This is a genomic window from Synechococcus sp. UW106 (genome assembly GCF_900474015.1).
In the GTDB taxonomy this organism is placed as follows: Bacteria; Cyanobacteriota; Cyanobacteriia; order PCC-6307; family Cyanobiaceae; genus Parasynechococcus.
Genome location: NZ_UCNV01000009.1, coordinates 1 through 111,140, shown reverse-complemented (window position 1 = coordinate 111,140; position 111,140 = coordinate 1). Strand labels below are relative to the sequence as shown.

The 111,140-nt window shown below is 58.0% G+C and carries 114 protein-coding genes, 4 tRNA genes and 1 pseudogene (1 of these 119 running past the window's edge); 57 read left to right on the top strand and 62 right to left on the bottom strand.

Going from position 1 to position 111,140, the window contains the following annotated elements:
• On the bottom strand, positions 1-816 hold the 5' portion of the coding sequence (locus DXY30_RS08335) for a hypothetical protein (protein WP_115094441.1). Its footprint begins 600 nt before the window's first position; the window shows 816 of its 1,416 coding nt (coding positions 1-816); it begins with the start codon at positions 814-816; its stop codon lies off the left edge, out of view.
• A gap of 89 nt (positions 817-905) precedes the next feature.
• On the opposite strand from DXY30_RS08335, the gene folK reads away from it, so the two are divergent.
• From folK to DXY30_RS08300, 7 genes and pseudogenes are all read left to right on the top strand, one after another.
• Positions 906-1,403 carry a 2-amino-4-hydroxy-6-hydroxymethyldihydropteridine diphosphokinase gene (folK, locus tag DXY30_RS08330; RefSeq protein WP_115094440.1) on the top strand — a complete coding sequence of 166 codons (498 nt, stop codon included), beginning with the start codon at positions 906-908 and terminating at the stop codon, positions 1,401-1,403.
• 18 nt (positions 1,404-1,421) lie between these two features.
• A complete protein-coding gene (locus tag DXY30_RS08325; RefSeq protein WP_115094439.1) occupies positions 1,422-1,982 on the top strand; it encodes an NUDIX hydrolase in 561 nt (186 codons plus the stop codon).
• Positions 1,982-3,424, top strand: a complete 1,443-nt coding sequence (locus DXY30_RS08320; RefSeq protein WP_115094438.1) for an FAD-binding domain-containing protein — start codon at positions 1,982-1,984, stop codon at positions 3,422-3,424. The genes DXY30_RS08325 and DXY30_RS08320 overlap by 1 nt, the downstream gene beginning before the upstream one ends.
• A 794-nt stretch (positions 3,425-4,218) precedes the next feature.
• Positions 4,219-4,665 (top strand): hypothetical protein, encoded by a 447-nt coding sequence (locus tag DXY30_RS13630; protein WP_137006823.1) that lies wholly within the window; start codon positions 4,219-4,221, stop codon positions 4,663-4,665.
• Positions 4,655-5,878, top strand: a complete 1,224-nt coding sequence (locus DXY30_RS08315; RefSeq protein ID WP_115094437.1) for a cytochrome P450 — start codon at positions 4,655-4,657, stop codon at positions 5,876-5,878. The genes DXY30_RS13630 and DXY30_RS08315 overlap by 11 nt, the downstream gene beginning before the upstream one ends.
• 493 nt (positions 5,879-6,371) lie before the next feature.
• Positions 6,372-8,258, top strand: a complete 1,887-nt coding sequence (locus DXY30_RS13625; RefSeq protein ID WP_137006822.1) for a hypothetical protein — start codon at positions 6,372-6,374, stop codon at positions 8,256-8,258.
• A gap of 232 nt (positions 8,259-8,490) precedes the next feature.
• Positions 8,491-8,838: pseudogene (locus DXY30_RS08300) on the top strand (FAD-binding domain-containing protein); the annotation flags it as partial.
• A gap of 11 nt (positions 8,839-8,849) precedes the next feature.
• Here the strand turns inward: DXY30_RS08300 and DXY30_RS08295 are convergent.
• The gene (locus DXY30_RS08295; RefSeq protein ID WP_115094434.1) at positions 8,850-10,091 is read right to left on the bottom strand and encodes a DegT/DnrJ/EryC1/StrS aminotransferase family protein; all 1,242 of its coding nucleotides are present in this window, start codon (positions 10,089-10,091) and stop codon (positions 8,850-8,852) included.
• Between the two features lie 10 nt (positions 10,092-10,101).
• The gene (locus DXY30_RS08290; protein WP_115094433.1) at positions 10,102-10,695 is read right to left on the bottom strand and encodes a thioredoxin family protein; all 594 of its coding nucleotides are present in this window, start codon (positions 10,693-10,695) and stop codon (positions 10,102-10,104) included.
• 57 nt (positions 10,696-10,752) lie between these two features.
• Between DXY30_RS08290 and DXY30_RS08285 the strand changes: the two genes are divergently transcribed.
• Positions 10,753-11,271 (top strand): hypothetical protein, encoded by a 519-nt coding sequence (locus DXY30_RS08285; protein ID WP_115094432.1) that lies wholly within the window; start codon positions 10,753-10,755, stop codon positions 11,269-11,271.
• Here the strand turns inward: DXY30_RS08285 and DXY30_RS08280 are convergent.
• Together DXY30_RS08280 and DXY30_RS08275 are read right to left on the bottom strand one after the other, a co-directional pair.
• Positions 11,253-11,693, bottom strand: a complete 441-nt coding sequence (locus tag DXY30_RS08280; RefSeq protein ID WP_115094431.1) for a hypothetical protein — start codon at positions 11,691-11,693, stop codon at positions 11,253-11,255. The two genes, DXY30_RS08285 and DXY30_RS08280, sit on opposite strands and share 19 nt — an antisense overlap.
• Positions 11,694-11,707: 14 nt before the next feature.
• Entirely contained in the window at positions 11,708-12,619 is a 912-nt protein-coding gene (locus tag DXY30_RS08275; protein ID WP_115094430.1) for an FAD-binding domain-containing protein, read from the bottom strand.
• Positions 12,620-12,702: 83 nt separating this feature from the next.
• Here DXY30_RS08275 and fabI point away from each other — a divergent pair, with 83 nt between their 5' ends.
• The 5 genes from fabI (at position 12,703) to DXY30_RS13620 (ending at position 17,489) form a co-directional block, all read left to right on the top strand.
• Positions 12,703-13,485 (top strand): enoyl-ACP reductase FabI, encoded by a 783-nt coding sequence (fabI, locus tag DXY30_RS08270; protein ID WP_115024910.1) that lies wholly within the window; start codon positions 12,703-12,705, stop codon positions 13,483-13,485.
• Positions 13,486-13,514: 29 nt separating this feature from the next.
• A complete protein-coding gene (gene hisB / locus DXY30_RS08265; RefSeq protein ID WP_115094429.1) occupies positions 13,515-14,123 on the top strand; it encodes an imidazoleglycerol-phosphate dehydratase HisB in 609 nt (202 codons plus the stop codon).
• Positions 14,124-14,183: 60 nt separating this feature from the next.
• Positions 14,184-15,653 (top strand): carotenoid oxygenase family protein, encoded by a 1,470-nt coding sequence (locus tag DXY30_RS08260; RefSeq protein ID WP_115094428.1) that lies wholly within the window; start codon positions 14,184-14,186, stop codon positions 15,651-15,653.
• A gap of 42 nt (positions 15,654-15,695) precedes the next feature.
• Positions 15,696-16,391, top strand: a complete 696-nt coding sequence (locus DXY30_RS08255) for an SIMPL domain-containing protein (protein WP_115094427.1) — start codon at positions 15,696-15,698, stop codon at positions 16,389-16,391.
• A 486-nt stretch (positions 16,392-16,877) separates the two neighbouring features.
• Positions 16,878-17,489, top strand: coding sequence for a hypothetical protein (locus tag DXY30_RS13620; RefSeq protein WP_137006821.1), 612 nt, complete (start codon positions 16,878-16,880; stop codon positions 17,487-17,489).
• A gap of 12 nt (positions 17,490-17,501) precedes the next feature.
• Here DXY30_RS13620 and DXY30_RS08245 read toward each other — a convergent pair whose 3' ends face one another.
• The 6 genes from DXY30_RS08245 to DXY30_RS08220 all read right to left on the bottom strand — a co-directional run bounded on the left by DXY30_RS08245 (position 17,502) and on the right by DXY30_RS08220 (position 24,458).
• Entirely contained in the window at positions 17,502-19,049 is a 1,548-nt protein-coding gene (locus DXY30_RS08245) for a BCCT family transporter (protein WP_115094425.1), read from the bottom strand.
• Between the two features lie 18 nt (positions 19,050-19,067).
• The gene (locus DXY30_RS08240; RefSeq protein WP_115094424.1) at positions 19,068-20,258 is read right to left on the bottom strand and encodes an FAD-dependent oxidoreductase; all 1,191 of its coding nucleotides are present in this window, start codon (positions 20,256-20,258) and stop codon (positions 19,068-19,070) included.
• Entirely contained in the window at positions 20,255-21,310 is a 1,056-nt protein-coding gene (locus DXY30_RS08235; RefSeq protein ID WP_115094423.1) for a Glu/Leu/Phe/Val dehydrogenase dimerization domain-containing protein, read from the bottom strand. Before DXY30_RS08235 ends, DXY30_RS08240 begins: the two co-directional genes overlap by 4 nt.
• Complete coding sequence (locus tag DXY30_RS08230; RefSeq protein ID WP_115094422.1) at positions 21,307-22,347, bottom strand: SAM-dependent methyltransferase; 1,041 nt, start codon at positions 22,345-22,347, stop codon at positions 21,307-21,309. The genes DXY30_RS08235 and DXY30_RS08230 overlap by 4 nt, the downstream gene beginning before the upstream one ends.
• Positions 22,348-22,416: 69 nt before the next feature.
• Positions 22,417-22,998, bottom strand: a complete 582-nt coding sequence (rdgB, locus tag DXY30_RS08225) for an RdgB/HAM1 family non-canonical purine NTP pyrophosphatase (RefSeq protein WP_115094421.1) — start codon at positions 22,996-22,998, stop codon at positions 22,417-22,419.
• A complete protein-coding gene (locus tag DXY30_RS08220) occupies positions 22,995-24,458 on the bottom strand; it encodes a phosphoglucomutase/phosphomannomutase family protein (protein WP_115094420.1) in 1,464 nt (487 codons plus the stop codon). Before DXY30_RS08220 ends, rdgB begins: the two co-directional genes overlap by 4 nt.
• 53 nt (positions 24,459-24,511) lie before the next feature.
• Between DXY30_RS08220 and DXY30_RS08215 the strand changes: the two genes are divergently transcribed.
• Entirely contained in the window at positions 24,512-25,987 is a 1,476-nt protein-coding gene (locus DXY30_RS08215; RefSeq protein ID WP_115094419.1) for a TM0106 family RecB-like putative nuclease, read from the top strand.
• On the opposite strand, the gene DXY30_RS08210 is transcribed toward DXY30_RS08215, so the two are convergent.
• Together DXY30_RS08210 and pyrE are read right to left on the bottom strand one after the other, a co-directional pair.
• Complete coding sequence (locus DXY30_RS08210) at positions 25,969-26,763, bottom strand: folate-binding protein YgfZ (RefSeq protein ID WP_115094418.1); 795 nt, start codon at positions 26,761-26,763, stop codon at positions 25,969-25,971. The two genes, DXY30_RS08215 and DXY30_RS08210, sit on opposite strands and share 19 nt — an antisense overlap.
• A complete protein-coding gene (gene pyrE / locus DXY30_RS08205; RefSeq protein WP_115094417.1) occupies positions 26,760-27,332 on the bottom strand; it encodes an orotate phosphoribosyltransferase in 573 nt (190 codons plus the stop codon). Before pyrE ends, DXY30_RS08210 begins: the two co-directional genes overlap by 4 nt.
• Positions 27,333-27,394: 62 nt before the next feature.
• On the opposite strand from pyrE, the gene DXY30_RS08200 reads away from it, so the two are divergent.
• From DXY30_RS08200 to DXY30_RS08190, 4 genes are all read left to right on the top strand, one after another.
• Complete coding sequence (locus DXY30_RS08200; RefSeq protein ID WP_371638802.1) at positions 27,395-27,889, top strand: hypothetical protein; 495 nt, start codon at positions 27,395-27,397, stop codon at positions 27,887-27,889.
• A 12-nt stretch (positions 27,890-27,901) separates the two neighbouring features.
• A tRNA-Ile gene (locus DXY30_RS14175) sits at positions 27,902-27,974 on the top strand.
• Positions 27,975-27,987: 13 nt separating this feature from the next.
• Entirely contained in the window at positions 27,988-29,271 is a 1,284-nt protein-coding gene (locus DXY30_RS08195) for a hemolysin family protein (RefSeq protein WP_115094413.1), read from the top strand.
• A 37-nt stretch (positions 29,272-29,308) separates the two neighbouring features.
• Positions 29,309-30,316: a Gfo/Idh/MocA family protein gene (locus tag DXY30_RS08190; protein ID WP_115024926.1), complete on the top strand. Its 1,008-nt coding sequence runs from the start codon at positions 29,309-29,311 to the stop codon at positions 30,314-30,316.
• A 15-nt stretch (positions 30,317-30,331) separates the two neighbouring features.
• On the opposite strand, the gene DXY30_RS08185 is transcribed toward DXY30_RS08190, so the two are convergent.
• Positions 30,332-33,508, bottom strand: coding sequence for a glycoside hydrolase family 15 protein (locus tag DXY30_RS08185; protein WP_244281340.1), 3,177 nt, complete (start codon positions 33,506-33,508; stop codon positions 30,332-30,334).
• Positions 33,509-33,556: 48 nt separating this feature from the next.
• Between DXY30_RS08185 and DXY30_RS08180 the strand changes: the two genes are divergently transcribed.
• Entirely contained in the window at positions 33,557-34,291 is a 735-nt protein-coding gene (locus DXY30_RS08180) for a WecB/TagA/CpsF family glycosyltransferase (protein WP_115094411.1), read from the top strand.
• 4 nt (positions 34,292-34,295) lie between these two features.
• On the opposite strand, the gene DXY30_RS08175 is transcribed toward DXY30_RS08180, so the two are convergent.
• The gene (locus tag DXY30_RS08175) at positions 34,296-34,439 is read right to left on the bottom strand and encodes a photosystem II reaction center protein K (protein ID WP_025362038.1); all 144 of its coding nucleotides are present in this window, start codon (positions 34,437-34,439) and stop codon (positions 34,296-34,298) included.
• A gap of 30 nt (positions 34,440-34,469) precedes the next feature.
• Entirely contained in the window at positions 34,470-35,588 is a 1,119-nt protein-coding gene (tgt, locus tag DXY30_RS08170) for a tRNA guanosine(34) transglycosylase Tgt (RefSeq protein ID WP_115094409.1), read from the bottom strand.
• 29 nt (positions 35,589-35,617) lie between these two features.
• Here tgt and cobS point away from each other — a divergent pair, with 29 nt between their 5' ends.
• Entirely contained in the window at positions 35,618-36,388 is a 771-nt protein-coding gene (gene cobS, locus DXY30_RS08165) for an adenosylcobinamide-GDP ribazoletransferase (protein ID WP_115094407.1), read from the top strand.
• Here cobS and DXY30_RS08160 read toward each other — a convergent pair.
• The gene (locus tag DXY30_RS08160) at positions 36,348-37,469 is read right to left on the bottom strand and encodes a sensor histidine kinase KdpD (RefSeq protein ID WP_115094949.1); all 1,122 of its coding nucleotides are present in this window, start codon (positions 37,467-37,469) and stop codon (positions 36,348-36,350) included. The genes cobS and DXY30_RS08160 overlap by 41 nt on opposite strands.
• A 382-nt stretch (positions 37,470-37,851) precedes the next feature.
• Between DXY30_RS08160 and DXY30_RS08155 the strand changes: the two genes are divergently transcribed.
• A complete protein-coding gene (locus tag DXY30_RS08155) occupies positions 37,852-38,220 on the top strand; it encodes a DUF3155 domain-containing protein (RefSeq protein WP_115024930.1) in 369 nt (122 codons plus the stop codon).
• Here the strand turns inward: DXY30_RS08155 and DXY30_RS08150 are convergent, their stop codons facing one another.
• Positions 38,221-38,793 (bottom strand): alpha/beta hydrolase, encoded by a 573-nt coding sequence (locus DXY30_RS08150; RefSeq protein ID WP_115094405.1) that lies wholly within the window; start codon positions 38,791-38,793, stop codon positions 38,221-38,223.
• Positions 38,794-38,849: 56 nt separating this feature from the next.
• Between DXY30_RS08150 and purH the strand changes: the two genes are divergently transcribed.
• Positions 38,850-40,412, top strand: coding sequence for a bifunctional phosphoribosylaminoimidazolecarboxamide formyltransferase/IMP cyclohydrolase (gene purH / locus DXY30_RS08145; protein ID WP_115094403.1), 1,563 nt, complete (start codon positions 38,850-38,852; stop codon positions 40,410-40,412).
• 54 nt (positions 40,413-40,466) lie between these two features.
• On the top strand, positions 40,467-40,925 hold the full coding sequence (locus tag DXY30_RS08140) for a DUF4079 domain-containing protein (protein WP_115094401.1): 459 nt from the start codon (positions 40,467-40,469) through the stop codon (positions 40,923-40,925).
• An 840-nt stretch (positions 40,926-41,765) separates the two neighbouring features.
• Here DXY30_RS08140 and DXY30_RS13615 read toward each other — a convergent pair.
• On the bottom strand, positions 41,766-41,993 hold the full coding sequence (locus tag DXY30_RS13615; RefSeq protein ID WP_137006820.1) for a hypothetical protein: 228 nt from the start codon (positions 41,991-41,993) through the stop codon (positions 41,766-41,768).
• Between the two features lie 316 nt (positions 41,994-42,309).
• Between DXY30_RS13615 and DXY30_RS08135 the strand changes: the two genes are divergently transcribed.
• Positions 42,310-42,537 carry a hypothetical protein gene (locus DXY30_RS08135; RefSeq protein WP_137006819.1) on the top strand — a complete coding sequence of 76 codons (228 nt, stop codon included), beginning with the start codon at positions 42,310-42,312 and terminating at the stop codon, positions 42,535-42,537.
• Positions 42,538-42,626: 89 nt separating this feature from the next.
• Here the strand turns inward: DXY30_RS08135 and fldA are convergent, their stop codons facing one another.
• From fldA to DXY30_RS08120, 3 genes are all read right to left on the bottom strand, one after another.
• Entirely contained in the window at positions 42,627-43,145 is a 519-nt protein-coding gene (gene fldA / locus DXY30_RS08130; protein ID WP_115094948.1) for a flavodoxin FldA, read from the bottom strand.
• Between the two features lie 174 nt (positions 43,146-43,319).
• On the bottom strand, positions 43,320-43,721 hold the full coding sequence (locus tag DXY30_RS08125; RefSeq protein ID WP_115094396.1) for a hypothetical protein: 402 nt from the start codon (positions 43,719-43,721) through the stop codon (positions 43,320-43,322).
• Positions 43,722-44,315: 594 nt separating this feature from the next.
• A complete protein-coding gene (locus tag DXY30_RS08120) occupies positions 44,316-44,639 on the bottom strand; it encodes a hypothetical protein (protein WP_115094394.1) in 324 nt (107 codons plus the stop codon).
• Positions 44,640-44,786: 147 nt separating this feature from the next.
• Here DXY30_RS08120 and DXY30_RS14170 point away from each other — a divergent pair, with 147 nt between their 5' ends.
• The 3 genes from DXY30_RS14170 to DXY30_RS08110 are packed head-to-tail and all read left to right on the top strand — an operon-like array spanning position 44,787 to position 45,474.
• Complete coding sequence (locus DXY30_RS14170; protein ID WP_170951209.1) at positions 44,787-44,963, top strand: hypothetical protein; 177 nt, start codon at positions 44,787-44,789, stop codon at positions 44,961-44,963.
• 29 nt (positions 44,964-44,992) lie between these two features.
• A complete protein-coding gene (locus DXY30_RS14690) occupies positions 44,993-45,262 on the top strand; it encodes a bifunctional hydroxymethylpyrimidine kinase/phosphomethylpyrimidine kinase (RefSeq protein WP_115094391.1) in 270 nt (89 codons plus the stop codon).
• Positions 45,263-45,264: 2 nt separating this feature from the next.
• On the top strand, positions 45,265-45,474 hold the full coding sequence (locus tag DXY30_RS08110; protein ID WP_115094390.1) for a bifunctional hydroxymethylpyrimidine kinase/phosphomethylpyrimidine kinase: 210 nt from the start codon (positions 45,265-45,267) through the stop codon (positions 45,472-45,474).
• 22 nt (positions 45,475-45,496) lie between these two features.
• Here the strand turns inward: DXY30_RS08110 and DXY30_RS08105 are convergent, their stop codons facing one another.
• From DXY30_RS08105 to sfsA, 4 genes are all read right to left on the bottom strand, one after another.
• Positions 45,497-46,105 carry a DUF1997 domain-containing protein gene (locus DXY30_RS08105; RefSeq protein ID WP_115094388.1) on the bottom strand — a complete coding sequence of 203 codons (609 nt, stop codon included), beginning with the start codon at positions 46,103-46,105 and terminating at the stop codon, positions 45,497-45,499.
• Between the two features lie 61 nt (positions 46,106-46,166).
• Positions 46,167-47,366 carry a 4-hydroxy-3-methylbut-2-enyl diphosphate reductase gene (locus tag DXY30_RS08100; RefSeq protein WP_115094386.1) on the bottom strand — a complete coding sequence of 400 codons (1,200 nt, stop codon included), beginning with the start codon at positions 47,364-47,366 and terminating at the stop codon, positions 46,167-46,169.
• A 110-nt stretch (positions 47,367-47,476) separates the two neighbouring features.
• The gene (locus DXY30_RS08095) at positions 47,477-48,949 is read right to left on the bottom strand and encodes an ammonium transporter (protein ID WP_115094384.1); all 1,473 of its coding nucleotides are present in this window, start codon (positions 48,947-48,949) and stop codon (positions 47,477-47,479) included.
• Positions 48,950-49,053: 104 nt separating this feature from the next.
• On the bottom strand, positions 49,054-49,818 hold the full coding sequence (gene sfsA, locus DXY30_RS08090; RefSeq protein ID WP_115094382.1) for a DNA/RNA nuclease SfsA: 765 nt from the start codon (positions 49,816-49,818) through the stop codon (positions 49,054-49,056).
• Positions 49,819-49,886: 68 nt separating this feature from the next.
• On the opposite strand from sfsA, the gene murJ reads away from it, so the two are divergent.
• Positions 49,887-51,494 carry a murein biosynthesis integral membrane protein MurJ gene (gene murJ, locus DXY30_RS08085; protein WP_115094380.1) on the top strand — a complete coding sequence of 536 codons (1,608 nt, stop codon included), beginning with the start codon at positions 49,887-49,889 and terminating at the stop codon, positions 51,492-51,494.
• On the opposite strand, the gene DXY30_RS08080 is transcribed toward murJ, so the two are convergent.
• From DXY30_RS08080 to DXY30_RS08070, 3 genes are read right to left on the bottom strand one after another with little or no spacing between them, the layout of a single operon-like run.
• The gene (locus DXY30_RS08080) at positions 51,481-51,744 is read right to left on the bottom strand and encodes a cytochrome-c oxidase (RefSeq protein WP_115094378.1); all 264 of its coding nucleotides are present in this window, start codon (positions 51,742-51,744) and stop codon (positions 51,481-51,483) included. The two genes, murJ and DXY30_RS08080, sit on opposite strands and share 14 nt — an antisense overlap.
• Before the next feature lie 27 nt (positions 51,745-51,771).
• The gene (locus DXY30_RS08075; protein WP_115024944.1) at positions 51,772-52,062 is read right to left on the bottom strand and encodes a DUF3181 family protein; all 291 of its coding nucleotides are present in this window, start codon (positions 52,060-52,062) and stop codon (positions 51,772-51,774) included.
• Between the two features lie 39 nt (positions 52,063-52,101).
• Positions 52,102-52,347 carry a hypothetical protein gene (locus tag DXY30_RS08070; RefSeq protein WP_115094377.1) on the bottom strand — a complete coding sequence of 82 codons (246 nt, stop codon included), beginning with the start codon at positions 52,345-52,347 and terminating at the stop codon, positions 52,102-52,104.
• An 88-nt stretch (positions 52,348-52,435) separates the two neighbouring features.
• Between DXY30_RS08070 and DXY30_RS08065 the strand changes: the two genes are divergently transcribed.
• The 7 genes from DXY30_RS08065 (at position 52,436) to DXY30_RS08035 (ending at position 58,949) form a co-directional block, all read left to right on the top strand.
• Positions 52,436-52,509 (top strand) — tRNA-Arg (locus DXY30_RS08065).
• A 95-nt stretch (positions 52,510-52,604) separates the two neighbouring features.
• A complete protein-coding gene (gene glyA / locus DXY30_RS08060) occupies positions 52,605-53,894 on the top strand; it encodes a serine hydroxymethyltransferase (protein ID WP_115094375.1) in 1,290 nt (429 codons plus the stop codon).
• A 115-nt stretch (positions 53,895-54,009) separates the two neighbouring features.
• A complete protein-coding gene (locus tag DXY30_RS08055; RefSeq protein WP_115094373.1) occupies positions 54,010-55,152 on the top strand; it encodes a glycosyltransferase family 4 protein in 1,143 nt (380 codons plus the stop codon).
• Positions 55,145-56,404, top strand: coding sequence for a competence/damage-inducible protein A (locus tag DXY30_RS08050; protein WP_115094371.1), 1,260 nt, complete (start codon positions 55,145-55,147; stop codon positions 56,402-56,404). Before DXY30_RS08055 ends, DXY30_RS08050 begins: the two co-directional genes overlap by 8 nt.
• Before the next feature lie 26 nt (positions 56,405-56,430).
• Entirely contained in the window at positions 56,431-57,849 is a 1,419-nt protein-coding gene (gene leuC / locus DXY30_RS08045) for a 3-isopropylmalate dehydratase large subunit (RefSeq protein ID WP_115094369.1), read from the top strand.
• Positions 57,849-58,463, top strand: a complete 615-nt coding sequence (locus DXY30_RS08040; protein ID WP_115094367.1) for a 3-isopropylmalate dehydratase small subunit 2 — start codon at positions 57,849-57,851, stop codon at positions 58,461-58,463. Before leuC ends, DXY30_RS08040 begins: the two co-directional genes overlap by 1 nt.
• A gap of 51 nt (positions 58,464-58,514) precedes the next feature.
• Positions 58,515-58,949 (top strand): pentapeptide repeat-containing protein, encoded by a 435-nt coding sequence (locus tag DXY30_RS08035; protein ID WP_115094947.1) that lies wholly within the window; start codon positions 58,515-58,517, stop codon positions 58,947-58,949.
• On the opposite strand, the gene DXY30_RS08030 is transcribed toward DXY30_RS08035, so the two are convergent.
• Positions 58,950-61,739 (bottom strand): DUF3769 domain-containing protein, encoded by a 2,790-nt coding sequence (locus tag DXY30_RS08030; protein WP_244281337.1) that lies wholly within the window; start codon positions 61,737-61,739, stop codon positions 58,950-58,952.
• A 197-nt stretch (positions 61,740-61,936) separates the two neighbouring features.
• Positions 61,937-62,056, bottom strand: a complete 120-nt coding sequence (locus DXY30_RS08025) for a photosystem II reaction center protein I (protein ID WP_006172424.1) — start codon at positions 62,054-62,056, stop codon at positions 61,937-61,939.
• A gap of 64 nt (positions 62,057-62,120) precedes the next feature.
• On the opposite strand from DXY30_RS08025, the gene DXY30_RS08020 reads away from it, so the two are divergent.
• A complete protein-coding gene (locus tag DXY30_RS08020) occupies positions 62,121-65,060 on the top strand; it encodes a glycoside hydrolase family 38 C-terminal domain-containing protein (protein ID WP_115094365.1) in 2,940 nt (979 codons plus the stop codon).
• On the opposite strand, the gene psbN is transcribed toward DXY30_RS08020, so the two are convergent.
• Positions 65,048-65,188 (bottom strand): photosystem II reaction center protein PsbN, encoded by a 141-nt coding sequence (gene psbN / locus DXY30_RS08015; protein ID WP_011363291.1) that lies wholly within the window; start codon positions 65,186-65,188, stop codon positions 65,048-65,050. The two genes, DXY30_RS08020 and psbN, sit on opposite strands and share 13 nt — an antisense overlap.
• An 84-nt stretch (positions 65,189-65,272) precedes the next feature.
• Here psbN and psbH point away from each other — a divergent pair, with 84 nt between their 5' ends.
• The 4 genes from psbH to DXY30_RS07995 are packed head-to-tail and all read left to right on the top strand — an operon-like array spanning position 65,273 to position 66,617.
• Complete coding sequence (gene psbH / locus DXY30_RS08010) at positions 65,273-65,473, top strand: photosystem II reaction center phosphoprotein PsbH (protein WP_006849996.1); 201 nt, start codon at positions 65,273-65,275, stop codon at positions 65,471-65,473.
• A gap of 10 nt (positions 65,474-65,483) precedes the next feature.
• Positions 65,484-65,714 (top strand): TatA/E family twin arginine-targeting protein translocase, encoded by a 231-nt coding sequence (locus DXY30_RS08005; protein ID WP_115094363.1) that lies wholly within the window; start codon positions 65,484-65,486, stop codon positions 65,712-65,714.
• Positions 65,715-65,742: 28 nt separating this feature from the next.
• Entirely contained in the window at positions 65,743-66,360 is a 618-nt protein-coding gene (gene pth / locus DXY30_RS08000; protein WP_115094361.1) for an aminoacyl-tRNA hydrolase, read from the top strand.
• Positions 66,360-66,617 carry a DUF3146 family protein gene (locus DXY30_RS07995; protein WP_115094359.1) on the top strand — a complete coding sequence of 86 codons (258 nt, stop codon included), beginning with the start codon at positions 66,360-66,362 and terminating at the stop codon, positions 66,615-66,617. Before pth ends, DXY30_RS07995 begins: the two co-directional genes overlap by 1 nt.
• Here the strand turns inward: DXY30_RS07995 and DXY30_RS07990 are convergent.
• From DXY30_RS07990 to rph, 4 genes are read right to left on the bottom strand one after another with little or no spacing between them, the layout of a single operon-like run.
• Complete coding sequence (locus DXY30_RS07990; protein WP_115094357.1) at positions 66,601-67,041, bottom strand: resolvase; 441 nt, start codon at positions 67,039-67,041, stop codon at positions 66,601-66,603. The genes DXY30_RS07995 and DXY30_RS07990 overlap by 17 nt on opposite strands.
• Positions 67,038-68,189 carry a DUF3084 domain-containing protein gene (locus DXY30_RS07985; protein ID WP_115094355.1) on the bottom strand — a complete coding sequence of 384 codons (1,152 nt, stop codon included), beginning with the start codon at positions 68,187-68,189 and terminating at the stop codon, positions 67,038-67,040. The genes DXY30_RS07990 and DXY30_RS07985 overlap by 4 nt, the downstream gene beginning before the upstream one ends.
• A gap of 27 nt (positions 68,190-68,216) precedes the next feature.
• Positions 68,217-68,933, bottom strand: a complete 717-nt coding sequence (gene ntcA, locus DXY30_RS07980) for a global nitrogen regulator NtcA (protein WP_115024957.1) — start codon at positions 68,931-68,933, stop codon at positions 68,217-68,219.
• A gap of 58 nt (positions 68,934-68,991) precedes the next feature.
• A complete protein-coding gene (gene rph / locus DXY30_RS07975) occupies positions 68,992-69,735 on the bottom strand; it encodes a ribonuclease PH (RefSeq protein WP_115094353.1) in 744 nt (247 codons plus the stop codon).
• 144 nt (positions 69,736-69,879) lie between these two features.
• Here rph and DXY30_RS07970 point away from each other — a divergent pair, with 144 nt between their 5' ends.
• Together DXY30_RS07970 and dcd are read left to right on the top strand one after the other, a co-directional pair.
• Positions 69,880-70,479 (top strand): cob(I)yrinic acid a,c-diamide adenosyltransferase, encoded by a 600-nt coding sequence (locus DXY30_RS07970; protein ID WP_115094945.1) that lies wholly within the window; start codon positions 69,880-69,882, stop codon positions 70,477-70,479.
• On the top strand, positions 70,479-71,072 hold the full coding sequence (gene dcd / locus DXY30_RS07965; protein WP_115024959.1) for a dCTP deaminase: 594 nt from the start codon (positions 70,479-70,481) through the stop codon (positions 71,070-71,072). The genes DXY30_RS07970 and dcd overlap by 1 nt, the downstream gene beginning before the upstream one ends.
• An 11-nt stretch (positions 71,073-71,083) precedes the next feature.
• On the opposite strand, the gene thyX is transcribed toward dcd, so the two are convergent.
• Both thyX and DXY30_RS07955 read right to left on the bottom strand, forming a co-directional pair.
• Positions 71,084-71,806: an FAD-dependent thymidylate synthase gene (gene thyX / locus DXY30_RS07960; protein ID WP_115094351.1), complete on the bottom strand. Its 723-nt coding sequence runs from the start codon at positions 71,804-71,806 to the stop codon at positions 71,084-71,086.
• A 44-nt stretch (positions 71,807-71,850) separates the two neighbouring features.
• Positions 71,851-72,426 (bottom strand): thioredoxin domain-containing protein, encoded by a 576-nt coding sequence (locus DXY30_RS07955; protein ID WP_115094349.1) that lies wholly within the window; start codon positions 72,424-72,426, stop codon positions 71,851-71,853.
• A gap of 63 nt (positions 72,427-72,489) precedes the next feature.
• Here DXY30_RS07955 and DXY30_RS07950 point away from each other — a divergent pair, with 63 nt between their 5' ends.
• Complete coding sequence (locus DXY30_RS07950) at positions 72,490-72,993, top strand: hypothetical protein (RefSeq protein WP_115024962.1); 504 nt, start codon at positions 72,490-72,492, stop codon at positions 72,991-72,993.
• Here the strand turns inward: DXY30_RS07950 and DXY30_RS07945 are convergent.
• Positions 72,892-74,955: a lytic transglycosylase domain-containing protein gene (locus tag DXY30_RS07945; RefSeq protein WP_115094944.1), complete on the bottom strand. Its 2,064-nt coding sequence runs from the start codon at positions 74,953-74,955 to the stop codon at positions 72,892-72,894. The two genes, DXY30_RS07950 and DXY30_RS07945, sit on opposite strands and share 102 nt — an antisense overlap.
• A 153-nt stretch (positions 74,956-75,108) precedes the next feature.
• Here DXY30_RS07945 and glmM point away from each other — a divergent pair, with 153 nt between their 5' ends.
• Positions 75,109-76,500 (top strand): phosphoglucosamine mutase, encoded by a 1,392-nt coding sequence (glmM, locus tag DXY30_RS07940; protein WP_115094347.1) that lies wholly within the window; start codon positions 75,109-75,111, stop codon positions 76,498-76,500.
• Here the strand turns inward: glmM and DXY30_RS07935 are convergent.
• From DXY30_RS07935 to DXY30_RS07920, 4 genes are read right to left on the bottom strand one after another with little or no spacing between them, the layout of a single operon-like run.
• On the bottom strand, positions 76,487-77,440 hold the full coding sequence (locus DXY30_RS07935) for a BadF/BadG/BcrA/BcrD ATPase family protein (protein ID WP_115094345.1): 954 nt from the start codon (positions 77,438-77,440) through the stop codon (positions 76,487-76,489). The two genes, glmM and DXY30_RS07935, sit on opposite strands and share 14 nt — an antisense overlap.
• The gene (locus tag DXY30_RS07930) at positions 77,437-78,750 is read right to left on the bottom strand and encodes an IctB family putative bicarbonate transporter (RefSeq protein WP_115094343.1); all 1,314 of its coding nucleotides are present in this window, start codon (positions 78,748-78,750) and stop codon (positions 77,437-77,439) included. The genes DXY30_RS07935 and DXY30_RS07930 overlap by 4 nt, the downstream gene beginning before the upstream one ends.
• Before the next feature lie 8 nt (positions 78,751-78,758).
• Positions 78,759-79,463, bottom strand: a complete 705-nt coding sequence (gene trmB / locus DXY30_RS07925) for a tRNA (guanosine(46)-N7)-methyltransferase TrmB (protein ID WP_115094341.1) — start codon at positions 79,461-79,463, stop codon at positions 78,759-78,761.
• 24 nt (positions 79,464-79,487) lie between these two features.
• On the bottom strand, positions 79,488-80,783 hold the full coding sequence (locus DXY30_RS07920; RefSeq protein ID WP_115094339.1) for an FIST N-terminal domain-containing protein: 1,296 nt from the start codon (positions 80,781-80,783) through the stop codon (positions 79,488-79,490).
• A 69-nt stretch (positions 80,784-80,852) separates the two neighbouring features.
• Between DXY30_RS07920 and DXY30_RS07915 the strand changes: the two genes are divergently transcribed.
• Complete coding sequence (locus tag DXY30_RS07915) at positions 80,853-81,464, top strand: DUF3177 family protein (RefSeq protein ID WP_115094337.1); 612 nt, start codon at positions 80,853-80,855, stop codon at positions 81,462-81,464.
• On the top strand, positions 81,464-81,757 hold the full coding sequence (locus tag DXY30_RS07910; protein ID WP_115024969.1) for a hypothetical protein: 294 nt from the start codon (positions 81,464-81,466) through the stop codon (positions 81,755-81,757). The genes DXY30_RS07915 and DXY30_RS07910 overlap by 1 nt, the downstream gene beginning before the upstream one ends.
• Here the strand turns inward: DXY30_RS07910 and ileS are convergent.
• Both ileS and DXY30_RS07900 read right to left on the bottom strand, forming a co-directional pair.
• Positions 81,742-84,666 (bottom strand): isoleucine--tRNA ligase, encoded by a 2,925-nt coding sequence (gene ileS, locus DXY30_RS07905; protein ID WP_115094335.1) that lies wholly within the window; start codon positions 84,664-84,666, stop codon positions 81,742-81,744. The genes DXY30_RS07910 and ileS overlap by 16 nt on opposite strands.
• 27 nt (positions 84,667-84,693) lie before the next feature.
• Positions 84,694-85,212, bottom strand: a complete 519-nt coding sequence (locus DXY30_RS07900) for a Ycf66 family protein (protein WP_115094333.1) — start codon at positions 85,210-85,212, stop codon at positions 84,694-84,696.
• A 54-nt stretch (positions 85,213-85,266) separates the two neighbouring features.
• On the opposite strand from DXY30_RS07900, the gene DXY30_RS07895 reads away from it, so the two are divergent.
• Together DXY30_RS07895 and crtR are read left to right on the top strand one after the other, a co-directional pair.
• Positions 85,267-85,348 (top strand) — tRNA-Leu (locus tag DXY30_RS07895).
• A 54-nt stretch (positions 85,349-85,402) separates the two neighbouring features.
• On the top strand, positions 85,403-86,434 hold the full coding sequence (gene crtR / locus DXY30_RS07890) for a beta-carotene hydroxylase (RefSeq protein WP_115094331.1): 1,032 nt from the start codon (positions 85,403-85,405) through the stop codon (positions 86,432-86,434).
• A gap of 7 nt (positions 86,435-86,441) precedes the next feature.
• On the opposite strand, the gene gatC is transcribed toward crtR, so the two are convergent.
• The 8 genes from gatC to DXY30_RS07855 form a co-directional block, all read right to left on the bottom strand.
• Positions 86,442-86,735: an Asp-tRNA(Asn)/Glu-tRNA(Gln) amidotransferase subunit GatC gene (gatC, locus tag DXY30_RS07885; RefSeq protein ID WP_115094329.1), complete on the bottom strand. Its 294-nt coding sequence runs from the start codon at positions 86,733-86,735 to the stop codon at positions 86,442-86,444.
• On the bottom strand, positions 86,732-87,520 hold the full coding sequence (locus DXY30_RS07880) for a creatininase family protein (RefSeq protein ID WP_115094327.1): 789 nt from the start codon (positions 87,518-87,520) through the stop codon (positions 86,732-86,734). Before DXY30_RS07880 ends, gatC begins: the two co-directional genes overlap by 4 nt.
• 43 nt (positions 87,521-87,563) lie before the next feature.
• On the bottom strand, positions 87,564-87,707 hold the full coding sequence (locus DXY30_RS14165) for a hypothetical protein (protein ID WP_170951206.1): 144 nt from the start codon (positions 87,705-87,707) through the stop codon (positions 87,564-87,566).
• Between the two features lie 20 nt (positions 87,708-87,727).
• On the bottom strand, positions 87,728-88,975 hold the full coding sequence (locus tag DXY30_RS07875; RefSeq protein ID WP_115094326.1) for a glycosyltransferase family 2 protein: 1,248 nt from the start codon (positions 88,973-88,975) through the stop codon (positions 87,728-87,730).
• Between the two features lie 33 nt (positions 88,976-89,008).
• Positions 89,009-89,674 carry a queuosine precursor transporter gene (locus DXY30_RS07870; protein ID WP_170951228.1) on the bottom strand — a complete coding sequence of 222 codons (666 nt, stop codon included), beginning with the start codon at positions 89,672-89,674 and terminating at the stop codon, positions 89,009-89,011.
• A 168-nt stretch (positions 89,675-89,842) separates the two neighbouring features.
• A complete protein-coding gene (locus tag DXY30_RS07865) occupies positions 89,843-90,229 on the bottom strand; it encodes a DUF6165 family protein (RefSeq protein WP_115094324.1) in 387 nt (128 codons plus the stop codon).
• A 39-nt stretch (positions 90,230-90,268) separates the two neighbouring features.
• Positions 90,269-93,919 carry a tetratricopeptide repeat protein gene (locus tag DXY30_RS07860; RefSeq protein WP_170951205.1) on the bottom strand — a complete coding sequence of 1,217 codons (3,651 nt, stop codon included), beginning with the start codon at positions 93,917-93,919 and terminating at the stop codon, positions 90,269-90,271.
• A gap of 1,310 nt (positions 93,920-95,229) precedes the next feature.
• Positions 95,230-96,012, bottom strand: a complete 783-nt coding sequence (locus tag DXY30_RS07855) for a glycosyltransferase family 25 protein (RefSeq protein WP_115094320.1) — start codon at positions 96,010-96,012, stop codon at positions 95,230-95,232.
• 116 nt (positions 96,013-96,128) lie between these two features.
• Here DXY30_RS07855 and DXY30_RS07850 point away from each other — a divergent pair, with 116 nt between their 5' ends.
• Positions 96,129-96,752, top strand: coding sequence for a DNA-3-methyladenine glycosylase (locus DXY30_RS07850; RefSeq protein ID WP_115094318.1), 624 nt, complete (start codon positions 96,129-96,131; stop codon positions 96,750-96,752).
• On the top strand, positions 96,749-97,798 hold the full coding sequence (locus tag DXY30_RS07845) for an aspartate carbamoyltransferase catalytic subunit (RefSeq protein WP_115094316.1): 1,050 nt from the start codon (positions 96,749-96,751) through the stop codon (positions 97,796-97,798). The genes DXY30_RS07850 and DXY30_RS07845 overlap by 4 nt, the downstream gene beginning before the upstream one ends.
• Here the strand turns inward: DXY30_RS07845 and DXY30_RS07840 are convergent.
• The 4 genes from DXY30_RS07840 to DXY30_RS07825 all read right to left on the bottom strand — a co-directional run bounded on the left by DXY30_RS07840 (position 97,738) and on the right by DXY30_RS07825 (position 100,341).
• Positions 97,738-99,252 carry an NAD(P)/FAD-dependent oxidoreductase gene (locus DXY30_RS07840; protein WP_115094314.1) on the bottom strand — a complete coding sequence of 505 codons (1,515 nt, stop codon included), beginning with the start codon at positions 99,250-99,252 and terminating at the stop codon, positions 97,738-97,740. The genes DXY30_RS07845 and DXY30_RS07840 overlap by 61 nt on opposite strands.
• A gap of 70 nt (positions 99,253-99,322) precedes the next feature.
• Entirely contained in the window at positions 99,323-99,754 is a 432-nt protein-coding gene (locus DXY30_RS07835) for a DUF565 domain-containing protein (RefSeq protein WP_371638757.1), read from the bottom strand.
• A 124-nt stretch (positions 99,755-99,878) separates the two neighbouring features.
• On the bottom strand, positions 99,879-100,079 hold the full coding sequence (locus DXY30_RS07830; protein ID WP_115024980.1) for a hypothetical protein: 201 nt from the start codon (positions 100,077-100,079) through the stop codon (positions 99,879-99,881).
• Between the two features lie 189 nt (positions 100,080-100,268).
• Positions 100,269-100,341: transfer RNA gene (locus DXY30_RS07825), tRNA-Ala, on the bottom strand.
• Between the two features lie 66 nt (positions 100,342-100,407).
• On the opposite strand from DXY30_RS07825, the gene DXY30_RS07820 reads away from it, so the two are divergent.
• Both DXY30_RS07820 and coaBC read left to right on the top strand, forming a co-directional pair.
• Positions 100,408-100,608: a DUF2555 domain-containing protein gene (locus tag DXY30_RS07820; protein WP_115024981.1), complete on the top strand. Its 201-nt coding sequence runs from the start codon at positions 100,408-100,410 to the stop codon at positions 100,606-100,608.
• Entirely contained in the window at positions 100,598-101,884 is a 1,287-nt protein-coding gene (gene coaBC / locus DXY30_RS07815) for a bifunctional phosphopantothenoylcysteine decarboxylase/phosphopantothenate--cysteine ligase CoaBC (protein ID WP_115094310.1), read from the top strand. The genes DXY30_RS07820 and coaBC overlap by 11 nt, the downstream gene beginning before the upstream one ends.
• Here the strand turns inward: coaBC and DXY30_RS07810 are convergent.
• Positions 101,857-102,126, bottom strand: coding sequence for a hypothetical protein (locus DXY30_RS07810; protein WP_244281335.1), 270 nt, complete (start codon positions 102,124-102,126; stop codon positions 101,857-101,859). The two genes, coaBC and DXY30_RS07810, sit on opposite strands and share 28 nt — an antisense overlap.
• A gap of 156 nt (positions 102,127-102,282) precedes the next feature.
• Between DXY30_RS07810 and DXY30_RS07805 the strand changes: the two genes are divergently transcribed.
• The 5 genes from DXY30_RS07805 (at position 102,283) to DXY30_RS07785 (ending at position 107,488) form a co-directional block, all read left to right on the top strand.
• Positions 102,283-103,113: a photosystem II manganese-stabilizing polypeptide gene (locus tag DXY30_RS07805; RefSeq protein WP_115094306.1), complete on the top strand. Its 831-nt coding sequence runs from the start codon at positions 102,283-102,285 to the stop codon at positions 103,111-103,113.
• A gap of 107 nt (positions 103,114-103,220) precedes the next feature.
• A complete protein-coding gene (sat, locus tag DXY30_RS07800) occupies positions 103,221-104,393 on the top strand; it encodes a sulfate adenylyltransferase (RefSeq protein WP_115024985.1) in 1,173 nt (390 codons plus the stop codon).
• 44 nt (positions 104,394-104,437) lie between these two features.
• Positions 104,438-106,285 carry an ATP-dependent zinc metalloprotease FtsH gene (ftsH, locus tag DXY30_RS07795; protein ID WP_115094304.1) on the top strand — a complete coding sequence of 616 codons (1,848 nt, stop codon included), beginning with the start codon at positions 104,438-104,440 and terminating at the stop codon, positions 106,283-106,285.
• Positions 106,257-106,958, top strand: a complete 702-nt coding sequence (locus DXY30_RS07790) for a bifunctional 4-hydroxy-2-oxoglutarate aldolase/2-dehydro-3-deoxy-phosphogluconate aldolase (protein ID WP_115094302.1) — start codon at positions 106,257-106,259, stop codon at positions 106,956-106,958. Before ftsH ends, DXY30_RS07790 begins: the two co-directional genes overlap by 29 nt.
• 62 nt (positions 106,959-107,020) lie before the next feature.
• Positions 107,021-107,488, top strand: a complete 468-nt coding sequence (locus tag DXY30_RS07785) for a hypothetical protein (RefSeq protein WP_115094301.1) — start codon at positions 107,021-107,023, stop codon at positions 107,486-107,488.
• Positions 107,489-107,513: 25 nt separating this feature from the next.
• Here DXY30_RS07785 and aroC read toward each other — a convergent pair whose 3' ends face one another.
• From aroC to DXY30_RS07765, 4 genes are all read right to left on the bottom strand, one after another.
• Entirely contained in the window at positions 107,514-108,608 is a 1,095-nt protein-coding gene (gene aroC / locus DXY30_RS07780; protein ID WP_115025062.1) for a chorismate synthase, read from the bottom strand.
• 39 nt (positions 108,609-108,647) lie between these two features.
• Positions 108,648-109,106: a cupin domain-containing protein gene (locus DXY30_RS07775; RefSeq protein WP_115094299.1), complete on the bottom strand. Its 459-nt coding sequence runs from the start codon at positions 109,104-109,106 to the stop codon at positions 108,648-108,650.
• Complete coding sequence (locus DXY30_RS07770; RefSeq protein WP_115094297.1) at positions 109,103-109,861, bottom strand: aspartyl/asparaginyl beta-hydroxylase domain-containing protein; 759 nt, start codon at positions 109,859-109,861, stop codon at positions 109,103-109,105. Before DXY30_RS07770 ends, DXY30_RS07775 begins: the two co-directional genes overlap by 4 nt.
• A gap of 120 nt (positions 109,862-109,981) precedes the next feature.
• Entirely contained in the window at positions 109,982-111,034 is a 1,053-nt protein-coding gene (locus DXY30_RS07765) for an FUSC family protein (protein WP_137006818.1), read from the bottom strand.
• Positions 111,035-111,140: the final 106 nt, after the last annotated feature.

Sequence of the window (111,140 nt, the reverse complement as noted above, 5' to 3'; positions counted from 1 at the left end):
TTCAAGTCCGTTGTGTTTGGCGGCTGATCGTGCTTGCTTGGCGAGATAGGTTGTTGCTTTGGATTCGTAGTGTTTGGCATTCTTTGTTATCTCTTCAATGCTCTTTGATATTGAGTCTTTTATTTCTTGATTCTTGATTTCTTGGTTTAAATTTTTAAGTAATTCAAGCGCTACCTCTTGTTGCCCCATCATGCTGATACATAGAGCCTTGTCGTGAACGAGCATTGGCGATTCTATGCCGGAAAGTAGTGTCTCATTGATAAGTGCCAGAGATAGCTTTGGGAGCTCATCAGCGCGCGCAATTTCAGCTTCTTTGCGAATTAGTTGGATTAAGTTTGCGTCAGGTGAGCAGTTTTCAGATTTTTGAAGGTGCCTCAGTTTTCTTTGGTACTGCTTCGCTTCGGCGTGAAGATTGTCAATCAGGAGCTTCGTGGCTTTGATTGATTCGTGTTGAATTTTTTTTGATGTTTCGAGTGATTGCTTTGCTAAGTCTGCAAGTCTTGGTTCGTTCTCGATTTTGCTAAGCATGACCCAAATTTTATGGGCTGCTTCATATTCTTTGTTTTGTGAAAGCAGAAAAGCTTTCTTGAGCATGAGTTGATTGGTGGAAATGCCACTCTCAATGGTTGCATTGACGATATTTAAGGCTTGCCTATGTTTTTTTTCGGCAATCAGTCTGTTGGCTTCTTCAAGGGTTAGGCGTTCTGATTCGTCTTTGCTAGGTCTTAATAGTGGCACTATTCTGCTGTTATTTTTTTGGTGTATTTTGTTGCCAGTAAAAAAAGAGATTCGTTCGAGGAATTTATCGAAAAACATATTTTAAATCCGTGCAAAATGTCTAAATCATAGCAATCATCGCATGGGAGGCTTCTTAGTGTCCATCCCTGTTCTTCGTCAAGGTGTATTTGGCATCTTTTCCCCTGGAATCAGCGCTTGCCGTTGGGTTTGGAGCCAACCTGAGCAGCTCTCACGGACCTCCTGAATCCACCCTGCGTTGGATCGCACCGCGTCTGACAAACCTCCTGGTGGAGTGGGGCAATGCGGATCTTCAAGATGTGCGCTGCTCTGCGTTTCTCAAGACCCAGCCCCTGGGCGGCCCTCCAGGTCAAGACGACTATTGCAATGCCGTTCTTCTGATCTCCCGCGTCGAGCGTCCTCCGTCTGAGGCAGCGGCGCTCGAGCTGCTGGAGGCATTGCAGTGTTTGGAGCAGAGCTGCGGTCGTGATCGCGCGCGGGAGCAGCGCTGGGGACCTCGAAGCCTGGATCTGGATCTGTTGTTTTGGGGTGAATTGAGGCTCGAACATCCCCGTTTGGTGTTGCCCCACCCGCGGATGCACTTGCGCAGTTTTGTTCTAGAGCCCCTGCTCCAGGCGATGCAAGGCGCTCACCCGCCATGCTGGTGAGCCGTCACGTCTGCTCCTATGGCGCCGCTGCCGGCCCCGGAACCCTTTGAGTTGCTCGACACCGTTGAAGCAGTCGATGCTCGCAAGATTCGTTTTGAACGCAATCGGATCAAGCTGCCGATGGGGGTGGAGGCCACCTTCGGGATGATCCGCCATCCCGGTGCGTCCCTGGCGGTGCCGTTCACCGATGACGGTCAGGTGGTGCTGTTGCGGCAGTACCGCTTCGCGGTGCAGGCGCGTTTGCTCGAGTTCCCTGCCGGCACCTTGGAGGATGGGGAAGACCCTTTGGAGTCGATGCAACGGGAGCTGGGTGAAGAAGCCGGCTACAGCGCGACCCGCTGGGATGCCCTGGGGCCGATGCTCCCGTGCCCGGGATACTCCGATGAGGTGATCCACTGCTTCCTGGCCCGGGAGCTCACCCCATTGGAAAACCCGCCAGCCGGCGACGAAGACGAAGACCTGGAGGTGTTGCTGATGAGCCCAGCGCAGCTCGATGCGGCGCTTGCTTCGGGCGATGAATGGCTTGATGGAAAGAGCGTCACCGCCTGGTTCCGTGCCAAGCAGCTTCTCGGCCTCTGATGACGACTCCTCGCGTTTTGTTCTGGCACCGCCGCGATCTGCGCCTGGCAGACAATCTGGGTTTGGCCGTCGCTGGGGAGATCAGCCCGGCGGTGACCGGCGTGTATGTGCTTGACCCCAAGATCATCGATCCTCCGGAGCATCTGCCGGCCATGGCGCAGGCTCGTCTGTGGTTTCTGATCGAGAGCCTGGTGGAATTGCAGCAGCGCTGGCGGGAGGCCGGTAGCCGTCTGGTCATTCTCGAGGGGGATCCTCCGGTTGTGCTGCCACAGCTGGCAGAGCAAATCGGCGCCGAGGCCGTGGTGTGGAACCGTGATGTGGAGCCCTACGCCCGTGAGCGTGACCGCCAGGTGGCGAAGCGGCTCCAGGCCGATGGTCGGAAGGTGTTGGTGGACTGGGATCAGCTGCTGATCGCTCCAGAGCTGGTCAAGACCGGTGGTGGTGATCCTTACCGGGTCTACGGCCCCTTTCTGCGCAACTGGCGCGGCCAAGTGCTGGCCAAGCAGCCCAGCACCGTTGCCGCGCCCACCGGGTTGGTGGATCTGGATCCCGTCCTCGTGCCGGCGGGAGATCCCTTGCCACACCTGCGCGAAAACCATGGTTTTAAGGGCACCGAGATCTGCCCCTGTCGGCCCGGGGAGATAGCGGCCTTGGAGCAACTCATGAGGTTCTGTGATGGACCGCTGCTCGGTTACGAGCCTGAGCGCAATTTTCCCGGTACCGAAGGCACCTCGACCCTCAGTGCTGCCCTCAGTGTGGGCACCCTTAGCCCCCGGCAGGCTTGGTGTGCCGCCCAGGACTCCCGCGCGCTGGCCCGCTCCGAGGAGCAGCTCCATGCCATCGCCGTGTGGGAGCAAGAGTTGTGCTGGCGAGAGTTTTACCAGCAGGCGCTGTTTCATTTCCCCGAACTGGCCGATGGCCCCTATCGCGAGCAGTGGCGCCGTTTCCCTTGGGAGAACAACGAGGACTGGTTCGACTTCTGGAAGGAGGGCCAGACCGGCATGCCGATCATCGATGCCGCCATGCGTCAACTGAATCAGACCGGCTGGATGCACAACCGCTGCCGCATGATCGTGGCTTCTTATCTGGTCAAAGATCTGATCTGCGACTGGCGTTGGGGCGAGCGCGCCTTTATGGAGCTGGAGGTGGATGGCGACCTAGCCGCCAACAACGGTGGTTGGCAGTGGAGTGCCAGCAGCGGCATGGATCCCAAGCCGCTGCGCATCTTTAACCCCGCTACCCAGGCCTCCAAGTTCGATTCAGCCGGTGATTACATCCGCCAGTGGGTGCCGGAGCTGCGCCATGTGAACACCAAAGATCTACTCAGTGGTGAGATCGGAGCCCTGGAAAGGGGCGACTATCCTCAGCAGCTGGTGGATCACAAGAAGCAGCAGGCTAAATTCAAGAAACTATATTCAACAATGCGTAATCAATCTGACTAGCAGATGCCTCGGCTTGTTATCATTTCAAGTGTAGAATGATAGATATTTGCTCTGTTGCATGAGTATCATTGGGCATGGAATTTATAGTTAAAAAATGAGTCTTTAGATATTGTGTTGTTGGCTTTCTGTATTTTAAGGTTTAGCTTCTTTTCCCCAATGCTTCCTGGTAAATGCATGCATATTAGCGATAGACAGATTCTTGCATGCAGGAGATACTTTGATAAAGCATTTGCTATCTAACGTCGTAACTTTTCTTTTCTTTTAAGTGGCTCCGAGAAATTGAATTTGTCCAAACTTTATCGCTTTATACATTTCGTGAATCCAACTGATGGAACCCGAGTCAAGCAGAAAAGTTTCAACATTAAATAAAGCGAAGCTATGGGAAATAATTTCAGGTGAGAAAATCAGCCTATGATTGATTAAATGATTTGGATTAGTGAGGTGTAAGCACTTGCTCGCTTCCAGTCTTTCAATAGGCCATGCTTTGATTATTAATAATAAATACCTTGAGCATGCCTGGTAAATATATTGATCTCTACCGACTTGCGTAGCATCGAACACTTTAGTGGCTCTCTACACTTCTTGCTTATGATTTCGTTTCTAAATAAATTCTTCTGCGCTGAATAATTTTTACAAAAACAATTATTTTATAAGTCAAGGTTATTTCTAATTACCTTTCAGCCTTGACCATGAGATCTTCTGGGAAGATTTGTGCTTGACAAAGCTCGCAATTCTAGCTAATGTGCTAGATTATATAGTTATCAGCTTTCAAGCTATTATTCTGTCATCAAATAATGAAAGATATTGCCAATTTTCAATCCGAGTATCTTCATGTCGGCAGAAAAAATGAGAATTGGCATTTTCGCGACATCAAAATTTCTGAATCTGGCTTAACATCCTTGGTTGATATCTCATCGCCATACATATCAAAGCATGACAAGAAGGGTTTTCATTTATCTATTTTTACTGCTCAGGAAGCTTGTGCTGAATTGTTGATTTATTGGGTTTGCCTCAAAGCCGGCCTTGAACGTAAGCCAGGTGAAGCGTGGGTGAAAGAGTTTTCTTCCAAATTCTTTAAGCCAATCAGAGATTTTGAAGGAGTTAGGATTCATCTTAATGTCAAAAAAAGTCGATTGGGAGTCAATTTACTTGTTGCAGTTGGATCTTTTGAAGTTGTTGGGCCAAATGGTGGATTATTTACAGTTGAATTAAAGGGAATGATTGAAAACTATGTCGATTGATATTCCTTGTATAACAATTAGGGAGTTCTCTGATTGTTTTTCTGGAGATTTGTATGATGGCTACGCTGAAATATTCTCTACGTCTCCTTTGAGGGTATGTAAATTAGAGGGTAAGCAATCGGAATCTGCAATCGTTTTTTCAAGGTTTGACCAGGTCAAGTTGATTCTCGAGCAACATCAACTTACATCAAAAGAATCAGATAACAGATCAAATCTGCTGGATGTGAGCAATGCATTTTCAGGCAGTTTGTTGTTTAAAGATGATTCTGAGCATCAGGCTCTAAAAAAGATTTTTGCTCAATATTTTAGACGAGTTCCTGTGAGTCGCTATCACGAGTTAACAACATCTATGGCGAGAAAATATTTCGATGATGCCAGTCTCAAAGGGAGGCTAGATGATTTTGAAATCATGAGTGGATTTTGTCAAAAGCTTCCTATGACAATCGTGATGCAACTTTTGGGTTTTCCGATGGATGCAAGACAGCAAATATCTCTATTATCTATAAAGATAAGTCATGGTATAGACAACATCAACGCATCTAAGGGTGACAAGGATGTTAAAGATAGTGCATTTTCTACGCTTTTAGAAATTATTGAAGAGGGAATTCTTGGCAAATGGGAGTTTTCTTCCCAATCCTTGATGTCCAATATTCGAAGCTTGATTCACTCAAAGCAAATTTCTATGAGCTGTGCATCGTCAAATATTGCTTTACTTCTTTTTGCTGGGCAAGAAACGACGGCAGCTCTTATTGGAAGTATGATTTATTGCTTAGCCTCTTTCCCTCAACAATTATCGATTTTGAGGCGCAATAGGGAATTAGTCGATTCTGCAATTGAAGAGGTTCTGCGATTTGAATCACCGCTGCAACGCGCTACATTTAGATCCATACGTAAAAGTTTTAATTTGCATGGTTTAAACTTTTCGGAAGGTGAAGAGATTATTTTGTTGATAGGTGCTGCTAATCGAGACGAAAAAATATTTGTTAAACCTAACGAATTTATCATTTCACGAACTCCAAATCCACATCTTTCGTTTGGAAAAGGCTCCTATCATTGCCTAGGAAGGCAATTAGCCATTGTTGAAGCTCGAGCTGTTTGTAATTTTTTATTAAGTCGCTTTTCCGGTTCCTGGCATCTTAATAAAGCTGAATGGGGTTCTTCAACTTTACTGCGTTGTCTAAAGCGATTACATGTCAATTTTAATGCAGGTTGATTTTTTCGTTTTTACATGCTGAATACTTTTGAGTCCAGTTGAATTTATTCTTTTGCCTCATGTGTCTAAATTTTGGAGTCTCGCTCATCGTTTGAGTTTTTTGGCTGCTAATATAGGAATTAAATATTCAATTATAAGTCTGTAATTTCAGTATTTTTATATTTTCTTTGATGTATAAAGTTGTGATTTTAAGAGCTTCTGGCTTCGTTTTTTTGTGCATAATGTAGTTGATTTTAATTGTTATAGTATTCAATTTGCCTGATGATTTGACGAACTGCATGCTTGCACTTTCTGCTAAAGATAGGAATGCGCTGATATATTTACGCTTTGTATTTTACTCCTCCATTGAGCTTCGTCATTTGCATCCTATTTGAATATACGTGGTTTTACTCCTGTCTTTTTTGAGTCTATGGTTGTTCATATATAGGTATTGCTTCCATATTGTTTTGTTTTCATTCTTAGGCTCTCGTTTCTACCGGCTGATGCTTATCTTATGGCTAGCGATGTCGAGGTCTTATCAGCAATGGAGCAATGGATTCCTCCCGAACTCTCTGAGCAAACAGGGCCTAGCGTCCTGGTGAGTGAGCAATGTTGGCTGTTCACATGGCGTGTTAGTGCTCAGCAACAGTTGGAATTAAAGGATTATGTTAAAAATCCTCTCTTTGAGAGGCTTCTGGTTCAAGCTGCTATTAAGAGGGGTAAGGTACAAACTACCGAAAAACTTATTCACGATAAGTTCTACGAGGCTTTCGGATCCGTTGATTTGAGTTCTAGCGAGAATACGTCGTTAAATTTATTTAGATCCATTGCCATGGCGTGCAAGGGCACGTTAGATCTTGAGGAAGTTTCTTTTAGAACATGCCATCAATTTGATGGCGATGCGATCGCATTTTCTAGCTCACGCCATATTGTTTGCGGAGTATTTCTTGGATGGATTAAAGAACTAATTTGGACATTAGTATGCAAGTCTGCAAACCTCGGTTTGTCCCACACTACTCCTAAGCAAGTTCAGGTTCGCTGTAATAAATGGAAGGATTTGAATAATCGAATAGATTCGGATTGGCTTCTTTCTTCTGTACTTGTTAGTGCAAAGAGGCGTGGGGTTCATGCCATGCCTGTCGATTGGGTAAGTGGAATTTGGCAAATTGGCATGTGCACTAATAGCAGATTAGTTAGGCATAGCTGCAATGATATGGATTCGCATTTGGGCGTCATGATTGCACAAAATAAGCGATCATCTTCAAGTCTTTTGAAAAGAATTGGTTGCAATGTGCCTCGTGAAATATTACTTCCTCTTAATGGTCTTTCACGCGAAAGCCTAAGCCGTCTTGTCGCAGAAGTCGGTTTCCCGTGCGTCGTGAAGCCTGTAAATGCTGACGGTGGTGTAGCTGTTACTGCAAATATTAATAATCATGTCGAATTAGCCGAGGCAATTGCAATGGTAAGAAATGCGAAAAGGCAGCAAGCTTTATTGCAGGAACATGTAAGTGGAGATGATTATCGTCTTTTTATTATTAATTGCCGCCTTACTTGTGTTATCAAGAGAATCATTCCTCATTTGGTTGGTGATGGTGTTAGTACTTTGAAGGAGCTCTTGCTGAACGAAAATAAAAGGCGCGAGGATCTGCAAAAAAGTAATTTTTATGCTTATCTGCTCGATGATCAAGACGTCGCAATGCAGGCCGCTCTAAGACGATCTGGTTATGAATGGAGTGATGTTCTTGGAGAGAATGTAAGAATTAATCTCAGATCTAATGCGAATGTTAAGACTGGGGGCTTGCGTATTATTGTGCCTCTTGAGAAGGTGCATCTCTCGCTCAAAACTAAATGTGAGGCTATAGCGCATACTTTTCGTCTAAATGCATGCGGAGTGGATTACATCTCTGAAGATTTGCAGCGAGACTTGTTTTCTTCTCCTTCTTCTGGTGCATTTATCGAGGTGAATGCGATTCCTGACTGTCCATCAGATCGATCTGAGATTATCCTTGATGGGCTTGAGTCGCATGGCACACTAAATCTAGGCGTGCATGTGTGTGTTGCCGACTGGAGTGGCGCAGTGCCACGAGATGTCGAGGAACGAATTGAGTTTTTAGTGAAAAACAATGAAAATGCTGTTATTGCTATTAAAAATTCTTATTTGCCCGCTGTTTTGAATTTCCTCTCTCCAGATGTAGCACGTTATCTTCAGGGCTATGAACATGTTCATGACCCGATTTTGAATCACTGTGCAGATGTGCTGATTTATTGCATTGCCCCGGATGAGCTTATTCAGCATGGTTTCCCTGTCAGGAATGTTAAAACTTTAGATGTCTTCTGCCCTGATCAGTCCTTGTCAATTTCGCGCGACTTGGAGCGATTGAAGGCATTCATCGATGAGTGAGTTTAGTGGTCCCATCGCGATGCCTCTTAATAGGATGGTTTTTACGTCTTGATGAGCTGCCTAAAGATTTTGAAAACTTTTAGATATTAGTTTCGCTTTTTTGGAAAAATTACTTCTTCGAATGCAGGGCGCTTTTGTTGTGGAATTCTCCGGCTGAGAGGTTGTAATTGTGCCTCCTGTTTTGATCAAAATTGTGATTCTTGGCCTTCAGGTGAAGTGCTTTTCCTTCCGGGTGCACAACCGCTGCCGCATGATCGTGGCTTCTTATCTGGTTAAAAATTTGATCTGCGACTGGCGTTGGGGTGAGTGCGCCTTTGTGGAGCTGGTGGTGGATGGCGGCCTAGCCGCCAACAACGGTGGTTGGCAGTGGAGCGCCAGCAGCGGCATGGATCCCAAGCCGCTGCACATCTTTAACCCCGCTACCCAAGCCTCCAAGTTCGATTCAGCCGGTGATTACATCCGCCAAGGGTGCCTGAGCTGCGCTATGTAAATCCAAGTATTTGTTCAGCGGAGAGATCGGTGCCCTCGATCGAGGGATTACCCCGAACCACTGGTGGATCACAAGAGGCAGCAGGCCTAGTTCAAGGCGCTTTACGCCACCATCCGGTCCTGATCGCGCCCTTCGCCGCGGCGGAACTGGGCCGGAGCATTGGACACCAGCAGTTGGCGCAGGGTGTCGATCACCGTTTGTTGCTGGTCTTCCTTTAACTCAGGAAAGATCGGCAGGCTGAGGACTTCACTGCAGAGCTGTTCTGTCACCGGCAGGGAACCCTGTTTCAGGCCCAAGTGGACGTAGGCCGGTTGCCGGTGAATCGGAATTGGGTAATAGATGATCGTGCTCACACCGCGCTCCTGAAGGGTCTGTTTGAGCCAGTCGCGGCAGCAGCTCTCCGGGATCCCGTGGCGTGCACTGGTGGTGGAGGGACTACAGCTGGCGTTGCAGAGCGGTTGGCCGGTGGGGCAGCTGCCGATGCGCACGACGAACTGGTTCCAGCTGTGGCCTTCGTTGGAGGACGGCAGGGTGAGTCCTTGGAGATCCCCGAGGGCATCTCGGTAACGGGAGGCAATGGCTTTGCGGTTGCTGATCCAGCTCTCCAGCTTCGGCAGTTTCACGTTCAGCACTGCTGCCTGAATGGCATCAATTCGGCTGTTGTACCCAAGGCTCGTGTGCAGGTAGCGCTCGGGCATGCCATGCACGGCCAGCTCGCGCATGGCCTGGGCCAGATCGGCATCGCTGGTGGTGACGGCACCAGCGTCACCGGCCGCACCGAGGTTTTTGGTGGGAAAAAAACTGAAGCAGCCCGCATCACCAAAGCTGCCTACGGGTTGGCCGTTCCAGCGGGCTCCCGTGGCCTGGGCGCAGTCTTCGATCACCTTCAGTTGATGGCGCTCCGCAATCGCCATCAACTGGTTCATGTCCACCGCACGGCCAAATAGATGCACCGGCATCAGGGCCTTGGTGGCCGGGGTGATCGCGGTTTCGATTTGGTCGAAATCGATCAGGTAGGTGCTGGGGTCGACATCCACGAACACCGGTGTGGCGCCGACGGAGCTGATGGCTTCAGCGGTGGCGAAAAAACTGAACGAGCAGGTGATCACCTCATCGCCTGCACCAATGCCGAGGGCACGCAAGGCCAGGATCAGTGCATCGGTGCCGCTGTTGCAGCCCACGGCGTGGTCGCAGCCGACGCTGACGGCAAAGGCCTCCTCGAATTGTTTGATCTGCGGTCCGCCGATGTACTGACCGCTGCGCAACACCGCAAGAACCGCCTCTTCGAGGTCCACACCCAGATCGTTGATCTGCTGGCCGAGGCTGAAGGGAGGTACCTGCATGAAGGAAAGCTTAAGTGGCTCCGCCGAACCACTCCGGTTCGTGTCCGGGGTTCCACTTCACATTGCAGCCCACTGACGCTGTCTGCTCCGGGTTCACCGGTGCTCCCGTCAGCACGGAAATGAGGGCGGCCCGCAGGTCTCGGCCGTCGAGGGGCTGATCATTGCCGGGTCGGCTGCCGTCCAACTGGCCCCGATAACGGAGGGTCTGTAGGCCTTTGCTATCGGGTGAAAACAGGTAGAACTCCGGAGTGCATGCAGCCTGAAGCGCTTTGGCCAGGTTCTGCTGCTCATCCAGCAGATATGGAAAGCTCCAGCCGTGGCGCCGGGCTTGATCCGCCAGTTGTTCCGGCCCGTCCTGGGGGTGGGTGATCAGGCTGTTGCTGCTCACGCCGACCAGTTGCACCTGGTCGCCTAAGTCGTGCTCCAGCCGGGTGAGCTCTGGCTCCACATGTTTCACAAACGGGCAATGGGCACAAAGCACCATCAGCAGCAGGGGCCGATGGTCCAGCGATTGGCTGTTCAGCTGGCCGCCCGTGACCTGGGGCAGATCAAAACCGGGCAGCGGCGTGCTCAGCGCCAGCATCGTGGATGGTGTCAGGGCCATGACGCGCAGGCAGATGCGGCGAATCTGCTTCAGGATGGCCCCCTCCGGTGGTGATGGATGCCGCGCCTGCGTCTGATTTGGGGAGTTTCGTTACTGCTGGCGGCCTGCGGTGCCCCTAAGGAACCGCCCAGCTGGCGCTTGTTCCCTTTGCAGCGGTACGTGCCCCATGACGGCGTGGCCGTGGTGAGTCAGCCGGATGGGTATGGGATTCATATCTATTTGGAAACAGACACCAGCTTCGCGGGGGTCTGTCGTCCCCGATGGCTGCCAGATCCAGCCCGCCTGTTCAACGGCAACGGATCCACCCCATTCAGTTCTGGTCTGGCGACCCGCAAGGAGTTTTTCGATGCAGTGTCCCGGCGTGATGTGCGGGCTTTGCTGGAGAAGGAGCTGGAGGCACTATGCGAGGCCCGCGCACCAGATGAGCGCTGGCAGTGGACTGAGCCGCCCCTCAGCGAAGACCAAGTGCTCCCCGTTCAGCTGCCATCTCTGGAGGAAGAGGACCTGCTGACCAATCCTGTGGAGGAACTGAAGCGGGTCCGGCAATTGCTTAGGGATCAGCAGGATGGGGAGTAGCCCTCCCAAACCACTGCTTCGGCTTCGCGCCAATAGCGGCTGAATCGCCCCAGCCGGGGTGGCCGCGGAAGCTCCACGAACGGTTCGGCATCCAGCAGTTCAAGCGGCAGTTCTGCATCGATGGCTTCGCCGATCCGCTCCAGGCGAGGATCCACCGTGCTGCTGCTGATCACACCATCGGCCTGGTGGCGGCGCGCAAAGGCCAGCACCTCAGCGGCCACATCCCCCTTGCGCAAGGTGAGGGGCAGGTCGAGAGCGTTTTCGTAGAGGAAACCAAGCCGTTTGCGGCTGATTCGTGCGTTTTGGATCCAGCGGGTATCAAATACAAACACCGCTGGGGCCTCGGGCCAGGCCTGCAGCGCCGGGTTGCTGGCGCCGAGAGCCTCCTCGTGAATCCAGAGGATGGGGCGTTGAAAAGACATGAGGACTCTCCTGCTTATCGCTTGGGACGGGCCAGAGCGGCACTGGCGCCCCCGCTGTTCCGGCGTTGGCGGTTACGTTGCTGGTTGCGGTCGTTGCCGCTGTTCCGAATCGCCGGCATCGGGGAGAACAACTGGTTCTCCAGTTGCTCGTAGCTGCCGTCGAACGGGCAGTTGTTGGCACTGGAGCAGTTGTCGCAGTAGTGCCCGTCGCTATACCGCTCCAGGTTGCCGCGATTGAAAAAGTAGGGCTTATGGCTGAAGGTGCTGGCCACCCACTGCCAGCTCAGATGGTTGCTGGCTGGGTCGCCATCCAGCAGGTGCTCCAGGAACCAGTCGGCCCCGGCCTTCCAGTGCACCCGTCGCCAATGCACGAGCCAGGAGGCCATCCACATGCGGGCGTGGTTGTGCAGCCAGCCGGTGCTCACCAGTTGATCGCGGAAGCCATCCATGCAGGCCAGCCCCGTGCTCCCGTCGCGCACATCGGCCGGCAGCTCCCGGGAATAGGCCCTAGCGTCATGGCCCGTCTTGAACGGTTCCTGATCGTTGTGGATGTCGTCGCCTAGATCGAGCCACATCCGTTGCCAGAAGTCGCGCCAACCGAGTTCGTTGATCAACTTTCCGCCTTCATCGCGGTTGCGGATCCGTGCAAACACGGAATCGCGCACCTCCGCGAGGCTCAGCACGCCGTGGCGGATGTAGGGGGAGAGACCTGTAACGGCACCCTTGAGATGGTTGCGGGTTTTGGTGTAGCGCCTCGGGTCGATGCGCCGCAGCTTTTCGTCGGCCCTCGCGCGCCCACCTTGGATCGGGCTGAGAGTCCCTTCCGCCTCTGGAAACTCCTGCGCCAACAGGGCATTCAGGGCATCGCGTGAGGCGAATTGCCGCGGCAGGTCGCCGTTGATCGGAGGTGACGCAGCGCTGGGCACCGGCCTTCGTCAGCAAAGGAGCGGTGATCTTGGCGGGGGATGGGGGAGAATCGCGCGAATTCAACCCGTTCCGGTCTGTCCTGATGCTGCTTGATCTCACCGGCAAGAAGATTCTCGTTACCGGCATCGCCAATAACCGTTCCATCGCCTGGGGCATTGCTCAGCAGTTGAAGGCGGCTGGCGCTGAGCTGGGCATCACTTATCTGCCGGATGAAAAGGGTCGCTTTGAGACCAAGGTGCGCGAACTCACCGCACCCCTCGAGCCCAGCCTCTTTTTGCCCCTGAATGTGCAGGACGCCGACCAGATGGCCGAGGTCTTCGGGGAGATCAAGGAAAAATGGGGGGTTCTCGACGGCCTGGTGCACTGCCTGGCTTTTGCAGGCAAGGAAGAGCTGATCGGCGACTACAGCGCCACCACCGCTGAAGGCTTTGCTCGTTCCCTCGATATCAGCGCCTATTCCCTGGCTCCTCTCTGTGCTCATGCCAAGCCACTGTTCAGCGAGAAGGCCGGCGTGATCACCCTGTCGTATCTCGGCGCTGAGCGGGCTATCCCGAACTACAACGTCATGGGTGTGGCGAAGGCCGCGCTGGAAGCGTCTGTTCGCTATCTCGCCGCTGAGCTGGGTCCCGAGAAGCAGGTGCGCGTGAATGCCATCAGTGCTGGCCCGATCCGCACCCTGGCCAGCTCCGCCATTGGCGGCATCCTCGAGATGATCCACAACGTGGAGGAGAAGGCTCCCTTGCGTCGCACGGTCACCCAGATGGAGGTGGGTGGCACCGCAGCCTTCCTGCTCAGCGATCTGGCCAGCGGCATTTCCGGTCAGACCATTTATGTGGATGCGGGCTACTGCGTCACGGGGATGTAAGGCACGATGTGAACAGAGGAGGTGGAGTGATGGCACGCCAGGGAGACATTCATCGGGTCACCGGTGAAACCGATGTGAAGGTGCGTCTGGATCTGGATGGCTCCGGCCAGTGCCAGGCCAATACCGGAGTGGCATTCCTCGATCACATGCTTCACCAGATCAGCAGCCACGGACTGATCGACCTGGAGATCAATGCGGTGGGAGACACCCATATCGACGATCACCACACCAATGAGGACGTGGGGATTGCCGTGGGGCAAGCTTTGGCTCAGGCCCTGGGAGACCGCCGTGGCATCCATCGCTTCGGGCACTTCGTGGCACCGCTGGATGAGGCCCTGGTGCAGGTGGCGCTGGATTGTTCCGGTCGCCCCCACCTCAGCTACAGCCTGATGATTCCCAGCCAGAAGATCGGCACGTACGACACCGAGCTGGTGAAGGAGTTCTTCGTGGCGGTGGTCAACAACAGTGGCCTCACCCTGCACATCCGTCAGCTGGATGGCGTCAATTCACACCACATCGTGGAAGCCTGTTTCAAGGCCTTTGCCCGGGCACTGCGCATGGCCACCGAGGTGGATCCACGCCGGGCCGGTGCCATCCCCAGCAGCAAAGGGGTTCTGGAGCAGGCCGGCGCCAACTGATAGCGGCGCCGCGCTTCACAGTCCGTTACGAGAGGATGGGAGAACGTTGATCGTTCGCCCGTGACCGTCGCCCCCGCCCGCAGCTACGACCGCAGCGACTGGTCCAGCGCCTTCGTCAATGTGGAGGAGGAGCTCACCGATGTGGCCTTAACGCCGGTGCGTGGAAGGGTTCCGGCGGAGCTTCAGGGCACCTTCTACCGCAATGGCCCCGGGCGTCTGGAGCGCGATGGACACCGCGTCCATCACCCGTTCGATGGCGACGGCATGATTGCGGCGATGCGGTTTGAGAACGGCAGCGTCCAGCTCAGCAACCGTTATGTCCGCACCGAGGGCTGGCTGGCGGAGGAGAAGGCTGGCAAGGTGCTTTACCGGGGGGTCTTCGGTAGCCAGAAGCCCGGTGGTCGTTTGGCCAATGCCTTTGATCTGCGCCTGAAGAACATCGCCAACACCAACGTGGTGCGCCTCGGCGATCAGCTGCTCGCTCTATGGGAGGCTGCCGAGCCCCATGCGCTGGATCCCCGCAGCCTGGAGACTCGCGGTCTTTCGCGGCTCGATGGTGTGCTGAAAAAGGGTGAAGCCTTCAGTGCCCACCCCCGCTTCGATCCCGGCCATAACGGCCGTCCTTGCATGGTCACTTTTGGGGTGAAGACCGGCCCTCGCAGCACCATCCGCTTGATGGAGTTCGCCACCGATGGCCCCCAGGCCGGGGCGTTGCTGTATGACCGCTCCGACAGCTTTCCCGGTTTCGCCTTCCTCCACGATTTCGCCATCACCCCCAACTGGGCGGTGTTCCTGCAGAACGCCATCGCCTTCAATCCCCTTCCTTTCGTAACCGGCGAAAAGGGTGCGGCTCAGTGCCTGGCGTCCCAACCCGGTGGGAAAGGGCGTTTCTGGCTGATACCGCGAGACTCCGGTCGTTTTGCCGGTCAGAAGCCGCGCATCCTCGAAGCCCCCGACGGCTTCGTCTTCCATCATCTGAATGCTTTTGAAGACGGTGATCATCTCGTGGTGGAGAGCATCGTCTACGACGATTTCCCGTCCATCGGTCCCGATGATGACTTCGCTCAGGTGGATTTCGACACGGTGCCGGAAGGAATCCTGCACCGTTGTCGCCTGGATCTCAGCAGGGAATCCGTGCAGACCGAGCGGATCAGTGCGCGCACCTGCGAGTTCGCCATGGTCAATCCCGAGCGTCAGGGTCTCAGCGCTCGCTATGCCTGGATGGCTGTTGCGGAGCGGGAGACGGGCAATGATCCGCTGCAGGCGATTCAGAAGCTTGACCTCGATTCCGGTGTCACCCACACCTGGAGTGCGGCACCCCGTGGCTTCGTGAGTGAGCCGCTGATGGTGCGTCGCCCTGGCGCTGAATCGGAGGACGACGGCTGGGTTCTGGATTTGGTCTGGAACGGAGCTCGTGCCGCATCTGATCTGGTCATCCTCAATGCCCGCGATCTCGCGGAAGTTGCGGTGCTGGAGCTGCCGTTGGCGGTGCCCCATGGCTTGCACGGCAGCTGGGCCCCGGCAAGCTGACAGCTAGTAGTTGCTTCGGTTGTGCGGACCCCGCGTCAAACATTGAGCGTCGGTTGGGGCGCCTTGTCTGTTGCCACTACGGGCCTGCTTCTGCTGTCTTCGCGGGTGCCTGTAATGGCTCATGCTCCGTCCTGTGCGGGGACGTTGTTGCAGTTGTCAGTTGTTGAAGAGGGCAAGATCGCGGTAGCCAGTTTTCGCTTCTCATTGGCTGTGTCCGGTGAAGGATCCACGGGGCAGGCTGCGTTGACTCAGCTGAATCAACGCTTGGCCCGGTTGCGTCACTTGCTGAAACCGTTCATTCAGGGACGCCTGATCGTTCCATCTCCGTCCACCTATCCACGTTCTGGAAGCAATGGGGCCAAACAATCCTTTGTTGCTAACACCGGTGTCTCCGGTGAGGTGAATTGGCAGATGTACAACCAGCTCATCCAGACAGTGGGCGGACAGCCCGGCGTGCGGATGCAGGGGATGAAGTCCATCGCCAATGACAAGGCCGAGACAGCGCTTCAGCAACGGTTGACGGCTGCGGCACTGCGGCGCGGTATGGCCGAAGCCGATCACACCGCGGCGGCGATCGGAGCCACCCGGGCGCGACTGCTCAGGATCAATCGCAGTAATGCGATGCATGGGCCCCGGCGGGTTCAGCTGTCAGAGGCCAGGCGCGCTGGTTTCGATCCGGGTGAAGCCCCGGAACCAACGGCAACGGTGCGGATGGAGCTTCTCTACTGCCTCACATAGCCAGCTGATACCTTGAGCTCTCAGGCTGGGAATCTGGTGTCGATTGAATTCACGCGTCCGCAAATCAATCGTGATGAGCGGATGCTGTGGATCCATGCCGGTCCCCATAAGGCAGCCAGTAGTTACGTCACCGAGCGACTTCGGCAAAACCGGGACCATCTCGCAGCTCAAGGTGTGTTGATGGACGGTGATGACAATCGTCTTGCCAACGCCATCGCACAAAAGAACTATGCGCCTGTTGAGGAAGCGCTGGCCACCCTGCCTTCTTCGTGTCACAGGGTTTTGCTCAGTAGTTCCTCTTTGGATGATCGGATCCTTAGTCGAACTGCTTTGGGCAGATTGCAGGCTCTGGTTGAGCTCCAGGGGTTCAAATTAGGGGTCAGTTACTACGTTAGAGATCAGCAGTCTTGGTTGAATTCGGTCTACGCGCACCGAGTTCGACGGTTTCGTGAGACGCCTGATTTTGAGCAATATTGTGATTACATTATGCATGATTCTGATTCGTGGGATATTTCTTATCCATCCAAATTTCGTGTGCTGAGTCGCTTCCCTTCGATTGCGACGTTGTTTCTTCCTTTGTCCAAGCAGGTGGCGATCGCCGATCCGTTTCTGGCGCTGGTTGACGCTCTGGGTCTGGATGCTCCATCGGGTGAGCAGGGCTGGTTGGTGGGCCGTTCCTCGAAGCAGAACATCCAGCCTGGCGCCCGAGGTATCTGGATGTCGGCCCTCTGTCGCCACCTGATGGTGGAGACGGGTTTCGATCCGGAAGTGCTTAAGCGGAAGGGCAAGGTCATCCGTGATCTCGCCATTGAACTTGGCTGGGATCGGGAGAAGTTTGACGGTTTCGATCAACCGCTTCATGACCGGGTGTCGGCTTTTTATGCCAGCTCTAACGAGGCTTTTGCACAGGAACACTGGGGTGTCAGTTGGGACAGCCTCTTCCCAGTGCGGTCTGCCGTCCAGCAGGTGTACGCGGGGCCTGAGGCCGAGGCGGAGCGGAAGGAGATGCGAGGTCTGATGGTTCGCGTGCTGAGGGAGTTGCGTTTCCCATGGCGCTTGCGGCGTCGTTTCTTCTCTCTGTACGACGCCGCTGTGTGATGGCGGCTTTGATCAGCTAAGGCCTTCGCGCTTGGCCTCTTTCCAAGCCAGCCGTGGCGCGCTCCAGAGGGTTGCCAGTACCAACGGGGTGACAGGCACCGCGGTGATCACGATGAAGGCTTGAAGGGCGTCGATGGAGGTGCTGTCCCCCAGGCCCGTGCCGATGCGCAGCAGCACCAGGGTGAGGCTGCCGATCATCAAGGCCCAGAACAAGCGCAGCAGAGCAGGGGGCTCGTTGCGGCCGCTCACCACCATTGCCGCGGCGTAACTCATTGAGTCGGCGCTGGTGCACATGAACAGCACCACCAGCACCAGGCCGATTGGAATCAGCAGGCCGGCTAGGGGCAGTTGGCTGAGGATGGTCAGCAGTGCAGCGGCGGCTCCGTTTTGGGCGAGGGCTTCGCTGATGCCGCCTCCGGCCAATTCCAGATGCAATCCGGTGCCCCCCAGCAGGGTGAACCAAAGGTTGGTCACGATTGGGCAGAGGATCGCCACCGCTAGCACCAGCTCACGGATGCTGCGGCCGCGGCTGACGCCGGCGGTGAAGAGCCCCATTAGCGGCGCATAGCCAAGGAACCAACCCCAGTAGAAGACAGTCCAGCCGTTCACCCAGTTCGCAGGTACTGCGTTGGGTGTAAGAGCCATCTGCGGTAGATACACCAGGTAAGTGAAAAAGCCGCTGAAGAAGTGCTGGATAAGCCAGAGGCCAGGGCCAAGGAGTAGGAGGCCTGCCGCCATGGCCAGGGTGAGCCATACGTTGAGCTCCGACAGCCACTTGATGCCCTTCTGAATCCCGCTGACGGTGGAGCTGGCAAACACGGCAGTCAGCAGCACCACAACCAGGGATTGCAAGCCGGCACTGTCGGTGAGCCAGGGCAGTTGCCCTGCGGCATTACTGAGCTGCAGCGAGAGGAAGCCCAAGGGCCCAACAGTGCCCGCGATCGCGGCCACCACGGACAAGCCGTCCGCAAGGTGACCGATTGGGCCATCCACCCAGCTGCGCGGCACGATATTCACCAGCAGGGTGCGGGGACGCAGGGGTTCACCGCGACGTTCCAGGATCGAGAAGGTGATCGTGGTGGTAGTGGCTACAAGAGCCCAGGCCAGGAACCCCCAGTGCAGAAAACTCACCGCCAGGGCAGGATCGACTGCTGCGGCTGTGCTGGGCTGGATCCCTTCAAACACTGGTGATGGTGTTTGGAAGTGATACAGCGGTTCGGCAGCGGACCAGAACACACCACCTCCCGCCAGCAGGGTGCAGATCAGAACCGCGCACCAATCGAAGAATTTGAAGCTCGGCTTGGCGTCCGCTCCGCCAAGCCGGAGTTTGCCGATAGGGCTGATGGCAAGGATCAGCGCGATCAGAAACAGCAGCACCACCATCCATTGCCAGACCGCACCCAGGGCATCACTGATCACGGCTTTGCCGGTTTCAGTGAAATGCTTGGCCAGAGCCAGGTCGATGGCCGAGACCAACAGAAAAATCAGCAGGGGGATGGCGCCGACCCAGAGAGGGGGCTGTTGCCACCAGGAGCGCTGGTTAGCGGGGTTGTCAGACATCGGATGAAGGGTGAAAGGTCAGGCTCGGACGGCGTCGCGTTGGTGGCTCCAGCAGGAGACATCCACTGCAGGTTGTTCACCACTGGCGAGGCGTGCCAGAGAATCACCGATCAAGGGAGCGAACTTGAAGGCCTGGCCGGAGCCCCCTGCAAACAGACTCAGCTTCGGGGTGAGCCGATCCAGCACGAAGTTCACATCGCTGGCCATGGAGTACGGACTGATCACTGTCTCTACTCGTTCCTGAACTCCCTCCAATTCGTTGAACAGGAAGGTGTCGAGCAGCTCCACCAGTCGGGCTGGTGGCTCGGTGGCCATGGCGTTGGGTGCGGCGACCCGCAGTTCTCGTGGGGCCCAGTCGATTCCGGCCTTGATCCGGGGCCGGCCATCCGCCGTTTGGCTCAACACTGGGAAGCCGTAGTACAGGCCACCATCGTCGCCTCGTTCTTGCTGGAAGCAGAACCACTGGGGGTAGCGATCAGCAAGTGCTGGGTTGACGGTGTAGTGGGCCCAAAGCATCGGCCACACCTCCAATTTCGGTGCCAAACCGAGGGGGGCGAGCAACAGTTGGCTCCAGATCCCGCAGGCCACCACCAGTTGGCTTGCGGCGATGTGCTCGCCGCTCTGCAGGGTGACGCCTCCACCATCGGGATCGAGTCCGGCCACGGGGCAGTGCTCGATCAGCTGATGGCCGGCGTTACGGGCGGTATTGATCCAGTGGGTGACAACTTTGTCGCTGCGCACGGCACCGGCGGTGGGTTCGAACAGGCCAGTGAAACCCGTCTTCGGCTTCAGCGGGAAACGGGCAGCGATCTGTTCGGCATTGAGGGCCTCATAGGGGATTCCCTGATCGTCCATGACCCGGCGGGCCCCTGGGATCGATCCCTCGATCGTTTCCTCATCCCAGCTTTCGCCGTAGAAGAGCAGGCCGTGGGTCTCTCGCAGCTGCTCGCCGGCGTGAGTTTCCTCTTCCCGCCAAAGGCGATTGGCCTCCTGGGCTAGACGGCAGAGCACCGGGTCCGAATACATCTCCCGGAACATCCGGGTTTCGCCGTAGCTGCTGGCCTTGGCGTGGGCCAGGGTCTTGGCTTCCAGCAGCACCACATCGCGCAGGCCGCGGCGGGCAAGGGATGCAGCGCAGCTCAGGCCCGCCATGCCGCCGCCGACGATCACGATTGCTGCGCGGCTGGGTAGTGAGGAGGGCGTGCTCATTCGCTATCTCTAAAGCTGAGGCCGATGGGATCGGTGGAGGGTGTCGCCGCCACTTCCTCGAGGGCGGCACCAACCGACAAACCCTGTTCGCGCTGATTGAGATAGTCGCTTGCCCGCCGGCGCACCTCATCGCGTACGAAGGCATACACGTCCGTGGCGCCTGCGTCCTTCCAGGCATCGGGGGAGAACCGCTCGATCGAATCGGCGATCACGGCGCCAGCATTCACAAGAGGGTCCGGCAGCACCCGCACACCGCGGCGACGCAGGTCGTCTGCTAAATGCGGTTGCTGGAAGGGGGCATTGGCTGCAGGAACCACGGCGGGGGTCTTCAAGGCCGTTGCCATTTCGGCGTTGATCAACCCGGAGATGGAACAGGGCAGCACTAGGTCGAGCTCCAGTTCCCACCAGGCACAGCTGTCCGGCAGAGGCGTCGCGCCTGGAAAACTGGCTCTCTCGCGATCCAGATCCACGGTGAACACCGTCCAGCCGTGATCGACGAGATGACGGGCCACCGTCCCGCCGACGGCACCGCAGCCGTGCACGAGGGCCCGGCCGGGAATGGCGTCTTTGAGGTCCATCTCCAGCACTGCCTCCACGGCGCCGAGGGTGCCATGGGCTGTGGCGGCACTGGCGTCTACTGGGCTGCCGACCGCCGCCAGCACATGCGGTGTGAGCGCCGTCAGACGCTCCATGTCCTGCAGGCTGGTGTTGAGATCGCAGCCAGTGATCATGGCGCCATCGAGGGACTCCAGCAGCTCGGCGGTGACGCTGATCAACTCATCCTTGACCGCTTCGGGTTCAGCGGCCCGGGCAACGATCTTGCCGCCGGCAAAACCGGTGCCGTAAAGATCGTGTTTGTGGGTCATCAACCCCGCCAGCCGCTGTCCATCAGCGATGCAGGCCTCGTCGCTCGGGTAATTGAGCAAGCGCAGGCCCCCGTTGGCGGGGCGCTTGGCGTCGGTGTCTTCCGCTACGACAAACACCGAGAGGTGGTCGGAGACGTGTTCCGCCAGTACTGACACGGTCGGCGCTGTTTTCTTGGCGCTGCTCATTCGCCCACTTTCTCCATCATCTGGTGGTGTTCGACGTAGTCGAGACTCCATTCGCTGGGGGTTTCGGCGATGCGCTGTTGCAGACGCTCGTACACCGTGTCTGCAGCGGCGTCCCCGGCAGCAGTGGCGAAGCTGTGGCGACTCCAGCTGCGGATCGTCGCCATTAAGCCGGAGGCGAAAGCGGTCGTGTCGCCGTTGTCGTTCCAGCGGCGTCTGTAGGGGCACTTCACATAGACCGTCCGCTCGTCCACGAGGCGCAGTCCGTTGCGGTATGCAGCGCTGCTCTCGTCCTTCAGCGGAGCCATGAACTCCTCGGGGGACTTGTAGAAATTCAGAACGGTGCCTTTTTTGTATTGCTCTGCGCTGATCAGACCTTCCTCGGCCATGCCGCGCCAGATCTGGTGCAATTGGTCGTGCACATTGCGGGTTTCGCCGCCGTTATGACCGAGATAGCTTCCTTCGTTATCGCGTGAGAGGTTCACGGTCAGTAGTCGCCCGCCTACCTTTAGCTCGCGACTACGCAGTTCGAGGATGTAGTTCCAGTCCTTCATCGCCTGGGCGGTGAAACGTTGAAGGGCATCGGCATCTCCGGAGGCCAGCACATGGGTGTGGCTATCGAGTGGTCCGGGCGAAGCGCTCAGCCAGTGCATGGCGGTTGCGGAGAAGCCGAAGCTCACGCTGTCCGGGGCCACGGAGGGCTCGTAGAAGCTGCGGGCACTCACCAGCACTGTTGGCTTCGGATCCCGGGGAATCTGCAGGGCCAGGTTTTCTGCCAGAGCGAGGTTGTCGTTGCTCGGTAAGTCGTTACCGATCAGCGTCAGATGAGCATTCGGCTGGTTGGCATGAATGCGATCCAGTACCTGATTCCAGAGCCCTACAGCAGTGCCGCCATCGGCAGCTCCGTAATCGATCAGGACATGGCTGTCTGCGACAGCCAGTTGATTCACACAAGTCAAGGCCCAGTCCGAGGCGGCTTCAATGCACAGAAGAGCGCCTTCGGTCTGCGCGCTGTAACCCGTGGTCATGGCGATGGCCATGGACCTCGTCAGCGGCAGGCCTCACCGTACAGACCATGGCTGAATCGACTACGAATTAACGCGTCTGCTTCACGTTGCTTGGAGCAAATGACGCAGTTTGGGTTCCAGGAGGCTGAAGGCTCTGCCGCGATGGCCATGCTGTTTTTTCTCAGCCAAGGGCATCTCGGCAAAGGTGCGGCCCGTTCCAGCGACTTCGAAGATCGGGTCGTAGCCAAAGCCTTGCTCCCCCCGAGGTGACGCCGTGATCAAACCGTCGCAACGGCCTTCCACCTCAAGCAGAACGGAGCCATCGGGGGCAGCGATGCAGAGCGCAGCGCAGAAATGGGCTTGGCGTTGCTCTGAGCCGTTCAGCGCCTTCAACAGCCGTGCGATGCGTTCCGGATCGGTGGGGGCGTAGCGGGCGGAGTGAACACCCGGGGCGCCATCCAGGGCGTCCACGCTTAGGCCTGAATCGTCGGCCAACGCCCATTCCCCTGTAGTAGCTGCAACCGCTTGAGCTTTGAGACGGGCATTGGCGGCAAACGTGCTGCCTGTCTCCTCCACCTCCAAACCCTCAGGCTGGGGCCGCACTGTGACGGGGAGGTCCTGCAGCAGACCCTGGAATTCACGAATCTTTCCGGCGTTGCCGCTGGCGATGACCAGTGCCTTCATGCGGCCTCCGCGAACTGCCTGCCCCAGGCCAGCACAGCATCCACCCGATCGGCATCGGGCCCTTCGCAGTAGAGCCGAAGTAGAGGTTCGGTTCCGGAAAAGCGCAGCATCAGCCAGTGGCTGGGCCCCATTCTCAGTTTGATGCCGTCTGTGGTGATCACCTCCAGCACCTTTGCCCCTGCGATGGTCGAAGGTGTGCTCTGGGCAAGCAGCGTCTCGAGCCGTCGGCGTGCCTCCATGTCAGCCAGTCGCAGGTCGAAGCGGTCGTAGTGGCTACTGCCTCCGTGCTGCGCCTGGAGAGCATCCAGTCGAGCTCCCAGGGGTTGCTTCCCTTCAACAAGGGCTTCAAGCACCAGCATTGCTGCGAACAGTGCATCCCGCTCGGGCAGGTGCATGCCGAAGCCAACTCCACCAGACTCCTCGCCGCCGATCAGCACGTCCCCCGCCAGCATCTCCGCGGCGATGTACTTGAAGCCCACAGCGAGCTCAAGAACATCGCGTCCCTGCGCTTCCGCAACCAGCCGCATCAGATCAGATCCGCTCACGGTCTTGACCACTGCTCCTGGCAGCTGCCGGGCGCGGGCCAGGTGATCGATCAGCAGGGGCATCAGCAGCTGGGTGCTGCAGAACCGACCTGTTTCATCCACAGCGGCAATGCGGTCCCCATCGCCGTCGAAGACCAATCCCACGGCAGGGCTCCCGGCGTCGGTTGAGGTCTTTACCGCTGTGATCAGCTCTTCGAGATAGGCCGCAAGGGGTTCCGGCGGATGACCACCAAATAAAGGATTGCGATCGCTGCGGATTTCCTCTACCACCCCATGGGCCTCAGGCCCGAGCAGCTCCGTCACACACCCGGCGGCTGAGCCGTGCATCGGATCCACGATCACCTTCAGGTTGATGGTCTTGAGGCCCCGCAGCAGTGCGTTGAGGTCGAGCTTGCGGCGGAGACCTTCGAGATGCTCGCCCCGACCATCAAAGCGGGGGACCTCCGCTTTGATCGGTGCTGTGATGCCGCCGGCGGTCAGTCGTCGTTCGACTGCGGCGGTGAAGTCGCCCTCGACTGACCCGCCGAAGGGGCCTTTGATCTTCAGCCCCAGCCATTCCGGCGGGTTGTGACTGGCGGTGATGACCAGCGCTCCAAGGGCTTTGCGCTCCACCACGGCCCAGCTGCAGGCCGGTGTGGGGACAGCGGTGTCTGTTAGTAGGGGCTCGAGTTCACAACCCCGCACGGCTGCGGCGATGGCTTCCGCTAGTTCGGGAGCCAGGAAGCGCCGGTCGTAACCGATGACCACCGTTCGGCTTCTGTGGCCTTCTGGGGCGCGATGCGCGAGCTCCTGGGCCGCGGCCGCGGCAACGGGCAATAAGCGCTCCACCGTGATGTCGACACCGATGATTCCGCGCCAGCCATCGGTGCCGAACTTGATTGGAGCTGGGCTTAGGGGGAGGGGAGCCGATGCCATGGCACAGCCTGCACTTCAGTGGATCTAGCAGCTGGCAGCCGTAGGGTCGGCGGATGGGTGACACCCCGCCTGCCGACAACGCCCTCACCGACCGGTTGCTGCGCAGTTGGCTGCGTTGTCGTCGCAAGGCCTGGCTCGATCGCCACGGAAATCCTGCTGAGCGACGTTGGACCGCCCATCGCAATCTGCTGCTGGATGACCAGCAGCGATGTTTTGTGGGATTGATGCCCCGCAAACCAGGCCATGGCTTGGCCGCCTGTGTTGCCGGTGCCGACGCCGTGGTGGGTCTGCGCCTGAAGGGTCTGGGCCCTTCCGGGGAACCGTTGGAGGCGCATCCTCCCCTGCTCAGGCGGGTCAAGGGCAAGAGCCGCTGGGGCGACTTCGCCTATCAACCGGTGCTGGCACGTCAGGGCCGTCGTACCACTCGGGAACATCAGCTGCCTCTGGCGCTGATGGCTCTGCTGCTCGAGCAGGTGCAACAGGGCGATGTCCCATCCATGCTGGTTCTCGGCGGCGGCGGCCGGCGGCTGGAACAGGAGCGGGTCCATCTATCGACCGGCATGCGGCGACAGCTTTCGGAAGGGTTGCGCAAACTGCGTGATGACCTTGAGCGGTCGGTCCCTCCTCCTCTGGCAGCCGATCGACGCAAGTGCTCACTCTGCAGCTGGCGGGGTGTTTGTAACGCCGTGGCGGCGGAGCAAGGGCACCTAAGTGAGGTCAGCGGTATCGGAGCCAAGCGCCGCGAGATGTTGCTGGAGCTTGGGATTCGCGGCCTATCTGATCTGGCCGCTGCTGATCCGATGCAGCTCGCTGAGCAGCTTCAACGCTTCGGTGATCAGCATGGTGAGGTGGCTGCAGCCTTGGTGGCCCAGGCCAGTGCGCAGCGCGATGGTCGGGTGGAACGTTTGGACGCTGCACCGGCACTTCCGGAACTTCGTGACTGCCCTGGTGTGCTCCTTTACGACATCGAATCCGACCCCGACGCCCGTCACGACTTTCTCCACGGTTTTCTGGTCTTGCACAAAACCGAACGTGGGGACTGGGACCTTGCTTCAGTGGCCTATCACCCGATCCTGGCCCTGGCCGAGCACGGTGAACCCCGTTGCTGGCTTCGGTTGCAACGCCTGCTGGCTCACTACCGGGGGTGGCCAATTCTTCACTACGGGGAAACAGAAAGCCTGGCCTTGCGACGCTTGGCCGAGCGGCAAGGTGTCGATGAGGCTGAACTGAAGCAGCTTCGTCACCGTCTCGTGGATGTTCATGCCCGGGTGCGGCGTCACTGGCGCTTGCCATTGGCCAGTTACGGCCTCAAGGCCGTGGCCGGTTGGCAGGGGTTCCGTTGGAGTCAGGCCGGTGCTGACGGGGCCAGGGCCTTGTTGTGGTGGCGGCAGTGGCAGGGCGATGGCCCTGATCGACGCGGTAACAGGCATGGGCTGCGCTGGATCTTCGATTACAACCGCGATGACTGCCTAGCCACCTGGGCCGTTGCCGCCTGGTTGCTGCAACAGGATCAGACGTCGGGATCCTGAAACGCCTCAGGTCGGCTGATCTGGAGCAGTTCCCCATTGGGTCCCTCCAGCGTTTCACTGGCAAGACATTGGCGGCGCACCAGGGCCAGTCCAATCCACGAGTTGTCGTGTTCGATAGCACTGGTGATCACCCCGGCCCGCTCTCCCTTCAGCGTGAGTTTTGCGGCGCTCGACAGCGGACTGCGGCAGCTCCAACAGCGCAGCGCTTGTTTCACCCCCGCTTTTCCGATGAGTTTGGCCATGGTCTCCTGGCCCAGGTAGCAGCCCTTGACTGTGCTGATCCGAGCCACGAGTCCCAGTTCCAGAGGGTTGGTTTCGCCATTGAGCTCACCTGGCCCTGGCGGGAAGCCGCTCTGGAGCCGCCGATGCTCCAATGCCGCGGCGGTGGCTGGCTTCCCTGATGCCCATGGCTCCGGCAATGCCACATCCGGCTCAGGCCAGATCACTGCAGCGTCAGGCTCCAGCCATTGCAGCCGGCGCCGCTCGGCCAGGGGTTGCAGTCGCACACGATCGGCTGGAAAGATCACCTGATCGAATCCGGCGTGAACCGCAGCAGCATCTCCCGCCAGAACGATCACATCGGCTCCATCCGTATCCAGACGGACTTCCAGCAGCGCCCGTAAGCGTCCCGTTGCGGTCAGCCAGCAGGTCTGCAGGAGATCACCGGGTTGGAGTGCGTTGAGGTCAGCACTGGTCTGACCCTGAAGAAACTGGCATGCTCCGCTTCCGCTCAGGCGCAGCCGGGGGAATGTGCCGTCCCAAAACAGCCTGTTCATGCTTTGGTGACGGCGGCGATCTCAGACAATTTGTACAAGCTGATCAGCTCGAGATCGTCAGCAGCCATGGCGGCATCGCCCCCTTCTTCCCGGTCGACGATGGTGACGACCCTCTTGACGCAGTAGCCGGCGTCGCGCAGCTGCCGGACCGCTTTGAGGGAGGACCCCCCTGTGGTTACAACGTCTTCCAGCACGGTGATCAGTGCCCCGGGCGCTGGTAGTGGTCCCTCCAGCCAGGCTCCAGTGCCATGGCCTTTGGCCTCCTTACGGACGATTAATGCATCGAGATCACGGCCCTGATCGGCGGCGGCCACGGCGACACCGCTTACAAGTGGGTCTGCTCCGAGGGTGAGGCCGGCCACGGCGACTGCATCAGTTTCCACGTGGGTCAGCATGGCTCGACTAATCAAGGCCAGGCCGGAGCCGCTCAGGCTTACTGGTTTGCAGTTCACGTAGTGCTCGCTCCTGCGGCCTGACGCAAGGGTGAAGTCTCCGTGCCGGTAGGCCAAGGTGGCCAGGCGGCTCAGCAGTTGCTCCCGCTCAGTCGGGACACTCGACGATTCAGTCATGGGACTGGCCGCGCTTCGCAGATGTCCTTAGTTTGCGCTTAGAGCTGTTTCATCAGGTGCTGCTGCGCTCGTTCTTTCGCTCGGTTTTGCTGGTGCTCGCCGGCCAGTCGGTTCTGGCAGGCCCACTGGTCTGCACGACCAGTATTGAGGCTCCTCCACCGGGTAGTGGTTCATACCCCGTGGAAGTGACGGTGTGCCATCCCACGGAGACCACCAGTGAGCTGATCAACCGTCGCTTCTACACCTGGACGTCACCCATGGCCAGGGGTGTGGATCCTCTGCATCAATTGACCGATTTTTTGGGGATTGCTGTTGGAGGAATCGAGGGGAATCGGGTGATGGGCCTTGGCTTTCCTGACCAGACTCTGATCTGGGACGGGTCCGCCCTGCAAAACACGACCGGAGCTCTGCTGGAGGAGCAGAGCCCGCCTCTGCCGTTGCGAACCCTCGATATCCCGAGCGGATTTGAGGGCAGCCTGGCCGCCTCAGATGCAAACGAAGCAGTATTGGTGTCGCCCGTGATCGATGATTTCCCCGACGTCACTCCCTTGTGGTAACACAAGGTTCGAGGGGGTCTAGCAATCTGGTGAATGCAGCGAACTCATAATTCGCCTAAGGCGAGTTCGATCCTCGCGACCCCCATTCCCCCCTGTTGATGCGGCTTTTACTGCTGGCTGTCCTGCTGGTTTTACCGGCCTTCTTCGCGGCCGCAGAGGTGGCCCTGTTGCGGCTTCGCCCCAGCCGTGTCGAAGTGCTTGTGGAGGAAAAGCAGACCGGGGCCCGCTCCATTCAGCGTCTGCAGCGACGCCTGCGGCGGGCCTTGTTGGTTTCTCAGCTGGGTGCCACCCTCGCGCTAGTGGCTTTGGGCTGGGCCGGTCGCGGTTTGGGGGGTCGGCTCTGGTCGGATGGCTCCCTAGGTGTGGCCTGGCGGGATACGGCGCTGTTTCTCGGCATCGTGTTGCTCGCCACGTTGGTCGCCGGTTTACTGCCCAAGGCCTGGGTGCTGAACCGTCCGGAATCCTCCGCGCTCCGACTGGTGCCGTTGCTGGAGGTGGTGATGCGCTGCTTGGCTCCGCTGCTCAACCTGCTTGAGGCACTTGCAGGCCTGCTGATGCGCCTGCTCGGCCTGGCTCCCCAGTGGGATGTATTGGTGCCAGCACTCTCTGCCGGTGAGCTGGAAACCCTCGTGGAATCCGGGCGGGTCACGGGATTGTTTCCCGATGAAAAGAACATTCTTGAAGGAGTCTTTGCCCTGCGGGACACCCAGGTGCGGGAGGTGATGGTGCCTCGCTCCGGGATGGTCACGCTGCCGGCCACGGTCCGTTTCGCGGAGATGATGGAAGCCGTGCATCACACCCGTCACGCGCGGTTCCCGGTAATTGGCCAGTCGCTGGACGACGTGCGTGGCGTGCTGGATCTCCGTCAGATGGCTGAACCGATCGCACGGGGAGAGCTCCAGGCCGATTCGCTGCTTGAGCCCTATCTCCAGCCTGCGGTGCCCGTGCTGGAGACCTGCACCTTGGCGGAGCTGCTGCCGATGATTCGCAGTGGCCAGCCGCTTCTGTTGGTGGTGGATGAGCACGGCGGCACTGAGGGGCTCGTGACAGCAGCAGATCTCACCGGAGAAATCGTTGGTGATGAGGACCCCGGTGAGACCGATGAGCCAGATCTGCTCGAGGACAAGGACTGCCCTGGTGTTTGGCTGGTGGCGGGAGATCTGGAGATCTTTGAGCTGAACCGTCAGCTGAACCTCGATCTGCCCGAGGCGGATGACCATCACACCCTTGCGGGTTTCCTGCTGGAGCGGCTTCAGCACATTCCATCCGCTGGGGAAGCGCTGCATTTCAACGGCCTGCAGTTCGAAATCACGGCCATGGCAGGGCCGCGGATTGACCGCGTCCGACTCGTTCTTCCTAGTCCAGAGGATGATTCCGACTGAAGGCCGATAGTCTTCCCCCAACCGATTGCCCGTTCTGATGTCTCCCGACCCCATGGTCCCAGTGAAGGTCGGGGTGATCGGAATCGGCAACATGGGTTGGCACCACGCTCGTGTGCTCAGCCTTCTGCGGGATGCCGACTTGGTGGGAGTTGCGGATCCCGATGCCGAACGCGGACAGCTCGCTACGGAGCAATTCGGCTGCCGCTGGTTTGGGGATTACCACGCCATGCTTTCTGAGGTGGAGGCGGTCTGCATCGCTGTTCCGACCCTTCTGCATCATCCCGTCGGCCTGGCCTGTCTTCGAGCGGGTGTGCATGTTCTGATCGAAAAGCCGATCGCGGCGAGTCAAGACGAGGCCACCGCGCTGATCGAGGCGGCTACAGCAGCCGGTCGTCTGCTGCAGGTTGGTCACATTGAGCGGTTCAATCCCGCTTTTCGTGAACTCACCAAGGTTGTGGCCAACGAAGAAGTCGTGGTCCTCGAGGGGCGTCGCCACAGCCCCCATTCCGATCGGGCTAATGACGTCTCCGTGGTGCTGGATCTGATGATTCATGACATTGATCTTGTGCTGGAGCTGGCCAAGGCACCCGTTGTGAGGCTTGCCGCTGCCGGTGGTCGCAGTGCCGAGGGACCGATTGATTACGTCAATGCCACGCTGGGTTTTGAGAATGGTGTTGTGGCCAGCCTCACGGCCAGCAAGATGAGCCACCGCAAGATCCGCAGCCTTAGTGCGCACTGCCGGTCAAGCCTGGTGGAAACCGACTTCCTCAACCACACCCTGCACATCCATCGCCGTGCCCATGAGTGGTATTCCGCAGATCACGGTGAGCTGCTGTACCGCAATGACGGCTTCATCGAGGAGGTGAGCACCACGTCCATCGAACCGCTCTACGCCGAGCTTGAGCACTTTCTCCAGTGCGTGCGAGGCCGGGAAACCCCTGCTGTGGACGGTCTTCAGGCGTCGCGTGCACTCAAGCTGGCGGATCTGATCGAGCAGGCGGTCGAACACCCGGATACCGGGGCACCCTTGCCTGCACCCATCTGACGGGCCTGACTCGGATCAGACCAGCCCTTCTTGTTCGGCCAGCTCCCGCAACGCCGTCACCTGCCAGCGCCGACAGTCACCGGGAGAGGATCGATAGAACTGCCCCCAGGCCTGGGCTTTCTGCTGCGGGTAGTTCTCAGGACTGAGGGATGGATGACTCTGTTGCCAGCCCACCCGGACGGCATGACCAATCACCACGTCGAGGGCTAGGTCATCCTCGAAGCGCACCTCCGGATTGGCTTCGACAAAGGCCATCAGTGAGAGCAGGCATTCGCTGCAGAGTTGCCGGTATTCCGGTGCTTTGATCCGACTGAGCAGATGGTCGACTTGGGCGGCGAAATTGCGTTCGCCGGGTGTTTTCTCGAGGACGAGACGGCTGTTAAGTCGATTACGCCGTTCCAGCTTGTCGCCGATCACCAGGCCGCGGCAGTGTTGCAGCAGGGACCAGATACCGGCATAGAAATCGCGGGGAACTTTCTGGAATGAGCCCAGGCGGATGCGGTGCTGAAGCCAGTCACCGCCCCCGGGTGTTTCTTCCAATGGATCGGGAACGGACCATTGCACCCTGCCGCTCACGTGCAGCTGCTCGCCGCGTTGCAGGGCGGCCCTCGCATGGTCCACATCCCCGAGCACGGCGCGCAACCGTTTGCGGATGGCGTGGGGTGCTTCGCTGCAGAGGGCTTCAAAGGCCTCGTCCTGGCTGAGACTTTTGTCCAGGGCCAGTTCCGATGTCAGCAGCAGCATCAGCTGCCCCAGCTGCAGGGTGAGGCTGCCCTTGAGCAGGGCTGGCTCCCGCCGCGCCACGCTGTCGAGGGCCAGCAGGAGTTCCTGCTCGAGCATGCGTTCACGACCGTCGATCCCGCTAGTCGTCTCAATCCGTTCGGCGATGGCAGCGCTGTCCATCGGTTGACGGAGCCTTGAGTCGCCGGTGTAGTTGCGTCCCACCACCACTTGTTTCTGGCGGACGAGAAGATCGGTTAGGGCATCTTCCAGCTGGGGATGCACCATGCCCATGGCGCCGGCACAGCGCCGCACCACATTCCAGTCTTCACAACGCAAGCCCCGGTGATAAACCTCTTCGAGCAGGTTGCGCAGGGCCACCGGATGCCCATCGGGGCTGCGTTGTATCCCCTGAGGGCCGAGACGCCGTTGCAGCAATTCCAGTACTTCGGCCTGTTCATGCAGCAGCGCACTGCTCCAGAGGCGCTGGCTCAACTGTTCGATTGGGGTGTCATCCAGCTCCTGCTCCTCAGCGGCCGTCAGATCCCGTAGATCGGTGGCGTCGCGCAAAACGTGCTGGGGTTGATCGGATGTTGGGACGGGCTTCTGCTGAAGCGGTGGGAGCTGGACCTCTTGTCCCTGATCCACCAGCTGACTCAAGCGGCCCAACCGGACGGGGATGGTTTCAATCACGCCGCTGCCGAGTTGATCGGCAAGTTTGAGGACGATGTCACGGTGCTGATCGAGGGCTGTTTCACGAATGGGAATTACCAGAAGGGGCAGTCCCACACCCCGCCAGTGCCGTTGCAGCAGATGCAGCTCGTCCACAACGCTCTCCAGCAGCTCCTCAGGGTCATCGGCCAGATAGCTGCTGCGGTCCTCCAGAACCGACGGGGTGAATACGCTGATAGAACCGTCTTGGCGGTAGACGCGAGCGGTGTCCTCAGTTTCCACGCGGTGCCCAGGGCGTCCGCTGAGTTCCAGCCGCGGATTGGTGCCGGCCGCTTTCAGCAGTTGTTTCAGCTCGTCGGATGACAGCACGGGAATCACCCTGGTTGGGTCGATCGGCACTTCTGCAGCCAGCAGCGCGTGGCGCACGGCATCCGTCTCGGGAGCCATCGCCACAAGAACTGCCTCGGCGCCCAGTTGCTTCGGATCCCTGCGTCCACAGGGGTCGATGTCTTCGGGGCGGATCAGATCGTTGAGCAGCATTTCCCCCAGCCAGACAAGGCTTTGGGTCCAGATCAGCGGCAGATTGGTGTTGGCTTCCCTGGCCTGGCTGCCTGGATTCAGCCGTTCCTCGTTGACGGCACTGGCAGGGACTTGATACAGCTCCGGGTAGAGATGTTCGCCGTCCTGTTCGACCGCCAGTGCCTTGAGCTGGCTGTGCAAGCGCTGGGCCTCGTCCGAGCGGCCTTCGCAGCATGCGGTGACCAATTCGAAGGCCAGAAACAACGGCCACTCCGACTCGATCCCCTCGAAGGCGGCGAGCTCCTCAGGTTCGTAGTGCAGGCGGCTGACGTCTTCCACCACCGTCTGGTGACCATCCCGAAGGAAGCGTTTGTAGCCGTAGCCCCCGCCCAGTTCCCGTCGAATGCGACGGCCCGTGCGCTCCACCAGGGCAGCATCTTCCACTGCCCAGGCGGGATAACCAATCACGGAGAGACAGGCACTGTCGGCTTCCTTGCTAGCGGATTCCCGTGGCAGGAGCCCTTGCAGGGCGCGACGCAGGCGCACGATGGCCCCCTGAGGAATCAGCAGGACGCAGCTGCCGTCGCCATGGGGGCCGTAGAGGTCAAGCCCATCAAGCGATTCCAGGGCGGCCTTGGCCATGCCGATTGAGCTCGCATTGCGCTCCGGCAGTCCATGGTTTCCCTTGTCACCGCGTTCCCAGATCCCGTAATCGGGGGTGCGGTACGCCCTGGCGATGTAGTGCACGAGGTTTTGGAGGAAATCCACCTCGTCACGGCTCTGCACTACTGCGCAACCGCCCTTGGTCAGCTGCGCCAGCTGCAGCAAGAACAGAGAGGTGGCATCCAGTTGAAGATGGCCCCAGGCGTCATCGGCCACCACCGATTCACCGGTGCAGCTGTCGTATTTGGCGTGGAGCGCGTCGAGGGGATGCAGGCTCTCCTTAAAGCGCTCCACTTTCACGGCTTGGCGCATCATCGAGCGCATCAGGCCGCGCATGAGGGCTACCACCCGCTGCTCCAGTTCCCAGGAACGTCGGCTGGTTTGCCCCTGTTGACGGCGGTGGGCCAGGGCCAGTCCCCAAACACACTGCACCGAATAGACGCAGTCCCGCACCCAGGCATCTCCATAGTTGCCATGGATGGTGTGGGCGGTGCTGGCGGGGAGCAGGCCGCTGATCGGGTCCTGCCGATCAAGAACGACCCGTTGGATCGATTGATCCAGACGCTGAAGGTTTGTGGCGTGGTTCTGCGGTTGGGTTTCCGTCGTCGTCACAACCATGCCCTCATCCATCACCACCCCTAAATTCTCCAACGCAGCCCCTCGGCCATGGATCCTGTTAGCACCACTCCCGATGACCGTCGCCGCTGCGAGGTGCTCGGCGTGCCTGTGGATGCCTGCCGCGACGTCTGTGCAGCAGCTCTCGGCCTGCACGCTCGGGGAGGGGGTCGCATCGTCACCCTCAATGCCGAGATGACGATGTCTGCTCGGGCGGATGCCTCTCTGGGGCAAGCGATCGAGACCGCTGATTTGGTGATTCCTGATGGGGCTGGAGTGGTCTGGGCTCTTGCGCGTCAGCGGATCCGTGTCGTCAAAACAGCAGGGATCGAGCTTGCCTGGACCTTGCTGAATTACGCAGCAGCCCATCAATGGCGAGTTGCTTTGGTGGGTGCTTCACCTGAGGTGATGGAGACGCTGCGGGCGGACTTGCCCCAGCGCATCAGCGGGCTCAATCTTGTCCTCACTGTGGATGGCTATCAATCACCGCAGGCCTGGCCCGGCATTGAGGCTCAGCTCAAGACATTGAAGCCGGATCTCGTTTTGGTGGCCCTGGGCGTGCCGCGTCAGGAAACCTGGTCTGAGCGGGTTGCGTCTGGTCAGCCAGGGCTTTGGATGGGTGTTGGCGGCAGTTTTGATGTCTGGGCCGGCATCAAAAAACGTGCCCCCGGATGGATGTGCCGGATGCAGCTGGAGTGGTTGTATCGACTCATCCAGGAACCCTCCCGTTGGCGACGCATGCTTTCGCTGCCGGCCTTCGTTGTGGATGCGATCCGGATGGGTTGAGGGTTCAGCGGAAGCCCACAGAGGCTTGCCAGACAAAGGCAAGCAGCAGGAAGAAGACCGGGATCAACGGGAGGATGTCGATCAGCGGAGAGAAGGCCTGATAGGCCTCGGGCAGCTGTGCCAGCAGGTCGAGGGTAAAGGCGGCCATCCCTTGCATCAAAAAGGCGTTGGCTGGACGCTACCACGTGTGATGAGCTGGTGAGTCTGGCTCCCAGGGAGCGAAATCCTCTGAAAAACAGCCGTCGCGAATGGCTTGTGCCATGGCGGACGTGAAACGCACCAACTGAGTGATGTTGTGAATGCTCAGCAAGGTGAGGCCCAGAAGTTCCTCGCTGCGAATCAGATGATGCAGATAGGCCCGGGTGTGTCCAGTGCAGGCCACGCAGGAACAGCTCGGATCCAGGGGTGTGTGATCGTGGCGGAAGCGGGCATTGCGCAGATTCCAGCGTTCGCCGCCCACCAGTGCTGTTCCATGGCGACCCAGTCGTGTGGGCAAGACACAGTCGAAGAGGTCGATCCCGTTGGCCACGGCAATGGCCATCTCGCGCAGGGTGCCGATGCCCATCAGATATCGCGGTTTGTTCGTGGGGAGTAAGGGCGTGACATCTCGCACTATTCGGTGCATCTCCTCCGCGGGCTCACCGACGCTGACGCCACCGACGGCAATTCCCGGTAAATCAAAGGAGGCGACAGCACGGGCACTCTCCCGCCGTAGATGCGGGAAACAGCCGCCCTGAACGATGCCGAATAGGGCCTGGTCCAAGCGTTTGTGGGCTGTGACGCAGCGCTCGAGCCAGGCATGGGTGCGGCGACAGGCATCGATGACGTCGTTCTCCGTCGCCGGATAGGGCGGGCACTGGTCGAAGGCCATGGCCACATCCGCGCCGAGGGCCATCTGAATGCGGGTGGCATGTTCCGGTGTCATGTCGATGGTGCGTCCATCGCGGGGGTTCCGGAACACCACGCCGCGGTCATCGATTTTGTTGAGGTCCCCCAGGCTGAACACCTGAAAGCCCCCGGAGTCGGTGAGCATCGGCCCGTCCCAGCCCATGAAACGGTGCAGGCCACCTGCAGCCGCCACGATTTCTTCGCCGGGCTGCAAATGCAGGTGGTAGGTGTTCGAGAGCACCATCTGGGCACCCGTGTGGCTCAGTTGCTCGGTGCTGATGCCCTTAACGGTCGCCAGGGTGCCCACCGGCATGAAGCGTGGTGTTTGAACCGGCCCATGAGGGGTCGTAAACGTGCCGCACCGGGCCGCTGTGTTGGCGCAATGCGCGTTGATCTCAAAGCCGAACAAGGCCGATCTGCCCCTGCAATGAACCTACGGTGAGGGCTGATTGCACCCGTCACGCCATTCCTCGGAGCGCTCCGTCCTGGCTGTCTGATCTAGCGGGAGCCTGGATCTTCTACACGGTGCTGCCCGCATGGCCCTGGCCGCAGCCCTCGTTTCAGCGCATTGCTCGCTTTGCTCCCTGGATGGGGCTGCTGATCGGAGCGCTGCAGGGTCTTCTCTGGAGTTGTCTTTCGGGGTTGGGTTGGCCTCCTGCAGCCTGTGCCCCCTGCGTGGTGGCTCTCGGAATCCAACTCAGTGGTGGGTTGCACCACGACGGCTTGATCGACACGGCGGATGGCCTCGGGGCGCCTGTGGAACGGAGGCTGGAGGCTATGGAGGACAGCCGGGTGGGTGCCAGTGGCGTGCTGGCTCTCGTGATGGTGCTGCTGCTGCAAGTCGCGGCGCTGATCCAACTGGGGCCCCAGTCCCCAATGGTGATTTGTCTGGCAGCGTTCTGGGCACGGGTGTCACCGCTATGGGCCATGGTGCGGTTCGACTATCTGCGGGTCGATGGAACCGCTGCTTTTCATCGCGACAACGCCAGGCCGCTCTGGGATGCACTGCCCACGTTGCTGGCTGTGGCGCTGCTAGCTGCGCTTGTGGCGCCCCTCCCTCTTCTCTTGGGGGGTGTTGTGGCAATCCTTGTCGCCCAGGGCCTCGGGCGACGTCTGGGGGGGCATACCGGCGACAGCTATGGAGCGGTTCTCGTTCTGACCGAGATGATCACGCTGCTCGGCCTGGCGTTGTTTCTGCCGGCCAATTGAGGATGAACGCATTGCCCTCAGCGGGCAGATCCGGAGCGATCGTGGTTGGCTCCACGCAGAGGCTGAGGTTGCGGCCCTGCCGTTCCGCTAAGGACCGTGCGAGGGCGAGCCCAAGGCCGGTGCCGGCACGGTCTTGGCCGGTTGATCCCCGCGCTCCCCTCTCGAAAATCATCTCCCTCTCCTCGATGGGGATTGGCGGTCCGTCGTCCCAGACGCAGAGCCCGTCGGGCAACAGGCACAGACCCACGCTGCAACCCGCTGGGCTGTAGCGGAACGCATTTTCCAGGAGGTTGGCGACGATTTCTGCGATGGTGCCGTCTTGGGACGGCTGATCAATCCATTGGGGCCACTCTTGCGGCCCCTCCCAGGGGCGGCCCTGCAGGCTTGCTGTCGCTTCCGCTCGCTCCAGCAGAGGCATCAGCAGGCTTCGCATCGTTGCCTCGCCTTCAGCGGGCCCGGGGGGTAAGAGGGTCGGGCCCAGGCTCTCCTGCTGTGGCAGGCGCTGTTGTCCCAGGTCATCCAGAACGTCGATGTACTGGCCCAGTTGCCTTTGCTCCGAAAGCATGCCCTCCACGAGTGGACGGTGGGAGCTGTCCGCTTCGAGGCGCCTCATTAGCAGCTGGGCGTAGGTGCGCAGGGCCGCCAATGGATTGCGCAATTGGTGAACGAGGGTGCGCAGTTGATCGTTTTGTTGGCTCAGTTCCTGGCGGAGTTGCAGGCATTCCAGGTCTCGTCCAAGAGCGTGGCTGATGGCAGCAGCACTGCGCCGCATTCGCTGGTCCAAGCTCAGATTCCAGCTCTGTTGAGGATCCAGATCGGCTCGCAGTGCTCCCAGGATCAATCCGGCATCCTGTAGGGGGTACCAACGCCGACTCTGATGCGGCAGGCGCAGGTACGGGTCGGCGTCGGCGGCGGGAAGGGACCGTTCATTGGCGGACCACTGCCGGATGAGCAGCAAGGGCGGGCCTTGTTGATTGGGTGGTGCACTGACGTAAAGCCCTAGATGCTGAATGCCTTCTTTGGCGGTTAGATCAGCCAGCTGTTGGTCTGTGAATTCGAAGAATCGATCGGTGAGTTGCATCAGATCCGGTCGATCCATTCACGTGCTTGAGCAAGCCTGCGGGAGGGGGACTTGAAAAATCTGGGAAAAGTCTTAAGATCCTCTTATCGACCGAGGCGCTGTTCTTTGTGAACAGACGCCCACCATCTCTCACAACGGTTGCATTTGTTCTGCGACCAAAGCTACAGCAGAGGTTGAAGTGTCCTCAGCTGATTCCCGCTTGGGTGTTGGTGTTCTGCCGGCAATTGTGGTGCGCCCGCATTTGCCTCGACGCGGTCCCTTGCGTCTGGCGTTTTTGCGCCGACGGCTATTGACGATTCCGTGGTGATGGTCATTTCGCCGAAACGGATTTCGTCTGTTCTGACGATTCACCCCGTTCTTCCTTTCGTACCGGAGCCCTTCCATGTCCAAGAAGCGCAAGCGCATCAGTCGTCGTCGTCTGGCAGGTCAGCGGGTCTTGGCGCATGTGCCAACCCATCACCTTGAAACCGGCGAGTACAAGCCCGTCACTGCCGCGCGTCGGTACATCGCTGAGGCTGGTTTGGTATCTCCAGCGCTGCTGAACGTGCGCCGGAATGAGCACACCACCGACCGCTTCTTCTGGGGTGAGAAGGGCTTATTTAGTGCGCAATACGCCGAAGAGAATCATTTCCTCTTCCCGTCGTTGCGCACCATCGTTGATTCCATTGGCGAAGACAAGCTCTTTGAAGGCCTTGAGCTTGGCGCTGATGATTGGGAGGAAATGGAGGAGTACGAGTACGCCTTCGTTTGATCAGGTGCTGTTCAGAACACGCTCGATAAACAGCACGATTGGCTGCACCATCTCATCAGGGATGGTGTGGCCGCTTTTGAATGCCAGGGTCTGGCATCGATCTGATTGCAATTGCGAGCTGATGGTTTGCATGGCCTGGAAAGGCACCACGGGATCTTCAGAACCATGCATCAGTAAAACGGGGGGATGCTGCTCGGGTGGAGCCCAGCTGGGATGCGGGTAGCCGCTGCAGCTGATGACCCCTGCCACAGGCAGGGAGCAGCTGCAGTCCAGAGCCATGGCGCCTCCCTGGGAAAAGCCGAACACCACCGTTTTTTCCAGGCCCAGGCCTGACCTGCTCAGGTCTTGCAATTGAGCCTTCAGAAGGTCAACAGCCTGGGGCACGGCGCTCCACTGTGCGGGGAACAAGCCGTACCACTGACGTCCCCCCGGTTGGTCTGGGTGGAGTTCAGGGGCCTCCAGGCACACCACATCAAGCTCTTTGGAGGTTTCATAGGCCAGGCGATCGCCCAGAGGTTTCAGATCATCTCCATTGGCTCCCCAGCCGTGGAGGAGCACCAGCCGGCCATCCATCGGGCATCAACATCACTGCTGCGTAGGTTGGCTCACGACCCAGTCACGACCCTTCGATGGCTCCTGTCGCTCTGTTGAGTGTTTCCGAAAAGTCCGGGCTGGTGCCTCTGGCGGAGGCCCTGCATCGGACCCATGGCTATCAGTTGCTCTCCAGTGGAGGCACAGCCAAGGTGCTGGAGCAGGCGGGCCTTCCGGTCACCCGTGTGGCGGATCACACCGGAGCTCCTGAAATTCTTGGCGGTCGCGTGAAAACACTGCACCCAAGGGTGCACGGCGGAATACTGGCCAAGCGGGGTGATGCAGCCCATACGGCTGATCTTGAACAGCAGAACATCGCCCCCATCGATGTGGTGGTGGTCAACCTTTACCCCTTCCGAGAAACGGTCGCCCGGCCGGATGTCAGTTGGAACCAGGCCATCGAGAACATCGATATCGGTGGCCCCGCCATGGTGCGGGCGGCTGCCAAGAACCATGCTGATGTGGCCGTCCTCACAAGCCCTGATCAATACGATCGTTTGTTGACCGCCATGGCGGAGTCCGGCGGGAGTGTGCCTTCGGATCTGCGTCGCCAATTGGCCCTTGAAGCGTTCCAGCACACCGCGTCTTACGACACTGCAATCAGCCGCTGGATGGTCGAGCAAAGCTCAGTGGAAGGCAGCCCCTGGCTGGAAGCTGCCCCTCTGCGCCAGACCCTGCGGTATGGGGAAAATCCCCACCAAAAAGCGCGCTGGTTCAGTCACCCCAAGCAGGGTTGGGGCGGTGCGATTCAGCTGCAGGGCAAGGAGTTGAGCACAAATAACCTTCTGGATCTGGAGGCTGCTCTCGCCACTGTGCGTGAGTTTGGCTATGGAGCTGATGGTGACGCACCGGCTTTGCAACCGGCGGCCGTCGTCGTCAAGCACACCAATCCTTGTGGTGTGGCGATCGGGTCAACGCTGCCTGCAGCATTGACCCGGGCTCTGGATGCTGACCGGGTTAGTGCTTTCGGCGGCATCATTGCCATGAATGGTGTTGTGGAAGCCACGGCGGCCCGTGAACTCACCAGTCTTTTCCTGGAATGTGTTGTGGCACCAGGATTTACGGCCGAAGCGCGAGAGGTGCTTGCGGCCAAGGCGAATCTGCGGCTTTTGGAGCTGTCTCCTCAGGCCATCGACGCAGCTGGTCCCGATCATGTGAGAAGCATTCTTGGCGGGCTCCTGGTTCAGGATTTGGATGACCAGGCGATCACACCGGCAGACTGGACTGTGCCCAGCCAGCGTCCGCCTACACCCCAAGAAAAGCTGGATTTGGAATTTGCGTGGCGCTTGGTGCGTCACGTTCGCTCCAACGCCATCGTGGTAGCTCGGGATGGCCAGAGTCTCGGAGTGGGTGCTGGCCAGATGAATCGGGTGGGATCGGCCCGGATTGCCCTGGAGGCTGCGGGTGATCAGGCCCAGGGGGCGGTGCTGGCCAGTGATGGTTTCTTCCCCTTTGACGACACGGTTCGTCTGGCCGCCAGCCATGGCATCACCGCTGTTATCCATCCCGGCGGAAGCATGCGCGATGGCGATTCGATCAAGGCTTGTGATGAGCTCGGTCTGGCGATGCAGCTCACGGGCCGCCGTCATTTCCTTCATTAACCCTGGTGGGGGGGCGTCGGCCCCCTAGCCTCGCGAGACTGACGCTCCGCGCCGATGCTCGCCACCCTTCCCTTCAGCCTCAATTTCGCTCACCCACTGATGGAGTGGAGCTTGCTTGCCATGGGTGGTTGGGCCCTTTATCTGGGGATCAAGGCCAAAAAAACGCGTACTGGTACGCCAGAGCAGCGTAAAAATCTCGCGCCGAAAAAGTTTGCCCAGCGCCATTACCTGTGGGGGAGCATCCTGCTGGCCGCGATGACCCTCAGCACGCTGGGTGGGATGACCGTGACGTATCTGAACAACGGCAAGTTGTTCGTCGGGCCGCATCTGCTGGTTGGGCTGGCCATGACCGGCATGATTGCCGTTGCTGCATCGCTTTCTCCCTTGATGCAACGTGGCAATTTGATTGCCCGCAAGGCCCATGTGGGCTTGAACATGGGCATGCTGACGCTGTTCCTCTGGCAAGCATTTAGCGGAATGGAGATCGTCAACAAGATCTGGACCAACCGCTGAAGCCAGCTCACAAGGCTGCTCGCTTACGTGGTGGGCAGCTCATCCGTGGGTGGCATGGAAATCCACCTGAAGGAATCAGGCTGGAGTGCACTGGATACTTTGACTATGTATCTGGGATCAAGGCTAAAAAGAGGCATGTTGGTACGCCAGAGCAGCGTAAAAATCTCGCGCCCAAACAGTTTGCCCAGCGCTATATCCTGTCGGACAGCATCCTGCTGGTCGAGATGGCCCTGACAGGGAGGCTAGCCATTGTTGTATCGCTCCCACAGCCCATGAAGTGGGGCAATGTGATTGCACATAAGGTATATGTTTGCCTAAATATACTGCTGCTGTTTCTTTGATAAGTGGCATCCGGCATAATCTTAAATGAAGTTATTGAAGGTAATTGTGCTGCGATCTTTCGATTAACGATAAAAATCTTCTCTTTTAAGTGGTGTTTTGCGGTCGTTATTTTTGATGTAAAAGAACGCAGTTGCCGCAACGACTACCAGTGGAATTGCTGTAAAAAGAAGCAGCGCGATTGCGGTGTAATCTTGATGCATATGTAAAAAATTTTTTACACCTTACTTCCCTATTCCGAGGGTGATGTGCCGAACTTGACCTTCGAATTGTTCAAAAAGATCTTTCACGCCGTCTCTAATTGATTATGAGTTAATTTGCTAAGCTATTGCCGATAATGTTGCTTGATAAGGCGTATGCAGTTATTTAATTAGCTTTATGCAGATCACTTATGTAAGATTTTGGATGAATTTTTGATCAGCAGTAATTTCGTGGTGCTGGTTGACGATTGTTCTAGTCGTGACATGAACCACAAATTATGACATTAATTTTCGATCTTTTTTAAATTCTTTTATTTGTTCGATTGATTCTAAATCCTTGCTGAAAAGCTTCTAAATCTTGTCGTGCTTGAAACCAAATGATGAGGCGCTCACTGCTTTGGTATTCCAACCAATTAGCTTCTGAGGCAACAACCTTCGCGTGAAGAGCGCGTTCAGTTTTTGTTTCAAAGCGGATAACACCTTGGCTCAGAGGAGCATGAACAAAATAATCCCAATTAGGCTCAACCATCATTAATAATATGCTGTTATTAGCCTAGCTTTTGTTCCGATTGGGCCCATTCATAATTGACCATACGTTGCACACTAATTCATTGGATTACGTTAAATTTGGGCACTGTAAATGATTGTGTTGTCCGAAACAAAATCCTTGCTTCAATGCTTTCTCGTCTCATTTGATTGGATCATGTGGCACCTTAAGATGTAAAAAGTAAATCATAGATCTTGGCTTTTGGATTAAAATTAAAAATGCTCCACATTCAGTATCCTTCTCAGCTTTTTTGGCATAGGTACAATAATCAAGGGGCTAATTTAGGAAAATTTAAACGATGCCTATCATTGCAAGTGAAAAAATGGATTCGATGAAAGCTTCGCTAAGGCTAGCTTTTTTCTTAGCTATGTATGTTTTAATGTGTTTTGGAGTTTTGGTTTTGGCTGTTAACGAGTCAACCGCTCAGCCGATCGGATTGCTGGTCGTTGCCATGGTAATGATGCCAATAATTGTTTCAATCTGCGGTGGATTGCCCGTTGATTTTATCAAATCAAAAGCTAAATAGAGTATAGGAAATCTGGATTCATAAGTGCGCAAATAAATCATAATTTGCCCTTGGCTGAAGATGCTAATGCGTCCAACTTTTTCTCAAAGTTATTGTGAGTTCGTCTCTTGAATAATCGTTCTTGACCAGGCTTGCAGGCGATCATCGGTTTTTTCTGATTCATTGTCTTCGTCGATGGGAAGTCCACAGAACATCCCGTCGATAACGCTCTTTGACTCATCAAAAATATATTGCTCAATCGATACGTGACCAATCATTCGACCTCCTGCTGATTCAAAGGATCTGTATAGTTCTTCCATGGCATCGCAGAAGTATTTGCTGAAAGCTGCTGAATCGCCTAACCCTACAATGCCAATGGGTTTATTTTTAAGTTTTAAGTGAGGAATATTGTCGATGTGGTCATCCCATGTTGTGCCAGATCTTTTGACATCAGAACCAGTATTCCAGGTTGGTGTGCAGCAAATTAATGCCTCAGACTCTTCCAATTCTTTTATGAAATCAATTCTATCAAGATCTTTTAATTCTGAACCCGGTAGTAATATATTCAACCTTTCTGCTATGTCTTCTGTGTGGCCAGTTGCTGATGCGTAAACGATAGTAAAGCGCATGAGCCATTGCTTGTAATTTATTACCATAAGTGCTTTTAGGTCCAGTCAAAGTACTTTTTTGACGCGATAATGTTGTGCAATCTACGAATGAATCTGCTTTTCAGTCGATGTCCTGCTCAAGAAGCCAATAAGTGTTCGTTACTGGGATATTAGTGATCTTTTTAAAACAACTGGTCAGGTGCTGCCAAGTCCGTTGAACAGCTCTTTATGAACAACAAATGTATGGTAGAGAGCTGTACCTGATTCGGGTTCGAGTCGTTCCCCATCGGCGTTGAAGCCGATGCTGCACACCAGATTGCCTCTCCAGCTGATCTGATCCGGGCTCTGACTGGCAGACCAGTCCATCATTTCCTGAGCCTGTTTCGGTAGTTGGGCAGAAATTTTTTCACAGGCTTTGTTCAGCTTGTAAAGAGCTGGAGGCTTGGAAGGCAGTGCAAGGGATTTCCTCAATGAAAGCTCATCGAAGATGCCGATGTAGCGGATGTGTTCAATGATCTCAAGCTCGCATGGATCCAGGCCAGCATCGTTGAGTGCAAGCTCGAAAAACTCAACATCCAGGAGGGGACGCTTGATCATGCAGGTTTGATGCCCAAGGTTGAAACCGCCTCGGAAGTGACGAGTTCAATAATGTACAAATGCTATAGCTCCCTCCGCCCAGTAGCCGCAGAACGGAAAAAATAGAGAAATAAAGGGTCGTCGCTTCATCTTGATCATTGTGGGCTTCAACAGTGTCAAATGCAGGTCCCTCGAGGCCCGTGTCCATGCTGTGAAACGGTAGAGCCAATACCAAGGTGGAGCTAGGTTGATCACGGATGTTCGGTTTGCTGGTTTCATTGGAAGCAATATTGACCCGATGATCTGGGTGGAAGCAGGGGCAATCATCGCCCAGATGCTTTGGTCAAACGGCAGAAAGGGAAATATTGGTCAACTACATATGTGCTGACACCTTCAACACCAGAAAGTTTCTAAAGGTCGTGGAGATCTATCAGCGCTGATGCGAACAAATGCAATGCCAGTAGTGTGATGCTGGTTTCTTTGAAACGATTGCTTTCTATGTTCATGTCTCAAAAAATTAATCTTATTATGCTGGATTTGTATCCATGTTGTCTGTGTAATTCCCTTTTGGATGCATCTTTCTGTCGGTGTCTTGGGGGTTGCTCGGGTGCTGCATCAGTTGCTGATTTTATCTAAAAAGTCTGGCTTGCGCCTGATTTTAGCCTGGATATCGTCAAGCATTGAGCTGTAATTTGTGTGCACAATAACCTCCATGCTCTTAACAACATTGTGGATTTTCCAGAGGCCGATTTGTATCTCAGAGCGTGCATAGGTCACCTGCCATGAGTCTGGATTGGGGCGACCGACTTGCTTCACCGTGATCTGGGTCCAGAAGGAGCCGCGGCGATTGGCGGCTTCGTAGCAGTGGCTCACGCTGCCATCGGCCTTCTTTGTCTTCTCGAAGCCGACGCTCTGCAGTTGCTCGCTCCAGTTGGACATTCTCAGGGCATGAATTGACGAACTTAAGCCGTTGCGGGAGGCTGGCAGATTCTCTTGCTTCTCTACTCTGGATTGATCAATTGGGCCTGATTAAATCAATCCTGACCTTAAAAATTTGTTGCCAAGATGAGTAGTGATTTGTGCCGTATGGCCGATCAAATCGAACGGATGCATTGGTTAAGGATTGCCACGGGCATCGATCTTCCGTTGCAATGGAGAGTTGTGCTTACAAGTTCGCAAGAGCGAGAACGGGTGGAGATCCATGATTCCATGGTCAAATTGAAGAATCATTTGATGCTTGATTCGTCGCTGGTCGATCATTGATGGAAAGCTCGGGGAGCTGCTGATCGGCGCTGACGATTGGAGGCAGCGACTCGGCCGGAAGTGCCGCTATCCAGGTGGACCTCAAAACCTTTCAGCGCTTCGATCTCCATGCTGCGTCTGTGATCACGTGTGTCACGGCTCAAAACAGTCTTGTTGTCACGCATGTTGAACCCTTCAGTTGTTATTCGGTTGGTCAGCAGAATGAGGCCGTTTTTTCGGATCTCGTTATCCCCGCCTTGAAATTTGGGATGTTGTATCCATCGGAGATTGTGGATGCTGGTGAGAGTCCTGGCGTCTAGCGATCGCAGCTCGCAATGACGCCACCCACCCCCGTGAGGGGACGGGATGCACTCTCGGTACTGCAGTCATGGCTGCTCTCCTTCTCGGCCTACCACTCGCAGATGCCGTGATCCAGGCCAAGGTCTATGTCAGGCAAGCATTGCTCCAAGCGGATGCCTTTGGGCAGGAACTTGGATGTAAGGGTTGCAGGAGCGAACTTGTGAGCAAGTGAGCTAGGCCCAAGTCCTGCTGCTTTAGAAGGCTGCCCGTTGACGGGGTGGGCAGCTCAGACCATGGCTGGCATGGAAATCTTCTTGGACCTTCCATGTCAGCCGACGCGAAATCTGTCGAACGATCTGTTTCAGCAGATGGTCACCGCTGCTCTGGACCAACTGATCCGGCAACATCGAAATCACTTTGGGTAGCCGGATCCAGACCTTGAGATCAAGGTCCCACTGCACTGAGGTCTGCTCCTCTTCAGGGATCAGTCGCATCCCAGCGCGGAAGTCGACGTCATAGTGATTTTGCAGTGCGAGGGTCTGCGGCACCGTGCGCACGGTTTCGATCCGGTACATCCCTTCCTGTTGTGGCAGCAGTCTCAGAGCGATCGTTGGCTCCACTTCGAAGCCGAAGTTCCCGAACCTCCCCAGGGTCAGGCTGTAGGACTGCAGGTCGATGGCCTCGACCTGCATTGGACTGGCGCAACGCTCAAACCAGCTTTGGTGGTCATCCAGGTAGCGCGCCACGACTGCTTGGGGAGCCAGCATCTGCATCGAATCCTCGAAGTGGCTGCTGTAGCAGCGCACCTGGGGGTCGGCACCGTGAAGCTGATTGTCGGTTTCAGTGGGCGACAAGACAGTCACGGATAAGGAGCTGCCGGCGATGGGCGGATTAAAGATGAACCAATGTAAAGCTCCTTGCGATTCAGTTTTCGCTCAATTGCATCAGTTTTTCGATCACCTCTTCCACAGCCCGGTCTGGGGTTGAGGCACCGGAGGTGATTCCCACCTTGACTGGTCCTTCAGGAAGGAAATCGCCTTCACGACAGAGCTCCGCGGAAAGGGGTTTGTGCTCAATCGAATTGCTGCCGACGTCAATGCGCTCGGGCGTGTCGATGTGGAAGGAGCGGATGCCGCGGCTGATGGCGATTTCCTGCAGGTGGGTGGTGTTCGAGGAGTTGAAGCCACCGATTACCACCATCAGGTCCAAGGGTTCATCCACCAGGGAGAACATGGCGTCCTGACGCTCCTGGGTGGCATCGCAGATGGTGTTGAAGGCCAGGAAGTGATCGTTGAGCTGGGTTGGGCCGTATTTGCTCAACATCGTGCGCTCGAACAGACGTCCGATTTCCTCCGTTTCGCTCTTGAGCATCGTGGTCTGGTTGGCCACACCCAGGCGTTCGAGGTCTCTGTCGGGATCGAAGCCAGGGGAGCACGCTTTGGCAAACCGTTCGATGAAGGCATCACGGTTTCCGTTGCCGAGGATGTAATCGGCGACGTATTGGGCTTCGTCCAGATCCAGCACCACCAGATAGGTACCGGCAAATGAGCTCGTGGCGAGTGTCTCCTCGTGCTTCACCTTCCCGTGAATGATCGAGGTGAAGGTGTGCTTTTTGTGTTTCTCCACGGTGTTCCACACCTTGGAGACCCAGGGACAGGTGGTGTCAACGATGTGACAGCCCCGCTCATTCAGCAGCTGCATTTCCTGAACGGTGGCGCCAAAGGCCGGAAGGATCACCACATCACCCGAGGTGACACCGGAGAAATCCTTCACCCCTTTTTCAACGGGAATGAATTGGACATTCATCTCTCTCAGATGATCGTTCACAGAGGGGTTGTGAATGATCTCGTTCGTGATCCAGAGACGCTCGCTTGGGTAGTGCCTGCGGGTCTCGTAGGCCATTGCCACGGCACGTTCAACGCCCCAGCAGAAACCGAATGCTTCGGCCAGTCGAACGTCGAGCCGACCGTGTTCTAGCCGGTAGCCGTTGTCCCGAATCGTGCCGATCAGACCGCTCTGGTAGGCCTGTTCGAGGCTCTCCGCCACTTCCTCGGCACGCCCGAAGCCTCGCCGGTTGTAACGCTCGGAATGATGGAGGGAGCGCTTGAAGGCGTGGGTGTCCATGGGGTGCGCCGGTGTGGGGTAACTCTATGTGGCCTGAAGCAGCGATCCAGGCAACAAAAAAGCCCGGCCGAACGGCCGGGCTTGAGATCAATAACTGTGCCTGAAAGGAATCAGTTGTTGATGGTGGAGAAACCGGCGTAGGCCTCCATGCCGTGTTCACCGATGTCCAGGCCTTCGGTCTCCTCCTGTTCGGTGACGCGGATACCACCGAAGAGGGCACCGATGATCTGCCAAGCGATGTAGCAAGTGACCACAGTCCAGATGGCGTATGCAGCGGTACCCAGGGCCTGGATGCCGAGCTGCTCAACACCACCGCCAACAAGCAGGCCGAGAGGTGAGCCGTCGCCCTGGACGTCATAGCCCCAGAGGCCAATCACGAGCGTGCCCCACACACCGCACACACCGTGCACGGAGAAGGCTCCCACGGGATCGTCAATGCCTGCGGCATCGAGTGCAGCGACGGAGAAGACGACGATGATGCCGCCCACCAGACCTGCCACCCATGAGCCTGTGAGGGTCAAGTTGCCGCAACCGGCGGTCACGCTCACCAGGCCGGCCAAGATGCCGTTGATGATCATGGTCAGGTCAGGCTTTTTAGAGGTGATCGTGGAGATCACCGTGGCACCGATTGCACCGCCGGCAGCGCCGAGAGTGGTCGTGACAGCCACGTAGGGAACCCACTGGTCCATGGCCAGCTGGGAACCGGGGTTGAAGCCGTACCAGCCGATCCAGAGGATCAGAGCGCCGAGGGTGGCGATGGACATGTTGTGGCCAGGGATGGCCTGCACCTTTCCATCGACGTATTTGCCGATGCGGGGTCCAAGCAGCATGGCGCCGACCAGGCCGGCCCAGGCACCCACGGAGTGCACAATCGAGGAGCCAGCGAAGTCAATGAATTCGACATTGCCCACGCTGTTGAGCCAGCCACCGTTCCACTCCCAGCTGCCAGCAACCGGATAAATGAAGGCAGTGAGGACCAGCGCGAAGATCACGAACTCACCAAACTTGATGCGCTCCGCCACAAGGCCGGAAACGATCGTTGCAGCTGTTCCGGCGAAGGCTGCCTGGAACAGGAAATCAACGGTGGGGACCAGGCCGGCATCGCTGATGGTTTCAGCGGTGACGGTTGGATCGAAGAAGAATCCTGCGAAGTACAGCCAGCCGTCGATCGCGGCATCGCCGTACATGAAGGAGTAGCCCACGAACCAGTAGGCGGTCACCGCAAGGGCGAACACAAACAGGTTCTTGGCGAGGATATTGACAGCATTCTTTTGCCGGCACATGCCTGCTTCGACCATGGCGAAGCCGGCGTTCATAAAGATCACCAGGATGGTGGCGACCAGAAGCCAGAGGTTGTTGGCCAGAAAAGCTGCGGAGAGTTCAGGTAGCTCTTCGGCTTTGGCAGACAGCGTGAAGATGCCCAGGCCCATAAGCGCCAAGGGCGCACAGGCGAGCCAGGTCATGGCGCGGTTGGAGCTGAAGCCACGGATGCTCTTGAGAAGAAGCATCGGGCCTTCCAGGAGGCTTGCCTCTTGGAGTGTTTTGCGCCGCCGTACTGGCGGCGCGTGGAATGCAGTTGTCATGAACGAGGGTGCAGAGCTGCGAGACACGTCTGGAATGTTCCCAGACGAACCAAACCAAGCTGCCTGGGGGAAGCCCCCTTCCATGTTCGATCTGCTACCAAAAATCAAACTGGTCTAACCGGGCGCACTCCCTGCCAATGCACCGCGTCGGCGGCAAAGCTGAAACAGCACGGCAGAACTTCCACGCCGCTGCCGGTGGATTGGCGAAACAGTTCTCCGTAGCGCGGATCGGCACTGTCGCCGGGGGCAAAGTCGTTCACATCTGGGCGGCTGAGGCAGGGCACGAGCACCGCCCGAGCTTCCGGGAGCACACCCATGAGCTCGATCAGATGCTTTTGGCCCCGCTCGGTCACCGTGTCAGGGAATAGTGCGGTTCTGCCGTCGGTCCAGGTTGTGTTCTTTACCTCGAGGTAGATCAGTCGTTGATCGGGGTTCTGTTCTGCCGGGGTCAGCAGGAGGTCAATCCGGCTGCGCTTGTTTGTTCCGTAGGCCACCTCTCCGCGGATTCCCGCAATCGCACCGAGTTGAGTCTCCAGACACCCCGCTTCGATCGTGGCCCGAATCAAGCGGTTGGGGAGGGCGGTGTTAATGCCGACCCAGCATGATTTTCCCTCTGCACCTGGAACTTCGGCTTGTTCCCAGGTCCAGGCAAGCTTGCGTTTCGGAGAGGGGGCGTGGCGGAGTCGCACCCGTTGGCCAGGGATCAAGACCCCCGTCATTGGACCGGTGTTGGCGCAATGGGCCGTGACGGTCTCACCACTGCTCAGTTCCACATCGGCGAGAAAGCGTTTGTAGCGCTTCAGCAGCACGCCCTCCGTCAGGGGTTCAAAACGCAGCAGGGCATCGCCCGGAGAGGGAAGGCCAGTCATGGCAGCAGCCGAGATCTGCCCATGGTCTCGTGCGGTGCATTCACAATGCGCCCAGTGCTGGGGGCGGAATGGCGCGTTCACTCAAGGGGATCGCACTGGTGGTGACCCTTGGCACCCTGCTGAGCAAGGTGGGTGGCCTCATCCGGCAGCTGGTGATCGCAGCGGCTTTTGGGGTTGGTGCTGCCTATGACGCATACAACTACGCCTATGTGCTGCCTGGATTTCTTCTGATCCTCCTCGGGGGGATCAACGGTCCTTTCCACAGCGCCATGGTGAGTGTTCTCAGCCGGCGCCCCCGGGCTGAAGGGGCTCACATCCTTGCTGCGCTCAACACCAGCGTCAGCGCTCTGCTTTTGCTGGTCACGATCGTTCTGGTGCTGGCGGCGGATCCCCTGATCACCCTGGTGGGGCCGGGCCTGGCCCCCGATCTTCACGCCATCGCCAGGGTTCAGCTGCAGGTCATGGCACCGATGGCGCTGTTGGCCGGACTGATTGGGCTCGGCTTCGGTTCCCTCAACGCCGCAGATGAATTCTGGATTCCGGCGATTTCACCGCTGATGTCCAGCGGGGCCTTGATCCTGGGTGTGGGACTTCTGTGGTGGCAGCTCGGTGCTGACATCGCCTTGCCTTCCGCCGCCATGACCGGGGGTGTGGTGTTGGCATTCGCCACGTTGGTGGGGGCTTTATTGCAGTGGTTGATCCAGCTGCCGGCTTTGATCCGGCAGGGGTTGGCTCGGTTCCAATTGGTTTGGGACTGGCGGCATCCCGGTGTGCGGGAGGTCTGGCGTGTGATGGGGCCCGCCACGCTGTCGTCCGGAATGCTTCAGATCAATGTGTTCACGGATCTGTTTTTCGCCTCTGGAATTGTCGGTGCGGCTGCGGGTCTGGGGTACGCCAATTTGCTGGTGCAAACGCCGTTGGGCCTGATCTCGAATGCACTCCTGGTGCCCTTGCTGCCCACCTTCGCCAGGCTCACGGCGCCGGCAGATCGACCGCAGCTGATCGAACGGATCCGCCAGGGGCTCATGCTTTCCGCCGCATCGATGATTCCTCTCGGCGGTTTGTTCATCGCCTTGGGTGGTCCCATCGTCGCCCTGGTCTACGAGCGTGGAGCCTTCGATGCGACAGCGGCTCAGCTGGTGACGGGTTTGCTGATGGCCTACGGCCTTGGCATGCCGGCCTACCTCGGTCGGGATGTGCTGGTGCGTGTCTTTTATGCCCTCGGCGATGGGACGACGCCCTTTCGGCTCTCGCTGGCGGGGATCGGTCTGAACGTGGTTTTTGATTGGCTGTTGGTGGGTGGCCCGACCCCTTGGGGGAATCAGTCGCCGTTCAATTTCGGAGCGCCCGGGTTAGTGCTCGCCACGGTCGCCATCAACCTGCTCACCTGTCTTGCCTTGTTGGTTGCTTTGCAGCAACGGCTCTCAGGCCTCCCATTGCGGCGCTGGGGGCTTGATCTTTTGCGGCTGGCCATCGCTGGTGTGCTGGCCGCAGGCGGTGCCGGGATTCTGTTGGCCGTGGTGAGCTGGCCTTCAGGACTCGTGGGCCTGCTTCTGAAGGTGTCTGCACCTGGCCTGCTGGGTCTGCTGCTGTTTGCCTTGATCGGTGCTCAATTCAAGGTGGCGGAGGTGCGTCAGATCACGCAGCTTTTGGAGGGTCGATTCAGGTCTCGCTGAGACGAATATCACGCTCTTCACGTACCTGGATGGGAAGTTCCAACTGTTCGCGACCTACGAGCTGTGGTCCTTGAACGGAAACGATCCGTGCTTCGATCCCGAACTCCCTGAAGGCGGTTTCCAGTTCCTGAATCAGGGCCTTTTCGACCTGGGCCTCTGCATCGACCACCCGTCCAATCAGCCGTTCACCCAGTCGGCCGATGCGCTGGCGAACGACGTCTCTCGAGTTGGTGACTTCAATGATCAGCACACCAACCGCGGCGGATGGACTGCAACCTTATCCGCAGTAGGGCTCAAGGATTTCTTCGAGATCACGGAGCTGGCTGGGGGGAATGAGTTTGGCGAGGGGGAGCTGACTAGCGCCTCCTGCCAGCGGAACCTTCACGGCGTCGAGAGCCTGCCGAGCAGCTACTTCAGCTCCTTGATTGACGCGAGCACTGCATTCGATTGCGAGGGCGGAGGCCAGCTCGGCATCGCCGAGGTAAAGATGCCAGCCGCTGATTTGAACGTAAAGGCGATCAGCTAAAGCGCTTTGAAGGTCCTGCAGATCGCTGGCGGAAAGGGACATCAGCCCAGGAGGAGCGAGGGGGATGCCTCCATGCTGGCTTTATTCCTCTGGCTTGGGTCGCTGAAGAATTACCCATATCAACTGGCCCAGCCACAAGGTTGTCCAGAGTCCGGTGACCCAGGTCAAGCTTCCCGGAGGAAAGGGATGGCGCATCTCCTGCAGAAACCAACTGCCGCTGTTCACCGCGGCGAAGATGCCGCCGTGAAGGCACAGGTTCACGATGCGCTCGAAATGCCGGTAAGTCGGATCCTCAGGGTTAGCGGGGCCATACCAGCGGATCGGCATTGCTCGGGCACAGAAACACCTGAATCCTGGCGCGGCCGGGGCCCGGTTGACGAGCGGACCCTCGATGGGGTCTGATGGGTCCACGCCAGCGCTTGTAGCTCAGCGGATTAGAGCATCTGACTACGGATCAGAGGGTCGGGAGTTCGAATCTCTCCAGGCGCGTTTCAACTGCCCCCCATGGGCAGTTTTTTTTTGGTTGATCGCTCGGCCTGATCGCTGTGGTTTCTTACGATTGGTCAAAGCTTTACTGACATTTCATGGGCCAGGCTTCTGGACGCGCCATCGACGCTGATCTGGCTCAATCGGATCGGGATATTGCTGCGTTCATCAACCAGGAACAGCAGCGTCAGGAAACCCACCTTGAGCTGATCGCCTCGGAGAACTTCGCGTCCCGCGCGGTGATGCAGGCTCAGGGTTCCGTTCTGACCAACAAGTACGCCGAGGGTCTACCTAGCAAGCGGTATTACGGCGGTTGTGAGCACGTTGATGCCATTGAGGAGTTGGCAATCGAGCGGGCCCAGCAGTTGTTCGGGGCTGCATGGGCCAATGTGCAGCCCCACAGCGGTGCCCAAGCCAACTTCGCCGTTTTTCTGGCCCTGCTACAGCCCGGGGACACGATCATGGGGCTCGACCTGTCCCATGGCGGTCATCTGACCCATGGCTCTCCGGTCAACGTCAGTGGCAAGTGGTTCAACGTCGTTCAATACGGCGTCGATAAGGAGACCCAACGCCTGGATATGGAGGCGATTCGGCAGCTTGCTCTGGAGCACAAGCCCAAGCTGATTGTTTGTGGCTATTCCGCTTATCCGCGAACGATTGACTTCGCTGCGTTCCGTGCCATCGCGGATGAAGTGGGTGCCTATCTGCTGGCCGATATGGCCCACATCGCCGGCCTCGTGGCTGCTGGCGTGCATCCCAGTCCCGTGCCTCACTGCGATGTGGTGACCACCACCACCCACAAAACCCTTCGCGGCCCTCGTGGTGGTTTGATTTTGTGCCGCGATGCTGATTTCGCCAAAAAATTCGATAAGGCCGTTTTCCCGGGCAGTCAGGGCGGCCCTTTAGAGCACGTGATCGCGGCCAAGGCTGTGGCTTTTGGTGAAGCGTTGCAGCCTTCGTTTAAGGCTTACAGCCAGCAGGTGGTCGCCAATGCGGCAGCCCTCGCCGAACAGCTGATTGCCCGCGGCGTCGATGTCGTCAGTGGTGGCACCGATAATCATGTGGTGCTGCTTGATCTGCGGTGCATTTCGATGACAGGAAAAGTGGCTGATCTGCTGGTGAGTGATGTGCACATCACGGCCAACAAGAACACGGTTCCCTTCGACCCCGAATCACCCTTCGTCACCAGTGGCCTGCGTCTGGGAACTGCTGCACTGACCACGCGCGGTTTTGATGTCCAAGCCTTCCGCGAGGTCGCTGATGTGATTGCCGACCGTCTTCTGAATCCGGAGGATGACGCGATTCGGCAGCGTTGCCTGGACCGTGTGGCTGCTCTTTGTGAGCGCTTCCCGCTCTACGCCGACAGCAAGCAGCCTGTTCTGGCGTGAGGTTCGGCCCTTCCGCTCGAAGCAGCTTGGGTGGGTTCTGGTGTGCGGGTTGCAAGCTCTTTAGGATTGGGATTACTCCTTCTGACCGGGGGACCGTTTCTTTCCCGGAGCTTTCTTGAATCTCTTGGCCAGCCCTATTGCGGTTGCCTCGGTCAGTTTTCTTCTGGCCGCGGTGATCACCACGGTGCTGGTGCCCCGGGTGCGACGGCTGGGTCTTCGCTTCGGGTGGACCGATCAGCCCGATGAGCGCAAGCAGCACATCACCCCAATGGTGAGACTTGGAGGGGTTGCCATGGTGCTGGGTTTTTGTCTGGCCTTGGCAGCGGTCTGGTCGATGGGGGGCTTCGGACTGCTGGCTCCGGCAAGGGACCAACTGATTTGGAGCACCCTGGCCGGTTCGCTCTGCTTTTTTCTGATCGGCTTGGCGGATGACCTCTTCGCCCTTTCCCCGTGGCCGCGGCTGGCTGGGCAGGTTGCCGTGGCTTGTGCGGTTTGGAGCCAGGGCGTTCGGATTGGAGCCATCGATCTTCCCTGGTTCACTGCTTCCGCAGGTCCGATTGCCTTGCCGGACGGCCTCAGCCTTCTGGCGACCGTTGTTTGGCTGGTAGGGATTACCAATGCCATCAATTGGTTGGATGGCCTTGATGGCCTCGCCGCTGGGGTTGCTGGCATTGCCGCTGTCGGACTGGTGTCCGTCAGCTTTTCGCTCCATCAGGTGGCCGCTGGATTCCTGGCCGCTGCACTGGCTGGCTGCTGCCTTGGTTTCTTGCGACATAACTTCAACCCAGCCCGGATTTTCATGGGCGATGGGGGTTCTTACTTCCTCGGGTTCACCCTCGCTGCCGTCAGCATCGTGGGACCCGCCAAGGGGCTCACAACCGTCAGCTTGCTGTTGCCGCTCCTGATTCTCTCGCTGCCACTGGCCGACATGTCGGCCGTGATCATGGGCCGGCTGCGGGAAGGTCGCTCTCCCTTCTATCCCGACCGCCGTCACCTCCATCACCGTTTGCTTCGCGCCGGGTTCAGTCATCGGCGCACGGTTCTGTTGATCTACGTCTTCACCCAGTGGCTCGCAGCCCTCGCCCTGGTAGTTGCCAACGCTGAGATGCGCTTCCTCTGGCTGGCTCTCGCCACAGCCATCCTGGTGGCCACGGTCGTGATTAGTCGGCGTCAGCTGCAACACGAGCGGGCCCTGATGCGCACCACGCCGCGTGCCACACCCGTAGACCCTGCTGCCCTTGGGAAGCCGCGTGGCTGAATCGGGCGTTGAAGTTCTGTGTGTGGGCACGGAGTTGCTGTTGGGCGACATCCTCAATGGCAATGCCCGATGGATCGCTGAACAGTTGGCTGGTTTGGGGTTGCCGCATTACCGCCAGACTGTTGTCGGCGACAACAAAGACCGTTTGGTCTCCGCCGTGCGTGAGGCGTCGCAGCGTTGCAGGGTTCTGGTGACGACAGGCGGTTTGGGCCCCACGCCGGATGACCTCACCACAGATGCCCTGGCTGCTGCCTTCGAGACTCCTCTGGAGGAACGTCCCGAGCTCTGGCTGGAGATCCAGCGGAAGTTATCAGCGGGAGGCCGGCCGGTGGCTCCCAGCAATCGCAGCCAGGCTTTTCTCCCCCGCGGGGCTGAGGTTCTTCCCAATCCAAAGGGCTCGGCTCCCGGCATGATCTGGTCGCCGCGACCGGATTTCACCATCCTCACCTTTCCGGGGGTGCCCTCGGAGATGCAGGCAATGTGGACGGAGACTGCCGTCCCGTGGCTCCAAGCGCATGGTGGTGCCACCGGGATATTTGTTAGCCGTCAACTTCGCTTCAGCGGACTTGGTGAATCCGATCTGGCCGAGCATGTTGCGGATCTGTTGGCCTCCACCAACCCAACGGTGGCTCCCTACGCCTCCCTCGGAGACGTGAAATTACGGCTCACAGCCTGTGCACCGAGTGCCGATGCTGCCGCTCAGATGCTGGTGCCGCTTGAAGCGGAGCTGCGCCGTCGCACAGGGGACCACTGCTACGGCGTGGATGAGGACAGCCTGGCGTCGGTGGTGATCAGCCTGCTCAAGCAACAGGATCAGTCTCTGGCGGTGGCTGAATCCTGCACCGGAGGCGCACTGGCGGCGGCTCTCACGGCTGTTGCAGGCTCCTCATCAGTTTTTCAGGGTGGCGTCATCGCCTATAGCAACGCGGTGAAACAGGGCCTGCTTGGGGTGTCGACGGATCTGCTCATGACCCATGGTGCTGTCTCGCAGCCAGTGGTCGAAGCGATGGCCCTGGGAGCCAGGGAGCGCCTGAATTGTGACTGGGCGATTGCGGTGAGTGGAATTGCCGGGCCTGGAGGTGGAAGCGCTGAGAAGCCTGTGGGCTTGGTGCACTTTGCCTTGGCCGGCCCCCATGGTTGTGAGGCTTGGGTGCACCGCTTCGGTGAGCGGCGTGGCCGGGCGGCTATTCAGAAGTTGAGCGTGATCCGCGGCTTAGACCGTCTTCGTCTGCGCTTGCTCGCTCAGGTTTAGGGTCGACGGTTCCTGCGGCTGAACAGTTGAGTTCCGGCACCCTCTACGACAAGGTGTGGGATCTGCATCGGGTGGCGGAGCTTCCCGGCGGATCCACCCAATTGTTTGTCGGGCTTCATCTCATCCATGAGGTCACCAGTCCCCAGGCGTTCTCGGCTTTGAAGGACAAGGGCCTGAAGGTGTGTTGTCCCGAGCGCACTGTGGCCACGGTGGATCACATTGTGCCGACCACCTCCCAGCAACGTCCGTTCGCCGACCCGTTGGCGGAGGAGATGCTCAGCACCTTGGAGCGAAACTGTCAGGAGTACGGCATTCCTCTCAACAACATCGGCAGCGGAAGGCAGGGCATCGTTCATGTGATTGCCCCGGAGCTCGGTCTGACCCAGCCGGGGATGACGGTGGCTTGCGGTGACTCCCACACCTCCACCCATGGCGCCTTCGGGGCGATCGCCTTCGGAATCGGGACCAGTCAGGTCCGCGATGTGCTTGCCAGCCAGAGCCTGGCCATGAACAAGCTCAAGGTGCGCCGAATTCAGGTGAATGGTCTCCTGTCGGAGGGGGTGTCTGCGAAGGATCTGATCCTTCATGTGATTCGCCGCCTTGGCGTGAAAGGCGGCGTTGGTTACGCCTATGAGTTCGCAGGGCCTGCGATCGAGGCGCTGTCCATGGAAGAGCGGATGACCCTCTGCAACATGGCGATCGAGGGTGGAGCCCGTTGCGGTTACGTCAATCCTGATCAGATCACCTTTGACTATCTGAAAGGTCGTCCCCATGCCCCCGAGGGTGATGCCTGGACCCGCGCTGTCTCCTGGTGGAGCTCCCTGTCCACCGACCCCGATGCAACGGTCGACGATGAGGTGGTCTTCGATGCGGCTGCGATTCCACCCACGGTGACCTGGGGCATCACTCCCGGCCAGGGTCTGGGGATCGATGAAACGGTTCCCAGCCTCGATCAGCTGGATTCAGGGGAGCGTCCGATCGCGGAGGAGGCTTACCGCTATATGGATCTCCAGCCAGGAACGGCCATTGCTGGAGTCCCTGTGGATGTCTGTTTCATCGGCAGCTGCACCAATGGTCGTCTCAGCGATCTCCGTGCCGCTGCCGATGTGGCCCGTGGGCGCCAGGTGGCTGAGGGCATCAAGGCGTTTGTGGTTCCCGGCTCGGAGCAGGTGGCAAAAGCCGCTGAAGCGGAAGGGCTGGATGCGGTGTTCCGTGCCGCAGGCTTCGAGTGGCGGGAGCCCGGTTGTTCGATGTGTCTGGCCATGAATCCGGACCGGTTGGAGGGACGACAGATCAGCGCCAGCTCCAGCAATCGAAATTTCAAGGGTCGTCAGGGATCGGCCAGTGGGCGGACTTTGTTGATGAGTCCAGCGATGGTGGCCGCTGCTGCCGTGAATGGTCGTGTGACTGATGTCCGTACTTTGATTTCTCCGTCAGCATCGTGATGGCTCTCTTCCCGACTGGTCCTGTTCAGCATGTGAGTGGAACGGCCATTGCCGTTCCAGGCGAAGACATCGATACGGATCGGATTATTCCGGCACGGTTTCTTAAATGCGTCAGTTTCGAGGCGCTGGGCGACCAGGTGTTTGCTGATGACCGTCTGGAACTCTCCGGTGAGCATCCCTTTGATCAGGTCCGTTATCAGGGTGCCTCGATCCTGATGGTGAATGGCAATTTCGGCTGCGGTTCCAGCCGTGAGCATGCACCCCAGGCGTTGATGCGCTGGGGAATCCGTGCGGTGGTCGGTGTCAGTTTTGCGGAGATTTTCTATGGCAACTGCCTCGCTCTGGGCATTCCCTGTGCAACGGCTGCGCCGGATGAGATCAAGGCGATTCAGGCGCAGGTGTCTCGTGAACCAGGTGGCTCGTGGCAGCTGGACCTTGCTGGTTTGCAATTGACGTCTGCGGAGTCCAGCTGGCCTGTGTCGATCGATGCCGGCCCTTTGGACATGTTGCGCAGCGGTCGCTGGGATGCCACGTCCCAGCTTCTGGATAATGGCCCTCAGGTCGCAGCGTTGATGCAATCACTGCCTTACATCAACCAATTCGCCGCCAATTGACGGTCAAGTACGACTCCTGTGTCTATGAAAGAGACAGGAGGTTGCGTGTTGATGGCTCATTCGTTGTCGCGGTTGTTGTTGCCGTTGTTGGTTCTTGTCGGTGTCGGTCCCGCAGGTGCCATGCCGCTTCAGGTCCAGCCCCACGATCCCTTGGATCGCAGCTGTCCTGGTTGTGACCTGCGCCATGCGGATTTTCGTCAAGCTCATCTCATCGGCGCTGATTTTCGGGGAAGCGATTTGCGCGGAGCCGATCTCAGGGAGGCGAATCTTGAAGGTGCTGATCTGACGGGGGCCCTGCTGCAGGGAGCTGACCTTCGGGGAGCCAACCTCACCAATGCGGAGCTGTCTGGTGTGGATCTGCGCAATGCCGATCTGCGGGACGCTCAGGTGATCAATGCCTATGCGCCGAACGTTCGGACCACTGGCATGCGTTATGCCGGTGCCTCACTGCTCGGAAGTGATCTGATCATCGGTGGCGGTGACTGATCAGAAGGGTCGATCCGAGTTGCTGATGTCCATCCAGTTCGTCGGGGTGTAAGGCACAAACGGCACTCCCGTGCCTTTAAAGCCAAAGTCGTTGAGACGGAAGCGGACGCCACCAATACCTTCGTACGGATTGAAGTAGATCCCGACGTCATAACTGCGACGTTGCCAGCGCAGTTCGACGTTCGAGTTGACCGTTTTGCCGTAGTACTCCGAACCGGGGTCGACGTTGTAACTGACGCCTGTACTCAGCACGACTGGCCCCACGATCTGCTGGGTGAGCCCGATTCCAAGGGTGGCGAGATCGACGTTCCGATCAAAGGCGAAGGGGCTGTTGCCGTTTTTCAGGGAGCCGCTGCCCACGATCGAGATCTGTGTGAAATCGAGGAAAGGCTTGCTGAAGGTGCCCAGGGTGATGGTGGGCCCTCCGCTGAGGCTCAGGGTCTCTTGGTGACGGCCATCGCCATAGGCAGCCACCGAAGTGTTGACGTTGGTGTGCAGACTCAACCCGGGAACAATTGGGACGGGGGAATAGCGATAGGCCGCCGTTGGAATCAGCTCTGCTGTGTTCCCTTTCAACAGGGGAATCTGGCTGGTGATTGAGGCATACAAGCTGCCACGCCCAGTACGTACGGGGCGGTTGCTGTTGAAGCGATCGGCGTCGTAGTCACCGATGGCACCTCGAATCAGATAGTTGTGATCTATGTCCCCTGTCGACCAGCTGCCCCGGGTCTGAGTGTAGATGCCATAGGCCGCATTGATGTCGGTCTCGCCCAGGGAGCCATTCCAAGTGCGGTAGCGGTAAGCCCCGAACAGCTTCGTTTCCAGCACGCCCAAACTGCCCAGGTCGATATCTCTGCCGAAGCTTCCCCAGAAGCGACTTGCGCTGAGGATGTCATCGGCATCAAAGCTGCTCATGTCGGCGTCGGCGCTCAGCCTGTAATCCCCGTACCGGCCACGAAGTTTGGCGTCCAAGCCAAACAAATCACCGGCACTGTTGAAATCGCCGTCCATGGCGCGCTGGAGCATGAACTGCGGCTGAAGGGATAGCTCCGTGCTGGTACCGATGGTTAGAGGCTTGAGGTTGCGTCCTACAAAAAGGCCACCGCGGTCTTTGTTGTCGATGCCAACAACCAGACGGTTCTCAACTTCCTCCTCCTTCTGGATGAGCTGTCGACGTGTCACAGGGATGGGCAGTCGCTCTTCGACGATCAGGCGGTTGCGACGCGCCGAGATCAGCACATCACCATTGGCTTGTTCCCTGGCAATCACATCCTCTGCATCGATCCTGGTTTGAGCAGGGGTGAACGGATCGTTGCTGAATCCCATGCGGTCGGCTTGCCAGCCATCAGCCGTGATCAAGACCTTCGAAGCCTGGATTCTCCAGCGGCTGATCGTGCCATTCAGGAGATTTGTGCTTCCCAGACTCTTTAGTTGAGGAACTTTGACCACACCGAAGCGGTTTTCATCCCTGATTGAGGAATTCAGGCGTTGAACGGGGATGCCGCTGCGTCGTTCGATGCTGAAACTGCCCTGGAAGTCGATGTCCGAGACGCGCTGGTCGATCTTGGCAATAGCCTCCGTCCGCATGGCTTGCTGCTGGGCCGGGGGAATCGGTTCCTGTTCGGTTTTGCCATCACTGGAGACATGGCGCTGGGGGTCACCGCCGTCACCGAGGGCAATGGAGTCGAGGCGGTCAGAAAGGGAGGAAGGCTTGACGCGATGGTCGCGATCCGGATCTGCGCACTCCGGCAGGGGAGGCATCATGGCGCTCTCCGGCTGGGGTGTGTCCCGTCCCCAGCGATAGCGCAGACCGAGCAAGTAGGCATTGCTGCCTTCGCTGACCCCTCCATAGGTACCGAACGCACCGGAGCGGTGGTGAATGCGGCCGACGAGTGACAGGTCGGAGGAGACAGCGGCCTCGACCTCGAAGCCGAGATAGTTCAGCAGTTGGGTGTAGTTCTCGCGGAATGTTTTCTCGTAAAGGCTGACGTCAGAGTTGTAACTGATGCCTTCCACGAAGCTGAGGCTCAGCCACGGCTGAACCCAGACGCGCGCTCCGATCCCCAGGACTCCTTCGCCGAAGGCTTGTGGGGGTAGATCGGCATAGGGGTTGCTCTGGTTGAATTCGCCCCCCTGTTGCTGCTTGGCCATGTGGCTGAACAGGTCAGCCTCAAGTTCGATGGCCAGTGGTCCAGCGCGCATGATTCGCCTTTGCACGCCCAAGCCCAGCACGGCTTCCGGTCGCATCCGACCGTTGAACATGAAGGTGTCGCCGAAGGCGGCATCAATCATCTGGCCTCCCCAGGCCGTGACCGCCCAGGGTTGTGGATGCCAGTCGGGTACCGGAGGGAGGAGAGGAGGACAGGCCACCGGAGGCATGTCCTCGTTGCTGTCTGGGGTGACTTCTGTGGAGGAAATCTTTGACGGCGACTCAGATGGCGTCTCAGGCCGTTTCTCAGTCGCTGGGGATGTCGTGCGAGAGGTTGTAAACGGATTGGTGAGGGGCTCTTCTAGGTCGATGACCCCATAGACATCATTGAGCTGACCTTCGTTTTGGACGAGGTTGTAGCGGAAGCTTGACGCTTGAAAATATTGCTTGCCGCGTCTTAAACGCACGGCACCGCGGGCATAGAGCGTGCGGAAGCCAGCATCGAATTCAATCCGATCGGCGCGCAGTTCAGCGTTTCCGAGCTGAATGCTGACGTTGCCTTCGGCAATTGTGGCTTTGGTGTTGCGATCGCTGTACTGACGATCTGCCTGGATTTTCAGATGTGCGGGTGCTGGTGCCACAGCGGATATCTGTTCAGCCGATGAGGCTGAAACTGGCAATGCCGAGACCGGTCCCGTAATCAGGGTTCCAGTCAGTGCGAAGAGAAGGCGATGAGCCCCCAAGGCAATCCTGCTGCGGGCCACGATCCTGCCAGCTGAGCCCAAGGATCAAGCCTTGATCAGACCAGTGCGTTGCGCGGTCTGTTCGAGAGGGTCACTCAATCTTCGAGGTCTTTGCGGCTGGGAGTGCGGCTTGGATCGCTCGCAAGGAACCCGAACACGAAAATGCCGATGAAAAAGAAGACGACCGAATAGACGGAGATCTTGAGGGCGAGCATGGAGACCGACCGGCGTCTGTGACAAGGGCATCATCTTATGGGGCATAACAGCGTTAGCTGGGGAATGAACCCTGAACAGGTCGCTCGATCGGAGTGGATTGAAACGTTTCGCAGTCGGTCGCGTCGTGATCTGCGTGCGAATTGGTGCCGGTCAGGTTCTGCCAAGGCCGGTGTTTTTCTTGATGAAACTTGGGGATCGACCCATCGCCCGGACTGGGCCAAACGTGGTCTGCTGATTTGGCCAAGGGGGCGTCAATGGCTGCGTCTTGAACAGCGGTTGTTCTGGCCAGATGGCTGGTGCAATAGGGAGTCTTGCCGTGCACGACTGGTGCTGAGCTGGTGGGCTGAGCACATGCGGCTATGGGTTGACGACGTGCTGGTGCATGAGGGGGATCTGTTTGATACCGCCTGTCGTTGGCCTCTTCCCGAGCGATGCCGCCAGGGGTCTGCGCTGAATCTTCTGCTGGAGCTTCGCAGCCCACTGCATGACGATGGAGCTCTGATCAGCAGCCATCTGGACCTGGAGCCGCAATCAGCGGGCACGGATCCAGATGGCACGCTGCTCCCCTCGGCCTTGGAACTGCATCTGGCAGCGGATGGTGATCTGCCGCCGCATTGGGCGGATCTGGACCCCAGCGGCGCTGAGGCTCAGGTCGCTGTCGCGACGCACCTTCACCAGGCGGCAAGCCCTGGAGGTTCAATGCATTGGCTCGGTCATGCTCATTTGGATCTGGCCTGGCTCTGGCCGGTTGCCGATACCTGGCAGGCCGCTGAACGCACCTTTCGATCGGCATTAGCTCTGATGCGGCGTTGGCCTGAGCTGCGCTTTGCCCATTCCACGCCGGCGCTTTACGCCTGGATGGAGCAGCATCGCCCTGCTCTGTTTGCTGAGATCCAGGAGGCCAGCCGCGACGGCCGCTGGGAGCCGATTAATGGTCCCTGGGTGGAGACGGACTGCGTTCTGGTCAGCACGGCGTCGTTGTGGAATCAATTCGCTCTTGGTCAGGACGACAGCCGTCGCCGCTTCCCGGAATGGGTCCATGAATTGGCCTGGCTGCCAGACAGCTTTGGCTTCGCGGCAGGATTGCCTGCGGTGGCTGCCGCCACCGGTGTGCGCTGGTTCTGTACGCACAAGTTGGCCTGGAATGCTGAGAACCCATTCCCGCACCGTGTGTTCCGTTGGCGTGGACGGGGACGATCCGAACTTCGGAGCCTGATGCTGCCGCCGATCGGGCGTCGTGCTGACCCCGTGGAGATGTTGGTGGAGCAGCGTGCATGGCATCAGGCCACGGGGCTAGAAACGGCGCTCTGGATCCCTGGTGTTGGAGATCACGGTGGTGGTCCCACCGACGAGTTGCTGGAGCAGATCGAGCTCTGGGAGGGGCAAACGAATGCGTTGCCTACCCAAGCCGGCACGGTGCGTGAGTTCCTGACGGAGCTGGAGCGGGGCGATCAGGCCTGGCCGGTGTGGCGTGATGAGCTGTTTCTGGAGTTGCACCGCGGCTGCGCCACCAGCCGGCCAGATCAGAAGCGTCACAACCGCACGCTGGAGAGGCTTTTGCGGGAAGCCGACGCTGCTTCGGCCCTGTTGGCACTCGCTGGTCAGGACAGCGGCAGCAGTGATTGGCGTCCGCTGTTGTTTCAGCAGTTTCACGACATCCTTCCGGGAACTTCGATCCCGGAGGTGTTTGAGCAGGCGGAACCGGTCTGGTGCTTGGCTCGGCGCCAGGCCCGCCAGGAACGCGACCGGAGGCTGGCAAGGCTGCCTTGTGCGAATGACTCCGCGGTGGACTGGAGTTGGTGGGGTCTGCAACCTTTGGCCTCATGGTCACCAATGGTTCGCCTTCCAGCTGGATCGTGGTCGGTCGATGCCGTTTCACTGCCCCAGCAGGCTGCTGCGGTTGGTGGGACTTGGGTGCAGTTGCCATGTCAGCAAGGCAGTTGCTCTGTGCCCCTCAGGCGTGAACCAGGGTTGAAGCACTGTGCTTCTGAACCCCGTCACCCCGTGGTCATCGCATCGCTGGGGTCAGGAGCCTGGCGTCTGGGTAATGATTTGATTGAACTTGATGTCTCCGCAGCCGGACTCCTTGCTTTCAAGGGGAGTGATGGAAGAGAGCAGTTATCGGCGCCGCTGCAGCTCGAGCGCTACCGAGACCGTGGAGAATTTTGGGATGCCTGGGATCTGGCTGCTGGTTACCGCTCCAATCCCCTGGGTGTTGGCTCCACGGGATCGTTGCAATGGCTCGAGAAGGGCTCCCTGGTCGCCCATTTGGTGCTGAGGCGAAAAATTGGCGCCAGTTCCATGCGCCTGGACCTGCGGCTGAAGGCCGATACGCCTTGGCTGGAGCTGATCTGCAGCATCGACTGGTGCCAGACCCACGAGTTGTTGCGCCTGGAGCTGCCGCTGGCGACTCCCGCCGTTCGGATCGGTGCCGACACCAGTGGAGGGGTGATTGAACGCCCCGCTGAGCCGATGACACCTCGGGAAAAAGCCCGTTGGGAAGTCCCTGTGATCTCTTGGTTCGCCTCGCAGTCGGCGGCTCCTGGAGGTGGGTTGGCTGTGTTGCTGGATGGTCCTCAGGGGGTTGATTGGTCTCCATCACGACTTGGCATTTCGCTGCTGCGCGGTCCAACCTGGCCTGATCCCAGTGCTGATAAGGGCTGGCATCGCCAGCGTCTTGCTCTCATGCCGTTGTCAGGCTCCTGGAGTGATGCCGGTGTACCGCAGGCTGCGATTGCATTTCGCGAGCCTGGTTGTTGTGCACCTCTGCCCGCTGAGCTGCGTCAGTGGTTCCCATCGCTCCCGAATCAGCTCACGCCGGTTGCTCTGCAGCGCAATGGCGGTGACTGTTTGCTGAAGCTGATGAACGCGGGATCTGCGCGCTGTAGATGGGCCCCTGGTTCAGGCTGGCGCGTTCGCTTTCAAGCCGACTCAACTGCAACAGATCAAGTGGTGATCGCTCCCGGAGACCTCGTGTCTCTCGTGCTGTTTCAGTCCTCGTGATCGTCAAACGGGTCATCGAGAGCTTTTGATGGCGGACCAAAGGCCTGGTACACACCAAAACCGGTGAGTCCGAACAAAACGGCGAGCACACCGATGGCAACGGACAGGGCTGGGGACGACGTTTCCATCACATCTCTCGACAGGATCGACCCCGAACCGGAGTCGGCCCCTACAGTATCGGGACTTCAAACCACCCGAGACCCAGCGTAGTCATGGCCCAACGCACCCGTCTGGGAGACCTTCTCCGCCCACTGAACTCCGAGTACGGCAAGGTGGTTCCCGGATGGGGCACCACACCCGTGATGGGCATCTTCATGGTGCTTTTCTTGGTGTTCCTGCTGGTGATCCTTCAGCTCTACAACAAGTCGCTCATCCTTGAGGGCATCAACGTGAACTGGAACGGCCTCGGCTGAATCTGAACCCATGAATATCTTCGGCGTCGGTCTCCCCGAAATGGCGGTTATCGGCGCCGTTGCGTTATTGGTTTTCGGTCCGAAGCGCTTGCCAGAGCTAGGTCGCACGTTGGGAAAGACCCTGAAGGGATTCCAATCTGCGTCCAAGGAATTTGAGCGCGAAATCAACAAAGCCATGGCAGATCCGGAGGTGCCAGCGGACGCTGCCAAACCGGTCGAAGAATTTCCCCCCGGCGACTGAGTCGCCACAACTGAGTCGCCACAGTGGTATGACCACCGATCTCAAGCTTGTCGTGGGACTGGGGAACCCCGGCACGAAATACACGGGCACGCGCCATAACATCGGTTTCATGGCTTTGGAGCTTTTTTCGGAGCGTTCCGGATTCAGCTTTCGGCAGCAAGCCAAATTGCATGGCTTGGCGGCCGACACAGGAGTGGGTGATCAGCGTTTGCGCCTTCTCATGCCGCAGACCTACATGAACGACAGCGGTCGTGCCATTCGTGCTGGGCTCGATTGGTTTGGCCTCGAGCCCCATCAACTGCTGGTGCTGGTGGATGACATGGATCTCCCCCTTGGCCGTTTGAGGTTGCGTGCTCAGGGCAGTGCTGGTGGTCACAACGGACTGCGTAGCACCATTCAGCATCTCGGCACCCAGGCGTTCCCCAGGCTGCGGATCGGGATTGGTGCTCCGGCTGAGAACCCTGCCGAGCGTCGTGCCCGAACGGTGTCTCACGTGCTTGGTCCCTTCAGCAAGCTGGAGCAACCCTGTGTGGGCGCTGTCCTGGACGCTGTCCTGGAAGGGATTCATCGTCTTCAACGTCAGAGCTTTGAGCGCGCCGGGACCTGGATCAACGGGTTTCGCTACGACCTGGAGTCCGAAGACTGATGCCGGCTCTTCCGGCGACAACAGCCCATCTACGGGTGCTTCGCCAATGTTTTCAGGCGAAATGTGTGGAGGGTGAGGTCTCTGCCGGAGGCTTTGAGTGGCAGTTTTCCTGGGCGTTTGACCGCGGCGAGCTGATGGTGGAGCCGTCCTTAGGACGTGCCCTGATCGAGGATGCTTTGCGGCGATTCCTGGTGCGTTCTGATTACAAGCTCGAACCAGGAGGTGACTACACCTTCATGGTCAGGGCCAGGTTTTGAGCAAGAACATGGGTGCAGGCTCTGGCCATTGCAGGCGGCACCCCAGGTGCTCTTCAAGCATGACCAAGGCGGCAACAGCATCCAGGTCCACCGGTGGAATGCGCAGCCCTTTCGGTAGAACTCGGCGCCAACCCCGAGCCGGCCACAGCGTCCAGTAACGCTGTCTTGCCCGCAGGGTGGTTCCCTGCTCCGGAATCACGGTGAGCCTGCCCAGGCCTTCCAGCCGCTTGATCCACGCTTGGCTTCCTGTTCCGTCGCCAATCAGGATGCGATCTAGAGCTTCGTCTTGATTCCACTGCTCGAGCCAGGGTTCCACGGCCTCTGGGGTCAGCACATGGCCCTCGCAGACAAGACCATGCTGAAGATCGGCCAGCACAAGGCCACATTTGCAGCGGCCTGGGTCGAGCACGGCCACCCGCTTCATGGGGATGCCTCAACCGTGACGACCACAGCATCGGAGCTGTAGCTGATCCCTGCGGCAATCACCTTCAAGACCACGCGTTTGCTGGGTCCCTCTATCAATGTCTGGGCCAGTTGGGAGAGTGCTGATCCATCGAATTGCAGTCCTTCCGTCAGGGATCCTCGCCGTTGCACCTCGGCATAGGCCGAGGCCAAGAGAAGGTTCAGCCGCGTTCGAATGCCATCCGGTGTGCGTTCATCCGTTCGCAGTGTGGTGGTCGCTAGCACGTCACCGCTTTGCGCCACCGGGCGGTTGGGACGCACTTCGGGGAAGGCGTACACCGCCGTTTCACCACGCAGCACATTGGTGGCGGAGCGCAGCGAGATCACCCAGGTGTCCGGCTTGCGGATGATGTTCTGCAAGCGTTCCACGTCGCTGCGGGGAACGCGGATCAACTGTCGTTCGGGTGCTTCACCCGGCCTCACCTTGCCGTAGGCGTTGGCATTGGCCTCTTGAAGCAGCCTGTCGACAGCTTGTTTCGCTTGATCAGGAGCATCGAGACGAACCGTTGCTCTCGCCAAGGTCTGTCCGCTACTGATCACCACCGATCCACGCCTCAGGGCGACCAGGTTGAATTCGAGTTCCTTGAGTTCCTTCTCGCCAGCTCGGATTCGGCTCCGCACGCTGTTCAATTCGGCCTCCGTGCGCTGGATGTCGGCATCGCGGGAGGCGATGTCCCGGCTCAGACGCTCACGTTCTGCTTCGAGTTGGGCGCGTTCGTTCTGCAGAGGAGCCAGTTCACGGCGCATGGTGTCAGCCCGTTGCTGTGACTGCTTGAGTTCAGCGGCGATCCGGTTGGCTTCTGTTCGGGTCTCTTCTCGTTCCCGTTCGGCTGCATCGAGCTGCCGCCGGCTGTCCTGGAGCCGGTCTTGCAGAGCATCCAGTTCAAACAGGCCCACCCGCAGCTGGCGGCTCACCAGCAGCAGCAGGCCGAGCGACAGTGCGCTGATCAGGCTGCCGGTCAGCACCGTGATCAGAACGGCGGTCCGTCGCGGGCGCATCTTGAACAGACTCAGGCGGGCCTTGCCGACACGACTTCCCAGCCGGTCACCCAGGGTCGACAGAACGCCCCCGAGCACCAGCAGAACCAGGATCAGTGCCCAGCCACTCATGGCCGCACCTGTGGGTAGACGTGCTGCCTAGCTGAATCGTTTGGCCAGAGCGATTGGATCCAGAACGGTGATTTTTTTGCGGTCAATCTGAACCAGACCGGATTGACGCAAGTCTCCCAGCAGACGCGTGATTGTCACGCGCGTTGAGCCAATCGCTTCGGCGATGGCCTGATGGGACAGGCGCAGGTCGATGGTGATTCCCAGTTCATCTGCTACGCCGAAATCCCTGCACAGCACCAACAGAAAGCTCACCAGTCGGGATGACATGTCCCTGTGGGTCAGCGTTTCGATCATCGTTTCGGTCTGAAGAATCCGACTGGAAAGGCCCTGCAGTAAGCGCAGGCCAACGCTGGTATCCGCTTCAATCGCCGCCTTCACGGATGTCGCAGGCGCCGTCACCATCTCGACTCTGGTGAAGGCTACGGCGTGGTAGAAGCGATCAGACCGTTGTCCGGTCAGCAACGACAGCACCCCAAAGAGGCTGTTCTCGCGGAGCAAGGCCACTGTGATCTCTTCCCCTGACTCGTAGACGCGGGAGAGACGGACCGCTCCGCGGCGGATCAGATAGACCCGTTCAGCAGGATCTCCAGGGAAAAAGATGGTCTTGTTGCGGTCCACCAGTTCACTGCTGGCGCCGTCCAGATCCCGGATGATTTCCAGGAGGGAGCGGTTGGCCGGTTCTGTGCTGGGGGTTGGAGCCACCATCTGCGGGGCGTATCGGCTGAAACCTCGGCTACTGGTCATGACAACCCCCTTGTGAGGCGAAGCTACGGAGCCAACGGTGGCTGCCGTGTAGCGGTTATTACGTAACTCTGCTGTGCTCGTTCATCGCTTGGCGTTGCGCCTGCATCAGGGATGTCAATCCAGGCTCAGCCAGATCCAGTAATTCATTGAGCTGGCTGCGGCTGAAGGGCGCTCCCTCCGCAGTTCCCTGGATCTCCAACAGGCGACCATCGCCAGCCTGCACAACATTCAGGTCCACCTCAGCTCTGCTGTCTTCGCTGTAGTCCAGATCCAGCAAGGCCTGGCCATCCACCAGGCCGACGGACACGGCCGCTACCTGGTCGATCAGTGGCGATTGCTCCAGAATCCCCTTTTCCACGAGTGAAAGGCAGGCTTGATCAAGGCCGAGCCAAGCTCCCGTGATGGATGCAGTCCGTGTTCCGGCGTCGGCCTGGATCACATCGCAGTCGATCAGCAAGGTGCGCTCGCCCAGACGCTTCATGTCGATCACAGAGCGAAGGCTTCGGCCGATCAACCGTTGAATCTCCTGCGTGCGGCCCGACAATTTCATGAGCTCCCGTGATTGCCTCTGCGGCGTGGATCCCGGCAGCAGCCGGTATTCGGCGCTGACCCAGCCCAATCCTTCCCCCTTGCGCCAGCGGGGAACGTTGTCCTCCAGGCAGACGCTGCACAGAACAGCGGTTCGGCCGGTGTGAACCACAAGGGAGCTCAAGGCAAAACCCATCGGATTCCAGGTCACCGAGAACGGCCGTAATTGCTCAGGCCGACGGCCATCGGTGCGGCTTCCAGCGGTTTGGCTCATCGGTGGTGTGCAGTTCTGCAAGCCTCGCAGGCGGTTGGTTCTCGCCCGTCCAAACACTATGGGTGGTGTCAATGCACTTGTGGAATGTCATCTCGCCGCTACATTCAAGGTCTTGCCGGGATTGCCCGGACGGATGTTGCCGTGATGACCACAAGCCTTGCCGACCCCCAAGCGTTCCAGAACTCTCTGGATCGGGATCAGCAGGCTTTGCAGCGGGCAGGACTCAGGCCCCTGCCACCTGTTGCAGATCCTCCACCGCTGTATCTGGTGGCTCCCGAAGGGCAGCTCCAGGTGCACACGGCGCCCTATCGCGGCAGTTTCGCCAATGTTCTCAGTCAGGCGATGCGTTCCGCTGGTCTGGGCAGTCGTGTTCTGATCAGTCAGTTCCTCAAAGGGGGCGTGCAGCAGGGGCCCGCAGGTCGCGTCCAACTTTGTGGAGGCCTGGTCTGGCTGCGTCCTGAGGTGCCTCTCTGCCTCTCCTCTCCGAATCACCCCGGCGGTGCGGAGGCGGTTGCTGCCGTTTGGTCCATCTGCCGTCAGCATTTGATTCAGGGGGATCTCGACCAATTGGTCCTGGATGAAATCGGCCTGGCTGTGGCCTTCGGTTACCTCAATGAATCGGACGTGATTGCAGCTCTCGAGCAGCGGCCCGCCTCGATGGATGTGATCATCACAGGACCTGCGATCCCCGCCGGCGTGGTGGAGATGGCAGATCAAGTCACGGAGTTGCGCCGAGGTTTCTGATGCTCAAGTGCGATCGCTGGATCACTGAACAGGCTGGGCAGGGAATGATCGAGCCATTCCAGAGCGGCCTCGTCCGTCATCTGGATCCGGAGCAGAAGCTGCGTCCGGTGCTGAGCTTTGGTTGCTCCTCCTACGGCTACGACCTACGCCTGTCTCCTCAGGAATTTTTGATCTTCCGGCACGTTCCCGGCACGGTGATGAATCCCAAGCGGTTCAATCCGGCAAATCTCGAGCCCACTCCTCTCCATGAAGATGAGGACGGTCGATATTTCATTCTTCCGGCCCACTCCTATGGCCTTGGCGTGGCGCTTGAAAAGCTTCGAGTTCCTCCCAACATCACTGTGATCTGTTTGGGTAAGAGCACCTATGCCCGCCTTGGAATCATTGTGAACACCACCCCAGCGGAAGCAAGCTGGGAGGGGCACCTCACCCTTGAATTCAGCAATAGCTCTGGTGCTGACTGCCGGATCTATGCCGATGAAGGCATCTGTCAGCTGTTGTTTTTTGAGGGTGATCCCTGTGCGACCACCTACAGCGATCGACAGGGCAAATACCAGCACCAGCCAGAACGTGTGACGCTCGCCAAGGTTTAGACCTCCCCGCTTTAAGGGGCCAGTCGTGCTCGATGCAGCCTGCTTTTTTCGTACCAGGCGGCGAACTCAGGAGCCCAATCCAACATGTGGGGCCACATCAGATCGCAGAGCTGGCGGATCTCCAGCTGAGCATCGAGTTTGGCTCGCAGATCCATGAAGTGGAGAAACGCGCGCAAACTGAAGCTCACCACAAAGTGCTGGCGGTAGTCGAACGGAAGGATGCCGCGGGCGTGCTCCTCGGAGAAGCCGGCTTTGAGAAGATCCCTGTATCGCTCGGCCGCGCTTCGGCACAGATCAAGATCTTGGTTGCGCAGCTCTTCCGTGTAGGCATATTTCTTGCCCTGCCTGTCGCTGTAGTCGCCGACGGGCCGCAAATAAAACACCTCTTCAAGCTCTAGGGCCCCATCCGCTGCTCTGCAGATGCGATCGCCCGTGTAGCGCATCGATTGCACATCGAAGCTCACGCCGACCCGATGGGTGCGGGCCTGCTGCATCACCGAATGAGGAAACCAGCCCACATTCAGCACGATCTGTGCATGTTCCATGGGGCCGTAATGGCCGCGCTCTCCGGATAGCAAACGTTTGACGCAGATCTCCCCAGCCCGTTGTTCATCAGGCCAACTGGCACGATCTCCGGCCACAAAACCTTCGCTGTAGTCCTGATGCATGGCCGCATAGATGCATTGCTGCGGGTTCGGCGTGGCAGCGATCAGATCGACCCGAAAGCGGTCCATGGGAGCGTCAGAGTGACGAGTTGTGGTGATCATGGCGAGGTGTGTCAACCATGGCTGCGGGGTCCAGCCGTTGGTTGGCTCGACGTTCCCGCTAATGCGCTATTGGCGGAGGAGGGGCCAGGAAGACGGCTGATGCTGCCGACTCCAGGCAAGGCCGGCAATGGCTGATTCTCAAGCAGTGCAGCACTCAAGAGTTGCAATTCTTCCGAGCTGCGCAGGCCGAGGGATCGGCCCCTTGGCTCCCCCTCGGCGTTGAACAGGTTCAACTGAGGAATGCCATTTACGTCGTAGCGATCAACCAGATCTTGCCAACGGGGATTGTCGACGTTCACCAGAACTACATCGAGTCGCTCTCGGGAACTTTGCTCCAGTTCCAGCATTGAGGGAGCCATTTCTCTGCAGACCTGACACCAGTCGGCGTAGAACTCGATCAGTGTGGGCCGGCCGTTGTTTAAAGCAGTCTGCGGGTCGAGTGATCGTCTCGCCAGCTGCTCCATCGGGCTTTCGCTCTGAATACCACCTCGCAACATCACCAGACCGAGGGCGAGAGCAACCGCGACCAGCACCAGCACCCATCGCTGTGTCGTGCCAAGGGGAGAAGACTCAGGGGAACGTGTCATCGCGCCTCAAACGCTGCCATCACTTTGGCAGCTCCTCCGGAAGCTCGCGGCTAGCTTGCACCCATGCCAATTCTGCGACTGCTGAGCCTTCCGGTTCGGGCGCCGTTGCTGACGGTGCTGTTTCTCGTTGCGGTTGTGCTCGGCAACCATTGGCAGGTTGTTCAGCCCGCGTTCACCTCTCTCTTCGGGGTGAGTTCGGCCTGGTTCTGGTGCCTCGTGCTGCTGCAGGCCGAGGTGGTTGTCGTGTTCTGCACAATGCCGGATCTGCTTCTGCGGCAGGTGTCGATGCTCATGGCGTCCAGCCGGGTGATGACGTTGGTAGTCACGTTGCTGTTGGTGATTACCGGTGGCATTTACCTGCTCAAGCTCAATGTTCTTACCGACGTTCTGATCCTGGCTTCAGCCTTGCTGTTGGCGCGTCTCGATCTCATTCGCATTGGCGTCCTGCCCGGAGCCAGGACGTGCCTATTCCTGATGAGTGCTGTCGTGATCGGCGGCATTGTCGCTGGCACGCTTCTGCCTAACCCCACGGCCAACCTCTTCGCAGGAGGGTTGATCACCACCTGAGTAGCCGATCAGGTTGTCGAGCACTTTCTTGGTGTAGAAGCGTGTTTCCGGGTACGGAATGCGTTCTACCCAGAGCGCAGCATCTTCCCCATTAGTGGGCTGAGGCCATGAGGCCACGGCGCCGGGCCCGGCGTTGTAGCTCGCAATACTGCGAAAGGGGTCGTTCTCCCATCGCTCTAATAATTGGCTGAGGTATCGCGCTCCCAGTTGGATGTTGTCGGCGGGATCCTGCAGCATCAGCGCGTTGGTTGGCTCGCCAGCCATCTCCGTGGCTGTGGATGGAAGTAGTTGCATCACGCCAACGGCCCCTGCGGGGGAGACGACCCCAGGTGCAAAGCGTGACTCCTGCTTGGCGATCGCTCGCAGCAGATTCGCTTCAAGATCTTCCTCCTGCGCTGCTGCTTCCATCTCAGCGTGGAAGAGGCGGGGGAACTGGCTGCGGTGGAGGAGGTGCCGTTGCTGGCAGCTGGGATCACGCCAGCGGAGGCTGAGCCACCAGAGCTGATCCAGTCCCATCCAGGTGTCTCCGACGGCAAGGCGCAGTCTGCCCTCGGCGAGACGTTCTTCGGGTGGGAGCGTGATCACAGGATCACGCTGAGCCTGCCAGATCTCCCAGGCTGCATGCACCTGTCCGAGCCGCCAAAGGGTGTTCACTAAGGCGTCTTGGCTATTGAGGGGTTGCCAGGTCTGTGAATCCTTCTGCGGGTGTTGTTTGCGTAGATCCAGAGGTCCTGAGATCCCAAGGCGATCCATGGCGCGCCATCGGTAGTAGCCCGCTGGGAAGGACCTGATCAGGCTGCGCCAGATGCGCTCAGCCTTTTCCGTTTCACCAAGTTCCTGGTGGCTGAGCCCAAGCCAGAACAGCCTGCGTGCCTCCAACGGTGGTGGCAGAGGGCCCTGCTCGCTGCGGCGGTCCAACAGGTTGCGGGTGCGCTCCCAATTCCCGGCAAGGAAAGCATCGCGGGCGAGGTCCCATTGGAGTTGCCAGATGTCGGGATCGTTGGGCCACCGGTTCAGGGCGGCTTCCGCTTCATTGCCGTCGGCCAGTCGCACGCGAGCCGCGGCAACGGCGGCAGAGCGCTTCTCAACGGCTGCCGGCAGGGCATCCAGGACCCTAGGATCGGGATAAAGCGGCTCGCTCAAAATCCTTGCCGCTTCAAGGCTTGCGGCATGGCCTGGGTGAGTTTGCGCCAGGGTCAGCAGCTGTGCTGTTCCCTCATCAGGGTCACCATGCAGCAGCAGGGATCGACCAATGGCCAGTTGGGTTTCCGGGGCGGCATCGACGTCCTTGAGACAGGCCAGCGCTGTTTCCGCATGGCCTCGTTTCGCCATTGCTTGCGCCAAGTTTTGGCGCTGGGAGGGCTCTGGTGCCTGTGCCCCCGTGGCCTGGCAGGCGTCACGCATCTGTTCTAGGGCCCCAGGCCAACGCACATTCCAGCGGGCCAGGTGCAGGGCCCCTTGATGGTTCTGCAGCGGTTCGGGCCCACCCCCCGCTGCCAACGTCAGCGCTGCTGGGTGGGCGGGTTGCTGCTGAAGCAGCTGCTGGTGATAAAGGGGTTTGTTCTGGCCAAGAGCCAAGCGAGCCCAGGCGGAGCCGGGTTCTTCGGGAAAGCGATCAAGAAGGCGCTGCCAGGTTTGTTCGGCCAATGCTGTCTTGCCTTGGGCGGTGGCGGTGAGTGCTGCCCGTTCGAGGACCACAGCAGCGACTGGATCGTGCCCCCAACCTTGGCCATTGAGGAGTTGATTCGATTCATCTCTGGCCACCATCAGTAAGGCGGCTTCTCGACGTGTCTGTGGATCGATAGCCCAGCGGTAGTGCTGCCAGAGCTGCGCTTGCGAGAGCTCAGGTGTTATGGGCTGATGCTGCCTCTTGAGCAGTTGCTGCCCACCCCATGCAGCAAAGCTGCTGAGACTGGCAACCGAGAGGAGCAGCAGCGTTCCGATTCGCGGCCCTGCCAGCACACTCAACCTGGATCAGAACTCATTCTGATGATCTTGACGGGAATGGCGACCGTTTTATCGACTGAGGGCAGATGAGGGCAGAGCTGCACCTGTCACGTTCCTGGGAAGCAGCGTTAGAAGCGCTTCGTATGGTGCTGTCCACGATTGAGACCCATGGTTCATAAGGCGTGTTCCCCGATTGGCCCGGCTCTCGGTGACGCTGCCCCGGGTTTTGGAACCGATGGGATCCGTGGGCTTGCTGGCACCGTTCTGACGCCGGCCTTGTGCCTTCAGGTCGGCTACTGGGTTGGTCGAGTTCTGCAGGCGCAAGGCCCTGTTCTGATCGGGATGGATTCCCGGACGAGCGGAAGCATGGTGGTGTCTGCCCTGACAGCCGGTTTGACGGCGGCCGGCCGCGATGTGTGGACTTTGGGTCTTTGTCCGACACCGGCGGTTCCTCTACTGATTCGCCAGCTCGGTGCCGCCGGTGGCTTGATGGTGTCCGCAAGCCACAACCCCCCTGCGGACAACGGAATCAAAGTCTTTGGAGCCGATGGCGCCAAGCTCAGCGCCCAGCGTCAGGCTCAAGTTGAAGCAGGTCTGAAGGGGCAACTCCCGATGGCCGAGGGTGCTTTTAGCTGCGGCGTTGCGCGATCAAGCGCCGACCTTCTGGATGGGTACCGGGAGGTCTTGCAGCAATCGGTGGCTGAACGCCGTCTCGACGGCGTTCCCATCGTTCTTGACCTTTGCTGGGGCTCCGCGACAGCTTGCGGAGAGGATGCGTTTCGTGCCTTGGGGGCTGATCTCACCGTGCTTCACGGTGAACCCGATGGCTCCCGCATCAACGTTGGCTGTGGATCCACCCATTTGGAACCTCTGCAGCGGGCTGTGATCGAGCGGGGTGCGGCGATGGGATTTGCTTTTGACGGTGATGCCGATCGGATGCTGGCAGTTGATGGCCGCGGATCCATCATCGATGGAGACCACGTGCTTTTCCTCTGGGGGTCAGTGCTGCAGGACCAGCAGGCGCTGCCCGATCAGCGATTGGTGGCGACCGTGATGTCGAACCTCGGCTTCGAGCGGGCCTGGCAGCAGCGGGGCGGCACTTTGGACCGCACTCCGGTGGGAGATCAGCATGTGCATGCAGCGATGGTGGCCAGTGGCGCTGCCCTCGGTGGCGAGCAATCCGGTCACATTCTTTCGGCCTCCCACGGGCTATGTGGCGATGGTGTTCTCACCGCCGTGCAGCTGGCCACCCTGTGTCATGCCCAGGGCATCACCCTCAGCGATTGGTTGGACCGCAGTTTTCAGGCCTACCCCCAGAAATTGGTCAATGTGCGGGTTATGGATCGTGCGCGACGCAAGAACTGGAGCGATTGCACGGCCCTCACCGACGCGATTGCCACGGCGGAGCAGTCGATGGGAGAGAGCGGTCGCATTCTGGTGCGAGCCAGCGGTACGGAGCCGGTGCTGCGGGTGATGGTGGAAGCCGAGCAGTCAGAAGCTGTTGAGCAATGGACAGGGCATCTTGCTGCTGTTGCCGAAGACCATCTCAACGTGGCCTGACGGTCAAGTCCTGCGCCATCAGCAGAGCGCCATCACAGGCGTCACCCTTGGCCTCACCCCAGCGGGCAACGGGTATCAACTGACGCATAGTCTGCTGCACGGCTGTGCGGAAACCCATGAGATGGGTAATGGCTCCCCCCTGGCAGACCACCAGCGGGGAGCACAGCGAAAGCTGCTGGGCCACGGTGCTGATGCAGTTGGAGAGGGCTGCTGCTGATCGCTCCACGATCTCCTCCGCGCCCGAGCAGCCCTGGGATGCCGCCTCTACTACAAGCGGAGCCAAGGCCGCGAAGTCCGCCGTGCCGAAGTCGTTCTGTACCACCCGGGCTTTCACCGCCGCGTGGCTGTCGCACCCCATCTGCTTCCAGATCCGCAGGCGCAGAGGATGGTCGGCCATGCGCCCATCGGCCATGCGCAGGGTCAGTTGCAATCCCTGGTGGCCGAGGTCAAAGGCTGAGCCGGCTCCATCGAGCAGCCATCCCCAGCCGCCACAGCGGTGTTCATGGCCGTCCTCGCCTCTGCCCAGCACGATTATCCCCGTGCCGCTGATCGCCAGGATTCCCGCACCTTCAGGGATCGCACCTCGCAACGCCGTGCGTTCGTCTCCGGTGACCAGCACCTTGTCCAGTCTTGAGCCATCACCGATGGCCAGGGCTTGAACCACCAATGCTTCGGCGCGCTGCTGCAACCCTGTGCCGTGTTCGATGCCGCTGGCTCCGACAACGGCTGCCTGGATCAATCCACAGGGGTGATTTTTGAGCGCGTGCTTCGCGCTGGTGCGGATCGCTTCGAGAAAACGTTGCTCACCCAGAGGGGCATCCAAATGACTGACACCTGGCCCTTCGCCCTCACCAATAGGCTGCAGTAAGCCGTCCTTAACGAGGCTGAGGCGGCAGCGTGTGTGTGTCTGCCCGGCATCGAATCCTGCGAGCAGCGTCATGATTTTCCGGGTCGACTCACCAGGGTGGCCAGGGCAAACCAGCCGATCAGTTGCACTTCGGGGCGGAAGAAGATCGTGTCTGTGCTGCCCTGCATCAGCAGGCCAGCGACGGCGGCGAGGCTGGCGATGGCCGCCAACGCGCCTGGCCCGTCCGTGTTGAGCTGTTGCAGGCCCTGCCGCAGGCTGCTGATGAGCAATCCCAGGCAGGCCAACAGCCCGGGGATGCCAGTTTCCACCAGGATTTCCAAAGGAACGGAGTAGGCACTGAGGGCGTTGAACTTTGGCTGTTGATACAGGGGGTAGATGCTGTTGAAGGCTGCATTGCCAGGGCCGATGCCAAGCCAGGGACGGTCTTGCACCATCTGGATGGACGCCATCCAGACGTTGATTCGGAAATTGTTGGAACTATCTCCTCGTCCTGCCAGCAGGCTTGAGATGCGCGTGCGGATGGGATCGATCTGGGTGGCCGCCACCACAAGACAAGCGGCCCCAACAACCAAGACTGCTAGGGGAACGAGACGTCTCCAGAACGGAGGCCAGTGGCGGGTCCAGCGCAGCAGCAGCAACAGCAGCAGCACGGCGACGGCAGCCACCATTCCCAGCCAGCCCCCTCGGCTGTAGGTGAACAGCGTGGCTGTTCCTGCGAGCACCAATGTGGTGCCAGCAAACAGCTGTGCTCCTACTCCACGCCACCGCACCAGAGCGATCGCCGCGAAGGGGATCAGTGGCAGCAGATACCCCGCCAGGAGATTGGGGTTTCCCAGGGGGCCATAGATCCGAATGGTGCCGGCGCTGACCGAATTTGGATCCGCCCAGCCCGCCAGTTCCTCGCTGGAGGCATAGAGCTGACGCAAGGCGAGAACACTGCTGAGCAGGCCGCCACTCAGTAGTCCGGCGACCAGCCGGTCCCACCATCGTTCATTGCTCAGCAGAAGTTTGCAGAGCAAGCCATAGACGCCCAGGTAGCTGAGCAGTTTGATCAGGCCTTTGCTGGCAGCGATCGGAACAGGCGAAAAACCCGTCGCCACCATCGCGATGGCGAGAAAGAGCATCAGCCAAAGCGAGATGGCCCCGATGCGGCGTGGCGGGCTGCAAAGGCACCAGAGAAGCCATAGGGCGCCGCAGGCTGCAATCACCAGGGCCAATCCCGTGCGTGTAAACACGGGAAGGCCACTGAGCAGCACCATCAGCAGGAGCCCCGCCAGTCCTTCAAGGCGTTTCAGCACCGCCTGATCCGGTGCCATCAGCCCCTGCCAGCGCGCCAACAGTGGACCACCGCTCGCCGCCTGGGTTGCATCCGCAGAGGCCATCGTGGGGGTCAGGTGGTGAGTGCTTCCGCCGGATTATCGATCTCCTGCCAACGCTGTTCCAGATCTGACACGGAAGGAAGCGGACTCTGGTTCCTGCGGTACAGCACCCGGTAGACGGGGAGGCTCTGTACGAGCACGTAGCGCTCCCGTTCCGTGGGAACCGGGAGTGGGTTCTCGCTTCGCCAGGGACGCTGATCCTCGGCCGGCCGGTCAAAACAGGCGCTGAGTTCCGTGAGAGCCACCATCGGCTCAATGACTTCCAGAACATCGCTCTGAAGAAACAGTTCACGGCCGGGCTGGAGGGCCGTCGCGATGGCGAGGAGCAGCGCCGGTTGCAAGACCCGTCGCTTGCGGTGCCGCCGTTTGAACCAGGGATCGGGAAACTGGATCGAGACCCGTTGCAGCCGGTCCTGCTCCAGGGCCTTCATCCAGCCTTCCAGACTGATGTTGGCGTTGCAGAACAGGATCCGGACATTGCCGTGCTCCGAGGCGAGCGCATCACAATCGGCGGAAGTCACCAGGGGGCGGCGGATTTCAACGCCGAGATGATTCCAGTGGGGATCGCGTTCGGCCAGACCCAGTAGGCATCTCCCACGGGCGCAACCGATGTCGAGGTGGATCGGTTGATCAGGAACCCGGAATAGCTCCTCAGGTTGTGGAAGTTGCAGCGGCAGCTGAAAGAAGCGACTGAGGGGATTGACGTGCTGACGCAAGGTTTCGAGGCGGTGCGATCTCGCTTAACTGAGATTGTCAGAGGCACTGCCAGAGGAGCTGTCGGGGTCCTGACGCAGCAAGCCCCAGCAGGCGGTGTAGCCGTGCAGATGCGTCGTTCCGCCAATAGGCCCAATCTCACCGTTGCAGAACGCTCCTGCCACGGGAAGCTCCGGCATGAGTTGGCGCGCCAGGCTGATGTCGCCATCGGCACGACCGAACAGTCCCTTCCCTCGTCCCATGCAGGCCATCAGAAGTCCGAAGTGGACCGTCTCGCCTGGATCAGCCGTGGCTGTCTTCAGCAACCCAAGGGCCTCGTCCTGAGATGCGGTGGCCTCACGGAGATGGAATTGCACGTTTTGGCCGGCGCGCACTCGCTCTGCAACGGCCACGGCTCCGTTGCTGGGATCCACACCAATCAGGTTGCGCATGAGGAATGCACTTGCTTCTGAGGTTGCTCCGTCGGAATTCAGTCGCAGGCTGCTGCGTTCCACGCCGAGGAATAGTGAGTGACGCACTAGCTCGCGCTCCTTTTCGCTGAGGTCGGCTAGGACCCGCTGCAGGCAGGCGATGGGGCTGGCTTTGTTGCCGCCATCATTTAGTTCCAACAGCACGTTGCGCTGCACCTGCTCGATCGAGAACACCGGGCCAATGGGACGACAGCCTTGCGCCACCACTGTTTCGAGTCGCCAGCGACCCCCGATCGAACAGACCACTGCGCCTGTGAGGATGCGGTCATCCAGCAGCAGTGATCCGTGCGGACTGTTGTGGGGCGCTGCGATCCCGCCAACCTTCTCGGCATCCGGGTAGGCATAGTCCAGCCCGCTGATCAGATCGTTGATGCCACTGCTGGTGGGGTCGATCAGGAGGATCTGGCTCCGGGACTCCTCCGGTGTGATGTCGACCCAGTCCTGCCATCGCTGGGCCGCTCCATCAAGATCAGGCAGTTTTTCTGTGCTGAGGTGGCGGGTTGTGATGGATGCCCCCGGCAGGGAGAGCAATGTCACGCTCAAGGCCGGTGTCTGCTCCAGTTCCGAGGCACTACCGTCGCCGCGGGTGCCCACCACGCCTCCACCTGTGCATCCGATCCAATGCTTTGCGCTGATCTGGGCGCGAAGCATCGGCAATAGCCGAGGTAGGTCGGTGGCGTAACCGGTTGAGGTGAAGACGAGTGCGAGATCGGCTTCGCCCCTGGGTCGACCCAGTTGCTCGACCACATCCCTCACCGCTTCGTCCAGAGACGCTTTGGCAGAAAGCCCTGATCGGCAACTGACTTCAGTGCCCCCGGATCGGAACCAGCTGAACGGTGCAAACGGTGCCATGAAGCGGACCCTATCAACCCTGGAGCTCAGCTCGGGATGTTGATAATGGCGAGACTGTGACAGTCCTCAGTGAACGAGCTCACGTACCGCGCTCTGGTGTGGCTGACCTATCGCTTGGCCGCCACCTTTGCTGTTGGTGTGCCTTTGGTCTTGTTGATCTGGTCGGCATGGCGTCGCGAGCCGATGGTGCTTCGGCTTCTGGGCATCTATTGGAAGGTGGCCAGCCTGATGGCGATCAGCCTGCTGCTTCTCATGGATCAACGACCCCTGGGCTACGCCACTGCTGCTGTCGCTCCGGTCTTGATGGTGATCAGCCTGTGGTTCTGGGTTGACATCAATGAAGAGCTGGCCGATCAACCGTCCTGGCGTCCCCTGCCGTTGGTTGTGAAGGTTTGGCGTTGGGCGTTCAGTGGTTTTGGACTCCTCAGCCTGGTGATGAGCATCACAGGCTTGCGTTGCATGCAGCAGCTGGCGTTGCCCTCCTGCTTGACGTGGCTTGAGGCTCCCCAGGGCATCCATGGCCTGGCGGCTACGGTGTTCAATTTTTTATTCGGTGGTCAGTGGACTGAGGCCGTTGCCGCCTTTGCGGGATATGTCGCCCTGGTGGCCTACCTGGCTGGGTTGCTGCAGTGGTTGTTGGTACGCCTGCCCCGCTACGGGCGTGTGGCGGGCGATTTCTGATGACGGATCAAGCGGTGGTTCAGGCTTTCGAGGAACGAACGCGTCTTGAGTCCCAGAGGGTCGTCCGACTTCGGGGGCAGGTGGGGGATGTGCCTTTTGAGTTGCTGATTTTTCGTGGATTCAGCAGCAGCACAACCCATCCAACCGCCTTTGACCCTGATGCCCCTGTTCTCCCCGAGGGAACAAGCCTGGATCAGGCCGAGTTGCTTCAGGGGCCCTTATCGCCCACCCAGGAGGTTGTGCTGGCTGGACCGATGCCGCCGAACGATCTCTTGGTTCAGGCCAATTGGTGAGTTCGGCGTTCCAGGACGCCGACACAGCGTCCGCAGATGTGGGGGTGGTCTGGATGTTGACCCACATCCCCTTCGTAGTGCCAGCAGCGTTCGCATTTGATGCCCCGCGCTCGGCTCACCTCGATCAACCCGAGGTCGTCGTCTTGGCTGGCCAGCAGTTCGGCCCAGGGCTCGCCACCGATCTGCAGTTGTGAGACCAGCAGCCAGTCCCTTAGGCCGTCCACCTCTGCATCTCCCTCCTCATTGAGCCAGGAGAGAGCGGCCTGGAGCTCCGGGCGGCGGGCATCAATCCGCACGGATGCTTCAAGCGATGCGCCGAGTTCCTGACGGCCGCGGCAGTCTTCCAACACTTTGTTCACGGCAGCGCGCAGTTCCCTTAGCTGTTGAACCGGAGCGCTGAGGGCGCTATCGCGCCAGTCCGCTGGAACCGTGGGCCAGCCGCGGCGGAAGACCGAGGTCTCTTCGACTGGGTAGGGCAGGTTCTGCCAGATGTCTTCGGCCATATGGCACAGCACCGGAGCGATCAGCCCGGCCAGGCGTTCGATGATCAGGGCCATCACGGTCTGGCAGCTGCGCCGGCGCCGGTCCTGGGGGGCACTCACATAGAGCCTGTCCTTGGCGATGTCGAGGTAGAAGTTCGACAGATCGGTGACGCAGAAGTTCTGCAGCAGCTGGAAGAAACGGAAGAATTCGAAGTTTTCGAAGGCTTCTGTGATGTCATCCATCACCTCGGCTGTGCGCTGCAGCATCCAGCGGTCAAGCAACGGCAGTTCCGCCACGGAGATGGCGTCGGTTGCCGGATGGAAGTCGTGCAGGTTGCCGAGCAGGTAACGGCTGGTGTTGCGCACTTTGCGGTACACATCCGCCAGCTGGCGCAAAATCCCGGCTCCGATCGGCACATCGGCGGAGTAATCCACCGAGCTCACCCAGAGCCGCAGAACATCGGCTCCATAGGGCGGTTCCTGCTTCTGGTTCTTGCCTCCCTCGATGATCACCATCGGGTCGACCACATTGCCGAGGGATTTGCTCATCTTGCGGCCCTTCTCATCAAGGGCGAAGCCATGGGTGAGCACCCGCTTGTAGGGCGCATGGCCATTGACGGCGACCGAGGTGAGCAGTGAGCTTTGGAACCAGCCCCTGTGTTGGTCGGATCCTTCCAGGTAGAGGTCGGCGGGATAGCTGAGGTTGTCGCGCTGACTGGCGACAGCGGCCCAGCTCGAGCCGGAGTCAAACCACACATCCATGGTGTCGGTGCCCTTTCGCCACTGATCGGCCTGGTCGGCATAGGAGGCCGGCAGCAAATCAGCTTCGTCTTTTTCCCACCAGACGTCGGCACCGTGTTCGGCGATCAGTCCTTCGATGTGAGTCAGGGTGTCGGCATTCAGCAGCACCTCACCGTTGCTGCGGTGATAGAAGACGGGAATCGGTACGCCCCAGGTGCGCTGCCGTGAGATGCACCAGTCGCCCCGCTCTTGCACCATCGATTCGATGCGGTTGCGACCTGAGGCGGGAGTCCACTCCACCTCAGCGATCGCATCGAGTGCCTGTTGACGGAACCCTTCCACGGAGGCGAACCACTGCTCAGTGGCCCGGAAGATGGTGGGTTTCTTGGTGCGCCAGTCGTAGGGGTAGCGGTGGCCATAGGCCTCCTGCTTGAGCAGGGCGCCTGCGGCCTCAAGCGCCTCGATGATCGCGGCGTTGGCATCCTTGAGAACATTTAGTCCCGCGAATGGCCCGGCCTCCTCGGTGAGGTTGCCGGCTTCGTCCACGGGGCAGAGCACCGGTAGGCCGTTCTTCTGGCCAGTGTGGAAGTCATCGACGCCATGACCAGGAGCAGTGTGCACGAGGCCCGTGCCCGATTCGGTGGTGATGTAGTCGCCGCCGATGACCACCGGACTGCTGCGATCAAGAAGAGGGTGGCGGTAGGTCAAACCAGCAAGCAGGGCGCCTTTGACCGTGGCGCGCCGGGTCAGCGGCCGTTCCAGGGTTGAGCTCAGCGAGGCAATCAAATCAGTCGCCACCAGCAACAGGCGGCCTGCGCCGTCGTCGGCAAGGGCGTAGTCGAGCCGTTCGTTTACGGACACCGCCAGGTTCGCCGGCAATGTCCAGGGCGTGGTGGTCCAGATGGCTACCTGCAGGGCTTTGCCCAGACCTTCAGTATCGGTTGGCAGCTCGATGCCATCAGCCCTGAGCGCATCCCGAAGGGACGCTGGCAGCTCCACCGCAGGGAAGGCGGCGTAGACGCTGGGGCTGGTGTGGCCGTCGGGGTACTCCAGTTCGGCCTCGGCCAATGCTGTGCGGGAGCTCGGGCTCCAGTGCACCGGCTTCAGCCCTCGATAGATATGCCCTTTGAGCACCATTTCGCCAAACACCCGGATCTGGGCGGATTCGTATTCCTTCTGCAGAGTCAGATAAGGCTGGTCCCAGTCGGCCCAGATTCCCCAGCGCTGGAAGCCTTTCATCTGGCCATCAACTTGCTTGCGGGCGTAGGCGGCTGCCTTTTTGCGCAGCTTGATGGGTGTCAGCGCCTTGCGCTGCTCCTGATCCATCGACTGCAGCACCTTGAGCTCGATCGGGAGACCGTGGCAGTCCCAGCCAGGGACGTAACGCACCCGCCGCCCGTTCAACACTTGATATTTGTTGATGACGTCCTTCAGCACCTTGTTGAGGGCATGGCCCATATGAAGAGCGCCGTTGGCGTAGGGCGGGCCATCGTGGAGAGTGAACGTTGGACCGCTGTTCTTGAGGCCCAGCTCGCCGTCGATTCCTTGGTTCTGCCAGAAGGACTGCAGTTCCGGTTCGCGTTGGACGGCATTGGCGCGCATGCCGAAACCCGTCTGCAGCAGGTTGAGCGTGTCTTTGTAGGAGGGACGTCCCTCGGCGGCGGCGTCGCGCTTCTCCTTGCTCACGGGGTCCCTGCTCTGGCCTCGGGATTATCAGTCCTCGCCCTCTGGGGATGTGGCATCCGCGGGTGGGACAGGCTCGGTGTTGGTCATTTCTGAACCAGCGTCATCGCTAGCGGCAGCGTTTTCAGGGGACTCGGGACGTACCCATTTTTTCTCGGTGACCCCTGATTTCCCAGTCGGCTTGAATTGTTTGGCGATGCCGCTGATGCCTTCCCCAACGCGGCCTGTGGTGATGAGGAGCTGCCGAACGCTGGTGCGCCAGTGGTCGAGCGATTGAAAACGCTGCTGCTCTGTTTCGCTGAGAGTGTTCCAACGGGCTTGTCCGACCTCAGTGCCCAAGCGCGCGATCAAAAAACCGGCGCAGAGAACCGCGAGCATCGGGGCTCCCCTCAGCCGGTCACTGCTGGTGACCAGCACGAGACCCAGTAGCAACACCACCGATCCCCACACACCATCGCGCGGGCGACTGAGTTCAACGGCCAACAGGGGAAGCAGCAGGAGTGCAAGGCCAAGCAGGAGGCAGAAATCGCCGCTTAGGGTCGCAAGCATCCGTGTCGATGCGGACTGCGCCCATTCTGGGGCGATCTCTAAAGTTGGCGCATTGCCCACCTGGCGGAATTGGTAGACGCGCTGGTTTTAGGTACCAGTGGCTTCGGTCGTGGGGGTTCAAGTCCCCCGGTGGGCATTCCTTTCCCTACGGTGGTTCGGGAACGTTCCAGACTTGTTGCCTGTCCTCCGGATGCATCAGAGCACTGCTCAACAACAGCAGCCTCGTCCGGTTGGAGTGGCTTACCGCTCGGTACCCCGCGAATTCGTTGACCCCCCTGCCTTTTGGAATCCCACCGTTGGGCTGTTCCTTGGGGGTTATGCCCTGGCCGCTTTAACCATCTGGGGTTGGTTTGTGGCGGCTTGGCCCTTGCAAGTGCTTCTCTGCACCGGGTTTCTTGCGCTGCACCTGGAAGGAACGGTGATACATGACGCCTGCCACAACGCGGCCCACCCCAATCGATGGGTGAATCAAGCCATGGGTCATGGCTCAGCGCTGCTACTCGGGTTCAGTTTCCCCGTTTTCACTCGGGTGCACCTGGAGCATCACGCCCACGTCAATGATCCGAAGAACGATCCCGATCACATCGTCAGTACGTTTGGACCGCTCTGGCTGATCGCACCAAGATTTTTTTACCACGAGTGGTTTTTCTTTCAGCGACGCCTCTGGCGGCGCTGGGAGTTGATGCAGTGGGGGTTGGAACGCAGCATTTTCGTGGTGATAGTTCTTGCTGCGGCGCGCTTTGACTTCTTGCCATTCATCTTCAACTGCTGGTTCGCGCCTGCCTTGATGGTTGGGGTGACACTGGGGCTTTTCTTCGACTACCTCCCGCATCGGCCGTTCACCTCTCGCAACCGCTGGACGAATGCTCGGATTTACCCCGGCAGGCTGATGAACTGGCTGATCATGGGCCAGAACTATCACTTGGTTCATCACCTCTGGCCCTCGATTCCCTGGTTTGAGTACAAACCGGCCTATGAGGCCACCAAGCCTCTGCTCGATTCCAAAGGATCTCCCCAGCGGTTGGGCATTTTTGAGACCCGCAGGGATGGCTACAACTTCCTGTACGACATCCTCGTGGGTGTCCGAAGTCACAAGCGTCGCAGCGGAAAAATGAGGCGTGCTGCCCGGTTTATGCCCGGACGGGGGCTGCGACGCCATTGGCTCGGCTTTGTTGATCGCATTGCGATCAAAACGGAAGCGAAACGCTGGGTGTCCCGATAAGTCTGCTTCAGTCGGCGAGGATCTTTGGAACCCTGAAGAAGTCTCCCTCCCTCTGGGGCGCCTGACTGAGAATCTCCTCCCGCACGGGTGTTGGCTGTACTCCGTCCGCCCGGGTGACATTGGTCACTTCAACGGCTCTTGTGGTTTCCGGAACGCCCTTGGTGTCCACCTCTTGGAGCTGACCGACGTACTCGAGGATCGATTCGAGCTGATCGGTGTAGGTCGCAATCTTCTCCTCGGGCAGATCAAGGCGGGCGAGATGGGCCACCTTGCGGACGTCGTCGCTGGAAATCTGGCTCATGACTCGCCGAGGAACGTGCGCAGATCCTCGCTCAGCGCGGTGGCTGCTGTCTCCAGCAAGGCATCGCCCTGCTGGGCCGTTGCCAAGGAGGGATGAGACCCCATGCGTCCATCGGGGTGACGGCGCCGGAAATCATCTGGTCCGTGAATCGGACCTGCAGGGGCGGGGTCGGGCAGTGGACGCTGCTTGCTCTGCAAACTGGGCTCCACAGCGAGGGTGACAGCGATTTCGCTGGGAGTGGCGTGATGCCCTTCTTTGTCGCCATAAAGATCGCGGGCCTGGCGCATCACGGGTCCGGCCATGAACCAGTTGGCCAGACGACAACGCAGTTGGGGGGCGACCGGAAGATTTCGGGTTGTGGCAGTGCCGTGGGCCTGGGCAAAAGCTGCTTTGGCTGTCGCAATGTTGCCGCCGTGGCCATTAATTACAAACACCCTTTCAAAGCCATGTCGCCCCAGGGACAACACCAGGTCATGCAGAACGGCCAGAAGTGTGGCTGGCTGCAAGCTCATCGTTCCAGCGAAGCCAAGGTGGTGCTCTGCCATGCCGAAGGACTGGGCTGGGGTGACCAACACGCCGGTGCGACGGCCCACTTCGAGGGCGACCGCTTCTGCGGTGAGGGCGTCGGTGCCGATGGCTCCAGTGGGACCGTGCTGCTCGGTGGATCCAAGGGGAATGATCACGCCTTTGCAGTCTTGGAGGTAGGTCTCCACTTCAGGCCAACTGCGCAGGGCCAGACGAATGGTGTCCGTGCTGTCGACAGGACCGGGAGTTGCAGCGGTCATTCAGGCTGAGCCAATGACCTGATGATCGCTCAATCCCAGCCGATCAGTGGGCGGTTCCGTTGCCGTCGTATTTGTCGGTGTTGTAGTAGCCACCGCGTGTCCCGAAAAACAGGCAGGCCAAAGGGAACAGCACGATGCTGCCAAGAAGCACAGTGCCGAGGTTGAAGCTGGAGGTGGCTGCGTTCATCGGGGTCCCATGCGATGAGATCAGTTTGGCGAGCTTGAACCTTGTGGGGGTTGTTTGCGACGACCTGCAAACAACCGGATTAAATGACCGCGCTCAGGCGTCTGCAGCCTGCGTTCAAGTTGATTGAGAAATCGGGTGCCCCGGAATGTTGTTCGCCAGATGCTTTGGTGTGATCGGATCACGTCGTATGTCATGGCATCGATGCGGCGTTTTACCGCTTCGCTCTGAATTCTTCGATGCGCAAATTCCACCAATTCAAGAATATTGCACGTCTGGAGAAAATGCTCATAGGAATCTTGATATTTTTTGGTCGCTGTCGCATCTGAAAGGATAGAGGTGAAAAAGCGTCTCTGCTTTTTGTTCTCCTTTGGTATTAGCCAGCCATTACGATTGTCTTTGAAGGGGCGCGGTTGTTGTGTGGCGCGAGGCTGGAAAAGTTTGAGTGCATACTCCACTTCGCTGCGAACGATCTGGTGGAGAATCCAGGATGCTGGCGTGTCGCGGTTGGGTTGGAATTCGTCAGTTTTAATATTACGCAGGTGCTGGGGTATGTTTCTCTTCGAAATGCCGCTTTTTGTTTTTTCCCACGATAGCTCTTTCCCGCGATTAGAGCAAAGAATTGCATTTTTTGGATTGTCGAGCTTCGGAGCGTGGCATCGGATTTCATGTACACCACAGTCATAGCGGAACATGCTCTTGCCCTGACTTTGCTTGAGCAGAATGCTTGCGCCTGTTAGGTCTGTAATGGGTTGTGCGTGATGTTGGCCATAGCTGCACAGCCAGTTGATGAACATCACATCGAAAGGCTGGATGGCCCCCAGGTGATCGGTAACGGATTGCTCGGGCTGATTGGAAAACCAGTATTCGTCTACATCAACAACAAGGCAGTGGCTGGATGAACTGCTTTTTGAGGCAGCATTTAACAGTGCGGCGTAGGATCCTTTCTGGCGGTGATATTTCTGTGGGTGGTCGGTGTTGAAGATGTGCACATTGGGGTGATGCTGCGCGATCTGTTTGAGAATTCTTGGCGTTTGATCTTGGCAATTATTGATTCCGACGAATAAATGTGCGAAGCCTAGGTTTAGATAGTGATGAATAAATTTTGCGATGTAAGCCTCTTCATTTCCGGCAATGGCGATGACATCACAGCTGTTGAGGGCAATGGTTGCACGATCACGTAGTCGTTGTGAAGCCTTGCGCACCATGGCCTCTGGCTTTCCTTCCAACCTCAGGCGTTCGATTCCTCGATAGCGCAGGAGGTTGATCATTGGATTGTTCACAGTCCTCCTTGGGCGTTGAGATTAGGTCTGCTGTTCCAAGCCAGGATCGTTGGTATCGCTCAGCTCCAGCCACTCCCTCAGCCATCCCGTGAGCCAGATGAACGGCAGCGTGTCGGTGAGCGCCGCCAGTACTTTGAACAGGTATCCACTGGCAATAAAGCTGATCAGCTGAGGCATCACTGAGCGCTCTGGTTGCAAAGGGAGCACATGGGCTCCGTAGTGGCTGATCAAAACAACTGCACTCGTGTCCACGAGTTGGCTCACCATTGTGGAGCCGTTGTTGCGCAGCCAAAGCGCTTTGCCGTTGGTGAGCTGTTTCCAAAAATGAAACAGCCGCACGTCAACGAATTGCGCTGTGAGGTACGCCACCATTGAGGCTCCCACCGAGCCGAAGCTGAGTTGCTGAATGGTGCGGAAGGTGCTGTCATCGCTTCCGCTCATGGCTGGCAGCACCCCTCCCAGCCAGAGAATCAGCATCACCCAGCCGTTGAGCAGCAGCCCGACCCAGACCACTTGATTGGCTTTCTGCTCACCCCAGATTTCGCTGATCAGATCGGTGCAGAGGAAGGTGATCGGATAAGGCAGTGCGCCAACAGCTACCACGATCGGCCAGCCTCCAATGCTGCCAAGTTGAAGGAATCGGGTCAGCCCAAGGATGTTGAGCATGCCCAGGGTCCCCAGGAACATGCCTGCCAGCAACAGAAACACCCCGTCACGCCGTGCCTGGAGAGGGCTATGTGCAGGGTGATTGATATTCAATATGAAGCAGGGGGAAATCGAGATGGTTGTTACTCACGGTAAGTTTATGTCAACCACTTTCGAGGCTGTGCGGAGTTGTTACAATAAAGATGGAGCTTAAGTGGAGCATTTTGGGTAAGATTTTTCTTCAATAAGTCTTGAGCCGTATTTTAAATTTATTTCTCTTTTTATCGAGGCGCGTAGGTCGTTTTTTTGGTAAACGGATCGAGCAAGCTCGATAAAAAAGGAACCAAAATGTTTTTGCTGCTCCTGTAAGCGTATATTGTCTTCGATTTCCCATAAATTTTGGTTGACTTCGCTTAGGCTTGCAATTAATGCTGCATCTATTTTCAAGTCTAGATTAGTCAAAGTCTTCTCCAAAGAATTAAGTTCAATCTCAACATTCTTCAAGGAACTGCCTGTCATGTGTGCCTTTTTAATGCGAAGAATTGTGATTTTGTCAATCAATTCTCCCAAGGAGATTTGGACCGTAATTTGAGTCATTTGGCTGTTAATTAAGTTGATTTAGTGTTGAGAAAGACTTCAAGAGTCCTCCAGCAACTCTCGTACTGCATCGGTAACTTTTTCCAGTAATTTGCCCCAGTTTCCATGCTCATCTTGCCTGAACAGCCGCATGGACGGATACCACGCGCATGTTTCTCCTGACAATCCCCAGCGCCATTCTGGGACTTTCTTAAGGAGAAGCCAGGTTGTCTTTCCCATCCCTCCAGCAAGATGCGCTATGGAAGTATCGCTTGTGATAATTAAGTCGCAGTTAGCTGCAATTGCTGCGGTCTCATTAAATTCCCAGGTATTACTTACTTGCTCTTGGCATTTTGCGAACTTGTCTCGAAAGCTGCATTGATCTAATTGATTACTGCCATAACCCTTTTGAAGTGAAAGTAGTGTTACATTATCTAGTTTTGCTATCGGTAGAAAAAATTCTAACGGAAGTGATCTCCCTTTGGAGGTAGACTTTTCGTGATCTGGATTGCCTTGCCAGTTAATTCCAATTACAAGCCCATCTTCTTGTGAGATAATGTTTTTCCATTTCGAAGTCAGTGAGTCGCTTGGTTTGATGTATGGGTCATTGATCAAGGGTGTAGTTTGTGAAACCTGTAAGTATTTAAGAGTTGATAACAAGGGTATCCATGAGGAATGTCGATCTTCTAAGGCATCGTCAGCCGAGATGAGCGGTAGTCCTGGATCCGAAGCTTTTATTAGTGAGTTTAGTTTGGGTTGTGCACACAATATTGGACTTAATCCTCTGCTTTTTAAAACTTTAGTATAGCGCATGAAGTGTAATGTATCTCCTAGTCCCTGTTCGGCTATTAGGATCAGTTTTTTATTCTTGGGCAGGCTGCTTCCGTCCCATACTGGGCCACCTGGCATTGATAAAAGTGAGTGTAATCCTTTTTCAGTTGAGAACCTAAATTCGTAGTTCTTGAGCCCACTTTTGTAGTCGCCTTGGAGAAGTTCTGTCATTCCAAGGTTACATCTTACATCAACAAGATTCGAGTTGATTTGAAGCGCTGTCTGGAAGTTGTTGATAGCCTCCGAGACATTGCCAATTTCTTGCAGCAATAGGCCAAAATTACTAAAGGCTTCTGCAAAGCTTGGATTCAGAGTTACTGCTCTCTGAAAGGATTTGGCTGCTTCAGCAAAATCTCCGGAATTTTGGCAAGCAAGTCCGAGATTGTTATGGGCTTCCGCAAAATCTGGCTTGATCTTTGTGGCTTTGTTTAAGGCACGAATGGCTGCTTCGTGATCGCCTGTGCTTCTCAGGCAATTACCAAGGTTATTAAAAGCATACGCTGATTTGGGTTGAATTTTAAGAGCTTTCTTGAGTTGTTGAATCGCGGCTAATGAGTCTCCTCCCTCTTGAAGAATGGCGCCAATATTAATGTATGCCTCTGCAAGGTCTGGTTTTAAATCCGCAGCTTTTTGGAAAAATTTTAGGGCTTCTTCTGGCTGCCCAAGTTGCCTTTTGATTAGCGCTAAATTAAATAAAGCTCTTGGATTGACTTTGTCAATCAGAATCGCATCATTGTATGATAATTCTGCTAATTTGTAATCTCCATTTCGCATGTGTCGATCTCCAGTTATGCAATGTTCATTAGGAGATGCATTTTTATGACTTTCTGAGGTTTTGTGGGTCGTGATGGTGGAACTTTGCTCAGTGGTTTCGTTTGCCGAGGGATTCCCTCTCTGAATCAACCCATTTGGTCGTCCAGTTAGAAAAATTGGCCTATGAATTTCTTGGCCTGAATTTGTCTTGGTTGCAGACTGATGAGTGATGTTTGGTTCGTTAGTGGTTTTCCTTTCCCCGAAACTCTCATTAAAAGCTTTTGATACGCGTTCCATAACTTCATTCCAATTTCCTTTTTCATTTTGGCGAAACAGGTGCATTGATGGATACCAAAAGCTGGAGTCGCCTTTGAGTCCCCACCTCCACTCAGCAACTTTCTGGAGCAGCAGCCAGGTAGTTTTTCCCATTCCCCCTGCAAGGTGAGCTACAGAGGTGTCGCTTGTGATGATCAAATCACAGTTGGCAATGATGGCTGCTGTCTCTAGAAAATTCCATGTATCGTTTATTTCATGCTGAGAGTTTACGAAATGATCCTTAAAAGAACAGGTATCAAGCTGTTCGCTCCCAAATCCTTTCTGGAGTGAAAGAAAAGTCGCGTTAGTTTTGATAGCAAAAGTCGCAAATGTCTCAAGCGGTAGAGAGCGACCTATTGAGTTCATTCTCTCTTGCTTAGGATTTCCTTGCCAATTGATTCCAATTATGGGACGTCTTTCTACTGAAAGAATGCTCTTCCACTTTTTGACGAGTTTGTCAGAGGTACTTATATATGGATCCGTGATAATCGGGTTGCTAGGGTTTACTCCTAAGTATCTAGGAACTGATAAAAGCGGTATCCAGTAGCCCTCATTTACACTATTGGCTTGCTCGGGAGTGAGTGGTGAAGGGTCTATTCCTGATGTCTGTATTAAGGCATGAAGCTTCGATTGAGCGCAAAATGAAACCAATATTTCTTTGTTTCTAAGAGCAAGCACGTAACGCATAAACTGCATGGTGTCCCCGAGGCCTTGCTCGCTGACTATCAGTATTTGACTGCCCTTTTTTAACTTTTTACCGTTCCATTGCTCGCAGGATGGTTTTGCAATGAGCATTTCTGTTTTTTGGTTGGATTCAAATCTATATGTATATCTTTCCCAGCCTCTTTTGTAGTCACCACACTGCAATTCTGCCATTGAAAGGTTGTTCTGGGCCTCAGGAAAGTCGGGCCTGAATTTTAGGGCAGTGTTGTAAGCGGTGATGGCTGTGGCCAGCTCGCCTTCTTCTTGAAAAGCAATACCAATATTGTAGTAAGCATCAGTAAAGTCGGGTTTGAGTTTGAGAGCAGTTTTGTATGAAGTAATGGCTCCAGATACATCACCCTGCTCCTTTAGAGCAGTGCCAAGGTTGTTGTGAATATATGGATCATTGGGCTCAAGCTTTAATGCAGTTGTGTAGGAGATGATGGCTCCAGATATATCACCCTGCTCCTTTAGAGCAGTGCCAAGGTTGTTGTGAATGTCCGGATTATTGGGTTCAAGTTTTAAGGCAGTGTTGTAGGAGGTGATGGCTCGAGATAGATCACCCTTCTCCTGTAGAGCGGCGCCAAGGTTGTTGTGAATGTTTGGATTATTGGGCTCAAGTTTTAAGGCATTGTTATAGGAGCTAATCGCTGCAGATGAATCACCCTGTTCCTTGAGTGAAGCGCCAAGGTTGTTGTACGCATTTGTATGATTGGGATTGAGTTTTATAGCTTTTTTGTAGGAGTTGATGGCTGCTGTTAGGTCTCCCCTCTCCTGAAGTGCAACACCAAGGTTGTAGTGAGTATCTGGGAGGTTTTCGTTGAAAATTAGGGCTTTTTTGTAGGAGTTAATGGCTCCGTTTAAGTCGCCTTTCTCTTTTAGTAAAATGCCAAGATTGTTGTGAGCACTCGGATTGTTGGATTTGACTTGAAGTGCTTGTTTGAAGAGTTCTATGGCTTCGTCAAATTTCCTCTGCATTCCACAGAGTATGCCTAGGTTGCCAAAGACTTTATGATTTGTTTTTCCAGTTGCAATTAGTCTTCTGTAAATTTCTTCTGCCTCTTGAAGCTTCCCTTGTTTGATTAGTGAATCAGCCTGCTGCTCCTTCATGCTCAGTTCGTTGTAGCACTTGTCTGGTTTTGTTTTTCTGGTTCTTTCCGGGGGGGTATTAGAGAACCCAGAGCTCTGCTTTCTTTGCTTTCCCATGCCTAGTCCTGGAGGTCACGCAAAGATTATGTCTGACTACAAGCTTCCCTTAGGAACCCTGAACATCACTCAGTACTTACCAGCTCTGCTCCACAGCTTTTTCTGCCATCCGGCAGAAGTTGTTGCACTCTCGCTCATTGGCTGTAGCAATGCTCCAATTCCAAGACGGTGGCTGCGTTCCTTGGGGCGTGATCGTGGGAGCCGAGTCATATTCCCGGGAGGACCCCGCGCCTTTCACGGTTATCGGCACGGGACGCCTCAAAATACCTCTGTTTGGTCCGCTGGGTTGCATCTATATGTAAGTGAGCTATGCCTCCACCACTGTGTGAAGTTAGCCGTGAGTCAGAGGGTCCAATGCTGAGCTTGTCTTCTAAGTGGTAGCCCTGGGTCTCCTAGCCAACTTCAGTGCCAGTACCACATGCCCTATCCAGATTTTTCTCCCAACATGCCCTCTGCTACGCAGGGCTACAGGCGAATGCCTTGGATTGAGGTGGGAGGTGGCTCTAGCCCAGGCATCAGACGTTGACCTTTCTCGAAGTAGCTTCTCTCGCTGCGGATAAACAAAATAGCTTGCCGCTTCGGGTGCGGATTGATGGGCGTGATGAGTTCATCAACCGTCTGAGTCGTTGGAGGGTCCTAGCCTTAGTCGCTAAGGGTCATGCCATTATTTTATAAACCTGGAGTGACTGTCGGCAGGGCATATTTGAATACACCCTGATGGCATATCAGCTAATGTATGGAAAGCAGTCTGGTTTGTTGCGCACTGAGGTTGAGATTGGAGAGCAAACCCTCGGCAGCTGAATTACCTTTTACAGGTTGCTGAAGTATTATGAGAATCTATGCGTAATCTTAGTGAGGCTAAGAAGTTCCTGTGCCGGTTGTAGAGAGCAGCGTGGCTTGAGCGATCGCGTCATCTTGGACTGATGCCCTTAGCGCCAATGCAGTGGGGCAACCGCCAGCTGTTTACCATCAAGCTCAAAGGGCATTGGCGTTCCATATTAGGCGTTGAGGAAATATAAGCTTCGCTGGCTGATCTGGAGACCAAAGAAGCTGTTAAATCCATACAATCACCATTCCCCTGCCTGATGTTGAAGAGGTAATGCTGCTTGAGGTGCAGAAGGTCGATAGGGCTTATAAATACCCTGCCAACAGTAGCGAAGCAGGTGCAATTTGAATGCAAAAAGCCGGAAGGAGGGTGAATGCTTATTGGCGCACTATCGCTTTGTCGTTGAGTCGGTGTTAGGCGTATACGCTAAAAATGGTTGGGTTACAAAAGCTTGCAGCTGAGAATATGCGCCGTTTGCTGCCCTGTCTACCCCAGAGGCTGGCATTTTGTCCGTGATTAACGGAATTCGCGTAACCCTGGTTGACAGAGGAAATATCTTTTCTTCTAGCCTCTTTGCTCCGCTGGGTGATATAAAATATGCGCATAATCCAAAAGCTTTTATTAGTCTATGCAGTTCTATTTTTTGATCGTTTGTTTTTGAGAAGGCATTATTAATCCATTCCTGATTTGGGTGGTTTGGTTTAAATATGCTGACACTGCCGAGTCCGGTGGGTGAGACGCTTTGGAGGATGCTGTTTGTGTTGATTCCGAAAAGGCATATGTCGATATTCATTAACCGGGAGAGGTTGTTATTGATGAAGTTGTTAATTCCGGGATGCGTGTAAGCATCGTCCTCTAATACGAAGTATCCAAGCCCCTCCCTGGCTGCTTTGCGCCAAATTTCCCTATGCGACGATGCGCACCCGATTCCGCCATCACTTGACAATCCCGATTGCACAAGATTTTTCGTGGCAAGCCCTTTGCTGATTATTTCTTCCTTTGATAAATCTGCGCCTTTGATCCCTTGAAAAGTCTCTATTTTGAGATGGCTATTGTTTCCTGAAAAAGACTTATACCGCTTGCCTTCTGGGTCTAGCGTGATCGCGATGCACTTCCACGGTGTCTTGTTGGATTTTGTTGAGTGTTTTGTGGTGCCACCAAAGCTCCTCATATCTGCACAATTAACTGATTTTTTTGAGGATAGTCAGCATTGGGTGACAGGTCCAACTCCAGTCAAATAGATCTCTATCCCCAAAGCCACTTCCATCCCCCCCCCTCTCTCAGCCCATCGCCAAGGATTTCCCAGCGCTCCCTCAAGCCTTTTTCGCCCGTCCTGCTGAGCTGGTCGCTCCTGAGCTCATTGGTTGTCGGTTGGTGAAACGCCAAGACGATGGACGCCTTCTCTGGGGCGTGATTGTCGAAACAGAGGCGTATTCCCAGGACGACCCCGCCTGTCATGGTTATCGGCGCCGTACGCCTCAAAACGCAACCCTGTTCGGTGAGCCAGGGCGGTTTTATGTGTATGTGAGCTACGGCATCCACCACTGCGTGAACGTGGTCACCGATCGGGGGGGATGGGCCAACGGTGTGTTGCTGCGCGCGGTGGCCCTTCCTGATGAACCGGAGCGGATCGCGGCAGGCCCCGGTTTGCTCGCGCGACGTTTTGGGCTTGATCGCAGTGATGACAGTTGTCCGGTGACGGGCGAACATGAGGTGTGGATGGCCCTGAGGTCAGACACGTTTGCCAGCCAGGATCTTGTGACAACAACGCGGATCGGCATCTCCCAGGGCGCAGCAACCCCGTGGCGCTGGTATCTGCGGAGTAGTCGCAGTGTCAGCAGGCGAGCCCGGGGTGATCGCATGCCGCCCAAGGCACAGAGCTGGACGCCATCGCTGGAGCAACCTTCATGAGTGGCTGGCCGCATCGGCATGTTCTTGATCTCGCGTCGTTCTCGCGAGAAGACTTCGCTGCGGTGCTTGAGCTGGCCCAGCGGTTTCGTTCGCTTCCGATCACTGGTGCCCGAAAACTTCCTGCGCTGCAAGGCCGCTTGGTCGCCACGCTGTTCTTTGAACCCAGCACCCGAACCCGCAGCAGTTTTGAGCTGGCGGCCAAACGTCTGTCGGCAGACGTCATGAGCTTTTCACCCTCCAGCAGCTCTCTCAGCAAAGGGGAAAGTGTTCTCGACACGGCGCGCACCTACGTGGCCATGGGTGCCGACGTGTTGGTGGTGCGCCACCGCTCTACCGGTGTGCCGCAGCAACTGGCGTTGGACCTGCAGCAGATGGGTGAACGCACCGTCGTGCTCAATGGTGGTGATGGTCTCCACAGCCATCCCAGTCAGGGACTGCTGGATCTGCTCACCCTGGCACGGCATTTCTCCCCTCAGCACCCCATGCCGGAATCGCTGCAGGGACGCCGCATTGTGATTGTTGGCGACATTCTTCACTCGCGGGTGGCCCGTTCCAATCTCTGGGCTTTGACGGCCTGTGGAGCTGATGTGGTGTTGTGTGGTCCGCCGAGCCTCGTCCCAGTGGATTTTGCGGCCTTCGTTGATGCTCCGCCCCCAGGTCTGCTCAAAGATCCGGTGCCGCAGCGGGGCAAGGTCAGCGTGATACGGCGCCTGGAGCATGCGCTTCCAGGAGCTGATGCCGTGATGACACTGCGGCTTCAGAAGGAACGGATGGGCCAGCAGTTGCTCACCAGCCTGGAGCGCTACCACCGCGACTTCGGACTGAGCCATGAGCGCATGCAGCTCTGCGGTCAGCAGGTTCCAGTTCTGCATCCTGGTCCGGTGAACCGAGGCGTTGAATTGACCGGGTCGCTCTTGGATGACCCGCGCGTCAGCCTGGTGGAAGAGCAGGTCAGGAACGGCGTGCCCACCCGGATGGCCTTGCTTTATTTAATGGCTGCCTCTGAATCCGTCACGGAGGCTTCCTTGGTGTCGAGCAGCTCCTGAGTTTGAGGGAGGCCAGTGAGTTGGTGGGCGTAGTAGTCCATCGCTGCCTTGAGGGCAGCATCGGGTTCGGCGATTGACGGGCCCGTTCCGCTGGCCATCGGGAAATGAGCATCTTCTGCATCAAGGGCCAGATGCTGGCTGGGCATGCCTGTGAGCAGAACGGAGGCACGTTGCCGGGTCGCCAGGGCGTACAGCCATTTGATGCTCAAGGTGATTCGGTTCTCTCGGTTCGGTATCAAGGCCAGGTGAACGATGGCCCACAGCAGCAGGCCCAGCCGTCCTGAAAATTTGAAGCCATGCAGGTCGGCAACGGCACTGCCATGAACCACAGCCATGCTGCCGAAATCGACGTAGCGAAACGTGGGTCGGGCGTGTCCTGCCACGATCGCAGCGATGTCTTTGCCGATGAACGTGCCGGCCTGTTTGGCGGGAGCCGCCATTCCTGGAAGCGGCTTGCCATTCACGGTGTGGCTGTAGCTGCAGAGATCTCCTGCGATCCGGATCTCAGGGTGGCTCGGGATCGAAAAGTCGGGGTTGACCACGACCCGTCCACCGCGATCGACCTCGCAACCGGTTGCATTCGTCAGCTTCTGCCCAAGATGCGATGCCTTGACGCCAGCGGTCCAGATCACCGTTGCCGCTTGGACCCGAACGTCTCCATTGGGTCCACCGATCACAACCTCTCCGGGCCGCATGGTTTGGACGCGGCTCTCCGGCATGTATTCGATGCCATCTGCCTCCAAGGCTTTCAGGGCCCTCTCGGAGAGCTCAGCCGGCATCGCTTTCAGCACCCTGTCGCCGGGATCCACCAACACGATCCGCGTTTTCTGGGGATCCAGCTGCTTGAAAGCATCGTTCAAGGCCCACCGCATCAGCTCTGAAACGGCACCAGCCATTTCGCAGCCACTGGGCCCAGCTCCAACGATCACCACCGTTTGCAGGAACTGACGAGCTTTGGGATTCGGTGTCTGTTCTGCCTGCTCCATCGCCATCAGCAGACGGCGGCGTATCTCCTCAGCGTGCTCGAGGATTTTCATCGGGGGCGCAAATGTGCGCCAGTCTTCGTGGCCGAAGTAGGTGCTGCCCGATCCTGTGGCCAGGATCAGATGGTCATAGCTGTAGGCCTTGCCGTTGAACACAATCTGTTTGCCCTCCGGGTTCACCGTGGTGACCTCCCCCAGCAACACCTGCACGTTCTCTTGTTTGCCCACCAGTTCGCGCAGCGGCGTGGCCACATCACTCCTTGAGACCAATCCGGTGGCCACCTGATACAGCAGCGGCTGGAACAGGTTGAAGTTGCGCTTGTCAATCAAGGTGATGCGCACATCAGCATTGGCCAGGGCCTTGCAGGCATGCACCCCGACAAAGCCGCCGCCGACGATGACCACATGCGGGGCATGACGCAAGCGCTCGGCAGGTGGTTCAAGCTCCAGGAAGTAATGGTTGCTTGCCATCTGCAGCCGGAGGATTCTTCCCGAATGGTATGAACCGCAATCTCTTTTGTCTGCTTTGAACGGTTCCGCTTCAGATCAGCTTGAACCCTTCGAGAAAAAGACCGTAGAGAAAGCCAATGCGACCAAGATCAAGCAGTTGCTGCGGCAGTTTCAGCGAGGGCTTTGCACTGCGTCGTCGTCGAATCGTGAGTTCAGCACCTAGCACCACCAGAAGTGCAGCCACTGGGTCCATTTGACCGAGAACACCGGAGATGGAGGTGAGCGCGCTACCGATCAAAAATCCGATCAGGCCTGCAAGGGCCAATAAAGACAATCTCCGCCATGGGTTGCGTGACCAGCGATCCAGTCTCTGGATTGCTGTACCAACGTTGGTTTGCAATCGTGTGGATTGGAGCCGTCGCACGGCATTGATTTCGGGGGAAGAGGCAGGGTTGAGTCCAGTGATCCCCATCACCCGGCCATGCCCCTGCCTCACCCTGTCTACACCACACCTAGGCAGCATGCAGGCATCAGACACTACTGATAGCAGATTTCAATGAAAAACCCGGGACGAGCCCGGGCCAAGTGATGGGGACTGCCGAAGCAAAGCCAGTGTTGGAGGCTTTGGCAAGCGGTTGCGCTGCAGGCTATTTAGTCTCAGCTTTCGCTTTTCTGGACGCTTTGCCTTCGAGGAGCTCCAGCAGCGCTTCCATTTGCGCCATCACACCCCGCACTTCGCCAGCCTCGGGGAGTAAACCGTCTTCCATCACGCCCTGGTGCATTTCACGCAGTTCCTGGCGGATGTAGCGCAGATGACTAACGACCTGCTCGCGCTTCGATTGCGACATCGGCTACAGGGGATTACTTAACACCCTTTTACCTCATAAAGGGTCACATCCGGCGTGATGGGGCGCGACTTATCGCACCGGCAGCGGCAAGGAGTGCGAAGGTGAGGAGGGCTGATGGTCGTGCCACGGTGCTGAACAGCACAAGCGCGAAAAGGCCGATCAGTGGCAGGCGACGCCGCAAAAACGCAGTGGAGAATAGGGGATTCGAACCCCTGACCTCTGCGGTGCGATCGCAGCGCTCTACCAACTGAGCTAATTCCCCGGATGGCTAACGCTAGCTGGCACAGCCTGCGTCAAAATGTCATCAATAGCGTCTGATGACTGCTTGATGCTCACGCAGGAACGGCTGGATGCTTTTGACGAGACGTCGACGGCAGAACTTGCCCGTCGCCTCGAAGAGGACGACTATCCCTCGCCATTCGACAGCTTGTCTGACTGGCACCTTCTTCGTGCCCTGGCCATCCACCGCCCCGAACTGATCCTGCCTTACCACCACCTTGTGGACCAGGAACCCTTCGATGAGGACTGACAAGCCGTCGTCGCTCTACGGGCGGCGTGTGCTGGTGGCCGTCAGCGGCAGTATTGCTGCGGTGAAAACGCCGTTGTTGGTGAGTGCGCTGGTGAAGGCTGGCGCAGAAGTGCGCTGCCTTGTCACACCGAGTGGTGCTGCGTTGGTGAGCCCAATCGCTCTGGCAAGCCTGAGCCGCCATCGCTGTTACCTCGAGGCGGATCAGTGGAATCCCGTCGCGCCCCGACCGCTTCATATTGAATTGGCCGAGTGGGCGGAGTTGACCATTGTCGCGCCCCTGAGTGCCAGCAGCATGGCGCGCTGGAGCCAGGGTTCAGCGGATGGCCTGCTGGCCAGCGTCTTGCTGGCAACGGAAGGTCCGGTGATTGCAGCCCCGGCGATGAACACCGCCATGTGGCGCCATCCTGCGGCGCAGCGGAACTGGCTGCAGATCCAAGAGTTCCCCAAGGTGGTCCCTCTGCTGCCGGTGTCCGGTCTCCTGGCCTGCGATCGCGTCGGTGATGGGCGAATGGCCGACCCGACCTTGATTCAGTTGGCGGCGGAATCTGTCTTCAGCCGAGGCGCTGATGCTCCTGTCGCTACCTGTGATTGGTCGGGGATGTCTGTTCTGGTCTCGGCTGGACCGACCCAGGAGTCCATTGATGCGGCCCGTTTCATGAGCAACCGCAGCAGCGGTCGAATGGGAGTGCTCCTGGCGCAAGCTGCACGGTTCAGAGGGGCAACCGTGCAGTTGGTGCATGGTCCGTTGGATCTTCCCGATGCCTGGCTTGAGGGGTTGCAATGCACGCCGGTCGAGACTGCGGCTGAGCTCAGCTCAGCACTGCAACTGGCATTGCCGACGTCTGATGTGCTTGTGATGGCTGCCGCTGTCGCTGACCTTCGGCGGGAGGCTGCCTCTGAGGAAAAAATGCCCAAAAAGCAGCTTCAGGATGTTTTGTCGTCCGGTTGGACCGAAGTGCCTGATGTGCTGTCAAATCTGACCCGTCAACGTCGCCCTGGACAGTTAGTTCTCGGATTCTCAGCGCTAACAGGTGATGACACGCATCTGTTGGAGAAGGCTGAGCGCAAGCGGCTGGAGAAGGGCTGTGATCTGATGATGGTGAATCCCGTAGACCGTGATGGTCAGGGTTTTGGTAACCAACCGAATGGAGGTTGGTTGTTGGGGGAAGGTGGGAGCCGGAACCTGCCTGTGACGTCAAAGCTGACGCTTTCCCACCAGCTGTTGGATGCCTTGTTCAACCTTCGAGATCAGGCCGCGGCGTTGGTGGATTCCTGACCGAGCAGGTCGATGAAGGTGCGCAGCTGAAGCCTTGGGATGTAAGGCCAACCGCCGTTTTTCTCCATGCCCTGCAGCAATGTGAACAATTTCTGGCGGTTTTCGGGAAGGCTCTGGCGGAATGGTCCGTCCTGAACGTCCCGATGCAGGGCTTCAAGTTCGCGCAGCAGGATGAGAAGTGATTCCGGATTTCCCCGCAACTCTTCTGCCAGCTCGCCCAGGGCGGCCAGCGAAGGAGCCATCCTTTCCTTGGTCGAGGCTGGATCGTTTGAGGTCACGCGCTTTCGACAAGTTGTTTAGAGCTGCAAAAGGCTAGCCCTGTCGCCATTTTTCGCCCTGTAGGATCCTTATTCGACGGCATTCCGTCCCCATTAGCGTTCAGCCGACTGGCTTTTTCCATGCGCATTCGTCCTCTGCTGGCCGTCGTGCTGGCGCTCTGCCTCGCGTTTTTCACCACGGCCTGTAGCGGCGACAGTCAATCTGTTCAGCGTGGTGCCTCCAATGTCACCTACGACGACATCCACAACACCGGCAAAGCAAACGATTGCCCCACCATCGGGGACTCAGCTCGTGGCTCGATTCCTTTGACTGCTGGTGGGAGCTACGAGCTGCGCGAGATCTGTATGCATCCCGTTCAGGTCTACGCCAAGGAAGAGCCCAAGAACATTCGTCAGCAGGCTGAATTCGTCGAGGGCAAGATCCTGACCCGCTATACGTCCAGTCTCGACTCTGTCTTCGGAGATCTCACCGTCACAGAAGCCGGGCTCCAATTCCAGGAGAAGGGCGGTATCGACTTTCAGCCGATCACTGTTCTGGTGCCCGGTGGTGAGGAGTTCCCCTTCACCTTCTCTAGTAAGTCACTCAATGCCACTGCTGAAGGTGCTGCTCTGACTACCAGCACAGACTTCGAAGGCACCTATCGCACGCCGAGCTACCGCACCAGCAACTTCATCGATCCCAAGGGTCGTGCTCTTACCACTGGTGTTCAGTACGCCCAGGGACTTGTCGCCCTTGGTGGCGACGACGAGAAACTCGAGAAGGACAACAACAAGCGTTATATCGATGGCGTTGGAACGATGAGCCTCTCCATCACTCAGGTCGATCCTGAAACAGGGGAATTTGCTGGGGTGTTCAGCGCCATCCAACCCTCCGACTCCGATATGGGTGGTCGTGAAGTGGTCGATATCAAAATCACCGGCGAGCTGTATGGCCGCCTTGAAGAGGCCTGATCGCACGCACCAGAACAGGTTGCATTCGGGGGCTTAGGCCCCCTTTTTTTTGATCCGTTGCAATCCTCCGGTGATCTGGGAGAATCGCCCGATCTTTCTCTGCAGCCATGACCGCCAGTGCTTCCGCTCCCGCCCAGCGATCCGGTGTGATCGCTCCCTATGGCGGAACTCTGGTTGATCTGATGGTGGCCGATGCGGATTGTGCCGCCGTTAAAGCCTCCGCAACCAAAACGATCGAGTGCTCCGATCGCAACGCTTGCGATGTTGAGCTGCTCTGCGTCGGTGGTTTCTCCCCCTTGCGTGGGTTTATGCACCAGGAGGACTACAACTCAGTCGTCAATGGTCATCGTCTTGCTGCAGGTCAGCTGTTCGGCCTGCCGATCGTCATGGACACCGACCGCGATGACGTCGCGGTCGGTGACACCTTGCTTCTGACTTACAAGGGCCAGGATCTGGCTGTTCTCGAGGTGGAGGACAAGTGGGAGCCCGACAAAGTGGCCGAAGCCAAGGGTTGCTACGGCACCACCTCCATTGAGCATCCTGCGGTGCGGATGATCACCATGGAGCGCAAGCGCTTCTATCTGGGTGGAAGCCTCAAGGGTCTCGCTCTCCCCGAGCGGGTGTTCCCCTGCAAGACCCCGGCAGAGGTGCGGGCAGGGCTGCCTGAAGGTGAGGACGTGGTGGCGTTCCAGTGCCGTAACCCCATTCACCGCGCTCACTACGAATTGTTCACCCGTGCTTTGCACGCACAGAACGTCAGCGACAACGCTGTGGTGCTGGTCCATCCGACCTGTGGCCCCACGCAGCAGGACGACATCCCCGGTGCCGTTCGCTTCCAGACCTATGAGCGTCTTGCGGCTGAAGTCAACAACGACAGCATTCGCTGGGCCTATTTGCCCTACGCAATGCATATGGCAGGCCCGCGTGAAGCCCTTCAGCACATGATCATCCGCCGCAACTACGGATGCACTCACTTCATCATTGGCCGCGATATGGCGGGCTGCAAATCGTCTCTGACCGGTGACGACTTCTACGGCCCCTACGACGCTCAGAACTTCGCCAAGGAGTGTGCGCCCGAGCTGACGATGGAAACGGTTCCTTCGCTGAACCTCGTTTACACCCAGGAAGAGGGTTATGTGACGGCGGAGCATGCCGAAGCCCGTGGCCTGCACGTGAAGAAGCTCAGTGGCACCCAGTTCCGCAAAATGCTGCGCGGCGGGGAGGAAATTCCCGAATGGTTCGCCTTCAAGAGCGTGGTTGAGGTGCTCCGCGCCTCCTGAAGGCTGAGAACCCGTTTAACATTCCTTCATCTACGAGGCGACCTGTGAACAAGCGTTGGCGAAATATCGGTCTCGGGGCCCTTCTGGTCCTGGCGATTGTTGTGATTGCACCAGCGTTCATTGGTGGTGGTGGCAGCCAGCCCCAGGTGAACACCATGCGCTACAGCGAGTTCGTTGAGGCAGTGAAGGATGATCAGATCAGCCGTGTGCTGATTGCGCCCGACCAGGGCACGGCTCAGGTGGTCGAAAACGACGGCCGCCGTGCACAGGTCAATCTGGCTCCAGATCGTGAGCTGCTCGGCTTACTGACCGAACACAGCGTTGATATCGCTGTTCAACCCTCTCGCCAGACACCTGGTTGGCAGCAGGCAGCTGGAAGCCTGATCTTCCCGATCCTTTTGCTTGGCGGTCTGTTCTTTCTCTTCCGTCGCGCCCAAGGCGGTGGCGGTGGTAATCCCGCCATGCAGTTCGGCAAAAGCAAGGCAAGGGTCCAGATGGAACCTTCCACCCAGGTGACCTTCACCGATGTTGCCGGGATTGAAGGGGCGAAGCTTGAACTCACTGAGGTCGTCGATTTCCTCAAGAACCCCGATCGCTTCACGGCTGTCGGTGCCAAGATTCCCAAGGGTGTCTTGCTTGTGGGTCCTCCGGGAACCGGCAAAACACTGCTGGCAAAAGCAGTTGCAGGCGAAGCAGGTGTTCCTTTCTTCTCGATTTCCGGTTCTGAGTTCGTCGAAATGTTTGTCGGCGTTGGTGCTAGCCGCGTTCGCGATCTTTTCGAGCAGGCCAAGAAAAACGCCCCTTGCATCGTCTTCATCGACGAGATCGACGCTGTCGGTCGCCAGCGTGGCGCAGGCCTAGGTGGTGGTAACGACGAACGCGAGCAGACTTTGAACCAGCTCCTCACGGAGATGGATGGCTTCGAGGGCAACACCGGCATCATCATCGTTGCGGCCACCAACCGTCCTGATGTGCTGGATGCTGCTTTGATGCGCCCCGGTCGTTTTGATCGTCAGGTCACCGTTGATCGGCCCGACTATTCCGGACGCCTACAAATTCTTGGTGTCCACGCCCGTGGCAAAACTCTGGCCAAGGATGTCGATCTCGACAAGGTTGCCCGTCGGACACCCGGCTACACCGGTGCTGATCTGGCCAATCTCCTCAACGAAGCCGCCATCCTCGCGGCCCGTCGTGAGCTCACGGAAGTGAGCAACGACGAGATCAGCGATGCCATTGAACGGGTCATGGCTGGTCCGGAGAAAAAAGATCGGGTGATGAGCGAACGTCGAGCCCGTCTGGTCGCCTATCACGAAGCGGGTCATGCTCTCGTGGGTGCCCTGATGCCTGACTACGACCCTGTCCAGAAGATCTCCATCATTCCCCGTGGTAACGCCGGTGGTTTGACGTTCTTCACCCCCAGTGAGGAGCGGATGGAGTCGGGTCTGTATTCGAGGGCTTATCTCCAGAATCAGATGGCTGTTGCCCTCGGTGGTCGCGTCGCTGAAGAAATCGTCTACGGCGAAGACGAGGTCACCACGGGTGCCTCTAATGACCTTCAGCAGGTTGCTTCGACGGCACGCCAGATGATCACCCGCTTTGGCATGAGCGACGAGTTGGGGCCAGTTGCACTGGGTCGTGCTCAGGGCGGCATGTTCCTCGGCCGAGATATTGCGGCCGAGCGCGATTTCTCTGAGGAAACCGCCGCGATGATCGATAAGGAGGTTTCTGAGTTGGTGGATGTGGCCTACAAGCGCGCCACCAAGGTTCTCGTCGACAACCGCATCGTTCTTGATGAATTGGCGGAGATGCTCGTTGAACAGGAGACTGTTGATGCTGAAGAGCTTCAGGAGCTTCTGATCAAACGTGACGTCCAGGTCGCCGAATACGTCTGATTTCGATTCGTCATCCAACCCTTGGCTGGTGCGGCAGGAGCTCTTCGTGGCATCCCTACAGCACCAGCCTCTTTTATTGGTCGTCAGGCCTGAACCCGACGATCTCGGGCCTTCAGCATCGGGATCCGTTCTGTTGGATCAAGTGCAGCAACTTCACGCTGCAGGACTGCTCCATCTCGAGGTGGCCTGGCTGAATCAGCCGGGCTGGGGCGAGTTCATGCAACGGGTTCAGGATCAATGTCCCGGTTTGAATCTGGGAGCGGCTTCGGTGACCTCTCCTCAGGCGCTCAATGATCTGTCATGCCTAAACCTCAGCTATGCCATGGCTCCCTGCTGGTCTCCAGACCTAGTGGAGCAAGCCAGGGAGGTTGGAGTTTTGTTGGTGCCTGGCGTCTTTAGCCCTACGGAAGTGCATCAGGCCCTGCGCTTCGGATGTCGTGTCGTCAAGCTGTTTCCTGCAGCCAACCTTGGGCCCGGGTACTGGGGGCGATTGCATGCGCCTCTCGGCCCCTTGCCCTTCGTGATCGCTGCGGGTGGCCTTGAGGTGGGTGATATTCCTGTCTGGCTTGAGGCTGGTCATGGTGCCGTGGCTTTGGGGCGCAAGGTTGTGGGCTCGCCGCCTGCTTTCCAAGCACTTCTCGACTGGTTGCGCCAATCGACAACTCAGCCTTGATGCCACCGACTTGTTGGCATGCGTCCAAGATGCTACAGATGAGATAGCTATCTAACTGCGTCATGTCGCAGCTCACGATCAAGCTCAGCGACAAGGCCGATGCCCTGATCGCTCAGCTTCAGAAGGAGATCTTCAATCGCCGGCGCAAAAAGGTTTCTGCTGCAGGGGTTGTGGAGACCTTGGTGGAGAGTGGTGCAAAATCCCAGTCAGACAAGCGCTTTGCCACGTCCTGGACGAATTTGATCAAGGACATCGAAAAGGCCGCCAAACTCTCCTATGCCCACGGCAGCAAACCCTCCACTCTCAGTGATGAGGAATGGGCTCTCGTGCTGAGCCATCGCAGTCGTGCCACGACAGGCAGGACGCGCCGGACGGTGAAGAAAACGATGGCTGCCAAAAAACCTGCCTCAGCCAAGGCGCAGGCCAGCAAAAAGCCCGCTCGACGCACTCGGACCCGCAGCGCGGCGAAGGCGAAAAGCGTTGGAGCGGTCGTTAGCTCCAACGGCAGTTCAGCTGTGGCTTCCGTCTGACTTCACTGGAGCTGACGTGAGCTGCTCACCAAAGGCTGCATTGCCCCTGCTGCCTCAGCAGGTGATCAGCTAGAACGAGCGCCACCATGGCCTCCACCATCGGCACGGCCCGGGGCAGAACACAGGGGTCGTGCCGTCCTTTCCCCGCAAGCGTGGTGGCCTTGCCATCGGAATCGATGGTTTGCTGCTCTTTGCGGATCGTCGCCGTTGGCTTGAAGGCCACCCGGATCACAATCGGCTCGCCGTTGCTGATTCCCCCTTGGATGCCACCAGAGTTGTTGGTTGCGGTCTTCAGACGACCATCGTCGCTCGGTAGAAAGGCATCGTTGTGCTCGCTGCCCTTCAGCAACGTGCCATTGAAACCGGAACCAATTTCGAACCCTTTGGTAGCGGGCAGCGACATCACCGCTTTGGCGAGGTCGGCTTCAAGCTTGTCGAATACCGGCATCCCCAAGCCAATGGCGGGATGGCGCACCACGCATTCGATCACCCCACCGCAGGAATCTCCTTCGCGGCCGATGGCTTCAATCCGCTGAATCATCTGCTCGGCCACCGCTGGATCGGGACAGCGCACGATGTTGGATTCCACGTCGCTCAGCTGAACCTCCTGCGGGTCGATCCCGGAGGCTTCGATGTTGTGGATCCTCTTGACCCAGGCCAGGATTTCAGTCCCTGAGGACTGTTTCAGCAGCTGCTTTGCGATCGCACCCGCAGCGACGCGCCCGATTGTTTCCCGCGCTGACGCACGACCTCCACCGCTGCGCGCCTGGATGCCGTATTTGGCTTGATATGTGGCATCGGCATGGGATGGCCGAAAGGCGACCGCCATGTCCTTGTAATCCCCTGGCCGTTGGTCCTTGTTGCGCACGACCATGGCGATCGGGGTCCCCAGGGTGGTTTCTCCATCCAGTAGGCCACTGAGGACTTCCACCTGATCCGCTTCTTTTCGCGGGGTTGTGATGTGGCTTTGCCCAGGCTTCCGTCGATCCAGGTCGGCCTGAATTGACGCGACACTGAGGTTGAGCCGTGGTGGACAGCCCTCAACAATCACGCCCACTCCTCCCCCGTGGGATTCACCGAAGGTGCTGATCCGGAAGAGGTCGCCGAAGCTGCTGCCCATGGCCATTGATCGATGCGATGAGGCTACGAAGCCATCGGTTCAGATCAACTCCGGATGGGGCAATTTCAGACGGTCTGTCGTGGGTTGTTGCCGAGCCATCTCGAAATCCAAGAAGTCAAATCCCGGACCAACACAACAGCTCACCAGGGTGTACTCACCCAGACTGCGCGCCGCCTGCCAGGCATTGGCTGGAACGACCTGAACAGGGTTTGATGCATTCAGTGGGTCCCGTTGCAGCGCTGTGCCATTCGCCTGGCACTGAAAGAGCTCCAGAGTGGCTCCATCAATGTGCGTCCAGGCTTCGTCGGCACCGATCACGCGATGCCAGCAACTGATGGCACCGGCTGGCAGCAAAAAGAGAATGGCCGTCAATGCCGATCGCTTGGCCCCGTCTTGGCGTTGAACCTGCTCCGGGCTGCGGTGCAACTCGCGGTACCAACCTCCCTCCGGATGGGGAATCAACTGGAGCTGTTGGATCAGGGTCTCCACTTGGTTCATTGCAGACCTGCGCGCTGGCGCATTTTCTTGACGTGCTGCCAGATCTGAGCCACCCAGAGGAAGATCCAGCTCATCCCGATCAGCCAAATCGGTTGATCCTTGCGAAAGACGTCGAACAGCAACACCACTCTTGGCTGGTTGGAGCGATTGATGGCTGAGTGCAAGAAGGTGTCATCCCAGAGAAATCCCTCACCTTCCTTCAGGTAATAGTTCTGGCCATCAATCATCAGCTCGCAGGAACTTCGGCCGTCACCAAAATTCTCCACATACAAAGGCAGGTGATACCTCCAAACCCCCTTGAAGGGCCCTTTGTGAGGCCTCAGAACCTTCCCCGGGGGGAACAGGCTCACGGCAGCTGAAACGACGTCGGGGTGGTGCTGCAGAAAGTTCCGCAGAGAAGGGATCAGGGCCTGATTGGCGGGGTAGTTGTAGCCATAGCCCCGCAAGGGGAGCATTCCCCAGACCTTGCGGTCGAATTCATACAGCGTGCGCTGCTGTTGCATGATTTCGTGGTTGGCCGGCAGGCGCCCCGATAGGGCGACCTCCAGAGTTTCCTGACGGATCTGCGTGTAGGACTCCAACAGCTGCCGATGGGCTGGGAAGCCATCGTCCGCTGCAACCACCGCTGGATTGTGCAGGGATTGTTCGTAGCACCAGCGTGCGATCTCACGCCAGAACCGGTAATGCCATGGACCCCAGCGAATCACGCGTTGGATTGGATTGCGTTGTTTCCGCTTGGCCGTTGGGCTGCTCACGCTCTGCCGCTTCTCTTGACCGAGGAGCTTTGCATGCTGATGCCTACTTGGGTGGTCTCCTCTTGATGGATAAAGACAACGTACGGAAGTCCAAATCTCCAGCTAGTTAGCTGTTTGGCATCAGTTCTTGACGCGGAGCCCCGTTTGCAGTCGTTGGTCGATCCATGCAGCACCGACGACCAACGCCGCTGCAAGAGTTGTATCGAGCATCCGATAGATGATCGTTTCGTCGACTGGATCACCCACCATGGCGAATGCCGCTACGACATAGAGCGTGACGCCGACAACGGCGGTGGCGTAGTGCACCCAGATGTAGGCAATCAGCAAGCCAGCTCCCAGCACTGATACAGGTAGCCATTCATTCCCGTGCAATTTCATCCAATGCGTGAGAAGCCCAATCACGCTCAGCCCGACCATTGTCCCCAGCAACCTGTGCAGCACCCGACTGCTGGTGTTGGCTTGGTTCACTTTGCTCATCCAGACCACTGACATCGGCAGCCAGTACTGATGGGCCCACCCACTTGATTCCGAAAGTGCTGTCGCCACCATCAGCGTGATGGCGAGTCGGATGCCATGGCGCAGATGTTGGGTGCTCTGCCATTGGCTGATGTCGATGAATCGTGGGCGTTGTTCTTTCGGTTGGTGTCGGCGTTTTGTGAGGGATCGCATCACGATGCATGCGAGGGTTTGAACCCAGCTACCAAGCAAAATCAAGCTCGTCTGAGTGAGCACGGCCTCGGCGGGTCCCGGGTAGCCCACGTAAATAGTGAACACCACCAGGGTCAGCAGGCCTGATAGAGCGGTGCGAGCGTTGTGGGCAGCGATCAAGGTGCAGATCAAGCCCATCGCACCGCTTATAAGAACCGCGATTGAAGCGTTGTCGGCTACAACCGCTCCCAGACCTGCGCCTAGTGCCAATCCAGCGGAGGTCCAGGCCATCGTTTCCCAGGGATGATCACTCCCTGGTCCTGTCTCGGCGATGGCGGTGAAGGTTGCTCCCAGGGTGATCGGGATGAGTGATCTTGGTGCATCAAATGCCAGAACCAACCAGCCCAGTGCTGTCGTAATGACTGCACCTCGGATGACATCCCCCCAAGGTGCATGGTCTGGACGGTTGAAGGTCAGCAGTGATGGGTCCCTCCAGAACCCGGTTCTGACTGAGGGATGCGCCAATGAGCGATCACTGCTGCCGTCATCTTGGCGCTGTCGGCTCTTTGCCCAACAAAAAGCCCCCTCGTGAGAGGGGGCTTTCCGATTCAGTTGATCTGAATCGTTTGTT

Coding starts and splice junctions, on each gene's coding strand:
- DXY30_RS08315 (WP_115094437.1), top strand. CDS start 4,655: ATGTCGATTGATATTCCTTGTATAACAATTAGGGAGTTCTCTGATTGT.
- DXY30_RS08290 (WP_115094433.1), bottom strand. CDS start 10,695: ATGGCCCTGACACCATCCACGATGCTGGCGCTGAGCACGCCGCTGCCC.
- DXY30_RS13620 (WP_137006821.1), top strand. CDS start 16,878: ATGCATGATTCTGATTCGTGGGATATTTCTTATCCATCCAAATTTCGT.
- DXY30_RS08150 (WP_115094405.1), bottom strand. CDS start 38,793: ATGGATGGCCGGCTGGTGCTCCTCCACGGCTGGGGAGCCAATGGAGAT.
- fldA (WP_115094948.1), bottom strand. CDS start 43,145: ATGCGCTTTACTATCGTTTACGCATCAGCAACTGGCCACACAGAAGAC.
- DXY30_RS13625 (WP_137006822.1), top strand. CDS start 6,372: ATGGCTAGCGATGTCGAGGTCTTATCAGCAATGGAGCAATGGATTCCT.
- DXY30_RS08230 (WP_115094422.1), bottom strand. CDS start 22,347: ATGGCCATCGCCATGACCACGGGTTACAGCGCGCAGACCGAAGGCGCT.
- DXY30_RS14165 (WP_170951206.1), bottom strand. CDS start 87,707: ATGAACGCAGCCACCTCCAGCTTCAACCTCGGCACTGTGCTTCTTGGC.
- gatC (WP_115094329.1), bottom strand. CDS start 86,735: ATGAGCCAGATTTCCAGCGACGACGTCCGCAAGGTGGCCCATCTCGCC.
- DXY30_RS08075 (WP_115024944.1), bottom strand. CDS start 52,062: ATGTCCCTTTCCGCCAGCGATCTGCAGGACCTTCAAAGCGCTTTAGCT.
- psbN (WP_011363291.1), bottom strand. CDS start 65,188: ATGGAAACGTCGTCCCCAGCCCTGTCCGTTGCCATCGGTGTGCTCGCC.
- DXY30_RS07875 (WP_115094326.1), bottom strand. CDS start 88,975: ATGATCAACCTCCTGCGCTATCGAGGAATCGAACGCCTGAGGTTGGAA.
- DXY30_RS08240 (WP_115094424.1), bottom strand. CDS start 20,258: ATGAGCACGCCCTCCTCACTACCCAGCCGCGCAGCAATCGTGATCGTC.
- DXY30_RS13630 (WP_137006823.1), top strand. CDS start 4,219: ATGAAAGATATTGCCAATTTTCAATCCGAGTATCTTCATGTCGGCAGA.
- DXY30_RS07840 (WP_115094314.1), bottom strand. CDS start 99,252: ATGGCAAGCAACCATTACTTCCTGGAGCTTGAACCACCTGCCGAGCGC.
- purH (WP_115094403.1), top strand. CDS start 38,850: ATGGCTCCTGTCGCTCTGTTGAGTGTTTCCGAAAAGTCCGGGCTGGTG.
- DXY30_RS08295 (WP_115094434.1), bottom strand. CDS start 10,091: ATGCAGGTACCTCCCTTCAGCCTCGGCCAGCAGATCAACGATCTGGGT.
- DXY30_RS07880 (WP_115094327.1), bottom strand. CDS start 87,520: ATGACCGCTGCAACTCCCGGTCCTGTCGACAGCACGGACACCATTCGT.
- DXY30_RS07870 (WP_170951228.1), bottom strand. CDS start 89,674: ATGTTCCTGGGGACCCTGGGCATGCTCAACATCCTTGGGCTGACCCGA.
- pyrE (WP_115094417.1), bottom strand. CDS start 27,332: ATGACTGAATCGTCGAGTGTCCCGACTGAGCGGGAGCAACTGCTGAGC.
- DXY30_RS07910 (WP_115024969.1), top strand. CDS start 81,464: ATGACGGATCAAGCGGTGGTTCAGGCTTTCGAGGAACGAACGCGTCTT.
- DXY30_RS08020 (WP_115094365.1), top strand. CDS start 62,121: ATGAACCCTGAACAGGTCGCTCGATCGGAGTGGATTGAAACGTTTCGC.
- ntcA (WP_115024957.1), bottom strand. CDS start 68,933: ATGACCAGTAGCCGAGGTTTCAGCCGATACGCCCCGCAGATGGTGGCT.
- DXY30_RS08035 (WP_115094947.1), top strand. CDS start 58,515: ATGGCTCATTCGTTGTCGCGGTTGTTGTTGCCGTTGTTGGTTCTTGTC.
- DXY30_RS07900 (WP_115094333.1), bottom strand. CDS start 85,212: ATGCTTGCGACCCTAAGCGGCGATTTCTGCCTCCTGCTTGGCCTTGCA.
- DXY30_RS08095 (WP_115094384.1), bottom strand. CDS start 48,949: ATGACAACTGCATTCCACGCGCCGCCAGTACGGCGGCGCAAAACACTC.
- DXY30_RS08125 (WP_115094396.1), bottom strand. CDS start 43,721: ATGATCAAGCGTCCCCTCCTGGATGTTGAGTTTTTCGAGCTTGCACTC.
- sfsA (WP_115094382.1), bottom strand. CDS start 49,818: ATGACTGGCCTTCCCTCTCCGGGCGATGCCCTGCTGCGTTTTGAACCC.
- DXY30_RS07830 (WP_115024980.1), bottom strand. CDS start 100,079: ATGTCGCAATCGAAGCGCGAGCAGGTCGTTAGTCATCTGCGCTACATC.
- DXY30_RS07970 (WP_115094945.1), top strand. CDS start 69,880: ATGACCACAAGCCTTGCCGACCCCCAAGCGTTCCAGAACTCTCTGGAT.
- DXY30_RS08280 (WP_115094431.1), bottom strand. CDS start 11,693: ATGTCTTTTCAACGCCCCATCCTCTGGATTCACGAGGAGGCTCTCGGC.
- DXY30_RS08180 (WP_115094411.1), top strand. CDS start 33,557: ATGGATCCTGTTAGCACCACTCCCGATGACCGTCGCCGCTGCGAGGTG.
- DXY30_RS14170 (WP_170951209.1), top strand. CDS start 44,787: ATGGCCGATCAAATCGAACGGATGCATTGGTTAAGGATTGCCACGGGC.
- coaBC (WP_115094310.1), top strand. CDS start 100,598: ATGAGGACTGACAAGCCGTCGTCGCTCTACGGGCGGCGTGTGCTGGTG.
- sat (WP_115024985.1), top strand. CDS start 103,221: ATGACCGCCAGTGCTTCCGCTCCCGCCCAGCGATCCGGTGTGATCGCT.
- DXY30_RS08040 (WP_115094367.1), top strand. CDS start 57,849: ATGGCTCTCTTCCCGACTGGTCCTGTTCAGCATGTGAGTGGAACGGCC.
- DXY30_RS08245 (WP_115094425.1), bottom strand. CDS start 19,049: ATGTCTGACAACCCCGCTAACCAGCGCTCCTGGTGGCAACAGCCCCCT.
- DXY30_RS07775 (WP_115094299.1), bottom strand. CDS start 109,106: ATGAACCAAGTGGAGACCCTGATCCAACAGCTCCAGTTGATTCCCCAT.
- DXY30_RS13615 (WP_137006820.1), bottom strand. CDS start 41,993: ATGGTTGAGCCTAATTGGGATTATTTTGTTCATGCTCCTCTGAGCCAA.
- DXY30_RS07985 (WP_115094355.1), bottom strand. CDS start 68,189: ATGAGTGGCTGGGCACTGATCCTGGTTCTGCTGGTGCTCGGGGGCGTT.
- DXY30_RS07785 (WP_115094301.1), top strand. CDS start 107,021: ATGTCGCAGCTCACGATCAAGCTCAGCGACAAGGCCGATGCCCTGATC.
- DXY30_RS08210 (WP_115094418.1), bottom strand. CDS start 26,763: ATGAACAGGCTGTTTTGGGACGGCACATTCCCCCGGCTGCGCCTGAGC.
- DXY30_RS07995 (WP_115094359.1), top strand. CDS start 66,360: ATGCCGGCTCTTCCGGCGACAACAGCCCATCTACGGGTGCTTCGCCAA.
- aroC (WP_115025062.1), bottom strand. CDS start 108,608: ATGGGCAGCAGCTTCGGCGACCTCTTCCGGATCAGCACCTTCGGTGAA.
- DXY30_RS07820 (WP_115024981.1), top strand. CDS start 100,408: ATGCTCACGCAGGAACGGCTGGATGCTTTTGACGAGACGTCGACGGCA.
- DXY30_RS08185 (WP_244281340.1), bottom strand. CDS start 33,508: ATGGTTGTGACGACGACGGAAACCCAACCGCAGAACCACGCCACAAAC.
- DXY30_RS08025 (WP_006172424.1), bottom strand. CDS start 62,056: ATGCTCGCCCTCAAGATCTCCGTCTATTCGGTCGTCTTCTTTTTCATC.
- DXY30_RS07810 (WP_244281335.1), bottom strand. CDS start 102,126: ATGGCTCCTTCGCTGGCCGCCCTGGGCGAGCTGGCAGAAGAGTTGCGG.
- DXY30_RS08160 (WP_115094949.1), bottom strand. CDS start 37,469: ATGCAACTCACCGATCGATTCTTCGAATTCACAGACCAACAGCTGGCT.
- DXY30_RS07860 (WP_170951205.1), bottom strand. CDS start 93,919: ATGAAGGAGCAGCAGGCTGATTCACTAATCAAACAAGGGAAGCTTCAA.
- DXY30_RS07990 (WP_115094357.1), bottom strand. CDS start 67,041: ATGAAGCGGGTGGCCGTGCTCGACCCAGGCCGCTGCAAATGTGGCCTT.
- hisB (WP_115094429.1), top strand. CDS start 13,515: ATGGCACGCCAGGGAGACATTCATCGGGTCACCGGTGAAACCGATGTG.
- psbH (WP_006849996.1), top strand. CDS start 65,273: ATGGCCCAACGCACCCGTCTGGGAGACCTTCTCCGCCCACTGAACTCC.
- DXY30_RS08190 (WP_115024926.1), top strand. CDS start 29,309: ATGTCTCCCGACCCCATGGTCCCAGTGAAGGTCGGGGTGATCGGAATC.
- DXY30_RS08195 (WP_115094413.1), top strand. CDS start 27,988: ATGCGGCTTTTACTGCTGGCTGTCCTGCTGGTTTTACCGGCCTTCTTC.
- DXY30_RS07855 (WP_115094320.1), bottom strand. CDS start 96,012: ATGAGGAGCTTTGGTGGCACCACAAAACACTCAACAAAATCCAACAAG.
- DXY30_RS08325 (WP_115094439.1), top strand. CDS start 1,422: ATGGCGCCGCTGCCGGCCCCGGAACCCTTTGAGTTGCTCGACACCGTT.
- DXY30_RS08155 (WP_115024930.1), top strand. CDS start 37,852: ATGTCCAAGAAGCGCAAGCGCATCAGTCGTCGTCGTCTGGCAGGTCAG.
- rdgB (WP_115094421.1), bottom strand. CDS start 22,998: ATGAAGGCACTGGTCATCGCCAGCGGCAACGCCGGAAAGATTCGTGAA.
- pth (WP_115094361.1), top strand. CDS start 65,743: ATGACCACCGATCTCAAGCTTGTCGTGGGACTGGGGAACCCCGGCACG.
- DXY30_RS08220 (WP_115094420.1), bottom strand. CDS start 24,458: ATGGCATCGGCTCCCCTCCCCCTAAGCCCAGCTCCAATCAAGTTCGGC.
- fabI (WP_115024910.1), top strand. CDS start 12,703: ATGCTGCTTGATCTCACCGGCAAGAAGATTCTCGTTACCGGCATCGCC.
- DXY30_RS08070 (WP_115094377.1), bottom strand. CDS start 52,347: ATGCCGATCCGCTGGTATGGCCCCGCTAACCCTGAGGATCCGACTTAC.
- DXY30_RS07805 (WP_115094306.1), top strand. CDS start 102,283: ATGCGCATTCGTCCTCTGCTGGCCGTCGTGCTGGCGCTCTGCCTCGCG.
- rph (WP_115094353.1), bottom strand. CDS start 69,735: ATGAGCCAAACCGCTGGAAGCCGCACCGATGGCCGTCGGCCTGAGCAA.
- DXY30_RS08285 (WP_115094432.1), top strand. CDS start 10,753: ATGCCGCGCCTGCGTCTGATTTGGGGAGTTTCGTTACTGCTGGCGGCC.
- DXY30_RS08175 (WP_025362038.1), bottom strand. CDS start 34,439: ATGGCCGCCTTTACCCTCGACCTGCTGGCACAGCTGCCCGAGGCCTAT.
- glyA (WP_115094375.1), top strand. CDS start 52,605: ATGGGCCAGGCTTCTGGACGCGCCATCGACGCTGATCTGGCTCAATCG.
- DXY30_RS07930 (WP_115094343.1), bottom strand. CDS start 78,750: ATGGCCTCTGCGGATGCAACCCAGGCGGCGAGCGGTGGTCCACTGTTG.
- DXY30_RS07865 (WP_115094324.1), bottom strand. CDS start 90,229: ATGACTCAAATTACGGTCCAAATCTCCTTGGGAGAATTGATTGACAAA.
- crtR (WP_115094331.1), top strand. CDS start 85,403: ATGCATCAGAGCACTGCTCAACAACAGCAGCCTCGTCCGGTTGGAGTG.
- murJ (WP_115094380.1), top strand. CDS start 49,887: ATGGCGCGTTCACTCAAGGGGATCGCACTGGTGGTGACCCTTGGCACC.
- DXY30_RS08100 (WP_115094386.1), bottom strand. CDS start 47,366: ATGGACACCCACGCCTTCAAGCGCTCCCTCCATCATTCCGAGCGTTAC.
- DXY30_RS08140 (WP_115094401.1), top strand. CDS start 40,467: ATGCTCGCCACCCTTCCCTTCAGCCTCAATTTCGCTCACCCACTGATG.
- DXY30_RS07935 (WP_115094345.1), bottom strand. CDS start 77,440: ATGACGCTGCTCGCAGGATTCGATGCCGGGCAGACACACACACGCTGC.
- thyX (WP_115094351.1), bottom strand. CDS start 71,806: ATGGACCGCTTTCGGGTCGATCTGATCGCTGCCACGCCGAACCCGCAG.
- DXY30_RS07835 (WP_371638757.1), bottom strand. CDS start 99,754: ATGCTGCCTAGGTGTGGTGTAGACAGGGTGAGGCAGGGGCATGGCCGG.
- DXY30_RS08005 (WP_115094363.1), top strand. CDS start 65,484: ATGAATATCTTCGGCGTCGGTCTCCCCGAAATGGCGGTTATCGGCGCC.
- DXY30_RS08120 (WP_115094394.1), bottom strand. CDS start 44,639: ATGTCCAACTGGAGCGAGCAACTGCAGAGCGTCGGCTTCGAGAAGACA.
- DXY30_RS08320 (WP_115094438.1), top strand. CDS start 1,982: ATGACGACTCCTCGCGTTTTGTTCTGGCACCGCCGCGATCTGCGCCTG.
- DXY30_RS07845 (WP_115094316.1), top strand. CDS start 96,749: ATGAGTGGCTGGCCGCATCGGCATGTTCTTGATCTCGCGTCGTTCTCG.
- dcd (WP_115024959.1), top strand. CDS start 70,479: ATGCTCAAGTGCGATCGCTGGATCACTGAACAGGCTGGGCAGGGAATG.
- DXY30_RS07955 (WP_115094349.1), bottom strand. CDS start 72,426: ATGACACGTTCCCCTGAGTCTTCTCCCCTTGGCACGACACAGCGATGG.
- DXY30_RS08215 (WP_115094419.1), top strand. CDS start 24,512: ATGGGTGACACCCCGCCTGCCGACAACGCCCTCACCGACCGGTTGCTG.
- DXY30_RS08135 (WP_137006819.1), top strand. CDS start 42,310: ATGCCTATCATTGCAAGTGAAAAAATGGATTCGATGAAAGCTTCGCTA.
- DXY30_RS08235 (WP_115094423.1), bottom strand. CDS start 21,310: ATGAGCAGCGCCAAGAAAACAGCGCCGACCGTGTCAGTACTGGCGGAA.
- DXY30_RS07950 (WP_115024962.1), top strand. CDS start 72,490: ATGCCAATTCTGCGACTGCTGAGCCTTCCGGTTCGGGCGCCGTTGCTG.
- DXY30_RS07920 (WP_115094339.1), bottom strand. CDS start 80,783: ATGGCACCGTTTGCACCGTTCAGCTGGTTCCGATCCGGGGGCACTGAA.
- glmM (WP_115094347.1), top strand. CDS start 75,109: ATGGTTCATAAGGCGTGTTCCCCGATTGGCCCGGCTCTCGGTGACGCT.